This window comes from Marinomonas sargassi (assembly GCF_025716875.1).
Lineage (GTDB): Bacteria > Pseudomonadota > Gammaproteobacteria > Pseudomonadales > Marinomonadaceae > Marinomonas > Marinomonas sargassi.
Genome location: NZ_JAOVZB010000001.1, coordinates 631823 through 747165, shown reverse-complemented (window position 1 = coordinate 747165; position 115343 = coordinate 631823). Strand labels below are relative to the sequence as shown.

Genomic DNA, 115343 nt, shown 5'->3' with positions numbered 1-115343 from the left:
CTTATCTACTGCAACTAATAAGTAGAATTTATATCTTTTTATTTAACCCCCAATCATAACTTAAGAATTTAATGCTAGCGTCATCTTCTTTTAGCATTTGAATAACACTCTCAGTAAGTTCTAAGTCATCAGCATAATCTAACAAGAAAGCCTCTAAAGAATGATAGCCTTTTAGGCCCTTTTCAAAGTCTTCCTTGTACCATTTGAAAATAGAAGATAATTCTATCTTGTTGCCATTTAAACGATTACGACTTTTATCGGCTAAGAAAAGCTTGGTTTGGCTTTCTAGCAGACTTTCCAAGTTATCACCTTGAAACGCTGTATTAGCCAGTGCTGGGCAGCCAATGCTGGCACAGTTTACGGCAAAGTGAATACGCGGCTCTTGATAACGGCCTGAACCACGAATCAATTTGTGCTCTATATCGTCTAAAGATCGCGTTGCCCCTAATAAAGGCACGAATTCTTTACTCCAAGGAGAGCTGAAAAAGCTGCCAAGGTCTTTAATAGATTTTAAGTCTGGCCATTTGCTTAAGATAAACTCTACTGTCCATGCGTTATAGGCGTTGATCAAAAATGCCAGTTGATCGTCTTTCGGCCAAGCATCGAACTCACTTTGTGAAACCTTAGATAAGCTGTCTAGATAGCTTTTCAACTCCGTTTGATTATCTGCAAAGCCTTGGTAATCCACTTGGCTTGCTTGGCCTCCATTGATTAGGTAGACATGCTTTTGTAGCAGGCTATCCCATTGGTCATGGTTAAATGCGTTTTTTGCCTGAGCTAAGCCAATATTTAGACTAAGGAGGGCAGATAGTATAATTAGCCATACTTTCATTTTCTTACCCTCTACGCCATGTGTGGTATTTTTCGACCCAAGCGAGAATACGCTCTGGAGTGTGAGCTCGTTTCCATTCACCAGCCGCATATTTGTTGGACTCTGCCCATGTTGGGTAAGTATGAATAGTGCCTAAAATTTTGTTTAAACCTAGGCCATGCTTCATTGCCAAAACAAACTCAGCCAATAAATCTCCAGAGTGATCACCCACTATGGTGACACCAAGAATTTTGTCTTTTCCGGGTACGGTGAGTACTTTCACAAAGCCATCTGTAGCACTTTCTGCAATGGCACGGTCTAAGTCATCCAGTCCGTAGCGCACCATTTCATAGGCAATACCTTGCTCTTTGGCATCTTGCTCACTGAGACCAACACGTGCCACTTCAGGGTCTACGAACGTGGCCCAAGGAATAACACGGTAGTCCGCACGGAATTTTTTGAAAGTGCCGAATAAAGCATTAACTGCTGCGTACCAAGCTTGGTGGGCCGCAACGTGTGTGAACTGATAAGGGCCAGCGACATCACCTACGGCAAAGATGTTCGGGAAAAGCGTTTCTAGGTAATCGTTAGTCGTAATGGTGCGTTGTGTTTCGATACCTAGGTTTTCTAGTCCATAGCCTTCAAGGCGAGCCTGTCGACCAACCGCGCAGAGTAAAGCGTCAAATTCGATCACACTTTCTACGCCGTCTTTTTCAACGATAAGTCGTTTTACGTCACCTTCTTTCTCACAACGAATGGCATTGTGCGAAGTTAAAATGTTGACACCGTCGGAGCGCATGCTGTTTTGAACTAACTTAGAGACTTCTTCATCTTCACGCGCCATGATGCGTGAGCCGCGCTCTACTTGAGTGACATTAGAACCTAAGCGAGCAAAACTTTGCGCGAGTTCTGAGCCGATAGGGCCGCCACCAAGTACAACCAGACGTTTCGGGGGCGCATCAAATTTAGCAAACTCTTCCCATAGTGTGTCGCTGGTGTAATAGCCAGTTTCATCTAATCCAGGTAAATCTGGAACGAATGGTCGAGCCCCTGTTGCTAAGACAATACTGCGCGCAGTCATGCGTTTTGTACCACCTTCAGCGAGCTGAATTTCCACTGTCCAAGGGTCAATTAGCTTCGCGTAACCTTGTACAACATCCACCCCCAATTTGGTGTAACGCTCAACGCTATCATGGGGTTCTACCTTGCTGACAACATCATGGACACGGGCCATAACCTTTTTGAATGAAAAAGTTGGCTCACTGCTTTCTAAACCATATTTCTCTGCAGTACGAATTTGTTTAGCGATCTTAGCGCTCTTGATAATGGCTTTACTTGGAACGCAGCCGTAGTTAAGGCAATCACCACCCATTTTGTGGGCTTCGATCAAGGTCACTTTCGCTTTTACTGCCGCAGCAATGTAAGAACTTACCAACCCGCCAGCACCTGCACCAATGACAATTAGGTTTCGGTCGAATGATTTTGGTTTAGTGAATTTCGCGTAAACGCGACGAGCTTTAATGATATCTAGAATTTTCTTTGCAACTAATGGGAAGACACCCAGTAATACGAATGAAAGGAGCAGGGCTGGAGACAAAATACCTGACAGGCTTTCGATTTGACCCAGTTGTGTGCCCGCGTTAACGAAAACCACAGTACCGACCAACATGCCTAGTTGGCTGACCCAGAAGAAGGTGAAAGCACGAATCGTGGTTAGGCCCATGACTAGGTTAATTAAAAAGAACGGGAAAACAGGCACTAGGCGAAGAGTGAAAAGGTAGAAAGCCCCTTCTCTTTCAATACCTTCATTGAAGGTTTTTAGACGATCTCCAAAGCGTGCTTGAATAGAATCTCGAAGTAGATAACGGGATACTAGGAAGGCTAGAGTCGCACCTATAGTACTAGCGAAAGACACGATAACTGTCCCCATCACCACGCCAAATAATGCGCCTGCTGCCAAGGTCATAATAGCTGCCCCAGGAAGAGATAAGGCGGTGACGGCAATATAAAGTGCTAAAAAGCCACCTGTTACCAATACTGGGCTTTCAGTGCGCAGTTCTTCAAATTGACCCAGTCCGGATTTAAGTCCGTCCAAGGTCAACAGCTGGTGTAAGTTAAAGTGAAAAAAGCCAACCGCAAGGGCAGCTATCAATACCAACAATCCTATTTTTTTCATTCTCAGGCTCCGATTAAATCCATTCAAAGTTCAGCGCATTTTTAATTACTTGCTGAATAATATAGTGATTAGACGAGTGAATAGGAGGAATGTTACAAAAAAGGTAGTTTTTATTTTATGGACGAATCACAGCATCCCTCCATATAGGCGAGGAATGCCTTAATATTCATGTCTTGAGTAGCGAGTAAGCTGCGGAATTAAACCGTTTTATGGGTGGAGATACGGCTAGCGATAAAACTAAAGATTGAACCTAAAAGACAAATACATAACACCATACCAACTAAACCAAATAATCCATAAAGAGTAATTAATAATGCAAAGGCTGGTGGCCCTATGGTGGCTCCTAAATTACCAAATTGGGCAATAAGCCCGTAGCCTTGTGCCTGTTCTTCGGGGGTTCTGGCTAAAGCTGGAATCATCGCTAGAGCCGCCCCCGGTATCATACCAAGGAAGAGGATAAGTACGCCTGTCATTAAAGCGAACCACAAAGGTTGCGTAGCGACTAAGGTCAGAAGACAAGCACTCAAGGCAACGCCAGAGTAGGACATTAAGGCTACTTTTTGAGGCTTCATAATGTATTGAGCTAGGGCGCCAGCAATAAAAGTACCGCTGGTACTGAGTAAGGGTAAACACACCATCATTAAAGCTTGTACCTTGGTATCACTGACCAACCTAGGGATATAAGTAAGCAGAGAAACTAGGGTGCAGGTATAGCAAAGAAACACCAAGCTGGGGATGAGTGAACGAGGGTTTCGATATACCTGAAGCAATTGCTGTAAGAAACCATTTGGGTTTGGAACAGATGCACTCATGTCTAATACGGCATTTTTACGTAGAGTGAAGAACACAATGACGCCCATGGTGAAAATCAGTGTCCCATGGCCAAATAATAAGGTTTGTATACCATGTTGCTCTAAAATATTTTTGCCGAGCCAGCCTGTCACCGCGAAAGCGACACCGAAAAACGTCCCCCAAAGCCCCATGGTTAAAGATTTATGCCTAGGAGCGCTAAGTTTTGCAATCAATGTTGGAGCCGCAACAACCACACCAAGTTGTGAAAACCCTTCCAATAAGCGAGTTATGAGAAGCACTGAGAAGCTAGGAAGGCTAGCTTGAATAAAAGACAGTATACCCCCTAAAAATAACGCTCCCATTAAAACTCTTAAATAGCCAATACGACTGGCAATAAGACCAGCAAAAGCACCAAAGATAAGGCCGACTACTCCAACCAAAGACAGTGCCGCTCCCGTTAAGGTTTCGCCTGCTTGGTAGTATTGCAACAAAGCGTCATAGGAAACGGAAAACTTGGAAAATTGCATAGCGGCACTGATGCCAGCTATCCACAGAAAAACAATTTCCAAAAATTGCGTTTTGCTTTCCGTTGCTGAGTTATGTGTCATTGATCGTCCTTGTTGTAGGAGGATGAGAAAGAAAGACGAGTAGATGAATAACTATTATTAATGTCGATCTTTTAGCTCCATTGAGAGGGCTGTATGTTAAATCAAAAGGTGCAAACCGCCTAAGTATTTGTGATATGAACAGAGCGTATATTCTTTTATTTAGGGGGGATTTGAACGTGGTAAGACCCTTAGCTATAGGAAGCTGCGCTAGTCCTGTAGGCAGAAGGTGGAGCTGTGTATTGTCTTGCCCAAATACGACGGAACTGCCTTGGGTCATTAAAGCCACATTGTTCAGCTATGTCTTCTATTGGCAAAGAAGAGCTTTGTAGAAGCTGCATAGCCAAGGAGAGTCTGAGTTTATAAAGGTATTCTCGGGTTGTGATGCCAGTGTTTTCTTTGAATAGCCTCACCAAATGACGGGGGCTGCAGTTAGCTTTATTTGCAAGGTCTTCAATTGTCCATTGTCTGCTCGGGTCCAGTTGAATGGCATCTTGAATGCGATGCACGCCTTGGTGGAAATGATTGCGGTTTTCGAGCCAAGGAGATTGGCTAGGATCATTGGGTCCACGACGAGAAAATAACACCATGTGACGAGCCACCTGACAAGCGCAATTCTCACCTAATGTGTGTTGGATAATATACATGGCTAAATCAATTCCAGATGTTACACCGGCACAGCTATAAAAAGGCTCGTCGGCCACTAACAATCGGTTGGCCAATACATTGGCGTTTGGTGCTGCCAGTTGCAGTTCCTCGATATGCATATGGTGTGTGGTGCAGTCTCGCCCATTGAGTAAACCTGCTTTAGCGTAGAGCAGTGCGCCAGAGCAGACACTAATGTAACGACCAATATATTGTGCTTGTTGAGCCAACCAATTCACGACCATCTGCGCATTTTGGGTATCTAGATCTATCTCTTGACCAGCCATGCCCGGGCTAATGATCCAACTGTTTGGCTCTATGTATTCAGGCAGTGGGGAGACTTGTAGGTTCAAGCCAAGGGAATTGTCGATTTCAGCTTGTGGACCAATAAAGTGAAGCTTAAATTGAGTGCCGTTATCAACAAATCGGTTCGCGTACTGGAAGGCTTCTGCTGGACCAATGGCGTCTAGCAGAACCGTGTTAGGGAGCAGAATAAAATAAACATGAATGATGTTGTTGGTCGTCATAAAGTTGTCTTTTATTAAAGAGTGAAATACTGAATCTAGGGAAGGTACGAACAAGTCCACTGGCTTCAGCGTGTGGATAAACCTTTATTATTCGCATCTTCCCTAGCGACTAAACAGCTTTTTACCAAAGGTATTGGTTAATAGACCTAAGAACACAACGCCAACGCCTATCCATTGTAACGTTAATAACTTTTCATCTAGCACTATGGTGGCGGCGATTAAGCCGACAACCGGCACACCTAAGGTTAAAGGAGCAACTTGATTGGCTGGATAGCGTCCCATTAAATGTCCCCATAAAGAGTAGCCAAGGATGGTTGCTATCAGGGCCAAGTAAATAATAACGGCGATAGAGCTCAAGCTGATATTGATGAGAGCAGCCTCTATTTTCTCTGGGCCCTCCAACCAATAAGATAAAAGGAAAAAGGGCACAGGCGGTATCCATGAACTCCAAATGACCAAGTTAATGTTCACCTGATAGCCATTCTTACTCATAGTTCGAGCACTTATATTCCCCAATGCCCAACTTGCAGCGGCTAATAGGGTCAATAAGAACCCCAGTAATGACATACCCCCAATCCCTGATTTAGCTGCAATCATGAATAAACCCATGGCGGCTAGTACAAGGGCAAAAATTTGGTAAAACTTAACGCTTTCTTTGAGAAAGGCAAAGGCAAACAGCATTGTAAATAAGGCCTGAGCTTGCAGTACCAGAGAGGCTAGGCCTGCAGGCATACCATTTGCCATAGCAATGAACATAAAAGCAAATTGCAGCAAACCCATTGGTAAAATGTAGATACACCACCACGATAACGGAATATTAGGGCGCTTAATAAATAAGGAGCCGAACGCCGCCACGGCTAAAAATCGTAACCCACCTAGTAAAAGGGGTGGTATTTCATCTAAACCGATAGCTAACACGACAAAGTTTAGCCCCCACGCAATGATGATAATCAGAGCAAACACACTGTCTTTTAAATTCATGCTATCAATGTCCGTATGATGTGATTTGAGCTTTAAAGGATTAGCTTATCTATCTTTTGGAGCTATGTTTTTGATGGCTTCGCTAAACGCCGTTATTTCTTCTAAGGAGTACTTAGTATGAACTTCCGTTGTCGATGCTGGATGATACGCTAAACTGACCCCCTGCCTTCTATCGTGCTTTGGTCTGATTGGTCTCGCAGAAAAGCCACCGCCACAGTTTGGACAAACATTACGTAATACACTCTTTACGCAGTCTGAACAAAAAGTGCATTCATAGCTGCAAATCATGGCATCTTGGGCATCAGCTGGTAAGGTTTTTTGGCAATATTCACAGTTTGGTTTTATGGCTAACATCACTTTTCCCTCTTAAACGGTATTTGATATCGCTAGAATATACCGACATGAGTAATAGAGGATAGGGTTATCAATAGGGTCAAAAAAGACAATGTTAAAAAGGACTAGTCGCCCAAATATGAGTGCTTAAATACATATTTGGGTGACTTTTTGGACATTAAGGCGTGGCTGTTGAAAGGCTTGAGTCTTCATCTTCTTTATGGCTCAAACCTAGGTTACCTACAATAAGCATGATGCCGCCAAGGATTTGATAAAAACTTAATCCCATATCTAAAAATATCCAATTTATGGAAGCGGCAAAAACAGGGAAAGATAGCTCAGCTAAGGTCGCCATTTGCGCAGGAACGCGTTTTAGTCCTTGGTAGTAGAACCACATGCCGACCAAGCCGCTCAATAATGCCATTACCACCATTAAACTGAGGTCGGTTGATTGAATGGCTTTAAAGCTGGATGTGCTAAAAAGCGCCAACGGAAGTAGCACCAGTAATCCTGCTACAAAACGACCGGAGAGGATGGCGTTTGATGGCATTCCTTGGTGGGATAAGTATTTTCCACATACCGTGGCTCCTCCCCATGCAATCACAGCAATTAAGGTGTAACCGTAGCCTTTAATAATGCTCATATTATCAGTGGAATAATGCCACTGCGCTTCGCTAAGGGTGCGTAAGTCTGGCCACATCATAATGAAGCTGCCTAGCAATATGACAGCAGCCCAGCGCAAAAATTGTCCTTCGATTTGCTCTTTTAAGAACCAATAAGCCAGCAGAATAGCAATAATAGGTTGCAGCTTTTGCAGTAAGATGACGACGGTTGGGTTTAGGTATTGGAAGGCCTCTGTAAAGGCTAGCGTGCCAATAGCAGAGCCGACACCGCCGATAAATAGCAAACAGAGTAGGCTGTTTTTGGGTAGCTGACGAAAGGTTTGACGGTATTTCCACAGTAATGGACTTACAAACACCAATAGGGTGATGTGCTCTATCAGTACAATTTGCAGTGTGGAATAACCAGCACCCAATAATGGGTAACGTATCAAGGTATCGAGTGCCCATGTAAAGCACGCAATCATTATAAAAAGTGTTCCTGCCATCTTGGTTTTCTCCAATCAATAAGATGTACAGGGGCGATGAGTGTGGATTGTACCAATATCTGTGCGCATAAAAACACAGCTTAGCCGCTCTGGATATATCCTGAGCAGCTAATACTTGGTCGATCTTCTATCATCCGGACTGTAACCGTCGGCTCTGGAGTCTCACCAGATCTGCTGACCTTACTTAATTCTGTTTAAGTAAGCGCTCGCGGGCTTTTTATATCTCAGTTTGCACTGTTGAAATAAATTACCGCCGGTGGGGAATTTCGCCCCGCCCCGAAGTTCGATTTCGTTGTTTCAGTTTTAGAAGCTTAACTGGTTAAGCTGATGGGACTTTAACCTTATCTAATGCGTTAGGCAATCTTATGGATTAGGTAATTATTTAAGGTGTCAGTACAGATAGAAAAGTGTATTGTTGGCAGCCTTCAAGAGAGCTTATTTTGTAAGGGCTGACTCTTGTAATGCATTGATATAGAACTTAAGGATAGCCAATATGCAGACCTCTTCTAACGGTGGTATTTTCTACGCATTAACCGCTTTTATACTTTGGGCAATTGCCCCTATTTACTTTAAAGAGACTTCCTTTATTGCTGCTACAGAAGTATTGGCCCATAGGGTTATTTGGTCTTGTCTTGTTGTCTTAGTTTTAATTGTGTTGCTGCGTTATACCTCAGCATTGAAAGAGGTTCTTAAGTCACCAAGAACTCTTGCTTTTATGTCCATTTCGACCGTGCTCATTGCGGCTAACTGGGGAACCTTTATTTGGGCGATTCAACACAACCAAATGCTGAGTGCTAGCTTGGGGTATTACATTAACCCTCTTATTACAATTTTATTAGGGGTGGTTTTCTTTAAAAACACTTTAGATAAAGTGCGTATCGCTGCTGTTTTCTTGTGCTTTGCTGCGGTTGTTTTTGAAGTGATTCAGTTTGGCTCCTTACCTTGGGTTGCTTTGTCATTGGCGCTGACTTTTGCTTTCTATGGGCTAGTGCGTAAAAAAGTATCGGTTGATAGCTTTACTGGAATGGCGATAGAAACTTGCATTTTGCTGCCTGTTGCCCTGATCTACTTATGGCAAGCAGACTCCGCTACTTCGAACTTGATGGAAAATAGTAGTGCGATCAACTTGCTGTTATTTGCGTCTGGCCCTGTCACCATGGTTCCTTTGATGTGCTTTGCAGCCGCAGCCAATAGAGTTAGTTTAGTGACTATTGGTTTTCTTCAATACATAGGCCCAACAGGAATGTTTTTGTTGGCGGTATTTTTATATAACGAGCCACTTAGTACCGAAAAACTGATTACTTTTGTGTTGATTTGGTCTGCTTTAGGTGTGCTGATTATTGATTCTATTCGACGAGTTCGTAAGGAAAAGAAGGAATCTGTTGTGTAAGAGAGCGCTTATTGAGCCAAGGCTTTTGCTCCTTAATGAATAAGCTGCTCAGTTATGGCTAGTGTTTTTCCATAATGCTAATAGCTTGTTGTAGAAAAGAGCTTCTTGATTCGGTTTTTCTTTCGCATTCCTGAATCGCGCTTAAATAATCACGGGCTATTTTTTTCTCGGAATAACGAGCGTTTAAATGCTTAGAAAAGTTCTTTTGTTGACGCTCAAAGATCTGCTTCATTAGGTTCACTTGACTTACATTGCCGCTGTAAAGCGTCATTAATTGAGGTGTAATGAGCTTATCGTCTAAATGGGTTAGATAACTGGATAGCCCTCGACGAATAACGGCTTTCTCTTTGTTTGAATAAGTTTTCGTGCCGAGGATTTTAGAATCAACAAAGGTCACTAATCCATGACATGAGTACATTTCATTCAGAGAAGATGTGGGTGCTGCGATCGTGATTGAAGAACACAATAAAGCAAACAGGAGAATGATTTTATTATTAGACACTACATCACCTTGTTTAGATTAACGAGACCTTATAAAGCTTGGGAAGTAGGTCGCTCGGTTACAAATTAAATACAATACTGTTACGATTTTACTGGATTTTATTTTTACTTGGCAAACTAACAGTTTACCTACTTGAATGATCATTACCAGTTAAAGTCGCTATTTTGTTTTTCGAGGTCTCTAGAAAGGGGTTGTTTATGGTTGCTAACTTCCAAGAAAAAATATCGTCCCATCGAGTGTTTAATAAAAAAGGCGCTAACCCTGCTCGTAATGAGTTAGCTATTTTTGAAAGTGACCGTGGGCGTATTATCAATTCAGCCGCTATTCGTCGTTTACAGCAAAAAACGCAAGTTTTTCCTCTAGAACGTAACGCAGCAGTCCGTAGTCGGCTAACGCACTCTATGGAAGTTCAGCAAGTCGGTCGTTATATCTGTCAAACCATTATTAGAAAACTCGATCAGCAGGGAAAGTTAGAAACTTATGGTCTAAAAGGTTTAGAACGACAGTTTGAGTCTATTGTCGAAATGTCTTGTCTGATGCACGATGTGGGTAACCCGTCCTTTGGGCATTTTGGGGAAGGGGCGATAAATCAGTGGTTTGATGACCAGATACAACTGTTGATAAGCAGAGATGACATACCAGATGATTTGTCGTTACTGGAGCCTCTAGTAAGAGATATTTGCTCCTTTGAAGGAAACGCACAAGCGCTGCGTATTGTACATGCCCTGCAAACCTTGAATCTAACTTATACCCAGCTTTCGGGCATTATCAAATACACCCGCCGAGCAGATCAATCCAAACCAGATGACCAAGACACCAAAAGCTATCTTAAGAAAAAAGCTGGCTATTACCTGAGCGAGCAGCCAATCGTGCAAGATATTAATGATGCTTTAGTGATAAATGAAGGGTGCCGTTCCCCCTTTTCTTATGTCATGGAAGCGGCTGATGATATTTCTTACTGTATTGCTGACATCGAAGATGCGGTTGAAAAGGGCATAGTCAAATTTGATGAGCTACTGGATAGGCTTAAAGAAGAATATGCCAAGCTGGTGGCTGGTGATGAGTTTTCTATAGCAGATCAAGACGCCAATCTAATGGAAGAACTCATTAGTTATAACCTGAGGCATTACAAACGAACCAAGATAGTTAGCGACTTCTTTGTTCCTTTCCGCGTGGCATTGAATACACGATCTGTTGAGCACGCTAGCGATCAGTTTATCGAAAATATTGAGGCTGTTTTTCAGGGTTGTTACAATCAAGCTTTGATGGAAGACGGAAGCAGCACGCACGCCTTGCTTGAGACGTTGAAATCCGTGGCCTTCAAGTATGTGTTTTGCGCAAAGGAAGTTCAGCGTCAGGAGCTACAAGGCTACCGTATCATTTCAGGCCTATTGGATATCTATAAACCCTTATTGGCCTTAGATAGAAATACCTTTATCAAGATACTAAATAAAGAAAAGAAGGTGCCACTTTACCAGTCCCGATTGTTTAATAAACTGTCGAGCAAACACCTTGCAGCTTATCAGCTAGCTATAAGCAATTTAGCGGATTTTAGAAAGCACTTTGAGAATACAGAGTTAGCTTCCTTGTCTGATAATGCATGGGAGTTCTATTTCCGTTGCCGTTTAATTCAAGATTATATCAGTGGTATGACAGATCAGTTTGCTTACGATGAATACCGTGATTTGCACGTCATCGAGAGTTAATTAAATCTCTTAAAGCACGTAAGCCTTCTTCAAAATAAGTGTCATCGGCAATTGCCATAAGAGATAGGCGGATAGCTTGTGTCGATGTCTTGTTTGCCGTAAAGAACTGACCATCACTGACTAACATACCGCGCTCTTTTGCTGTGGTAGTGAACTCATCAGTTTGCCATTTTTGGGGCAAGGTAAGCCATATATGGTAACTGCTTGTTGACTGAGAAATCACTCCCGGCAAAATCTCATTCGCTAGAGTCTGTCTTTGTTTGGCTATCTGCTTTTGTTGATTGGCTAATTCAAAAGCCAAGCCCGAACGTATCATTCTATCTGCGATTTCAAATGGCAAAGGAGAAGCCAGCCACAGCATGGTCCGAATGTAGGATGCGAGTGCCGATATTTGTGTCTGAGGTACCTTCATATAGCCGCACCTTAACCCCGGACTAATGGCTTTAGAAAGACTGCTGATATAAAAACTTTTCTCTGGAATGAGGTTAGTGATAGGTGCGATGGGTTCGTCGTTCAAGAAGTTATAAATATCGTCTTCTATTAGCCATACAGGGTGCTGTTGAATCACTTCGGCAATGGCCTTGCGTCGAGCTAAAGGCATAGTGACTGTGGTCGGGTTCTGGTGTGAAGGTAGAGCAATGACCAAGCTAGGCTTTTCCTCAATACACACTGCTTTCAAATGCTCAGGCTTCATGCCCTGCTCATCCATATCAACCCCAACAGCATGACGACCTAAGGTTTTGATAATAGATAAAATACCGGGATAAGTAAGCGCTTCCACAGCAATACGATCACCCGGTTTTGAGTAATTTTCGATAAGAGTGGAGAGTGCATGTTGAGCACCATTGGTCAGTAAGATGTGTTCTGGCGAGCGAACTTGTAAGCCAAATTTTTGCATCCAAAGCATGCCAGATTCTTTGTGTTTTATGCTACCTGTGTCCTCCGTGTAACCAAATAAAGAAGGTGAAGAGGGTTGATTGGAGCAACTTTCGATTTGCTGGTACAGCTCAGTGAGGTGGTTGGCATAGCAAGGCTGGAGAATAGAAAAGTTCCATTCACTGTCATCAAATTGGGATTGAATGACCGCTTTTAGGCTTGTTGCTTTTTTGACAAAACTGCCTCGCCCGACGAAAGATTCGATATGCCCTTGCTCCGCCAATAACTTATAAGCCTTCGCGATGGTAATAGCGGTGGTGTTGTAATCTTCTGCTAAGGTTCTATGGGTTGGAAGCTTACTGTCTACTTGATAATGACCTATGTCAATGAGGTGTAAAATGGCTTTCGCAATTTCTTGATATTTAGGTTGAGCCATATTTCCCTCATACAAGGCTAATAAATACAGGGATTTAGTTTAATGCATTGGTGATATCTATGCTAATTAAAATAATTGAACAATCAAATTGACATATGTCAATTATCAATATTAGTATATATCAAATGGTTTGTTTTCGTACTGGTCACTTGAACTTGTCACCAGCATTGACGTTATCGCTTTCAGAGGAGTATTGGATATGGAAAAAGTAAAAGTCGCTTTTATTGGTTTAGGCGTTATGGGTTACCCGATGGCCGGTCATTTGGCGAATGCAGGCTATTCTGTTTGTGTTTATAACCGAACCAAAGCAAAAGCCGATAAATGGGCAAAGGAGTTTTCAGGCACAGCGGCTAATACGCCAGCTGAAGCCGCGACAGGTGCTGATGTCGTCTTTGTTTGTGTTGGTAATGACAATGATGTTCGTAGTGTTATCTATGGCAGTGACGGTGCTTTGGCTGGCATGCATTCTGGCTCGGTTCTAGTGGACCATACCACGACTTCTGCAGTACTGGCGGAAGAACTCTACGCAGCAAGTAAACAGCAGCAAGTTCACTTTGTCGATGCTCCCGTCTCCGGTGGCCAAGCAGGTGCTGAAAATGGTGTATTAACCGTCATGTGTGGAGGCGATGAATTGGCTTTTCAGACGGCTTCAGAAGTGATGACCCATTACTCTAAACAGATTCAGTTGATGGGTGTTGCTGGGCAAGGCCAGCGCAGTAAGATGGTCAATCAAATTTGTATCGCAGGGGTTTTACAGGGGCTAAGCGAAGCGTTAATGCTGGCGGAAAAGGCCAACCTAGATATTAAGCAAGTTGTCGATACGTTACAGCATGGCGCTGCTGGCTCATGGCAAATGGCAAACCGATTAGAAACCATGGCTCAAGACAAGTTTGATTTTGGTTTTGCTATTGATTGGATGCGCAAAGATTTAGGTATCTGCCTTGATCAGGCAGAGCAATATCAGCTGGACCTACCTTTAACTAAACAAACAGACTCCTATTATGCAGACCTTCAAGCTGAAGGCTTGGGTCGTATGGATACGTCGGTATTAGTAAAAGCTGTCAAGAAAAGTGTCAGCGGCTAATTCCAGCACAGATATTCCAGCATAGATGTGAAGCCAATTTTTTGGCTTCACATTGTTTCATTATAATGATTTGATAGGGGCTCTTGAATGGTATCTGGGAGCGGCGTTAAAGCATGGAGCAAGATCAGAAATCTCGCTGTGTTTGGGCGGATAGCGCCCCTGACTTTCCCCATTATCACGATAAAGAATGGGGCCTTCCCGTTGATGATGACCAGCGTCTATTCGAAAAACTCTGCCTAGAAACCTTTCAATCAGGCCTTAGCTGGCGAACCATTTTGTCTAAACGAGACAGTTTTCGCCTAGCCTTCCAACACTTCGATTTTCATAAAGTGGCTGAATTTGACGATGTAAAAGTCGCCGAGTTACTGGCTAATAAAGACATTATACGTAACAAGCGCAAAATCCTCGCTGTGATCAATAATGCTCAACGAGCTCAAGAACTAGTGGCAGAAGAAGGCTCCCTAGCGGCTTTTTTATGGCGTTATGAACCGGCAAACCAAGATGTTCCTCCTGCTAGTCAAACTACCTGTGCAGAATCCATTGCGCTATCAAAAGCCCTCAAAAAGCGCGGTTGGACTTTTGTTGGACCGACGACCCTATATGCCTTTATGCAGTCGATGGGACTGATTAATGACCATGAGGAGCAATGCTTCATGCGTCAAAAAATACATCAAGCAAGAAAAGAGTTTAAAAGGCCCACATAAAGCCTGCTTCATTAGTCAGATAAAAGGAGAAGAAGGGATGATTCACAAGATTGGCGATACTATTATCCAACCTAAACACAAAGCCACTTGCCATTGTGGTGCAGTGGAATTGGAGCTGACTTTGCCCAATGGTGTCGAAAACCCAAGGCGTTGCGATTGCTCTATTTGTCGGCGCAAAGGTGCCATCGTTGGCTCGGTAGACTTAGCCAACCTGCGCATTGTAAAAGGCCATGACGTTCTCAAGTTGTATCAATTTAATACCAATGTAGCGAAACACTTTTTTTGCTCAGAGTGTGGCATTTATACCCATCATCAAAGACGATCTTTCCCGAATTTATATGGTTACAACATAGGTTGCCTTGAAGGAGTTAACCCCTTCGATATAGAAAATGTTGTGACCAACGATGGCGTCAATCACCCAGCGGATAGGCAGTGATTAATACTAAAACGCTCTATAAGTGTGCAAAAATAAAGCCTTGCATCGAAACATTTTCGGTCTTATCGTCGATTTAGCTGATCACAAAATACACAATATAGAGCTTTATAAATTAAAGTTTTCATATGGATTGAATAAAAATAAGAGTGGCAAAAGTGCAGCTGAAAAAACATGTCAATTAAAGAGATAGCTACCCAACTAGACTTGTCGGTCTCCACAGTGTCGCGAGCACTGAATGACTACCCAGACATTAGCCCACGCACTAAAAAGCGTGTGATGAAAGAGGCTATGCGTCAGGGGTATCAGTTAAAAGGAGCAGATTCAGCTCATTGGGTACAGGCCAAGCGGGTGATTACTGCGATTGTGCCGAGCCAAGAGGCTCAATATCTCGACGCCATTCTTTCGAAGGTATTAGCGGGTGTCCGTCAGGCACTGCAAGTAGAAGGCTACTTGCTCCAAGTGGTGATGATAGACACTGGTGAACAGGAATTAAGCGAGTTTGAGCGCCTTGTTAAAGCGGGCGATCAAGAGGGCTTTTTACTCCTTCGTACTCGGGTCAACGACCCTAAAATCCATAGATTACTGAAACTTAACGTACCTTTTGTGTGCTACGGCCGTAACGAACAAGCCGATGCCTTTGCTTGGCTGGATTTGGATAACTACCAAGTGGGTCGACTGAGTTTGAACCAACTGTATGAGCAAGGCCATCGCCATATAGGGGTGATCACGGTGAATGATCGCTACTATTTCGCTAAAGAAAGGCAGCGAGGCATACAGTCGGCAGCGCAGGAAAAGGCGTTAAGCATTAACATAGAGGATTATTTGGAAGTGGGTTTCAATGAGGAAGAAACCTATTTGGCCTGTGCAGAGTATCTGTTACAGCGTCCGCATATTACCGCGCTAATTTGCTTAACCTCGACCAGTGCACGTAGTGCCGCGTTGGCGGTGATGAGAATAAAAGGGATGGAACACGATATTTGCGTGGTTGGGTGCGATACCCCTTTTGATGAGTTGGCTGCCAATATGGGCATTGTTTGTATTCAGCAAGCAGCGCCTAATCAGATTGGTGAACAACTCGCGAAAATGATGACTTCTCGTATTAAAGGTGTACCCGTAGAAGCTTTGCAAAAAATATTAGCTCCCGGAGTTGTACAAACGGGATTCTAACAATTTTGTAGAGCAAAAATTGAATGACAAAAATTAAGTTTAGAAAGCCCTGAAAACAAAATATTAATAAAAATAAACCTGTGAGGAAGTGACAATGAACAAGCTTAACCCCCTAATAGTCACCAGTACTGTATTAGCAAATGGATTGCTATTTAGCTCTATGAGCCAAGCAGCTACTGTCGAGTTCTGGACTGCTCAAACTCAAACTGATCGACTGCAAACCATTGAATTGCTTGCCGATACTTTTGAGGCCCTCAATGACAACGTGACGGTGAAAGTGGTTGCCGTTGATGAAAACGAAATGGCGACCCAAATGGCAGCAGCGGTTGCTGCTGGTACCACGCCAGAGCTGATAGAAGTCAATTCTGAGCTGATTATGGCCTTTGGTGAAGAGGGCGTAGTGGATACCAGTTCTCACCAAGCTGTGGTTAAGGATATCGGCCAAACGCGTTTTCATACTGGCGCACTAAATAGCTTAAAGTCGCCTTCAGGTGAATATTACGGCTTACCCTACCACGGTTGGATTCAGGGTATTTGGTACCGTAAAGACTGGTTTGCAGAGAAGGGACTAGCAGCCCCTAATACGTGGGAAAACATTGCTAAGGCCGCCGAAGTGTTAACTGACAAGGCTAATAACCAATACGGCATCTTGGTAGGAACGAAACAAGATAGCTATACAGAACAAGTATTTACTCAATTAGCCTTGTCCAATAATGCCAGTGAGTTTGATGAGCAAGGGAACCTTGTATTTAACAGCCCTGCGACACTAGAAACCATCGAATATTATAATGAGCTTGCCCAGTACAATCCTCCCGGGCCACAAAACTGGCGTGCAAGGGATTACTACTTGCAAGGCAAAATGGCCATGTTCTTTTACTCCACCTACATCATGGATGATTTATCGCTAGCAGAGGTGGCAAAAAGCTCCTTAACTTCAGAGAACTTCAAAGAACTGAGCGGCGGCACTTTTGACCCAAACTTGGTGAAAAACACTGGATTTGAGCCCATTATCACCAATAAAAGCGCTGCATCTTATGGCACAGTATCTGGTTTAGTAGCATTAAAAAACCAAAATGCGGAAGACCAAAAAGCCACCCAAGACTTCATCAAGTTCATGTATGACCCAGCAAGTTACATCATCTTTTTGCACATGGCTCCGGGTGGCATGAACCCTATGCTGAAAGGCATTGCGGAAGACCCTTCCTACCGTACCGACCCTACAGGGGTATTTAACCTGTATGGTGCGGATCAAATGAAACAAATCGTTTCTGGTTTTGACACGATACGCTCCTTCTCTGTTGTCGATGGCAAAACCTACCCAGCTTCGGGTGAGATTTTTGCTAAGTCTGTCATTCCGAGAATGATCTATGACGTCACTATCGAAGGCAAAGACCCTCAAGAAGCGCTCGATGAAGCGGAAGCTGAGATGAAAGCCATTATTGCTAAATAAATTAGGTTGGTGAACTTGCACCTGCTGTGCAGGTTCACCTCTTAAGGCTTTAAAAACGGTTTTTTAAAAGAGTTTTAGGTTTCTTTGATTCGCCGAATTAGGTTGCTTTTTTGCGATCTGAAGGGAGAGACGATGTCATCTGTATTGATCAAAAACGAAGCGAGACTGGGGCTCAAGTTAGTGGCTCCGGCAGTAGGCATTATTGGCTTACTGGTTATCTACCCTATTTTATTTAATGTCTATTTAAGTTTTTTCGATGTGCAGCTTAATGGCACAAAAATCTTTGTTGGCTTTGATAATTACAGCGAGCTACTGGGTAATCCTCGTTATTATAATTCCATAGGAATTTCAGTGGTTTACCTATTAGGGACTGTGACCGGTACCACGGTATTAGGGCTCGCCGCCGCTATCTTAATGAACCAAGAATTCCACTTTCGTAACCTCGCCCGTGGCCTTATTTTACTGCCCTACTTTGCCCCTGTGATCAGTGTGGTGTTTGGTTGGCAGTTCATTTTCGACCCTGTAAATGGCATTTATAACCATGTGATGGTGGATGTGCTGCATTTATCAGATACCCGAGAGAATATGATTGGTGACCCAGATTCCGCTCTCTTCGTGGTGATCCTGTTTGATATTTGGAAGCATTTCCCAATTGCTTATCTGTTGCTACTCGCCAAATTGCAAAGTGTTCCAAAAGATTTATATGAAGCGGCAGCTATTGATGGGCAGAATGCTTGGGGGCGCTTTTGGCATGTGACACTGCCTGAGCTGAAGTTTGTTATTGCGACAGTGGTTCTGTTACGCATTATCTGGAACCTCAACCGTTTCGAGGATGTCTTCCTGCTCGCACCTAACGTAGAAACCTTGCCTATTTTTACTTATTACCAAGCATTTTCTGGTGTTGTTGATCAGGGTGGAGCTGCCGCCATATCTGTTATACAGCTCTTGGTTCTAGTTGGGTTAATTTGGCTTTACGTTCGTAAAGTCCTGAAATGGTAGAGGTGGAGAAGTTACTATGATGAATAAACGTACTCCCATTCAATCTGTTGTTTTATACACTCTGGTTATCGCCTTGGTGATCTTTTGTGTGTTTCCGTTTTTACAGATTTTATCGACATCGCTAAAGCACCCCATTGACTGGGGCAACCCTTCTTTATGGCCAAGAGTATTGCATCTAGAAGCCTATAAGGAGCTACTGGGTTTAATGCCCACCAAAGAAGTTGAAATTCCCGAGACAATACAGCGCTTGCTCAATAACCCCGCTTTATCGGAAGAGAAGAAACAAGCGCTACTGGCGAAGTTTAGCTCAGGTGGAGAAGTATTCTCTTTCGGGCGTTACATGCTAAACACCTTTACCATCTCTTTTGTGACGGGCGTGTTTTCGACTTTGCTGGCCTCTTTAGCTGCCTATGCAATTGCTCGCTTGCGCTTCCCAGCACAATCGCTCATGGCAAACGGTGTTTTGTTTGTTTATATGGTCGGCGGTGTTTTATTGATGGTGCCGCTCTATCAAATGAGCGTGACCGTTGGTTTAGCTTCCAGTGCCAGTGGAACGATATTGAGTTTGTTTTTGATTTATCTGATTCAAACACTGCCTGTAGCCATGTACATGTTAGGTAACTACTTTAGAACCATTCCATTCTCCCTTGAAGAAGCGGCCATGATGGATGGCTGTTCGAGAGTGGAAGCATTCTGGCGGATTATCATGCCGCTTTCTAAACCCATGTTATTTACCGTGTTTATTTATTGTTTTGTGATTGCGTGGAACGAATATCTGTTTGCTTCCGTGTTCCTAAAACAATATCAAGATTTCCATACTCTGCCCTTAGCATTGCAAACCCTATTCACTTCCAAAAATGCCATTTGGGATCGAATTATGGCGGCCTCAATGTTAACGCTGTTACCTGTGATCATTTGTTTCATGCTGGCAAACCGACATCTATCGGGTGGTTTAACGGACGGTGGCGTCAAAGGCTAATGACGTCTAGGCCACAATAAGGAATTAGGAGAAAGTAAATGAGTTCTGTGATTTTACGCAATGTTTGCAAGTCGTACGGCAATTTACCTATCGTCAAAAGTTTAAATTTAGAGGTAAAAGACGGCGAATTTGTTGTTCTGGTAGGCCCTAGTGGTTGTGGCAAAAGTACCACATTGCGCATGGTGGCGGGTCTAGAAGACATTACTCAGGGCGATGTGCATATTGGCGATCAAGTGGTGAATGATTTACCACCCCACAAGCGAAATATCGCCATGGTATTCCAAAATTATGCTCTTTACCCCCATATGTCGGTGCGGGAAAACATTGTCTTTGGTTTGAAAAAGTCGGGGGCAGATGCGACGACAATCGCCAGCAAATTGGCGGATGTGTCCGAAATGCTGAAGTTGAATGAATATCTAGATAGAAAACCCGCTGACTTATCTGGCGGTCAGCGGCAGCGGGTCGCAATGGGCAGAGCATTGGCACGGGATGCAGATGTGTATTTATTTGATGAGCCTTTGTCGAACCTTGACGCCAAGCTACGGCATCACATGCGTACCGAGATCGCTCGTATTCAGCATCAATATAATATGACGGCCATTTATGTCACCCACGATCAAGTTGAAGCCATGACCCTAGGTGATAGAGTCGTAGTGATGCGAGATGGCATTGTTGAGCAGGTAGGAACGCCGATGGAAATCTATTTGCAGCCATCAAGTACCTTTGTTGCCACCTTTATAGGCTCTCCAGCCATGAATTTGATCGAAGCTCAGGTAGAGGACGGAGAGTTAGTTTTTTCTGGTTATCGAATTCCAATAAGTAAAATCGCTAATACCAGTGAGGCAGACCTACAAGTGTATCGAAAAGTGCTTGTTGGCATCAGGCCAGACTTTTTTGAAGATAGCCAATTGACCTCGCCAAGCGATCACCTTTTTGAGTTTGGTTCCGTGAAAGTGGATCTGGTGGAAAACCTTGGTTTTGATAAGGAAATTACTTTCAAATTTGGTCAGGAAGAAGCCAAAGCACGATTGGATTTACGTTCTCATATTGTTCGTGAACAAGTTATTTCTCTATCGGTCGATTTGAATAGAGTGTTGCTTTTTGATACCAGCTCCCAAGGCATGTTGCTGAACGCTGGAAGCCTATAACGCCCCATTCGACAGCCTTCCCAGGGAGGCTGCTCGCTTTTTACTAGCTATTTTGATCCAAACTTCTTCTCATTCTCATTAACGTTCTGCAACAAATTCCAACAAAAGCAGACACCCCGAATAGCCTTGTCGTGTTTATTTATTAGCTTAATAAATCATCTGTATTGGTTTATTAAAAGAGGCGAATAAACACATGATATTTGTAAACAAGGGGAAGTTATGAACGCAACGTTCAAGGTTTTATTAGGGATGGTATTCGGCATCTCAGTCGGTCTTATCATAAATATATTTGGTTTTAACAATACTGGTTCATGGGCGAATGAATATTTAACCAATGGTTTGTTTCATATTGTCGGCTCCATGTTTGTTAACGCGTTAAAAATGTTGGTTGTACCACTGGTATTCTTTTCGTTAGTGTCTGGGGTATGTGGTATTGGCGATATTCGATTATTGGGGCGTATCGGCTCCAAATCCTTTGCTTTATATTTGCTAACGACGGCATTGGCAATTGCGACAGCGCTTGTTATCGCGACTTTCTTTAATATTGGCGATGGCTTAAATGCAACATCTGATGCAAGTTTCTCTGGTCGAGAAGCGCCACCACTGTCTTCTGTGCTGGTTAACATTATTCCTTCAAACCCAATTAGCGCTATGAGTAATGGTGAGATGCTACCTGTTATCTTCTTCTCTATTATCTTTGGTGTCAGTGTTTTGATGGTAGGGAAAAAAGCAGAAACCGTTAGTGATTTCATTGAAGCTTTGAACAACATCATGATGAAAATGGTCAGCATTGTAATGGCTGTAGCGCCTTATGCTGTGTTCTGTTTGATTGCTAAAGCCATCGCGAACTTAGGTTTGGATCTGCTTGCTCAATTGCTAGGTTATGTTTTGGTATTAATCGGTGCCTTGCTATTCCACCTATTTGTTACCATGCAAGTCATTCTAAAAGTGCTGTCAGGCTTGAACCCGCTGACCTTCTTGAAAAAAATGCGTAGTACTCAAGTATTTGCATTTAGTACAGCAAGTTCGAATGCGACGATTCCTGTGACACTTCGTACCGTAACTAAGAGACTAGGAGTCAATAACTCAGTAGCTTCTTTTACCGTGCCTTTTGGTGCCACCATCAATATGGATGGTACGGCGATCATGCAGGGTGTTGCGACGGTATTCATAGCAAATGTCTATAACGTTGACCTTGGCATGATGGGTTATCTGACAGTAATTCTTATGTCAGTACTAGCCTCTATCGGTACGGCAGGTGTGCCTGGCGTTGGTTTGATTATGCTTTCCATGGTATTTGTTCAAGTTGGCCTACCAGTGGAAGGTATTGGTCTTATCCTAGGTGTGGATCGTCTTCTCGACATGGTGCGTACTGCGGTTAACGTATCTGGTGATGCCGCTGTTTCTACCATAGTTTCGAAAAGCGAAGGTCAGCTAGACGAGTCAGTGTTTAATGACCCTCAAGCAGGTAATGAGTCAGACTTAGCGGAAGCAAAAGCCTAAGCGATTAGTTGTCAAAAAATAGAAAAAGTCAGTCTATTAAGTAGACTGGCTTTTTTTTCGCTCGTCTTTTAGTAGACGAAGGATAGTGATCGCATTGGTGGTGATAAGGGTTGCCTCAAGCAAGGTGCCGCCAATAGAACCGACTAAAAGGTTATTAGTAAGCCAGCAACAAGCCCCCACTAAGAAGGCAATACGCATTGGAATACCCTTTAGAACAAAGAGTGCATAAGTGCCAATACACATGCCCATCACTGCCCATAAATCCCATATCTCATCGGCCATATAAAAACCGCTGATAAGGCCAATGGCAATGAATAAAAAAGCCACCCACTTAGATGAAACATAAATAGAAAGTCCGGTACGGAAAGCGGAAAGTAAAGAGCTAATGGCAGAAACAACTGTGCCTAGCAATAGATAATGAATGGCGTGATTAAGGTTAAAAATGCACATGACGATTTTTAATTTTTTGTCGTCTTTTTGGTAAAACGCATACATGCCTATGGCAAAGCTAGCGAAGCCCATTAATTGTGCTATCCATTCTTGATTTATCATCTGGTCTCTATTTTCTTGGTTCTTTTTAAAGGAGGGGGAGAGAGTAAAGAAAAATGGGGTATTAGGCCAATACTGATAAAGAAATTGGCCTAAAGTCTTAGTTCTTATTTTGGGTTACGTATATGCTCAGTTCGAGCAGTTAAAGCAGTTAAAGCACAGCTCCTAAGAACTGCTTCAACTCGTCTGTTTGAGGGTTGGTTAACAGCACCTTGGGGTCGCCTTCTTCCCATACCTTGCCTTGATGCATGAATACCACTCGGTTACCTACTTCACGGGCGAAGTTCATCTCATGGGTCACCAATATCAAGGTGATACCTTCTTCCGCTAACGTTTCGAGAACCTTTAAAACTTCTCCTACTAGCTCAGGGTCTAGGGCGGAAGTAATCTCATCACATAAGAGTACTTTAGGGGACATGGCTAACGCGCGAGCAATGGCAACACGCTGTTGCTGACCACCAGATAGGGTGTCTGGATAGTTATCAAATTTTTCTGCTAACCCTACTTTTTCCAACATGTTGCGAGCAATTTTTTCGGCTTCTGCCTTGCTCTTTTTAAGCACGATAGTTGGGGCGAGCATGACGTTCTCACCCACTGTTTTATGGGGGAAAAGGTTGAAGTTTTGGAAAATCATACCAACGCTTAGGGCGAGGCGTCGCACTTGCACGTCTTCAGAGGTGACTTCATTGCCATCAACCACAATGCCACCTTTCTGATAGGCTTCTAAACCATTAATACAGCGTAATAATGTGCTTTTTCCTGAGCCACTTTTACCTATGATGGAAATCACTTCCCCTGCATTAATGGAGAGGTCTATACCTTTTAAGACATGAAAATCGCCATAGTATTTATGGACTTGGTGTAGATCAACGAGAGACATTGAATTTTTTCTCCAGAACTTTGCTGTACCAAGACAATGGGTAGCACAACAAGAAGTAGATGATGGCGACTAGACTAAAGACTTTAAAAGGTTCAAAAGTCGCATTGTTCAGCATGGTGCCTACTTTAGTGAGTTCTACAAAGCCGATGATTGAGGCTAAGGCTGTACCTTTTATCACTTGTACAGAAAAGCCAACAGTAGGTGCCGTGGCGACTCGAATAGCTTGCGGTAGAATGATATGACGTAAAGTTTGTAGAAAGCCTAAGCCTAAGCAGCGGCTCGCTTCCCATTGCCCTTTAGGCAAAGTATCGATACAGCCACGCCAAATCTCTACCAAGAAAGCACTAGTGAAAAAGGTTAACGAGAGAATCGCTGCGCTCCACGCTGAGATCTCATAACCTAAAATAGAGAGGCCAAAGAAGCAGATGAACATCTGCATTAACAAAGGCGTACCTTGAAAAATTTCCACATAAACACGCACCACCATATTCATGGCCGAATTACCTGTGAGACGCATGGCGGTTAATGCGAGGGCCACACTGGTTCCACCAATAAAGGCGGCTAACGACAATAAAATGGTCCACTGGGTGGCGAATAATAGGTTGCGTATAATGTCTAAGTTTGAGAACTCAATCATCTTGCCTCCCTAAAAGCGAAGAGGCGCTTTCCTAGCAAATTAAATGCGAACCTTAAAAGAACCGATAAGCCGAGGTAGAGAAAGGCAGTTACAAAATAGCTTTCGAAGGCACGGAAGTTTCTGGATTGCACGAGGTTGGCGGCATAGGTCAGATCTTCAACGGAGATCTGAGAAATTACGGCAGAACCTAGCATGACAATAACGCATTGGCTGGTGAGCGCAGGGTAAATTTTTTCGAAAGCAGGAATAAAGATGACATGCACCAGCATTTGGCGAAAGTTAAGCCCGAGTACTTTTGCTGCTTCTATTTGCCCCTTACCAATGTTGTTCAGGCCAGCGCGAATAATCTCCGTACTATATGCCCCTAAGTTAATGGTAAGCGCGATAACACTGGCTTCCCATGGGGATAATTTAAAACCGATGGAAGGTAGGCCAAAGAAGATAAAAAATAGCTGTACGATAAAAGGCGTGTTGCGAATTAACTCCACATAGGTGGTGACCAACCTTTTTGCTAAGTGATGTCCATATTGTTTTATGGTTGCGCAGCTCGTCCCTAATGCGATACCTAAAAAAGTGGTGAGTATAGTTAATTCAACAGTGGTCATAAGACCACTGAAGAATAGGTCGCTATACGGAAGTAAATCAGAGAAATACAGCATAGCTATCCTTAACTAGGCACCGAATCCATTTGGTAGAGGAGCTTTCAGCCATTTCATTGAGATTTCATCTAGTTTCCCAGAGGCTAATGCTTTCTTAATCAGCTCGTTTACTTTAGCTTGTAAAGCCACTTCGCCTTCCGCCATACCAATGTAGCAAGGAGAGTCTTTCAACATAAATTTGCTGATAGGCGCACGTTTTGGCTGGCGTTTAGCAATTTCCGCCGCCACAAGGTTACCTGTTGCGATAAGGTCAACTTGACCCGTTAAGTAAGCCGTTAATGTAGTGTTATTGTCTTCAAAACGACGAATATCAGAAGTAGATGGTGCGTGTTTTTCTAGCTCTAAATCTTCCACTGAACCACGGGTTACGCCGATAACTTGAGTCGCTAAGTCTTCGATTTTTGTCACATTTACATCACTAGAACCAAACACACCTAAGAAGAAAGGAGCGTAAGGAGTAGAAAAGTCGATGGCTTTTTCACGTTCAGGGTTTTTACCCAAACTTGAGATAACAAGATCTACTTTTTTGGTTTGTAGGTAAGGGATTCGATTGGCACTGGTAACAGGTACGATTTCAACTTTTACACCCATTTCATCAGCAATGTAGTTTGCCATATCGATATCAATACCTTGGGGCTTTAGGTTTGTGCCAATAGAGCCAAATGGAGGGAAATCTTGTGGTACAGCAATACGAATCAGTTTTCGTGATTCGATATCTTGCAGTACATCGGCAGTGGCCTGAAAAGCGGAAAAGCTTGCTGCAACAACAAGGGCTTTAGATAGCAGTTTGGTGATAGCTTTCATGGTTTGAGGGTCCTCATACTTCCATATTGATTTAAGTTACAAAATACATTTAGCAACTCTTGTGCCATTTGTGAAATTTACGTTTCTTTTTTTATATATGTGAAACAAATGTATCTAAAAATGGTCTTTTTCTATGATTACAGGGCAGGTGAAACAGGCTGAGCTGACTTGTATGGAAAATTGGAGAGGTAAATTTAGCGTACAATTAGTGCACAATTCATATTTGTCGATTTTTTGGTGCAGATGATGATTTTTCTAAGACGACAATCAAAGGTGACTTGTTCTCACCTCCCTTAATGGTTAACTTAGGGGCTATTCTATTTAGGTCGAGGTTTATTGAGTGACAACTAAGCAAGATGTGCTTTCTTTAATTGAAATTAACTACCCAAAGCTATCCCCATCGGCGCGTAGTATAGCGAACTACTTGCAACAGCATCCGCTTGCCATTGTGAGCCAAACATCCGCTGAAATTGCTGAAAGTACCAGCACATCGAAAGCAACAGTGAGTCGGTTCTTTCGACAAATTGGTTTTGAGTCTCAGCAAGATGCCAAACAAGCTCAGTTGTCTTTGCGTAAAAGTGGTATGCCGATTTTTACGCAAAACTCCTCGTTAGATCAGACCTCAGAAGAGCTAAAAAACCTATCTCTTACCTTTGACGGGTTGCGCCCCGAAGTACTGAACAACATCAGTGAACGTATTGCTAAGGCAAGTCGTGTGACCTTAATCGGCTTTCGTAATGCCTACCCCCTAGCTTTGCACTTTCGTCAGCAGCTGCAGCAAGTACGTCATTCTGTACGATTACTACCGCAACCGGGTCAAACGCTGGGGGAGGATCTGCACGATATTCTCGAAGGAGAAGTGATTGTATTACTCGGCTTCCGCCGTCGAACTCGCCAATTCAAGCAAATTGTTGAAATTTTGAAAGGCAGAGACACTGTGCTTATCACTGATCCAACCGGTCAGGTGTATAACCAACAAGTTTCCGATGTGCTGCTTTGTCATCTTGGTAATGAAAGCCCATTCGATAGTTATGCCGCCCCAATGAGTTTGATCTCAATGCTATGCAATAGGGTGTACGGTTATTTAGGGGAAGATGCTAGCCGACAAGCCCAAGATATCGCTGATCTATATGATGAGTTGGATGAACTAGAGCCTTAAAAAATAAAAGCAACTTCTTCAAGGGAAAGGTTATGCAGTCATCAGCACTCGTAACCTGCTTATGCGACTTGAGCTCTTGAATAAAACGCATAGGTCTGATTGCTTTTTAAGCATTAGTATACCTGCTTCAATTAACGAGTTTACATCCGCCTCTTACGTTGCTAGTATCCCGCGCTCAATGTGTATGGATAGGTGTGCATTATTCATAATATGAACAAGCCTAATGAAGATTCTACTATGACTGGTTGTGCTATTCGGTTAGATCAGGTGTGCCTAGAGATTGAAGGTAAGCTAGTGATCAATCAGTTATCTTTGGATACTAATGTCCGCCGATTGGGTGTGATTGGTCGTAATGGCTCTGGAAAATCTACCTTATCTCGCTTACTTTCAGGCTTGATTGACACTACCGCTGGTCAGCTTGAGATTGCAGGCTTCAACCCGTTCAAAGACCGTCGTGCTGCATTGCGCGAGGTTGGGCTCTTGTTCCAGAACCCAGAGCACCAGATTATTTTTCCGACTGTTTTAGAAGAAGTGACATTCGGGCTGCGTCAACTGGGGCAAGATAAAAACACTGCCAAAAATAACGCACTAGAAGTCTTGTCTAGGTTCGGCAAAGAGCACTGGCAGGATGCGCATTGTTCCTCTTTATCTCAGGGGCAAAAGCATCTAGTTTGTCTGATGTCGATTGTGGCTATGAAACCTAATCTCATAATTCTCGATGAACCCTTTGCTGGACTGGATATTCCTACCAAGCGACAGTTACAGCGTTATCTCGACACCTTTTCTGGCAGTCTTATTCACATCACTCATGACCCTGATGATTTGCATAACTACGATCAACTATTGTGGTTGGAAGCGGGTCAAGTGGAAGCCTTGGGCGATTCTAACGAGATCATGCCTCGCTATTTAGCTGCCATGCATAAACTGGGAGAAAGTGATGATATCTCTGACATCTCCAGTTGAAACACGTGCACATCATTGGTCTGCTGGATTAAAACTGGGCTTGTTGAGTCTGGTGACTTTTGGTTTGTTCTTTGTTGACAGTGTTGTCTTTCATGGCCTGTTTTTGCTTTTTGTGGTTGTGCTCTACGCATTGCCCGGAGCACTCTTCTTTAAGCATGGCTGGAAGCATCTGAAAATTTTATGGCCGTTTGTTTTGCTTGTGCTTGTTTGGCACCTGATCGCAGATGAGCTGCAGCTGGGTCTCACCATTGTGTTTCGTATGGTCTCCGCAGTGGGGCTAGCGACTCTAGTCACTATGACAACGCGTCTTTCCGACATGATAGATGTTGTGCATTGGCTAACTCGACCTCTACAACGGCTGGGCTTTAACCCCCGTGCACTAGAGTTGGCGATAGCATTGGTGATTCGAATGACCCCTGTGTTGGTTTCCAAAGGGCAAAGTCTGGCTTTGTCTTGGCGAGCTCGATCAAATCGTCGATCTGGTTGGCGAATCATTTTACCCTTTACGGTCCTCGCGCTTGACGATGCGGACCATGTTGCCGAAGCCTTAAAGGCTCGCGGCGGATTAATAAACCAAGAGAGAAAATAGATGGAAAAGAATATTGCCTACATAGCTTTGTTTGCGGCTTTAATTGCAGCACTTGGCTTGATACCTAAAATCACCCTCGGCTTTGGCGTACCAATTACTGCGCAAGGTCTTGGTATTATGCTTTGTGGCACGATACTTGGTGCCAAGCGCGGCGCTTTAGCTGTGCTATTACTGCTATTGCTCGTTGCATTGGGCTTGCCTTTATTGGCAGGAGGACGTGGTGGTTTAGGGCTATTTTTTGGCGTAACAGGAGGCTTCCTAATTGGCTGGCCTATCGCTGCTTATGTAACGGGTCTGATCGTTGAAAAATGGCGTACTGGCTCTATTGCGGTTGTCTCAGCCATTGCCTCAATTATTGGTGGCATCTTGGTCATGTATTTGTTTGGTATTGTCGGTATGGCGATTGTATTAGAAAAAACATTCTTCGAGTCTGCAGCATTGATGACGGCTTTCATTCCTGGCGACATCCTTAAAGCGATTATTGCTGGTTTGTTGACTGCAGCTATTGCGAAAGCTCGCCCGGCAAGCCTGTTGTCGCGACAGGCCAAAGCGGGCTAATAAAAGACTTTTTTAGCTCTTAGTCGATAGATATATCTGCGTTAGTTGTAATAGAGGACGTTAGGTGAACATTCAGATTTATACCGATAATGTCTCCGCAAACCACATCCTCTATTACGCTCTGGCACGGCTTTACGGTAAAAAGAACGTTTGTTTTGTTAATGCTAATGAAATTTTAAATGGCGCATTAACGGACAGTGTGGACGTATTGGTGATGCCCGGTGGTGCCAGCCGCTATAAAGCAGATAAACTCAATGGCGCCGCAAACCATATAATAAAGACCTATGTTGAACGGGGTGGCCGCTATTTTGGCATTTGTGCGGGTGCCTATATGGGCTGCAATATGACGAAATGGGCGCAAGGTTTGCCCCATGAAATCATCACCGAGAATGAATTGGCGTTCTTCTCGGGCGTCGCTATCGGCCCGATTGAAGCGTTTGGTCGGGGAGATAATTATAATCAGACGGACGCTCATCTAGTCACTCTGGAATACCAAGGAAAATTGGTCCCTTCATTGTATTTGGGTGGTTGTGTTTTTAGGCCTGATACGGTCAGTGACGATGAAGAAAGCGCTTATAAAGTACTGGCGTCTTTTGCAGACTTGCCGGAAAAGCCCGCTGCTATTGTCTCTGGACAATACGGTCAGGGGCGGTGGTTGCTTTGCTCAACACACCCTGAATACGATAACGAAGCTGTTAAGCTGGTTGACTTTAACGTAATCGGTAATCAGTACGAGCATTTTTCTCGGTTGCCAGACGACGCCGATTTAGGCTTGGAGCTTCTGGAAAGCCTATTGGCTAACCTGACTTCTTGTTAAAAGTTACCTATTTCAAAGATTACACTGTCTATTTGAATAGTTAAGTCACTCATCTTAGACAAAAACTATGCTGTAACCAGTACATTAGCCTGAATATCGTCATATTTCATACCTTTTAATTTTTCAAATACTATGCAACGGACTTTTGCCAGAATGGATTAGTTAGATATGTTTCAGTTGACATATTGGTGAGACGGTTGTTTCATGTATTTTATATGCAGGGGGATACATGAAGCACGCCATAGTCAAAAATCCATTTATTTATTCAGAAAACAACCACTTTCGTCACGAAATCGCACTAAATACCACAGTGCCTTTGAATGGCTTACGCTTGGCTGTGAAAGATTTATTTCATATGGCAGGGCTGCCAACGACTGCGGGTAATCCCCATTGGCTTTCTTCACACCCTATACCTACACAAACAGCGTCTAGCGTTACTGCTCTGTTAAATGATGGTGCTGAATTTTGCGGAAAAACCATTACAGACGAGCTGGCTTACAGCTTGAATGGCCAGAATATTCATTATGGCACTCCTGAAAACCCAATAACGCCAGAGAGGCTTCCCGGTGGCTCATCATCTGGTTCGGCGGTGGCGGTTTCGGCCGGTTTAGCGGACATCGGTTTGGGTACAGACACGGGAGGCTCTATTCGAGTCCCTTCAAGCTACAACGGTTTGTTTGGATTACGACCAACCCATGGCGTCATCAGTATGGATAACATGGTCGCCCTTGCGCCTTCTTTTGATACGGTTGGTTGGATGACGAAAGATATTGTCCAACTAGAAAAAGTAGCTAAGTCGCTACTGCCAAATGAAGTGTTTTTTTCAGAAAGCTTTCCAGCAGAAGGTGTTTATATCGCAGATCACCTGATGGCCTCTTGCGAACATAAAGAAGCGCTTCAAGAGCAATTAAACATGTGGCGCCGTAATGGTGTTTTAGCAAACGAAAACAGCATAGAAATTGATGTGGAAGTTTGGCAATTAAGTGAAACTTTTCGCACATTACAAGGGGCGGAAATTTGGCAACAGCATGGCCAATGGATAGACGATGTTGCTCCCGTATTTGCGGACGATATTGCCCTACGTTTTGAGTGGTGTCGGACTATTTCAGAGGGCGAAGTGAAGGCTGCACAAAAGCGTCGAGATGACTTTACGAATTGGATAGAAAGTACACTGAAAGATCGCATTTTAATTATCCCTACAACACCGGGATTATCGCCTCTTTTCGATACAAATGATCAAGATTTAGCGCTATATCGAAACCGCTTGATGAATTTGACGGCTATTTCTGGTCTTGCTGGTTTGCCACAACTGCATTTACCCGTTTGTGAATTATCAGGTGCGCCTTGTGGTCTTTCTTTAGTAGGGGCAAGAGGCACTGACTTGCAACTTATTCAATATGCGAAAACATTACTGGGAGCTTCAGAATGAGCGAAATAGCCTTTACTGCTCCACATTTTAAAGCGACCGAAGCCGGTCTAGAAATACTAAAAAAAGGCGGCACGGCGATCGAGGCTATGGTGGCGGCTGCAGCGACGATTGCGGTGGTTTACCCCCATATGAATGGCCTTGGAGGCGACGGTTTTTGGCTCATCAGCGAACCGGGTAAAAAGCCCATTGCGATTGATGCTTCTGGTACATCTGCTGCACAAGCAACATTGAATTTTTATCAAGGCTATGGGGCTATTCCTGCACGAGACGGAAAAGCGGCTATCACCATGGCTGGTGCTGTAGCAGGCTGGCAAGCGGCCTTAGAGCAAAGCGAGCAATGGCAAGCCAATATGCCTTTAACTGAGTTATTAGCCTCCGCTATAGAAGCGGCTAAGCTTGGTTCACCCGTTACCGAAAGCTATGTGGCGGCCAGTAAAAAAGTATTTGACGATTTAAAAGATGTTCAAGGCTTCCCTTGTTTCTTAAAAGAAGGCGAGATATATCAAGAAGGTGATAATTTAACCTTACCTGCTTTGGCTGAAACACTAAGTACATTGGCTGAAAAAGGGCTAGGGGATTTTTATCACGGTGGAATTGCAAAACAACTCGCGGCAGACTTAGAAGCCGCAGGTTCGCCGATTCGCCTGCAAGACTTCCATAACTATCAAGCAAAAGCGGCCTCACCGCTAGAAGTTACTACTAGCAAAGGAACACTTTATAACCTACCTGCTCCGACTCAAGGCATTGCCTCTCTGCTTATCTTGGCCTTATACGACCGTGTACAACACCTCGGCAGCAGTACGGCAGATATGGCTCACCTGTTAATTGAATGTACTAAACAAGCCTTTATTGCCCGTAATCAGCATGTGGCTGATGAATCTCGTTTGAGTTTAGATTTATCCACTTTATTGGAAGATGAGCAGCTATCGAAGATGTGCCAAGCGATTTCTTTGGAGCAAACCCAACCTTGGCCTCACGTTGCCAAGCTGGGTGACACCATTTGGATGGGGGCATGTGATAGCGAAGGCCGAATGGTGAGCTACATTCAGAGCTTGTATTGGGAGTTTGGGTGCGGCGTGGTGAGTTCTTCTACTGGCATTGTGTGGAATAACCGCGGCTCATCCTTTTCATTAGATGAAGCATCACTGCAAGCGCTAGCACCGAATATGAAGCCATTTCACACATTGAACCCTGCATTTGCTGAGCTAAAGGATGGCCGTCGTATGGTCTATGGCACCATGGGGGGCGAAGGGCAACCACAAACTCAAGGCGCCTTGTTTAGTCGTTATGTTTACCATGGTATGCCTTTAGATAAAGCCATTAGTGAAGGTCGTTGGTTGTTGGGCCGCACATGGGGCGATGAAAGCCACAACTTAAAAATAGAGGCTGATTTGGCCGAACAAATACAAAAAGATTTATTAGCGAAAGGGCACGACCTAGTTGTGGTTCCTGCTTGTAATGAATTAATGGGACATGCCGGTGCAGTGATTCGTCTGGAAAATGGCGCAACATTGGCGGCAACTGACCCACGAAGTGATGGTTTAGCACTGTCAAAAAAGATTAACTGAGACAAAAAGATAGATTGAATCTGGAGAATGAAATGTCGTTTATAATGGAAAACTATTCCATGTTATTGGCCATGATGGGTACCGGTGTTGTTGCTGGTGTTTTGGCTGGTTTGTTAGGTGTTGGTGGCGGTATTGTCATCGTGCCAGTGCTTTTCTTTATTTATCAAGGGCTTGGCGTTGCTGCAGATTCGGCAATGTTGGTGGCCACAGCGACGTCCTTGGCGACCATTATCCCAACTTCTATCAGCTCGATTCGTTCTCACCATGCTAAGGGCAATGTGGACTTTGCCCTATTGAAGCACTGGGGCGTATTTATCTTCGCTGGTGTGCTGGTGGGTAGTGTCACGGTAACCATGGTGGAAGGTTCATTACTTACTCTGTTGTTCGGCATTATCGCGACCTTATCTGCGCTTAACATGTTGCTAGGCCGCAAGGATGCCTTCTTTCAATCTTTACCGGGTAAAGCAGGACAAGGTGCTATTGCTACGGGTATTGGTTTTTTCAGCAGCATGATAGGCATTGGTGGCGGTACATTAACTGTCCCAACACTGACATTTTGTAATTATCCTGCTCACCGTGCAGTAGGCACCGCAGCCGCAGTGGGTTTAATTATCTCCTTACCGGGTGCATTGACCATGTTGGTAATGGGCGAACGACCAGTTGACGCTCCTTTTGGCACAGTGGGTTTAGTAAACCTAATCGGCTTTGCTTTTATCGTACCCTTGACCGTTTTGTTTGCTCCAGTGGGCGCAGGTTTAGCGAATCGTTTGGATGCCGCAAAATTGAAAAAAGTATTTGCTGTCGTGCTGATATTTACTGGTCTGCGTATGTTGTACCAAGTATTGGCTTAAGACCTTTATATGGCTACTGCGCTTGTAAATTCATTGTTAAAAATAGACTCAAAATGCTCATTTATAACTAAATAAACTCCGCGTTTTCGTCTATTTTTGCCTCGTCTTTACTGCGCTCGTAACGCCATATTGTTATTTAAATTAGATTTTTTAGTTTCTAAAGTATTCCGTTTATTAGAGGTTATCTATGCAACCACTTTCTTTACCTCCTAGATTGCTAATGGGGCCGGGACCAATTAATTGCTATCCACAAGTTTTGTCGGCTATGTCGACTCAATTGGTGGGTCAGTACGATCCGACCATGACAAGCTACATGAATGAAGTCATGGATTTGTATCGCCAAGTGTTTAAAACGCAAAACCAGCAGACTTTTTTGATTGATGGTACTTCCCGAGCAGGCATTGAAGCGGCTTTAGTATCCAGTGTTGAGCCGGGAGACAAAGTACTGGTGCCAATTTTTGGTCGCTTTGGGCACCTTCTTGCTGAAATTGCAGAGCGTGCGGGAGCTCAGGTTCACACTATTGAGGCGCCTTGGGGTGAAGTATTTGACCCTCAACAAATTGAAGATGCCATTAAAAAGGTACAGCCTAAATTACTGGCGATTGTGCAGGGCGATACATCAACCACTATGTTGCAGCCCCTTGAAGAGCTAGGTGAAATTTGTCGTGCCCATGACGTACTTTTTTACACGGATGCGACGGCATCCATTGGTGGAAACCCATTTGAAACGGACAAGTGGAAAGTGGATGCGGTTTCTGTTGGTTTACAGAAGTGTTTAGGCGGCCCTTCAGGTAGTGCGCCCATCTCCATGAGTGAACGCTTTGTTGAAGTCGTTCGAAAACGTCATCATGTGGAAGCGGGCATTCGTGACGCACACCATGAAGATGCTGGTGGCGAGCGTATTCGTTCTAATTACTTTGATCTTTCTATGATCATGGATTACTGGGGCGAAGAGCGTCTTAACCACCACACGGAAGCAGCCACCATGTTGTTCGGTTCCCGCCAGTGTGCGATTGAATTATTGCGTGAAGGTCAAGATCAGGTGATTGCTCGTCATAAGCAAGCAGGTGATGCCATGTTGTCTGGTATTCAAGCCATGGGCTTGCAGCCGTTTGGGAATTTGAAACATAAAATGAGCAATGTGGTTGGGGTAAATATTCCTGACAATGTGGATGGTGAAGCAATCCGTCACATCTTATTGAATACGTTTAACATCGAAATTGGCACCAGCTTTGGCCCGTTAAAAGGCAAGGTGTGGCGCATTGGTACTATGGGTTATAACGCCCGTCAGGATGCGGTACTGCACACACTACAATCCCTTGAAACAACATTGCGTCGTGCAGGTTTTGCTTTGCCAACTGGTGCGGCAGTCGATGCGGCGCTTGATGCCTATGGATCGAAATAATATGGATTATTCAGCACTTGCCAAACAAGTTATGTCCCGTTGTGATGAGCTGGGTCGAATCAGCCAATCTGACGAGAATTTAGATCGTCGCTACCTTACTGCCGAGCATAAGCAAGCCAACCAGCTGGTTGGCGGCTGGATGACGCAAGCAGGGATGAAAACATGGCAAGATGAAGCTGGAAACCTCTGGGGGCGCTTGGAAAGTAAAACACCCAATGCTCCGCGTTATTTACTAGGCAGCCACCTCGATACTGTACCGAACGGCGGCCAATATGACGGTATGTTGGGGGTATTGACACCAATTAGCTTAATTCAGTCACTAAATGAGCAAAAAGTTGAACTGCCATTTCATATCGAATTAGTAGGCTTTGGTGACGAAGAAGGAACACGTTTTCGTTCTACTTTGTTAGGAAGCCGAGCCTTAACTGGGCAGTGGCCAAAAGAATGGGCGGATGTTCAAGACGAAGATGAAATAAGTCTCAGAGATGCGCTAGAAAAATTTGGCTTGGACTTTGATAAAGTGCCTAATGCGAAGATTTCCACAGAAGATTTACTGGGTTATTTGGAGCTGCATATTGAGCAAGGGCCGGTTCTTGAAGAAGAGAACCTACCTGTCGGTGTTGTCAGTGCGATAGCAGGCGCAAAACGCTTTGATATTACCGTTCAGGGAATGGCTGGGCATGCTGGAACTGTCCCTATGCCATTGCGCCAAGATGCACTCTGTGCAGCCAGTGAAATGATCTTAGCAATAGAAACTGTTGCCCAACAGAATGACATAGTGGCAACCGTGGGACAGATTAATAACCGACCTAATGGCGTGAATGTGATTTCGGGTGAAACTCAATTTTCATTAGATATCCGTAGTGAATTTGATGAGCAACGAGACGAAGGTTTAGCACAAATTTTGGCAAAAATGGACGACATAGCAAAACGTCGAGGTGTGCAATTAAGCAATAAGCAAACCCATGCGGCACCTGCTGTACACTGTGATCCCCAGTTACAAAACATCTTATCTTCTGCCATTGAAAAAACAGGCTTTAAACCCCGTGTTCTACCTTCAGGGGCAGGGCATGATGCCATGGCCATTGCCGATATTTGCCCTGTTGCAATGTTGTTCGTACGCTGTGACAAAGGCATTAGCCACCACCCAGCCGAAGCAATCAAAGTGGAAGATGTTAGAGTCACGCTGGAAGTGCTCAATCATGCCATTCAAAGCTTGCCAACCGAACTGAATGCATAACCTACTTTGGAGTAAAGATGAAAATTACCCGAATTTTTAATGATGAATCCGGCAAAAGCTTTTTCGGTGAGTTGGAAATTGCTTTAAAAGACGGTGGCCCAATTGGATTGCTATCCGAACGCTTTCCAGCAGGCGACATTATTTTTCGTGAAACCCCAAGTGACTACGACTTCAAATGGCATCCAGCTCCACAACGCCAGCTGTTGTTTATTCTAAAAGGGCGATGTGAATTCAAAGTGTCCTCTGGTGAAACACGTCAATTTGCTGGCGGTGATGTCATTTTGCTTGAAGACACAGAAGGCGAGGGGCATTGCAGCAAAGCTTTATTCAACGAAGTTCGCCATTCCATTTTTGTGACAGTGCCAGAAGGTATGTCATTTTAACTGCAGTGAGACCTTAGTTCTTCTATTGGTTTTTAATAAGCACGTATTCACTACTGTCACATTCACTTTGTCTACAGGGTGAATGTGGCCGCTCCCTTCCTTAAGCCCTTAGCGTCATATATACAGCATGGTTTAGATCCTTCCTTTGCTAAAAATATTATCAATAAATAGCCCCGCCATTAGATAGGAAAATAGAGTGGCCTTGCACTAATCCTAAACTGGACCTATGAAGGCGCTTTTCGAGTTTCTACACTGTCAAAACTTACGACAAATAGATATGAGGAAAGCGCAAATAATGGATGTGGTGTATTTATCAAATGAAAGTATCCTTTTGTTGACGCTGGCCATCGCATTCTCCTCTGCTATTACGTCAATTACTGGTATGGCTGGTGGTGTGCTGATGTTTTCTGCCATGAGTGTCTTTATGCCAATAAAGCCTTTAATCGCTATTCATGGCGTGGTTCAAGTCTTTAATAATGCTGCGCGCAGTTGGTTTTTACGTAATCATGTGCGTTGGAGCATGTGTCTACCATTCTTAGTGGGGAGCACGCTTGGTGCGGCCTTAACGACCTTCTTTATCGTGCAATATGTAGGGCAATTCTTCCCCCTACTCATCTTAGTATTATTGATTTTTTATACCTTATTTAAACCGAAGCGCCTCCCCCAGATTAAAGTCCGAGATAAAAACTATTTTTGGGTGGGCATTGCCACTGGCTGCATGGGCATAATAGTTGGGGCAATTGATCCGTTATTAGCGGTCTTTTTTATGCGTGATGACATGACTAAAGAAGAGATCGTTTGTAATAAATCTATCATGCAGCTGTTCACTCATTTAACCAAAATTCCTGCTTTTCTATTTTTAGGATTCTCTTTTTTTGACAATGCGTTTTTGATCATTGTGCTTAGTCTTGCGGCGGTAATAGGCGCTAAATTGGGTGTGATGGCGTTACGTTATGTCAGTACTAGTGTCTTTTTTCTGCTTATGAAGCTGGCTTTGTTTATTGCCGCCGGCCGTATTGTTTATCAGTTAATTCAATTAGGAGTGTGATGTTATGAGTCAGAGTTATTCTTTAGTGAATCCTTATAATGGCAACCTTTTAGGTGAGTACGAATACTCAACTTGGTCTCAGGTTGAGTCTAAGCTAGCTCTATTAAAACAAGGTCAGAAAGTTCAGCGTAAAACAGCAGCGTTTGAACGTGCTAACGTGTTAACCAAGCTGGCATCTTTGTTAAAAGATAATGCAGAAAAAATGGCCAACCTGATTACCCTAGAAACAGGCAAAACCATTTCTGATTCACGTGTTGAAATGGTTCGTGCTGTCAATGCGACCATTGCTAGCGCAGAAGAAGCCCGTCAAATCAGTGGTGAATCCTTGGATTCTGATGCCTATGCCTCTGCAGGGGGGAAGATAGGGGTAGTTTGCTGGCGACCACTAGGGACGATTTTCTGTATCACGCCGTTTAATTTTCCGATCAATATTGCCATTCATAAAATTGGCCCAGCGTATGCTGCTGGTAACACTGTGTTGTTTAAACCTGGCCCGCAAAATACAGCGTCTTCCTTATTTCTGGTGGAATTGTGCTATGAAGCTGGTATTCCAGAAGAAGTGCTTCAGTTTTGCATGCCTCCTTTATCTGATTTGGATCGCTTGAATGCCCACCCTGATATTAATGCTATCAACTTTACTGGTGGTACAGCTGCGGCAAATGCTATTGCTGCTGCGGCAGGCTATAAAAAACTATTGCTAGAGTTGGGAGGAAATGACCCTCTTATCATCATGGATGATGCTGATCTAGAAGCCGCTGCGAAAGCCGCAATTAATCATCGTTTTGCAACAGCGGGTCAGCGTTGTACTGCGGCAAAACGTTTGTTTATAGAAGCCTCTGTATATGACAAGTTTAGAGACATTTTGGTTGAAAAAAGCGCGTCTTTGATTGTTGGTGATCCAATGAAAGACGACACCTTTGTGGGACCTGTTATCCATCAGGCGGCTGCTAATGAAATTCGCCAACGTGTTGAAGCCGCAATTGCTGATGGCGCTACCGTCGCATTGGGGCATAAATATGAAGGTGCTTTTGTTTACCCTACGATTTTAGAAAACGTACGCGCTGATAGTGAAGTCATGATCGAGGAAACCTTTGGCCCGGTAATGCCTTTGTATAAGTTTGATGATGTGGAAGACATTATCCCTATCATTAATAACACGGCATATGGCTTACAAGCGGGCATCTTTAGTAACAACCTTTCTGTCATTCGACACCTTTTTGAAGAACTCGACGTTGGTACATTAGCGACTAACGACGGCCCCGGCTTTCGCACAGAACACTTTCCGTTTGGCGGCGTAAAGGAGAGTGGTGTTGGTCGTGAAGGCATTAAATATGCCATTCGTGAAATGAGTTATACCAAGACATTGGTTATTTAATTGGGTGTTGCGCTTTTTGAGTCATCGACTGATCTGGACTACTGAGTTTTTTTATTTTGGTTCTAAATATCACCGAATAAAAGACGTACTGTAAATCTAAATAGAAATCAGTCGATGGCCAATTAGCCTCGAGATAAGAGCGCTATCGCTGATATCGTTTCCAAAAAGTACAGACGTTTTAAAGGTGGATATATGACATACAATGTAAATGATTTTGATTCTGTAGATGTCGTGAACAGTGATCGTGACCATGTTTGGCACCATCTTGCTCACCATAAGCCATTTGAAAAAACTGGCCCTATGGTGATAGTGAAAGGCGAAGGAATGCGAGTCTGGGACGCTAAAGGCAATGAATATCTAGATGCTGTTTCTGGTGCCGTTTGGACAGTAAATGTTGGTTATGGCCGAACTGAAATTGCCGATGCCGTACGAGATCAATTGGTAACGATGAACTACTTCGCACAAACCGCTGGCAATATACCTGCGGCACAGTTTTCTAAAAAATTGATCGAAAAAATGCCTGGAATGAATCGAGTCTATTTTTCCAACTCTGGTTCAGAGGCTAATGAAAAAGCCTTTAAAATTGTTCGCCAAATTGCCCATAAAAAATACAACGGTAAAAAAACCAAGATTCTATATCGTGAGCGTGATTACCACGGCACAACCATCGCAACCTTGAGTGCATCGGGTCAACACGAACGTCGTCATCAATACGGCCCATTTGTTCCAGACTTCGTTGAAGTACCCCATTGCTGCGAATACCGTGCACAAGAAGGTGCCGATATGAGTCAGTATGGTGTTTGGGCTGCAAATCAAATTGAGAAGGTGATTCTGCAAGAAGGCCCTGAAACGATAGGTGCTTTATGTCTTGAGCCTATCACTGCTGGTGGTGGTGTGATTGAAGCTTCTACAGGGTATTGGCCACGAGTTGCAGAGATTTGTAAGCAATACGACATCCTTCTACACATTGATGAGGTTGTCTGTGGGTTAGGCCGAACAGGAACTTGGTTCGGTTACCAGCATTACGGTGTGCAGCCAGATATTGTGACTATGGCTAAAGGTGTGGCGTCTGGCTATGCTGCTATTTCTTGCACGGTAACAACGGAAGCTGTCTTCGAAATGTTTAAAGAAGAAGACGATGCCAAAATGGGTTACTTCCGTGATATCTCAACATTTGGTGGTTGTACGGCAGGGCCTGCGGCAGCATTAGTGAATATGGAAATCATCGAAAATGAGAATTTGCTAGAGAATGCCGCAGTACAAGGAGAGTACCTACGTGAGTCTCTAAAAGGCTTGATGTCTAAGCATGAGATTATTGGTGATGTCCGAGGCAAGGGCTTGTTAGTCGGTATTGAGCTAGTGAAAGACCGTACTACAAAAGAGCCTGTTGCAGAAAGTGTCGTCATCGCAATTGCTGGTCATTGTATGGAGAATGGGGTCATCATAGGCCGTACAAATCGCTCCTTTAAGGAACTTAATAACACTATTTGTTTAGCGCCTGCTTTGATTTCCACTCAACAAGACATGGACCGTGTTGTTACTGCTATTGATAACGCTATCGCGGAGACCGTTAGCAAAATGTAATCCCGTGGTTCAATAGGGCAATACAAGTGATCGTTTGTGCTCAATGATTTGAGACTTCTCATAGAGGCTTAGCATGGTATGCTGAGCCTCTATCGTTTTGAAAGTGCCTATATTGGTTTTCTATTATTTCTGTCAACTGACTTTTAGTGGATGTTTCTATGTTGCAACTTTTTCACCTTCCACCCGGTAGAGAAGGCAGTCTGCAAAAAAAGCTTAGAGAGCAGATTGCCAATGCCATAATGAAGGGGAATGTCCCCTTGGATATGCCTCTTCCTTCTAGTCGTAAATTAGCAAATCACCTAAAAATAGCCCGTAATACGGTGGTACACGCCTATGAACATTTATTAGACGACGGCTATCTTATTGCGCGGGATAGAAAAGGGTATTTTGTTAACCCAGATATACTCGAAGGGCGAGTTTCTACATCATTAAAGCACAGTAACGAAGAGTATCAGCTTCCGGATTGGGAGAGCCGTTTTAAAATGGCGCCCAGTCAGCAGACCAATATTGTCAAGGCTGCCGATTGGCAGTCATACAAGTACCCTTTTATTTATGGGCAATTCGATGGGAATATTTTCCCTAGTGTAAATTGGCGGGAATGTTGTCGTGATGCAGCAAGTGATAAAGCCTTAAATGATTGGGCATCCGATAACCTTGATAATGATGATGTAAGACTCATTGAACAAGTTCGCACGCGCCTATTGCCCAGACGGGGAGTATGGGCTTCAGCCCAGCAAATTTTGATTACCGTCGGCGCTCAACAGTCGCTGTTTATGTTGGTGCAATTATTGTTGGATAAAGACTCGGTTCTTGGCGTGGAAGAGCCCGGATATGTCGATGTGCGCAACATTGCGAGCCTGCATTCAGCCCAAATTAAACCGTTGCACATAGATGACGAAGGTTTAATTGTTAACGATCAACTTTCTGGCTGCGACCTTATCTACACCACACCAAGTCATCAATGCCCTACCGCGGTGACCATGCCGATTAATCGACGATATGAACTATTAAATAAAGCTAACGAAGATGATTTTTTAATTATCGAAGACGATTATGAAAGTGAAACCAATTTTAATAGTGAGCCAAGCCCAGCACTGAAAAGTCTAGACTCGAATGATCGTGTTATTTACATAGGCAGTCTATCTAAAACCTTGGCACCGGGTCTTAGGTTGGGCTACCTAGTCGCCTCTGAGCGTTTGATCCAAGAGCTAAGAGCACTGCGACGACTGATGATACGCCACCCTGCCAGTAATAATCAGCGCGCCGTTGCCTTCTTTTTGGAGCGTGGCTATTACGATGCTTTGATGAGAAACATATCTCGTAATTATCAAGCTCGTTGGAATGCGATGAATGACGCCTTGGAAAAATATTTACCGGGCAGCTATAAAGCTCCGTCATTTGGCGGATCATGTTATTGGATTAGGGGACCAGAAGGTCTTGATGCAAGTCTTTTACAGGCGTTGGCAAAGCAAGAAAGCGTGCTAATTGAGCCCGGCAATATCCACTTTTTTGAAGAAGATAACAGCCCTAAGAACTATTTCCGTTTAGGGTTCTCTTCTATTCCTACGGATCATATTGAACCTGGCATCAAAACACTTGCCAACATCATCCATAAAGCCGTTGAAAACAAAGAAACATGATATTCGATGTCGCTTAAACACAGTTTGAGCTTCTTGAAAGATATATAGCTGATTAGAGCAATGCCTTGTCATTTTATGATGATAATGAATAACTCGTTGTTTTTCGCTTTTATCGTTAATAAATCTATTAACTTATACCTTCCCATAGAGTTTCTCTAAATAACTTTCGTTATCCATGACGCCGCAAATAAAAAATTGGCTTATAAGGCCTCTTATGACGATTTTTAATACACACAAGTGAAAAAAATGTTTATATTTTCATTTGTGTGTATTTTTATTTTTAATGTAGAGGTGTGATATGCAGCGCGAGCAGATGGAATTCGATGTTGTGATCGTTGGTGCAGGGCCTGCTGGTTTATCTACAGCTTGTCGGTTAATGCAACAAGCGAACGAGGCTGGTAAAGAATTATCGATTTGCGTGGTAGAGAAGGGAGCAGAAGTTGGCGCTCACATTCTTTCTGGCGCAATTATAGAGCCACGCGCGTTGAATGAGCTTTTCCCTAACTGGGAAGAGTTAGGAGCACCTTTATCTGTTCCAGTTACCGAAGACCAAATATATTTTTTGAGAGATTCTGAAAAATCGATCAAAGTTTCAAACATCATGACACCTAAGTCTATGCATAATCATGGCAACTATATAGCGAGTGTTGGCAATTTATGCCGTTGGTTAGCGGAGCAAGCGGAAAATTTAGGTGTCGAAATATTTCCCGGTTTTGCAGCGGATCGTATTGTTTATGGGGAAGATGGCCGAGTCGCTGGTATTAGTACTGGTGATATGGGGCTTGATTCAGAAGGAAAGCCGAAAGCCAATTATATGGCTGGAATGGATTTGTTGGCTAAATACACAATATTTTCTGAGGGCTGTCGTGGTCATTTAGGTAAGGAGTTAATTGCTAAGTTTGACCTTGATGACGGTGTGGATCCTCAGCATTATGGGCTTGGCATCAAAGAGTTGTGGGAAATTCCAAATGAACTGCATCAACCGGGGCTAGTACTGCATGGTACAGGTTGGCCGTTGAGTGATTCTGCTTCAACTGGGGGCTTCTTTTTGTATCACACGGACAACAACCAAATTGTGGTTGGTTTGATTACAGACTTGAATTACAGCAACCCACATGTCAGCCCTTATGATGAATTCCAGAGAATGAAGCACCATCCTTTGATCTCGAAATACTTATCTGGCGGTAAGCGCATCTCTTATGGGGCAAGAGCCATTGCAAAAGGTGGTTTAAACTCTTTGCCAAAAATGACGATGCCGGGGGCGCTTTTATTAGGCTGTGATGCAGGCACATTAAACTTTTCCAAAATAAAAGGTACGCATACGGCCATGAAGTCAGGCATTCTGGCGGCGGACGTTTTATTTCCTGAATTGATATCGCAAGGGAATGGCGGTCTTGATTTAGTGCAATACAAAGAGGTGTTTAAGCAGTCTTGGTTGCACGATGAGCTGTTTAAAAGTCGAAACTTTGGTGCGGCGCTTCATAAATACGGCACCCTTGTTGGGGGCGCACTGAATGTTATCGAGCAAAACATCGTCTCTTTTCCATTTACACTTCATGATACGGCTCCTGATTATGCTTGTTTAAAACCAGCAGATGAGTGTAAGAGCATAAATTACCCTAAGCCTGATGGCCTATTAAGTTTTGATAAACCTTCTTCTGTCTTTTTATCTAATACTTACCACGAAGAAGATCAACCTTGTCATTTAAAGCTTAAGGATGGGGATGTTCCATTATCTAATAATCTGCCAGTGTTTAACGAGCCTGCTCAACGATACTGCCCTGCAGGCGTTTATGAGGTATTGGATGATGGAAATGGTGCTAAACGTTTTCAAATTAATTCGCAAAACTGTGTGCATTGTAAAACCTGTGACATTAAGGATCCTGCACAAAATATAACTTGGACTGTACCTGAAGGTGCTGGTGGCCCTAGTTATCCCAATATGTAATGGGTCAAATTCGATACTTAAAATATCACTTAATAGAATAAGCCTGAGCATTGCTTGGGCTTATTTTCTATCTTCTGCATTCTCAATTTTCTTTTTATCCATTTTTTATACTTTTAAAGCTTAAAAAAGCATTGACTCAAAAAAAATAATAAACCATCATAAAAATGAAATTATTTTTGATATTTTCATTTTTATGATGGTTGGTGTCACCTTTATTGGAGAGTTTCATGAAAGTATTAGTTGCCGTTAAACGGGTTGTCGATGCCAGTGTTCAGGTCCGAGTGAAAGCGGATAAAACAGCGGTAGATTTAGCGAATGTAAAAATGTCGATGAACCCTTTTTGCGAAATTGCTGTTGAAGAAGCGATTCGTCTAAAAGAGTCCGGTATTGCTGAAGAGGTAATTGTTGTCAGTGCTGGTGAAGATGCTTGCCAAGAGCAGCTCAGGGCGGGGTTGGCGTTAGGTGCTGATCGTGCAATTCATATCCAGTCTGATGCTGAGCTACAGCCTTTGGCGGTTGCTAAGTTACTGCATAAGGTGGTTGATCAAGAAAATATTGGCTTGGTGATCTTAGGGAAACAATCCATAGATGGTGACAATAACCAAACAGGGCAAATGTTGGCGGCGTTGGCAGGTATGCCACAAGGCACTTTTGCGTCAAATGTAGTGATTGAAAATGGTGAAGCGGTTGTTACGCGAGAAGTGGATGGCGGCCTGCAGCAAATTGGTTTGAAGCTGCCGGCGGTAGTAACAACAGACCTTCGACTTAATGAACCAAGGTATGCGTCTTTACCTAACATCATGAAAGCTAAGCGAAAACCAGTTGCACAAATAACGGCAGAAGAACTTGGGGTCGATGTTGCGCCAAGGTTAAGCACGTTAGAAGTTAATGACCCGCCAGCACGAGCATCAGGCAAGCGTGTGGGCAGTGTGGTTGAGCTTATTGATGCCTTAAAAGTTGAGGGAGTACTGTAATGAGCATTTTAGTTATCGCAGAACATGATAATAATCAGCTAAAAAGTGCTACAGCGAATACGGTCGCCGCGGCACAAAAACTGTCGGCATTAATGGGCTCGAGTGTGGACTTAGCTGTGCTGGGTCAAGATTGCCAGAGCGTCGTAACGCAAGCATCTAGTGTGGAGGGTATTGATAACGTACTCGTTGCTGACAGTGCTGCCGTTGCGCATCAACTTCCTGAAAACCTTGCTCCTTTTCTAGCTGACCTAGTGCAGCAGAAAGCGATCACACACGTGCTCTTTTGCTCTACAGCGCAAGGCAAAAACGTGGCGCCTCGGGTGGCCGCTTTACTTGATGTCGCACAGATTTCAGAGGTAACCGACATTATCGATGAAGCAACTTTTATCCGCCCTACCTATGCTGGCAATGCCTTGGCTAAGGTAAAAACGAGTGATCCTATTAAAGTATTAACGATACGTAGCACCGCATTTGATGGTGTTGATATGACGAGTGGAGCAGCTAGTGTGGTAGCTCTTTCTGACGTCAAAGATCAAGAATTATCACGCTTTATCACTGAGAGTGTTGTTGAGTCGGATCGCCCTGAACTGACGTCGGCGAGAGTGGTTATTTCGGGTGGCCGAGGTATGCAGAATGGCGAAAACTTCAGCTTACTTGAAAGTGTGGCAGATAAAATTGGTGCCGCAGTAGGTGCGTCCAGAGCCGCAGTAGATGCCGGCTATGTTTCTAATGATATGCAGGTTGGACAAACAGGCAAAATTGTTGCGCCAGATTTGTATATTGCGGTTGGGATTTCAGGTGCGATTCAGCATCTAGCGGGTATGAAAGAGTCCAAGGTGATTGTTGCGATTAACAATGATGAAGAAGCACCAATTTTCAATGTGGCTGATCTTAGTTTGCATGCGGACCTCTTTGAGGCCTTACCGGAACTAGAAAAAACACTTTAATTTATTCTGATGGATTTTATTAGGTTTGGAGAACAGACAGATGTCTAATCACACTTTTCGTATTGTTTTAGATTGCCCGGATCAAGTAGGTATTGTTACTCGTGTTGGTGAAGTTATTACCAATAACGGTGGCTGGATTACAGAAGCAGCCCATCATTCAGATGAAGATAGTAACTGGTTCTTTTCTCGTATAGAGGTGAAAGCGGACTCACTTCCTTTTGGGGCGAAAGAACTAAAGAGCAAACTCGAAAGCTTGCGTGATGAATTAAGTCTGAACCTAGAAGTACTGGATACTGCCCAGCCAAAGCGTGTTGTACTCATGGCAAGTAAAGGAAGTCACTGTTTATCGGATTTATTGGACCGCTGGAAAAGTGGTGATCTCGAATGCGACATTCCTTGTGTCATCTCAAATCATGATGATATGCGCAGTTTGGTGGAATGGTACGGTATTCCTTTTTTCCATGTCCCAATTAAAGCAGATAACAAGCAAGCCGGCTTTGATGAAGTAGAGCGTTTAATCATGGAACACGAAGCTGACTGTGTTGTACTCGCCCGTTACATGCAAATTATCCCAGAAACCTTATGCCAAAAGTTGAAGCATAAAGTCATTAATATCCATCATAGTTTTTTACCTTCATTTATTGGAGCGAAGCCATACCATCAGGCAGCTCGCCGTGGTGTAAAACTGATTGGTGCCACTTGTCATTATGTGACAGAAGAACTTGATGAAGGTCCAATTATTGATCAAGACGTTACACATGTTAGCCATAGAGAAACAATCGAAGACTTGGTTCGTCGTGGTAAAGATGTAGAAAAAACCGTTCTTGCACGAGGACTTCGTGCGCACTTAGAAGATCGTGTTTTAGTGCATGGGAACAAGACGATTGTCTTCAACTAAACCAAATGAATAGGCGTCTTGTGGTAATAGATAAGATGTTTGGAGAAACGGAATGACGAAAAAATTACCGACTTCTGCACAGGTCGTTATTGTTGGCGGCGGTGTTATTGGCTGTAGTGTGGCTTACCACCTAACTAAACTGGGCTTTACCGATGTCGTCTTATTAGAAAGGCGACAGCTAACCTGTGGTACTACATGGCATGCAGCTGGTTTGGTGCCTACTCTACGAGCTACCTATAACATGTCAATGTTGGCCAATTATAGCGCGACATTATACGAGCAGCTGGAAGCAGAAACCGGCCAAGCGACGGGTTTTGTTCGTAATGGCTCACTGACAATCGCGACGAATAAAGAACGCTTCTCTGAACTGAAACGCGGCGCTTCAATGGCCAAAGTGGCGGGTTTTCCATGTGATGTCATTACACCGGATCAAGCTAAAGCGTTATGGCCGCTGATGAATGTAGATGATGTTATTGGCGCGGTACATTTGCCAATGGATGGGATGACGAGCCCGGTAGATGTTACACAAGCTTTAGCGAAAGGTGCTCGCATGGGTGGTGCGCAGATCTTCGAAGAAGTGAAAGTGCTCGACATGAAGATTAAAGACGGCAAAGCGGTTGGTGTAATTACAGAACAGGGTGATATCGATGCCGAGTTTGTTGTTAACTGTTCTGGCATGTGGGCCCGTGAGTTCGGTAGAAAAGCCGGAGTAAATGTCCCTTTGCATGCTGCTGAGCATTTTTATGTGGTGACAGAAAATATGCCTGACCTACAGCATGGTTTACCGACAATGCGAGATATGGACGGCTATTGTTACTACAAAGAAGATGCCGGTAAATTATTGGTTGGTATGTTTGAACCCAACGCCAAACCATGGGGCATGAAGGGGATTCCAGAGAACTTTTTCTTCGATCAATTACCAGAAGATTTTGACCACTTAGAGCCTTATTTAGAAGCCGCTATGCACCGTCTTCCTATTTTGGAAAGAACCGGTTTGCAGGTTTTCTTTAACGGACCAGAATCCTTCACGCCAGATGACCGTTACCACCTTGGTGAATCACCAGAGCTGAGAAACTACTTTGTTGCTGCTGGATTCAATTCTGTTGGCATTCAATCGGCAGGTGGTGCTGGAAAAATGCTGGCTGAATGGATTCATAAAGGTCATGCACCTCAGGATTTATGGGATGTGGATATTCGTAGGAATATGCCATTCCAAGGTACCCAGCGTTATTTAGAAGAGCGAACAACGGAATCTCTAGGTTTGCTTTATGAAACTCATTACCCCTTTAAACAGTACAAAACGGCCCGAGGCGTTAGAAAGTCTGTACTGCATGACCAACTGAAAGCCCAAGGCGCAGTATTTGGTAGTGAGAACGGCTGGGAGCGTGCCAATTGGTTTGCCAAAGAAGGACAAACACCAGAGTACGAATATTCTTTTGGTCGACAAAACTGGTTTGAGAACAATAAAGAAGAACACAATGCGGTGAGAAATTCCGTTGGTGTGATTGATCAAAGTTCATTTTGTAAATACAAAGTCGAAGGACCTGATGCTGAGGCATTTCTGAATCAACTTTGTTGTAACAATGTGTCTGTTGCGGTTGGCAAAATGGTTTATACGCAATGGCTAAATGAACGTGGCGGAATTGAAGCGGACGTGACAGTGACGCGCTTAGCAGAGGATCAATACCTTGTGGTGTCGGGTGTTGCATGCCAAACAAGGGATTTGGATTGGTTGAACCGTCATAAGTCGAAGGGCGCGGCTGTTGTTATTACCGATATGACGTCTGCTTACGCTGTTGTTACGGTAATGGGACCTAAGTCTCGCGATGTGTTATCGAAATTGACTAGAGAAGACCTTTCTCATGATGCGTTTCCGTTCGCGACTTCCCGTGAAATTGAATTGGGATACGCCATTGTTCGCGCGTCACGAATTACCTACGTGGGAGAACTAGGTTGGGAGTTATATATCCCGACTGAGTTTGCACCGAGTGTCTATGAGCTGTTGTTTGAAGCAGGGGAAGAGTTCGACATTCGCCCTTACGGTTATCACACGATGAACTCGTTACGTATGGAGAAATGTTATCGCCACTGGGGACATGACATTACGGATGAAGATACTGTGCTGGAAGCGGGATTAGGCTTCACTTGTGACTTTAACAAAGTAGGCGGTTTTATTGGTAAAGAGGCTGTGCTTGCGCAAAAAGCCAAAGGGCCTCTACAAAAACGCTTTGTCGCTTTCTTGTTTGAAGATGAAGAGCCGCTTTGTTACCACGAAGAACCCATCTATGCGAACGATACCATTGTAGGTCGAACAACGGCTGGTATGTTTGGCCATACTTTGGGAGCGACGGTTGCAATGGGTTATGTCAATTATGAAGAAGGTGTCACCAAAGAGTGGTTAGAATCGGCCACTTTTGAAATCGAAGTGGAGTGTAAACGTTACAAGGTTACTCCGTCTCTGAGATCTTTCTATGATCCTGAAATGGAAAGGATCAAATGCTAATTCGCTGGAAGAAAGCGCTAGCTTCAGTGCTTTCTTCACAAGGTAACCACATAGACGAAAATGGTATCTAAGAGGGTAAATGAAATGGCAGCATTAATTCTAGATGGCAAAGCCTTGGCAATGAGTCGTGAAGCTGAGCTTAGTATCGCAGTAGAAGAGCTGATTAGATCTGGTGCAAAGGTTCCTGTTCTTGCCACTATCTTAGTGGGTGGGGACCCAGCATCTGCGACTTATGTACAAATGAAGCAGAACGCTTGTCGTCGTGTTGGTATGGAGTCTGTGAAGGTAGCAATGCCTGAAAGTACAACGACAGAAGAGCTGTTGGCTCAAATTGATTTATTAAATAAAGATCCGCAAGTATGCGGTATTTTGTTGCAACACCCTGTACCTGAACAGATAGACGAAAGAACTTGTTTTGACGCCATTGCTATCGAAAAAGACGTTGACGGCGTAACAACGAAAGGCTTTGGATTAATGTCCATGCAAGAACAAGCGTTTGGCTCGGCAACACCTGCGGGCATTATGACGCTTCTTGCTCACTATAAAGTTGCTTTGTCTGGTAAGCACGCTGTGGTGGTGGGTCGTAGCCCAATTTTAGGTAAACCTATGGCCGCTATGCTGTTAAATGCAGATGCTACCGTCACCATTTGTCACTCTAGAACACAGAATCTGGCGGAACTCGTGGCTCAGGCTGACATTGTTATTGGTGCCGTTGGTAAGCCAGAACTTATCAAAGCTGAATGGATTAAAGATGGTGCGATCGTTGTTGATGCCGGATATCACCCAGGTGGTATAGGGGACATAGATAAAACTGGTTTAGATTCCCGTGTGGCTGCATTAACTCCTGTCCCCGGTGGTGTTGGGCCAATGACAATTAATGCTTTGATCAGCCAAACATTGGATTCTGCAAGAAAGGATATGAGTTAGAGGCTCGTATCCTAAAAACTTGCCTGAGAAGAACGCTTGATATTAAACCTTCCTTCTAATATCTCTTGTATTACTACAAGGCCTCATCTTCTCGGGCAATGCTTTTCCCTCTCATGGATTACCATGCGTGTTTTTTCACCCGTTATCTCTTCATGTGTAGCTTATAATTTCTACAATCATTAGAATAATCCATCCCCTTTAATTAATGCTGCTAGCAAAATTGATTATTTTTATACTCTTTCATTGGGTAATTAACTGACAGTGATTCGGTTAGTACTTGATAAAGAGATTAAATATTTTGAACGATAGGCTTATATGAGTAAAAAAATACCACCCTCGGCGGATTTGGAGAGTTTAAAGATAGGCCGCCAAATACGTGATTTACGAAAAGCGAAAGGCGTTACGCTTATCGATATGGCTGAACGTATCAATCGTTCTGTCGGTTATGTAAGCCAAGTGGAACGAGGTGTTTCCTCTTTACCTATTCCCATTTTGCAATCTATTTGCAAGGTGCTTGACGTGCAATTGAGTTGGTTTTTCCATACGGACTTAGAAATGCCAATAGATGAGATTAATCATATCGTGAGAAGTGAAGCTCGCCGTAGTTTAAACTTTGCGGGAACCGGTATTCGAGAAGAGCTTTTGTCTCCGCGTTTATCTGGTCAACTACAAATGATACTGACAACATTTGCACCTGGTTCAGGAACTAAATCACGTGAACGAAAAGGTGAGGAAGGCGGTTTACTTCAGTCGGGCACATTAGAGATAGGAATCGGTGATAAAAGCTTTGTACTGAAAGCGGGAGATAGCTTTGTTTTGAATGGTGATGACCCTCACTGGGTTCGAAACCCTTCAAAAACAGAAGATGCGGTAGTCGTTTGGACTATTGCTGATGGTGGCTATTAACTAAGGTTTACCTCTCTTTGTATTGACTGCACTTCTATTGAACGGCCTAAATATGACTCTCTTTATGTATAACTGAGTACCTATACTCGATTGCTCTACGCTTGCTCCTTCCTTACTCCCCCTCTTTTAAACTAGCAAAGTTTAATTTTTATATATCGGGCTAAAAACTGAAATATTTCAGTAAATAGCAACAAATCTGAAAAAAATATATAAAATTTCATTTTCTGGCTTTGTTTTTGCTTTATTTAATAAACATCAGATGAATGTGTCGGATTAGGTGCTTTTCATTTCTGTTTTAAGGCAAAGAAAAGGTTTAGATGATTCATTTGAGCGCGTTCTTATTTTCTTTGGTTAAAAACAGTGCAAAAGCTGGATTGACTCACACGGTAGGTTGGAATGACTTATATATTTAAACCGAAAGATGATATTGAAAGCCCTAATAAGCTTTATTACCCAGGTTTTCATTTTGCGAACGATAGCCAGTTTAAAGAATTACATTGTCGAGAGATGTGTGAGCTGGAATTATCAAAAGGTAGTCTAATCAAATTAACCAATTCGGATGGTGGGGCGCCTGTCCTTATATTCGCTGTGAGTAAGGACAATGAAGACGCAGCGTCTTTACTTTCTACCCATGAGCTCCCCCCGACGAAACCGAATTATCATGCTTTTAATACATCCCCTCTATTAGAATTTTTAGCCCCTAAAAAGGGTGCTATAGAAAATATTTCTTGCCGTTCCGTTTTTGATGAAACAACACTTGCTGGCGACTCTTATGTGATTCGTTGTCTAGATGAATTGACCTTGTTTCTTGCTTTACCCATCCAAGAAAACTCAATTGAAAAAGGCGGCGGCGGTACTGTCTTAATTGAACATCACTTCAAGGGTAGCTCGGAGTCTCATTTACCAAAGCCTTTAGGTAAGGTGCGTCAAGAAATTCATATCGACAGTGGTACTGGGCAGTCCTATGAGGTGAAAGCGGGCGAGTATATTCAAGTAATCGATATTGAAGGCCGCCAATGCTCTGATTTTATGGCGGTATCCCATAGCGCATTAAAAGCAGGAAAAGAGCGTTACATCGACTCTACCGTAACGCGAACTATGGTTCACCGCTCGTATCCTGCACCAGGTTTATGCGATAAGTTTTTTGATCAAGATATGCAGCCTTTATTGGCGGTAGTTCAAGATACCGTTGGCCGACACGATACCTTTGGTTTGGCTTGTACCGCTCGAGGTTATGAAGAGCGAGGCTTTCCGGGACATGTAAATTGTTCAGATAACATTACTAATGCCTATAGTGCTTACGGCATTCAGCCCCGTAAGGCTTGGCCTGCCATTAATTTCTTTTTTAACTCCACCATAGATATGCACAGTAATCATTTGTCTAGCGATGAGGCTTGGTCTCGCCCTGGTGATTATGTGGTAATGCGAGCATTGCAGGACCTAATTTGCGTGAGTACGGCTTGTCCCGATGATATCGATCCAATTAATGGCTGGAATCCTACCGATATCAAAGTGCGCATTTATAGCGAAGACAGCAATATTGCTAGAGCAATTGCCCATCGTCCTTTTACAGAGAGTGAATACAATATGACAGTTGAAAGTGCTTTCCATCCTCGTACAAGTGCTCTTACTCAATCTTTTTCTGTTGCACGAGACCTTTGGTTGCCGAACCACTTTGAAGCCACAGGCGCTATTGAAGAGTACTGGGCATGTAGCCAAGGCGTGACAATACAAGATATGTCGGCGTTGCGTAAATACGACATCATCGGACCTGATGCGGAAGCCTTATTACAACTGGCAATGACGCGTGATATTAGCAAGTTGTCGTTAAATCGAGGTTTTTACACACTAATTTGCAGTGAAACAGGCTCGGTCATTGATGATGGCACCTTATTCCATATCGGACCGCATTTGTATCGCTGGTGCTGTGGCTCTGAAGAAAGTGGTCGGCAATTAAAAAGTTTGGCTGAAGAGCACGGTTTAAAAGTATGGATTAAATCACTCTGGTCTGCGATGCCCAATTTGGCTATTCAAGGCCCTAAAAGCCGAGATTTATTAGCGAAGTTGTTGTTCGTACAACCTACTCAACCTTTACTCGAAAATGTGAAGTGGTTCGGCTGCACTATTGGCCGTTTATATGACCGTAATGGCCCATTATTCATGCTGACTCGATCTGGTTTTACAGGTGAGCTTGGCTATGAAATTTTTTGTGATAAAGAGTCAGCGCTACCCATTTGGGATGCCCTCATGAAAGAGGGAGAAGAATTCGGTATTACGCCTATTGGCAGTGAAGCACTTGAAATTAAACGAGTTGAAGCTGGGTTAATGATTGCTGCCAATGAATTCCCACCCACAGTCGATGCCTTTGAAGCGGGTCTTGGCTTTGCTGTCGATATGAAAAAAGAACATTTCATCGGGAGAGCAGCGCTAGAGCGCAATGCTACTGCCCCTAAAATTAAACTTGTTGGTTTGCGCCTTCAAGGTAATGAAATTCCACATCATGGTGCGCCTATTTTTATCGGTCGCAATCAAATTGGTACGGTCACTAGTGCCGTTCGTTCACCCGAATTGGAGCAAGTTATTGCTTTAGCTCGAGTTGCTATTGAGTACAGCCCAGAAGGCACAGTACTAGAGGTAGGTTCCTTGGACGGTTATATGAAGCGTCAAGTGGCCACTGTTTGTTCTTTCCCCTTTGTTGATCCAAAACGAGAAAGAGCAAGAGCTTAGTTTTACTTATTATTCATAAACTGGAGAAGAGAAATGAGAAAGTCACTATTAGCAAAAGTTATGCTGGCGGTTTCTATCAGTTCGGCATCCGTAAGTTATGTTCATGCTGCTGATAAAGTCATGATTGCTGAGTTATCTTGGCCTGGCGCAAAAATCATCGGTAATTTAATTAAAGTAGTTATTGAGGAAAAGCTAGGTGCTGAGGCCGATATGGTGCCAAGTACTAACTCTATTATCTTTGCAGCAATGGACGGCGGTCGAGGCGATATCGATGTGCACCCTGATGTTTGGCTGCCGAACCAGCAAGCTCTGGTGGATCAGTACGTAACAGGCAATAAAACGGTTGCTCTATCTAAGGGGTTTTATGAAGGAAGAACCGGATTCTGTGTGCCGAAATATATGTCGGAAAAACACGGCATAAAGACCGTTTATGATATGGCAACACCGGAAGCTCAAGCATTGTTTGATTCTGATGGCGATGGCATGGGTGAAGTTTGGGCCGGTGGTGCTGGCTGGGCTTCAACCAATATCAATAAGGTAAAAGCGCGTGATTACGGCATTGAACTCTTCAATACCATTAGCACAGAAGATGAAGCGATCTTCTATAACCGTTTAGAGACCCTGTATAAAAAAGAACAGGGTGTCGCTTTCTATTGCTACGTTCCTCATTACGTACATGCGCTCTATGAAACCGTTTTGTTAGAAGAGCCTGAGTACGACGCCGCTCAATATCAAATGTTACAACCTCAAGATGACCCAAACTGGTATGAGAAATCTAGCATCTTTACGGGTGACCCGATTAAAAACGTTCGTATTGCTTACTCCAAAACCCTTGAAACGAGATCGCCAGAAGTCGCGGACTTTCTATCTAATATCAACTTAAGTGCTGATGACGTTTCCAATTGGACTTATCAAGTCATTATTGAAGGCAAAGAAGCAGAAGATGTAGTGCGTACTTGGGTTAGCAATAATAGTACGACGGTAGACAAATGGCTTGGCATTGAATAACTCAAATTGAATGAGGCTCAATGTTATGGCGAACTCGTCTTGCCATAACATTGAGTGACGTAGGAGAAATATTTTGAACGAAATGAAAACAACTCCAGCGATCGCCGTGAAAAATGTTTGGAAAATATTTGGAGAAGAGAGCGATGCGGCTTTTAAAGCCGTTCAAAAACATGGACTTACTAAAGCAGAAGTGCTGTCAGAGTACGAATGTGTGGTAGGTGTGGCCGATGCCAGCTTTGAAGTCGAAGAAGGCGAAATCTTTTGTATTATGGGTCTCTCAGGCTCAGGAAAGTCCACATTAGTTCGACATATTAACCGCTTATTAGAACCGACAGCGGGCGAAATTATTGTCGGCGGTGAAGATGTTACACAACTAGGTGGCGAAGCCTTACGAGCCATGCGTAACCGTAGGATTGCTATGGTATTTCAAAACTTTGGTTTAATGCCCCATCGTACGGTTCGAGATAATGTGGCAATGCCTTTAGAAATTCGTGGTTCTTCTAAAAAAGACCGTTGGTCAAAGGCCGATGAAGCGCTTGCTTTAGTTGAGTTAACAGGTTGGGAGCATAAATACGGTCATGAATTGTCCGGTGGTATGCAACAACGTGTTGGCTTAGCGCGAGCGTTGGCTTCTGACCCTGACATATTGCTGATGGATGAGCCGTTTTCCGCACTGGACCCTTTAATCAGAAGGCAGCTACAAGAGCAGTTTATGACGCTGTCTGCCAAGTTGAAGAAGACTACGATTTTCATTACCCATGATTTAGATGAAGCCATACGTATTGGTAATCGAATTGCCATTATGAAAGATGGTCAGATCGTTCAAATTGGTACGCCAGAAGACATAGTTATGAACCCTATTGATGACTATGTCGCGAATTTTGTGTCGGGAATTTCCAAATTAAACTTGGTATACGCAGATTCCATTATGAAATCTATCAGCAAGCGTGAAGAAACGCTTGGGGCAATCCCTGAAAGCGCCAAGCGTGTTCCTTACAACATGGATTTGAATGGATTGATTGATGTCTCGGTTGAACACCAAGGGCCACTCGTCGTTGAACGTGACGGTAAAGATGTGGGCGTAATTGACAACATAGACCTGATGTTAGCCATTCAGGGTAACCGAAAAGAAGAGGTAGAATAATATGTCTGACACAATACCTGTTCCTAATGAAACTGAGCATCTTACTCGTACATTTGTTGAAAAAAATGGCGATTATTATGTAAAAGAATTCGATAAGTTAAGTGATGCGAAAGGCTTTAAAGCGTCATTCCAGCCATTTGCTGCTTTATTTGGACCAATTTGGTTTGCTGCCCGTGGTTTATGGTCTTGGTTTCTTTGTTTTCTGTTAATTGAAACCTATGGCTTTGTGCAGTTAATTAAAGGACTGTTTGGGGATTTAGGCAGTGCCCAAGTCGATCGCGCTGATGCTATTCAAGTGATGATCAACTCACGAATGGAACAGCTAGAAGCAGCTAAGGCCGCGGGGGCTTCTTCAGTCGCTTCTTTAGAACGTGCAGTGGGTTCTCTACAGAAAGCGTTAGATGACGCAATGTCAGCAGCAACCGCAGCGGCAGAAGCCAGTGCTAGTCTTATTGTTTTTGGTTTGGTGATTATTCTAGCCGCAAAAGCCACTGAAGCTGTGATCGCTAATTGGACATTAGAGACGCAATTTACTCGTTGGCGTTCAAATAATAGCGTGTTATCCGGACTGTCAAAGGAGCGCACTTTTATCGGTACGGCTTTGTTTCTGATTGTTACTAGTCTTTCCTCTATTCGTTTTGCACAGCCAGACATACTGCCGATTCTATTAACTTTCCCGGCCAATAATGAACTCAGTTCTACCTTAGCGAATGGTATAGGTGATTGGTTTGATTGGGCAAAAGTGTCTGGTGGAGATTTCTTTAATAGCATTACCTTGGGCGTTCGTTCGTTATTGGATGGCTTAGAAGTAATTTTCGTTGGCACACCTTGGCCAGTTGTCATGTTGGCTGTCGCTATCCTCAGCGCTTTAACAGGTGGCCCCAGAGTCGCTATTTTTACTGTATGTGCCTTGTCGTATCTTGGTATTTTAGGCTTTTGGGAAAAGGCCATGACGACCATCTCTTTACTAGGCGCGGCCGCAATGGTGGCGATTGTATTGGGTATCCCATTTGGAATCTTGTGTGCGCGTAAGCCTAAAGTCTTCATGGTTGCCCGTCCGGTATTAGACTTTATGCAATCCATGCCATCTTTTGTGTATTTGATTCCTGTAATTGCATTCTTTGGTGCGGGTAAACCCAGTGCCATTATTGCAACCTTAGTGTTTGGTTCGCCTCCGGTAATACGGTTGACCGTTTTAGGTTTGCAACAGGTTCCCCATGCGGCAAGAGAAGCGGCAATGGCCTTTGGTGCAACACCTGCGTACTTACTGTTTAAAGTCGATTTACCGCTGGCTTCTCGTACCATTATGACAGGCGTTAACCAGACCATATTAATGTCATTAGCTATGGTAGTGGTGGCGTCTTTGATCGGCGCAAAAGGCTTAGGTGAAGATGTACTTGCTGCCTTGCAATATGCCTCTGAAGGGGAAGGTATATTAGCTGGTATTGCGATTCTCTTCTGTGCTCTGATTTTAGATAAAATTGTAGCTGGTAAGCAGGAAAAATAGTGGTCGATAAGACCTCGTAAAATGTTTACAAAAGGTGGCTTACGAAAGTAAGCCACCTTTTTAGTATTTGGGGGTGATATTACCAAGTTGAAACAGCAGTATTTATTAAGAAGACAGCAATATCTGAACAGTTGAAAGCAATGATCTATCGTTAAATAATCACTTAATTCGTATATGTTGCCTTTAGGAAGGTCTCAATGACTAAGATCAATATTTGTGAAAAGTTCAGTTTGTTTTCTGAAGAATGGACTCCCAAAATTATTGCAGAATCTAATGGTCAATTAGTCAAAATTGCTAAAGGAAGTGGCGAGCTTGTATGGCATAAACACGACAATGAAGATGAGTTGTTTATTGTGTTTAAAGGGCAGCTGACATTAATGATGGAGTCTGGGGATATTACGTTAAATTCTGGTGAAATGTACGTTGTCCCAAGAGGTGTTATTCATTGCCCAAAAGCTCAAGAAGATACACATTTTATGATGATAGAGCCTTCTTCAACCGCGCACACTGGTGAAGAAAAAAGCAGTGTGACGGTTTCAGCAGTAGATCAGGTGTGGATTTAATATCAGATAACAGCTCAAAATATAGGCTTCTTCAAAATCGTATCCTCGGTCTGGTACTGGTTTTGTCTGGCTTGTTTATGCTGCTGTGACTTACCTCTTTGATCCAACGCTTAGGTATTTTATTATGATGACATTGATTGGTGACTCAGGCAGGAAACTTCATGGATTTCAGACACACTCTTACGAATGCTGGTGTTGATCTAGTTCGGTCTTCTCTTATTGCTCCCGGGGTCTCTGTCTCTGAATGGTCTGGACAAAATGCGCAAACCTATTATGAAGGTGCGGATGAAAATGTGATCAGTTTTTATCAGCATGGTGGGCAAAATTGCTCTCAAATAGACAGTAAAGGTCGCGCCATACGTACAGGTTTTGATGATGCTATTTGTGTTTTCCCGAAAGACGGTTTGGAGTCGAATTGGTTCATCAATGGTCACCTTCAGTTTTTCCATTTATATATCGGTAATGACTACTTCGCTAAAAATCTATACGAATTAAATGATGGCTACGGGGATCGTTTTGACTTCAATGAGTCTTTACAAGCCTCTGATCCTATCTTAAGTGCAGCAATGAAGAGTATTGCCTTATCGGATTGGGATGACAGCCACATTGCTCTAGGGCTTGAAAGCGCTGCTAACTGGGTACTTGTGAATTTAGCGACCTCTCATTTGTCAGAATCTAAGCGCCGCACAAGAAAAGTTGGCTGTTTTTCACTGGCCCATCAAGTAAAGATCAAAGATTATTTTCAGGATCGTTTAGGGGATTCTGTTCATTTAAGTGATATGGCCAATGAACTGTATTTGAGCGAGTTCCATTTCTTAAAAAAATTCAAAAATACCTTCAACGAAACGCCTTATGCTTGTTTAACCAGAATGAGAATGGAAAAAGCGCATACGCTGTTGATGAAGACGGATAAGAGTATTCTCGATATCGCATTAGAATGCGGTTACAACCACCATACTCAATTCTCTACAAAGTTTAAACGCTACTATGGTTTTTCCCCTAGAGACCTACGAAAGTAATTTATAAAAGTGGAAAAAGATACTCAGTTTTTGTGGCAGCGCCAGAAGGTATAGCATTATTGAAGAAGGTAAAGAAAGAGCGTTAGCTCTTTCTTTACTAGCCTAGGTGCTCAAACAAATAGGATTGAACAGCGTCTAAATGCTTATAAATGGCCTCGATATGAGATGAAATTCTGACTTCTATAGAGGCTATCTTTTCAAACTCTTGCTTATCTAAAGTTTCCATTTCAGTGGCCAAGTCTTCCATTTTTTCTAGCTCTTGGTGAATTTTGATAAAACTAGGGGTGTCTCGGAAGTTAAATTCGTTATCCGTTCCACTGTAATACCATTCTCCAAACTGGGTTGTCTTTATATCTATGGTAGTTGTTTGTGGCTCACCCTGTAAGACGGCAATGAGATAGTCTGATTTCCATTGATTAAGCTCAAGTAGAGAGGCGGCTGAGTGGGCAAAGGCCATGGAGTGGTAGCCAGCTTTAACGAGAGCCCCTGAATTTATCGCTGTTTTCTTGAAAGATTCGCTGAGCTTTCCACAGGCATCGCTCACGCTTAGTGTTGATACATGTAAATTTTCTATTTGCTCGCTTACTTTGGTTGTACTTTCATCTATGCGGTTTACCAGCGTAGAAATTTTCTCACTTGAGTCTCTGGATTTTGTGGCGAGAGCTCTGACCTCATCTGCGACAACGGCAAAGCCTCGTCCATGCTCACCGGCACGAGCGGCTTCAATTGCTGCATTTAGGGCTAATAAATTGGTTTGTTCTGAAATGCTCTGAATAATATCGGTAAAGCCTTTAATTTCGCCGGCAATATTTCTTAGGCCAATGACATCCTCTAAACTCAAGTTTGTTTGCGCTGAGATATGACCAAGCTCTGCTGATAGCTGCTTTATTTCTATCTGGTTGTTTTCAATATCCTCATTGTTGCCCTCCGATGCACTCATCGGTTCGAACAATAGCTCAGATATTTGGTTAACCGAATTAAGTGAGAGTTTGAGAATCTTGTGTTGAGGTTTGAAAAAACGAATGTCGATTGGCAGGGAAACCTTTTCGTCGACTTGCTCTTGTTGCGAACTGAGTTGCGAAGAGATGTCCGCCAGTTTCTTTTCAAGATGTTGTTTTTCGTTGATTGTCGCTTCTAACGCCAACTCTAATTCTTGAATACGCTTTCTTCCGAACATGACGTAATCCCTTTTATTAAAATAAAGTAAAAAGTGCTAATATCATTAGGATGATATCAGCACTTTTGATCATTGCCTTTTAGGACCTAGCTCATATCAGGCTCAAACAAGCCACGTTTCATGTAAAACTTCACCCATAGTGCAGCAGTAATACTGACTAGTAATAAAATCCCACCAGCAATGGTGTAAACCATTTGAGTCATTTCAGGAGCTGGAGAGTTGTTGGCAGCAACATATAGCATGGCTGCGATACCTAAAACTTGAGGGATAGGGAAGAACGGTGTGCGGTAAGGGCGATCATGGTTTGGCAGGCGTTTACGCAATACGATAACGTTAATGTGCGCTACGCAGTAAGCAAGTAACCAACTTGTTGTTGCTGCAATAATCAGCATGATTAAAGAATCGATACCAAATATAAAGAAGGGAATCGTAGTTAATACAGAGATCATTAAGATGCCAACCCAAGGCGCATCATGCTTGTTTTTTGCTTTTAACTGAGGGAAAACTTGACCTTGTTCTGCCATGCCTTGCAACATTCTTGGCACGGCTGCTAATACGGTATTCATCGTACTACAGGTTGCTGTGACCGCCATTACTGCCGCGATAATTAGACCACTTTTACCAAAAACGGCGCCAGCATAATCAATAAATGGTAGAGGGGATGCCATGATGGTTTCTACGTCAAGAAGTAAGCTAGCACCAAATGCAAATGCCACAAAGATAGTAAAAATCATGAATAAGGATAGGTGCATGGCACGAGGAACATTTTTGGCTGGGTCTTTGACACTGTTAATCAATGGACAAATAAACTCGACGCCGACCATGGTCCAAAGAGCTAAGCCAACGAGTCCGATCACACTGCCATTCAATACACCGCCAAAACTCCAATCAACAGGAGTGCCCGCTAATTCTTGAGGCGATTGTAGACCACTTGTAATAGCGGTAGCACCCGTAATGATTAATGCACTGACTAAGATGAAAGCCAAAAGATTTTGTACTTTTGAAAATACATCCGTACCGATTAAGTTGGTGATGGTAAACAGAACCAAGATTAATAGTGGAGCGGCTTTTTCAGGCAGTAATCCAGGGAATAACTCCCCTAAAATAGCGTCTACTAGAAACATCTCTACAGGCAGAGCGAGAACAGCAACAACGACGTAGCCAGCAAAAACAGCTACGATGGCTGGGAAATGCCCAATGGCCTTTTGAGTATACGTTGCCAATGTCCCTTCTTGCGGGAACATTAAAGAAAGTTCAGCGAAGCTCATAGCATTAAATTGCGCTAATATCAGAGCGATAATCATGGCAAAGATAAATGCCATTCCGCCGATACCTATGCCTTGTAGAGCTGAAATCATGACACCTTGTGCAATGACCAGACCCACACAAATAGCCATCATGGTAGGGAATCCCATTTTTTTATTTGCTGATGGGTCAGCAGACGCGATATAGCTGGTGCTCTCACTCATGTTTTGTTCCTCTCGTGAATCCAATATTTAAATTTTATAGGCGGCCAAACCGATAAGGGCTTGGGTCGATAATAGGAACCGTGCCTAAAACTAGGTCGGCAGCTAATTGTCCTGCGGCGGGTCCTGTGCCAAATCCATGTCCTGAAAATCCTGTTGCTACGGTTAAGCCTGGAATCTCTTCTATTTTGTCGATGACGGGGTTGGAATCAGGGGTGACATCGATAATGCCAGCCCATTCTTCATCGATTTCTGCGCTATTAAATACAGGCCAAGCATTTCTCAAGTTGGTCAGTGCTTCTAAATTGAGGCTAGGATTGGCGGCAGGGTCGTTAACGCGATTTTTTTCAAAGGGAGAAACCTGAGTAGGCTTCCAGCGTCGTGCGACGGCGAGATCTTTAAAGAACTCCTTCCCGAAAGACTGTCGTAAAACACCGCCTTGAGTTCGTAATTGACTTAAATAACGCCAACCTATGAGAAGGTGATCTAATGTCAGGGGCGCATCCAAAGCACCCCGCTGAGTGATGATAAAGCCACCGTCTTGATGTTTTCTAAAAGAAAAGTCAGGCCCACCTACTGCGATGTCAGTCGGCCCTTCCATTGGTTTTGTTCTCGCTACGGAACATACTAGGGGTAAGGTAGGGAGGGATATGCCATGGTTTCCTAAGAAGCGTCGTGACCAAGCACCACCAGCAAGCAAAACTTGCTCACAGCGGATTTCGCCTTTTTCTGTGACAACACCGCTGATTTTCCCGCCAGTAGTAGACAAGCTCCGTACTGCACAATGCTGGATAATTGTGGCGCCTTTTTCTATTGCAGCTTGTGCAATGGCACTCGCTGCAATGGAAGGCTCTGCATTTCCATCAGAAGGTGTATAAATACCGCCGGCCCAATTACCTTTGCCACCGGGCACCGATTCATCAATCTCTTTTGTACTCAGCATTTTGGAGTCTAGAGAAATAGACTCAACAGACTTTAGCCAAGCTTCATGGGTAGCGACCTGTGCTTCAGTTTTCGCTAAGAACATGATGCCCGATTGTTTGTAGCCAACATCTTTACCGATGCGCTCTGGTATCTCAGCCCAGAGCTTATCCGCAGCTAAAGCCAAAGGAACGTCTTCAAAATGGCGGCTGGTTTTGCGTATCCAACCTAAGTTCCTCGAAGATTGTTCACCAGCAATATGTCCCTTCTCCAGTAGCACAACAGGAATGTTTCGCTCCGCTAATGTCAGAGCTGCTGTTACGCCAACGATACCGCCGCCAATAATGACGACAGTTGTGGAATCGGGGAGCTGATTTGTCGTGCGAACTTTTTCAAGTGTCTTAGTCATCGGATCAATTCCTACGGGTATGCTTAAGCTAGGTTGATTTTCTGAACGTTGGCTGAAGCGGCGCCTCGGTAAGCGGTGACTTCGAGCTCAACTTTATAAGTATTGGAGCCAAGGGGAGGGCAAGTAACCGTCGTTGCTGGGTCAATACCATGGAACCTTGAGCCTACGTATTCCATAACCTTATGAGTGTCTGCAGGATCTTGAATGAAGACTCGAGACATCACGACGTCTTCTAAAGAGGCGTCTACCGCTTTTAAAGCAGATTCGATATTTCTGAAAACTTGTTCTGTTTGTTCTATGACATCCGTTGGGATTTCTTTGGTATCAGGGTTGCGTCCTGCTGTATTCGAAACAAAAATCCAGTTATCCACAGCCACGAGGCGAGAGTAGCTGCCAATTTCTTCGAATTTAGATCCAGTTTTTACTTTAGTGATAGTGGTCATAGTGTTTCCGATTGAATTAAGTCAAAAGAAGAGCGCGAATTAGGTTTAGGTTCGCGCGTTGTTAAAAATTAAATAATGAAGTTTTTGAGGCGCTATTTGAGCTCGGGGGTTTCCCATAGGTTAAGCTTTACGCCAATGTCGTTTTCTAGAGCATTTCGGTATATTTTCGTTGCCCAAGCGACATCCTCAACGGGCATACCACCGACGGATAAAATGATGATTTCTTCATCGTTTTTACGGCCAGGAGTTGCGCCACCTATGATGTCAGTAAGATCTTCTAGCTGATCTTTAGTCATGGCGCCTTCTTCGATCATGTCCATGAAACGCATGCCAACAAGGGGAATAACATTGTGTGCGGGTTTTGGCACTTCCTCGTACCAAGCTTCGTAAAGTCCTCTGTTATCAAGCACTTTACGAACACTGTCGCTACTCATGCCATCATCCAAACTACAGCTTGCTGGCATAGCTAAATAAGCACCAGATTTCACCCATTCACGTTTTACTATTGGGTATGTAGTTGGGTCACCCACTTCACCAGAGTTACAGTAGGTGACAATATCCGAGTCACGAACAACCGCTTCTATTGAGTCGACAATTTGAATATTGGTAATTTGTGGGAAGGTTTCCTTGATCCAGCTAACAAAACTATCAAGGCTTTTTTGACCACGACCTTTAATTTTGATGGTGTCTATCTCTGGACATACCGCGATAAAAGCGGATACCGAGGTTTTACCCATAACACCAGGGCCAAGTAAGCCAATCACTTTTGAATCTTTGCGGGCGAGGTGACGAGCTCCAACGCCCGGAATTGCACCTGTGCGATAAGCCGATAATAAGTTGGCCGACATGTATGCTAGTGGCGCACTGGTTTCTATGTCATTAAGGATGAACATTAAAATAGAGCGAGGTAAACCTCTCTCTCTATTAGCAATGTTTGATCCGTACCATTTCACGCCACAGGTTTGAAAATCACCACCTAGGTAGGCAGGCATTGCCATAAGACGACGATCGGCGGTCGGCTTTGGCATAGTTGGAAAGGGTGATTCATCTGGGAATGTCACCATGGCGCCATGGGAGTCACTGTTTGGTCCAGCCATCCGATAATCCCCCTTATGCAGTAGCACGAACATCTCTTCCATCGTGTTAACGCATTCGAGCATGTTGGTGACACCAGCCTTGATCATGTCGGGTTCAGAAAGGTAAATGAAGTCGATTTTAGTGTTCTCGGTCATAGCGTCACCTAAAGAATTGGAGGTTGGTTTTTAGGCGCTGAATACATCATTTTCACCAAGCTACTTTGCCTTTAGTTAGGTGGATTTTGTATTGGTGAAAGTTGATAGCAAAAGCGTATGTTTTTCATCCTAGGTATAAAAAAAAGCATCGTATTGAACTTTTGCGACATAACTCTAAACATTTTTTAAAAATGTATTTTTCCTTTATTTGGCACTCTGTTTGCAGAAGATCGAAGATATTCGATATTTTTAGGCAGGTTGGACTCATGTCAAATTCACCCTTAATCAGTTATTTAGCAGGAATTCGTTCTAAGCAACCGTGGTTGGTTTTGAGTGCGGAGGAGGCGTTTTCTCTGTCAGGTTCAGATCATCCTGCCATCTCACATTTTTATAGTTTTGAGTCAAAAAGCTCAGAGGAACAAACCTTTGTTATTCCGGATGGGTGTGTCGATATATTGTTTGACTGTGACGAAAACCGACCGAGCGCAGAAGTGTTTGGCACACCTACGGAAGCGGTAAATGTCGGCTTGAGTAAAGGTAATCGTTATTTTGGCGTACGCTTTGTATCTGGGGTTATGCCGGATTTTTTGAACGTCTCTGCAGGCGAATTAATCAATCATCATTACAACTTGCTAGACCTTGTTCCTCAAGCGAATCAAGTATTTGAAGAGATTGTTGGCAGCCCAAAATTCTCTGAGCAAACGGCTTTGTTTGGCTCTTTTTTTGAAAGTCAGGACATTCGTCAACCATCTGCTTTAACCTCGCAAGCTTTGAGCAGTATCTGTGAAAGCCATGGCACAATACGTATTGGTGAACTGGAAAGAATGACGGGTTACACTTCTCGTACTTTACAGCGCCAGTTCCTCGCTGATATGGGAATGTCGCCAAAAGCCTTTAGTCGTATTATTCGCTGTCAATCGGCGGTTTATGATATTAACCAGAGTGATGAAGTCGCGTTTTCAGATTTAGCTTGTGAGCTAGGATTTAGCGATCAAGCCCATTTCCAAAGAGAGTTTAAACAACTCGTAAACGCCACCCCTTTAGATTATTTGAATCGCGTCAAACATCAAACCTACCTAGATAAGATTCGATGTTTGTGAACCAAAAACGCTCTTCTTAGAAATTTATGCGTCTATTTTGTGCGTAAAATGGCTGTTTCTAATGACTGCTTCTATTATTGTGGCGGGTGATTTTCAATCCAATGGTCCGCAATATCGCCCCGTCGTGTAATCCATACATCATCGTGGGACTGAACGTAATCTAAGAAACGTTTAAGCGCCATGAAACGGCTTGGCTTTCCTAATGTACGACAGTGCATGCCAATAGACATCATTTTAGGAGCCGTTGCTCCTTCCTCATACAAGCAATCAAAGTTGTCTTTTAAGTATTGAAAAAACTCATCTCCGTGACTGAAACCATAGGGAGAAGAGAACTTCATGTCGTTACAATCTAATGTATAAGGAACAATTAGGTGGGGCTTGGTTTTGCTTTCACTGCTGTTAAGAGCATTATGGTCTGGAACTTTTACCCAATAAGGTAAGTCATCCCCATAATTGTCCGAGTCATATTTTAATTGAGGCTGCTCAGAGACCAGCAAACGTGTGTTTGGGGAGTCACGGCCTGTGTACCAACCTGAGGCTTTTACCCCTGTTACTTCTTCGATCAAGTCGAGGGCCTGTTGCATATGCTGGCGCTCTTCTTCGATAGACATGTCTTGGTAATGAATCCACTTTAAACCGTGACAAACGATTTCATGGCCGGCTTCAACTATGGCTTTTGCCACATCTGGATTACGTTGCAATGCGGTTGCAACCGCAAAAATGCTGAGTGGTAAGTTACGACGCTCAAACTCATTTAATATACGCCAGACACCCGCACGGGAACCGTATTCGTATAAAGACTCCATGCTCATGTGTCGGTCTTTATATGGCTGAGCACCAAAAATTTCGGAAAGGAAGGTTTCCGCATGGTCATCCCCATGCAAAACACAGTTTTCGCCACCTTCTTCAAAGTTTAAAACAAACTGTACAGCCACTCTGGCATTGTTTGGCCAGTTTACTTTTGGTTGTTGGCGGCCATAGCCTGCGTAATCTCGTTCAAGGTAGTGCTTCATGGTGTTACTTCCATTGGTTATTTTGTTCTGAAAAGTCTTTATATGTCACCTATTGTGGCACCTAAGCATCAGAAAGTGTTGTGTTATTTGTGAAATGTAACGATGCAAATATCGTGCTTATAAGCGCCAGAAATAGGCAATAAAAAAAGCTCTGCTCTTCCTTATATTGGATAAAGAAGAACAGAGCTTTGTTTTCACGAAATGCGATTTTAAGTGTTTTACTTATGGTTTTCGAAGGCTTCTTTTTCATGTTTCATAATGAAACGGATTAAGCCTGCGACAATGCCAACTACGCCAAGGGTAAATAGCATTAGCATCATAGGGTTATCTGCAAAGGTGAAATACGCCGATACATTTTCCCATGTGGTGATAGATGTGCCCATAATTATGCTCCTTTCGCTTCTAGGTCAATGTTGGTTGCTACAGGTGTTATAGAAGGTGCTGTTTCTGGGTATGGGTGAGCAAGAATTTCCACTTCATCCAAACCTAGGTCTTCTACATTCGTTGGTACGCGTAGCATGTCTGCTTTCTTAAGTAGGTAAGACACGATGTAACCAGGAACAAAGCCAAGTACCATCATCACAATCGCACAGACAGTTTGGCCGTATAGAGAGATTGGTGGGTTGCCATCCATGTTCGGTGTGCCGCCAGCGAAAACACCCACAAGAATCACTGCAACAACACCGGTAACACCATGTACTGCCACAGCACCTACCGCGTCATCTACACCCATTTTCTCGAGTTTCTTCGCTGCGCCCACAGCAATGAAACTAACGCAAGTAGCAATGATAAAGGCTAAGCCCGGTGCATAGATATCAAGCCCTGCTGCTACAGAGATAATACCAACAAGACCGCCAGACATGGTCCAGAAAGGATCACGTGTTGCTATGTAACAACCGATTACACCACCTGCAAAGCCCATTAGTGTATTGAAGGCAAAAGCAGACAGGTTAGTTGGCGTGTTGTAGATAGTTGTCCAACCTACATCGCCACCATTAAAGATGATACAACCGCCTAGGAAACCGAAGAAACCGAAGATGATCATCATCAAACCAATGAGTGTCATTGGTAAGTTGTGGGCTTTGATTTGCTGAGGCACGCCATTGATAAATTTACCAACACGAGGTCCTAAGTTGATCAACACGCCGAGAGTAAAGAAGCCTGCAATAGCGTGTACTACACCAGAAGCGCCTACATCGTGGTAGCCCATTTCTGTCAGCATCCAACCATCTGGGTGCCAGCCCCACGCACCAGCTAGAATCCAAACGCCACTACCTAAAACTACGGTAAGAATAAGGAAAGCACTGACTCGAATTCGTTCGATTACGGCACCTGAAAGGATAGAGCCAGTGGTCGCGCCAAATAAAGCGAAGGCCGCCCAGAAAATACCTGTGCCCATGTCTTGTACATCGGGACCCATGCTTGCTGCCCATGGTAATGCGCCTGATGCTTCAATTGGGATTAGACCTGTAGGGAAGGCGTTGTAAATCCACCAACCGAATAGGTAAAAAGTGGGAATGATTACAGCAAGGGCAAGAATATTCTTAACACCTGCGGCCAGTGCATTCTTACTTCTTGATGCGCCCATTTCATAAGCTAGGAAGCCTGCGTGAATCATCACCATGATGGCTGTACACCACCAGTAGAAGACCTCTACATTCATTGCCTGATGCATGTTGAATACCGCCTGCTGAGCGTCGAGCGCCGCTTGGAGGGATTCTAACGTTGGAGTTTCTGTCGCCATAGTCTTATTCCTTCTCTGTTAATGAGTTAAATAGTTAATGAGTTAAATAGTTAATGAGTTAAATGGTTAATAGGTTGATGAGTAAATGGCTTAATGGAGTCATTGTGCGTTAAACCATACTCATGTTTGTTTCTTAAACGGGCTGTGTAAGCTCTAGTTATTTTTGAATGACTTCTTCATCGCTAAGCGATAAGAAAGTTGTTTTTTGTTGTCCTGTCTTGATTGATTAAGTCGTCATCTGATCTGTCTTTTAAATTGACGCCAGAAAGCTTTAACTGGTGTGCTTCGTTGAGTAGGTAAAAGGCTTTTCTGGCGGCTTCTTGGTACGACAAACCAGCGGGTCTTATATTGGAAATGCAGTTTCGGTAGGCGTCGGTTAAGCCAACTTTTCCACCCCAAGTGAGGTATAAACCTAAGCTGTCCGGAGAACTAAGACCGGGTCTTTCCCCAACCAAAACAAGAACACAGCTAGCATGTAAGCGCTCACATACGTCATCTCCAATAGCAACTCGACCTTGTTCCAAAATACAGAGTGGCGCCAGTTTCCATGTGTTATCTGGGTGTACAGAGTTAGGTACCAAATAGGTTTGTAAGGCCTGTAGAAAAGGTAATGTGTTTTGCTCAACAGCGAGGGACGACAAACCATCAACCACCACAATGGCGAGATCATATTGTGGGGTATTTTGTACTCTATGTTCGTCCAGCTTTTTGGCCGATTCAGGATTCAATAAGCGGCCATAATCTGGACGTTGTAAATAGGTTGCGCGGTCCTTCGCGCGACTGTGCAAAATTAGGGGGGCGCAGTCAGGGGCACATGCTTGTGCCCAGTCCAATTTGTTCAAATCTGTGGTGAGCTTTTCAATATTTAGTGTTGAGTGCACGGCATCAATGGCTTGAGCGTGGGCAAGTTGAAAAGCCAATAAATGCTTGGTGGGAACGCTCACACCAGCACGCCCTAAGCCAATTCTTGCATCAGTAAAATCGTTAAGCTTGTGCCATGGGTTTTCTGTAACAGGTGTTACTTGATGCTGCTGTAAACTCTTTTTCTTCTCACTCATGAAAGGCCTCCTTGAAGGCGATTCAATGAAGATTGAAACGCCTCTGGAAGTTGATCATTAAGCGTAAATTCAGAACGGTTTTGAGATATTTGAATTTTTTCTAACCATGCTGAAAACTCGGGAGCAGGTTGTAAACCGAGCACACGGCGGGCATATAGGGCATCATGAAAAGATGTGGTCTGATAGTTCAACATGATGTCATCCGAGCCGGGAATACCCATAACGAAAGTACAACCAGCTACCCCTAAGAGGGTTAATAGGTTATCCATGTCATTCTGGTCCGCTTGAGCGTGGTTGGTGTAGCAGACATCACAGCCCATAGGCAGGCCGAGCAGCTTACCGCAGAAATGATCCTCTAAACCCGCACGGGTAATCTCTTTGCCATCATATAAATATTCAGGGCCAATAAAGCCAACAACTGTGTTCACTAGGAGAGGATTGTATTTTCGCGCAACGGCATAGGCTCGGGCTTCACAGGTTTGTTGGTCAACACCATGGTGCGCATTGGCTGAAAGTGCGCTGCCTTGCCCTGTTTCAAAATACATTACGTTGTTGCCAACCGTCCCTCTGTTTAAGGATCGGGCGGCATCTTGTGCTTCAGCAAGGTGAGCAAGGGTAAAGCCAAAGCTGTCGTTGGTTGCTTGGGTTCCGCCGATGGACTGAAAGACCAAATCAACAGGAGCCCCTTGCTCAATACACTCTATGGTATTGGTGACGTGAGTCAGTACACAGGATTGGGTAGGGATTTCGTAATGTTGAATCACTTCATCCATCATGGTGATTAAGCGAGAGGCTTGCTGCACATTATCTGTGGCTGGGTTGATACCTATCACTGCATCACCACTGGCATATAACAAGCCGTCTAACATACTGGCGGCGATGCCGGTTAAGTCGTCCGTTGGGTGGTTGGGTTGTAAACGGGTCGATAATCGCCCTTCTAAACCTATGGTGTTACGAAAAGCCGTTGTCACACGACATTTCTTGGCCACCATAATGAGGTCCTGATTACGCATGATTTTACTCACCGCAGCGGCCATTTCGGGTGTAATACCTGATCTTATTTTTACCAGTACTTCAGGAGTTGCTAGGTCGCTTAAGAGCCAATCTCGAAACCCACCTACGGTCAGGTGGGCAATAGCTGAAAAAGCGGCTTTGTCGTGGTCGTCCAGTATTAGGCGAGTAACATCATCCTCTTCGTAAGGAATCACAGTTTGCTGCAAAAACTCACTGAGAGGTAAGTCTGCCAAGGTCATTTGGGCTACTACTCGCTCTTCAGCATTTTCTGCTGCTACGCCAGCCAAACGATCCCCAGAGCGGGCAGGCGTTGCTTTAGCCATTAGATCGGCAAGGTCGACAAAGCCAAATGTTCTTTGGCCGACGCTGTGGCGAAATTGGAAGTTTGTGCGTAATGGCATGCCGTTTTCTCTAGGTTGTTTTAGTTAGATCAATTAAGAAGGCATAAGTTTTGCAGCCTGAGGAGAACCTTTTATTTACTTTACGGAACCTCATGGATGGCAGGTATCGAATAATGGCAAAAATTAATTTTCTATATAAATCAAAAGACTAGGATTTCTTTTGATTGGTTTTTATATCGGAAATAATAACTTTGGATGATGGTTATGCTGAATTCAGATATCAATGCACCAAATCAGAGCTCTATTAGGCAAACATCTGAAGCGTACGATGCCGATCTGCATGCGAGTAACCTAACCAATTGGCAACAGGCATACGATCAGATGAGCCGAGGGGCTTTTTATGGTCGTATTGTTGAATCTTCCTTCGATGGATTACAGGTGTTTTGTGAGCATACCAGTCAAGCATTACAGCAAAAATGTGTCGTATGGCCTGATTCTATTTGGCTCGGTATCCCGCTTGCCGAGCAAACCAGTAGTCGCATTAATGGTTTGAGTGTTCGACAGAATGACATCATGTGTCGCCCGGGGGATTGTGAATTTCAGCTTTCTACACCAGAAGACTATGATCTTTATGGGCTGGTGGTTGAAACGGCCAAACTTATGAAAGTGGCTAAAATCCACGGTCTTGATTTGAATTGGCAAGAGCTCAACGAAAATGGCCGCTTAAAAATACCAGATAAGACATTGTCAGAAGTGCGCTTTTTATTAGGGCGATTGCTGTCAACAAACTACCATGGCACTTCACCTCGTCTACAGCAGGATATTGTTATTATGGCTTTGCTGGAGTTACTTCGCGTGGAGCAGCCCCAGCCAGCAAAAACACAAAGTTATGCACATCGTAAAAAAGTGGTTGATTGCGCTCAACAGTTTCTTGCCAATCACCTAGAGGAAGCGGTAACCGTTACACAATTGTGCGAAGTGACCAATGTGAGCCGAAGAACATTGCAATACAGCTTTGAGAGTATTCTTGGTATTAGTCCGATTCAGTATTTACGGCTGAGTCGTTTAAATGGTGTACGGCGTACTTTAGTTTATGCCCAGAGAAATCAGTCAGTAGGCGATATTGCAGCTCAATGGGGCTTTTGGCATATGAGCCAATTCGCGAAAGACTATAAACATTTGTTTGGTGAGCAGCCGTCTCAAACGCTTGAATGGCGAAAAGGAATGCATGAATGACTTTCAGTATACGAAGTGCCACAGCCAGTGATTTACCACAATTAACTCACTTATATAATTTTTATATTGAGAGGGTGCCAACTACCTTTGATATCGACCCTTATACACCGGAAACAAGACTGCCTTGGTTTCAGCAATTTTCTGAAACTGGCCGTTATCAGCTGCTGGTGGCAGAAAATGATGGAGAGGTAGTAGGCTATGCCTGTAGTGGCCAATTTAAGGCAAAGAAAGCCTACGAAACATCAGTAGAAGTGAGTATTTACATAAGTGAAAACCACCAAGGGCAGGGGGTTGGTCGAGCATTATATAACGCTTTGTTTGATCGCCTGACGACAGAGGATGTGCATCGCGCTTATGCGAGTATTACTTTACCGAATGAAGCGTCATGCCTTTTGCATTCAAAATTTGGCTTTGAACCAGTTGGAGTATTTCAAGAAGTGGGCAGAAAATTTGGCCGCTACTGGGATGTCGGTTTGTTTGAAAAGAAACTAAATTAAGCCCCAACTTACTAGGAATAATACAGAGATAAGTCCGTATTATTCCTAGTAAGTGGGTTCTCGTTTTGTCGTAGAGTTGCTTAGTCTTTCGTCATGATCTCTTCTAACGCTTGTTTAAATACTTCAGCAGGTTGCCCACCCGAAATAGCGTACTTGTTGTTGATGATGACGGTGGGTACAGAGCTAATACCACTTTGCTGCCACACTGCTTGCTGCTGACGTACTTCTTCGGAAAACTCTTGATTCGTTAAAACCTGTAAAGCGTCATTTTCATCTAGGCCAACTTGTTCGGCAACCTTAGTTAATACTTCATGGTTACTGACATCTAGGTTGTTAGTGAAATGCGCCACAAACAATGCCATTTTTAGTTCGGCTTGTTTGCCTTTCAACTGCGCCCAGTGCAGCAACCTGTGAGCATCGAATGAATTACGCATGCGGCTTTCATCTTTGAAATTGAAGTCAAAATCGAGTTCTTTGCCACGAGCTTGGATCATGGCTCTATTTTCTTGGGATTGCTGCTCAGAAATACCGTATTTTTCTAAAATGTGTTCAGTGAAACCCTGTCCCTCGGGCGGCATATTTGGGTTCAATTCAAAAGGCTCAAAGGCAATATCCGTGCTGACAGTGTCGCCAAGTTCCGCAAGGGCTTTGTTTAGGTTACCTAGCCCGACAACGCACCAAGGGCACATAATGTCGGATACAAATTTAATATCTAATGTGTTGCTCATAATAAAACCACTCAAAATAGTATGTGGTCATTGTTAGGGGCATCACACAGGATTGAAAGGTCTAGGTGAAGAAAGGTTTGTTGTAACTCTGCATTTCCATGGTTCTTGCATACTTATCACTCTACTTTGAACGAGGAAAAAAACACCGTATAGTAGAGCAATGCATAGGATGGCACGAATAAGAAAAAATAATCCATGTAAGAGACCATTATGTACCGTTATAAAAAACTTCCCTTTTTTGCTTTATCTACTTTGTTTTTAGTTGGCTGCGCTGCTGATGGCCGTTCCGGAGACAAACCAATACCCGCCGATAATTTTGACCTGAGCCATTGGAAGATTACTTTACCGATGGACAGAAATAATGACGGTAAAATTGATGAGAAAAGCGCTAGGCAGCTAAGAAGTTATTCACACTCTGACTTTTTCTATCTAAATAATAGTGGTGAAATGGTGTTTGCTGCGCCGAATAAAGCCGCTACAACATCAGGCTCATCTAATACTCGTAGCGAATTACGCCAGATGATTCGCGGTGATATTCGTAGTATTGATACCAAGTCCCCTAGAAATAACTTCGCCTTACCGACTAACCCTAAAGGGGCCGTATTTGGTGGTAAGTTGAATGCCACATTGAAAGTGAACCATGTGGCTAAGAGAGCAGGTCATCCAAATAAACCGCCGGCTTATTCTGTAGTCGTTGGGCAAATTCACGCAGATAAAAACCTACTGCAAATTAGCAATGGAAAGGGCTTTGGCTGGGGGAATGAGCCACTTAAAATTTACTATAAAAAATGGCCGCACCATGAAAAAGGCTCAGTATTCTGGAACTACGAACGTAATCTTCCAAAGAATGACCCAAATAGAACCGATATTGCCTACCCTGTTTGGGGCAATACATGGGAAAACCCAAATGAGCCAGGGGAGCAAGGTATCGCCTTAGGGGAAAGTTTTAGTTATGAAGTGAATGTCCATGGCAACATGATGTACCTGACTTTCTCTTCACCGAAAAAAGCCACAGTGAAGTATCAAATTAACTTAGCAAACAATGTCGATGCTTATGGGAAAGTGGATGAAAAAGATCACCCTAATGGCTATGCAGAAGACTTTATGTATTTCAAAGCTGGCGCCTATAACCAATGCAGCACGAAAGACCAAGAAGGTATCTGGTATGCTGCTTGTGATGGCTCGGGTAAATGGAAAGTAGACAAAGAAAATGGCGATTATGTCAGCGTGTCTTTTTCTGAACTGACGTTGAGTGAATCAAGCTTGCCAGAATAATGCTGAAACAACAGATTGTGCGATAATAGCAAGGCGGCTTTTGATAGCCTTGCTATTAATATTGTTTGATTTCGGTTGAATCGTTAAGCCGCATGGCTACTTTCTACATCATCCTGATCAAAGATTACTGTGCTTTCTTCCTCTTGATAAATAGCTTCTTCATCGGGTTCTATAACAAGATCTTCTAGAGGCTTTTGGGGCGCTGTGTCGGTTAAGCGAAGTTGGGAAGACGATTCATTTGAGCTCGTACTTGGCTTACTTCTTTTAGTACTGGCTTTTTTGTTTCCTAGGGAAACCAGCAGCTCATCTTTATTTTCAGCAAGATACATAGCTAGGGCTTCGCGTTCTATTGGGTTTTCCATTAAGTCGCTTTGTGCTAGAAACTCATCTAGCCTTTCAGCTGTATCGAGTAGCTTATCGTAGGCATCCGCTTCCGATTTGGATGTAAAAGTCATTTTTGTTTTTCCACCACGTTCAACAACATATTGAATGATTACAGGCATATCTCACCTCCAAAATTTTATACTGTATAAATATACAGTATAAAATTTTACCTTGTCCAGTGCTTTTGTTTGTCGATAAAGGTAATGGTTGGTAAAGTTGCATGCTGGAAAAAGAGGGAATACTAATGAGTTTTGATCTATCTCAGGTCGATTTAAATACCATTAAAGAAAACCGTAATGTCATTCTGACGCTGGTGGCGTTGTTGGTTTTTTATATTTTTAGGCGTTACACCCCTAGCCTTATTCGCGCCAATCCCAAAATTGATAATGATATAAAGCGCCAGCGGATTAATGCGATTGATAATGCATTTAACTTTCTACTTGTTGTAGGGCTGGTGATTATATGGGCCTCAGAATTACAGAATTTTGCTATTTCTGTTGCGGCCTTCATGGTGGCCTTGGTGCTTGCAACTAAGGAGTTTATTGCTTGCCTTATTGGTGCCCTTTATCGAGCGAGCACTAGTCCTTACAGGGTTGGGGACTGGGTACGTATTGCCAATTTTGAAGGTGAAGTGACAGATAGTGATTGGTTGTCAACTACCTTGTTTGAAGTGGATTTGAAGGGTGGAAGCTACGATTATACCGGGCGCACAACGGTTGTTCCGAATAGCGCGTTGCTAACCAATACCGTACAAAACTTAAATTACATGCGCCGCTATGTAACTCATACCTTTTCAATCTCTAGACAGACTGATGAAGTGAACTTGTTTACTATAAAAGATAAAGTGCTAGATAAAGTATTGGCATACAGTGAACACTTTAGGGAAGTCGCTATTCGTTATAACAGTTTAATAGAGAAGCGTTTGGATATTGATATTTCTGGCCCTGAGCCAAAAGTTCGTATTACCACCACGCCAGAAGGTTTTAACATCTTTACCGTATCTTTATTCTGTCCAACGGAAGAGGCAGTGCAGATAGAGCAAAAGGTGACAGAGGACTTTATGCGCTTTTGGTATGAAGAACGGAATGCTAGCTTTTCAGGAGAAAAGGCAGATGCTTAGGCGTGCTATTTATATATTTTTCACAATAACATCAGCTTTATTGATGACTGGCTGTAACAGCTTCTTAGTGAGTGAGACTGAGATAAATCAAGAAGTGGAGAAGCTACTCGCTGAGCCCCAAAGCAACCAAATATCCTTATTGGTCGAAGGTAATGCTTTGGATATTGATTTGGTGGTTAAGAAAGCCGATGTTGATTTAACAGCACGAGATGGTGGTTTGGTTTTAGTCGATTTAGATACCAACTTAGAAGGCGTGTTAACCGCTTTTGGTCAGAAAATATCGATTTCTGCGAGTGTGGAACCATCGTTTGAATCGGGCGTGAGAATAGAAGAAGATAGACTGTACTTAACCTCTCCACGTATCACTGAGGTAAAAGTACAAGGCACCAGCTTTACCGACAAAATGCTTAGCTCTGCGTTAGGTTCTGTTCATGGAGAGTTAGAAAAGGCTTTGGTTAAGTATTTTGACACTCACCCCGTATACATTCTCAATCACTCGCCGTTTGAAAAAACAGCTGCTTCTTTAGTGAAAGACATCATCATTAAAGAAGATACGATTGAACTATCCATTTTTTAGTACTAAATATCCCACCTTAAGCCCCTGTTAATGGAAAGTTAACAGGGGCTTTTTTGTTAGGCGACTAATAAATAGCAGCCTTCGTTCCTCCCTTTTTTGCAAATGATAAGAATGTGATTCAAGTCAGCGTTATGAAAATTAAATAATAATAGTTATCAATCGTGTTGACACGAGTTCAGTATTGTCTAATATTGATAATAGTTATCATTTATATTTTGATGGGAGGGAAGATCATGACTCGCTATTTGGTTCCATTTTCTGCACTAGAGCAAGCCATTCAGTCGGGACAATGTTGCGACTCGCCAGAATTGCTATATCAATACTTGGAATTGATGGAGCAGTACGCAGAAAAGCTCAGTATTCCTGATGCTGCTGCACTGCATGAAAGAGTATTCTATGTTCTGTTAAATACCATGTGTGACTCAAGTGTTCCATCCCATTGGCGTCAGACTTGTTTAGACAGGGTCTATTCCCCTTTATCCAAATTTAAGTGCCTCATCGTAACTTACCAAGATGCGCGCCATTATTTCAAAATGGAGCATAGCTTGCGTACTCTGAATCGTTACTTCCTCTCTCCTAGTGAACAACAATAAGGACACGAATTAAGAATGAAAATGCGTATTGAAAAAGACAGTATGGGTGAATTGAGCGTTCCAGAAAATGCTCTGTATAGCGCACAAACACAAAGAGCCATCAATAACTTCCCTGTTAGTGGTGACCCTCTCCCAGAAGCTTTCATTCGATCATTAATACTTATCAAATCCGCCGCGGCTCGTGCAAATGAAGCTTTAGAATGCTTAACGCCCGAACTCTCTCAAGCCATTCAAAATGCTTGTAATGAGTTATTAGAAGGCGAAGATATCATGCAGCACTTCCCTGTCGATGTGTTTCAGACAGGCTCGGGCACCAGTTCTAACATGAATGCCAATGAGGTAATTGCTACCCTAGCAACGGCGTATTATGGCTCTGCTGTAAACCCAAATGACCACGTGAACTTTGGCCAAAGTAGTAATGATGTGATTCCTAGCGCTATTCACGTCAGTGCTACACTAGAATTGACGGGGCACCTATTGCCATCATTGATTCATTTACGCGATACGATTCTGAAAAAAGGTGAGTCCTTATCGGGTTTCACAAAAACAGGTCGTACGCATTTAATGGATGCCATGCCGGTTCGCCTTGACCAAACCTTTGAAGCTTGGGCGGCTCAGCTTCAAGACAACATAGATAATTTGAACTACATAGCAGGCAAAACGAACCAACTTGCTCAAGGTGGTACTGCGGTAGGAACAGGTATTAATGCGCACCCAGAGTTCGCTGCCATTTTTGCAAAAGAGCTTTCTGATCTCAGTAAAGTAACTTTTGAGCCGGGTAAAAACTTCTTTGCCTTAATTGGCTCTCAAGATACAGCGGTTGCACTATCTGGTCAGTTGAAGGCCGTGGCTGTGACTTACATGAAAATTGCCAATGATTTACGCTGGATGAACTCTGGCCCATTGGCTGGCTTAGGTGAAATTACCTTGCAAGCATTGCAGCCGGGTTCTTCCATCATGCCGGGTAAAGTAAACCCAGTGATTCCTGAAGCGACAGCTATGGTTGCAGCACAGGTTGTTGGTAATGATGCGGCGATTACAATTGGCGGTCAATCAGGTAACTTCGAGTTGAATGTAATGTTGCCAATGGTTGCGAAGAATCTATTAGATAGCATTAAACTGTTGGCTAATAGCGGTCAGCTACTTGCGGATAATGCGATTGCGACATTAACTGTGAACGAAGAAAAGTTGAATGAAGCTCTACACCGTAATCCAATACTTGTAACAGCTTTAAACCCAATTATCGGTTATGGGAAAGCAGCTGAGATTGCGAAAAAAGCTTATAAAGAAAAACGCCCTGTAGTAGACGTTGCAGAAGAAGAAACCGAGCTAAGCCGTGATGAGCTATTAGCTTTGCTTGACCCTGCTAAGTTGACCCATGGTGGTTTATAAGAAGTAATAGGTAGTAACCCAAGAGTCAGCATTGTTGCTGGCTTTTTTATGGGCGCAATACCGTATATTCTTAATCTTTATTAGTCGACGAAGTTAGATATAAATGAAAGATATTTATTTGCGCCCAGCAAGCCTAGAGGATGCGAACGTATTACTAGCATGGCGAAATGATACAGAAACAAGATTGGCTTCTCATAATCAAGATATCATTAGCCTAGAACAGCACATCACGTGGCTGGAACATTCACTCGCAATACCCGATAAGCGCCAATTATGGATCGCAGAAATTGATGGTGTTGCGGTAGGTACCTGTCGAGCGGATGTCGTTACGGACACAACAGAAAATGTATGGGAACTATCGTGGACTGTGGCGCCAGAAATGCGCGGAAAAGGAATAGCTTATAGGATGCTGCGTGCCTTTATCACTAGTTTTGAAAGCTCTTTGATGGCGCAGATCAAATGCGAAAACATAGCGTCTATTAAAGTGGCAGATAAGTTAGGTTTTATTCTGAAAGAAGAAAAAGAAGGCGTGCTGTTTTACTCCCTTCCTCCATTTTCAAAAAGCTAGTGATAGGTGAAAGGGCTAATCGTCAAATCGAATACGTACTTTAGGTTCGTCACTTTTCTTCTCAACAGGCAGCCGTAACGGCTCAACCAGCTTTTCTAAACCGTTTATCTTAATCTCCAAAGCAAGCTGTAACCACTGGCCTAAATTGCCTGTTGGCCAACCTTTATGGGCAAACCATAATAAATAAGCCTCTGGTAGATCGATTAAAATTCGACCTTGGTACTTGCCAAAAGGCATAGTCTGACGTGCTACTTGTATTAAATCTTCTTGGGAGAACATAGATTACCCAGTGTCTTAAGGGTTTATAAAATGAGCAATATGGCTGTTTATACTTCATTTAACCAAGCTGCCCTGCGTACGCCGCTACTGTCACCGAATTTTGCTTGAACAATTTTCGTGTCTACGCTATCGGAAAAAATATAGGGTAGCATGGCATTGGGTAGATCTTTGTATAGCGAGTTGATATTAGATAACCCTCCGCCTATTACAATTGTATCTGGGTCTAAGGTATTGATTATGCTTGCGAAGCTTCTCGCCATTTGATCTATAAGGCGCGTATAGCACTTCTTCGCATTTGTATTGTGAGGTAAGCTTTGCATTAGTGCTTTTGCCGAGAGTACTTTCCCTGTTACCTGTTTATAACTAAGTTCTAAGCCACGACCTGAAATAAATTGCTCAATACAATTTTTTCGACCGCAATAGCATAACCTTTCAGGGCCATCATACTCTGGAAAATATCCCGGTAAAGGGTTGTGCCCCCATTCACCGCTAATAGCATTTACTCCTACTAATAGCTTTTTGTCTATGACTAGCCCGCCTCCGCAACCTGTACCTAATATGGCTCCAAAGACAACTTTTCCTGTGTTGGCTGCTCCATCGGTAGCTTCAGATAATGTAAAGCAATTGGCATCATTAGCAATATGAACTTGGCCGTCTAGAAGAGCCTCAAGATCGCTTTTTAGGTCTTGGCCATTAAGATAGAGTAGGTTGGAGTTCTTAATAAGTTGGTTTTTTTTGCTAAGGCTTCCTGGTAACCCAATGCCGATAGATTGTGTTGGTTTTTTTGTTTTTTCTTTTGCTAATTTTGTTAATTTATCAATTAAAGTCAGTAGTTCAGAGTAAGAAGAGGGAGTATATGTACGATGTTGAAATAACAAAATTCCTTTGCGGGAAATGGCACAGATTTCCGTTTTAGAGCCGCCAATATCAAAGCCTATTTTCATTAAATACCTACAATATACATGGTCTCGTTATTGATTAATAAAATGGTAAGTGTGAACTATAACATGAGAAAATTTTCATCGCTTATATTAGGGGTAGAGGCGAATTTATATTTTTTCTTAGCCCTTTATTGCTTTATAAAGGGCCACCATAAAGTGGAATTCCTTTCTAAACTGCTTGTTATCTAAAGATGTCCCGTCCTGAAATAGGTTGACATTTAGGAGGCCTAATATAGGGACATCAATTAATATAAAACGTAAGCGTACACAACATTACTATAACTTGTGCTTTAAAATGCAGGTAGAGGTGGCTGTCGAAAAAGGCTACATGACTTATCAGCAAGCCCAACCCATCTACGGTTTATCAACAGCGCTGACTTGGCTTCGAAAACACGACAAAATGGATTGGTCTATTATGCTTTTAATAGAAAGATCAGGGGGCATCAACTCAGTCATGATATTATTCTTCACTATATCAGCAGGAATTGCAGAAGAATAATATCAAGCCGCCCACGACCTATGGTTATGATTGCTATCAAAATTTGTTAGCAGAAAAGTGGATGGGATATTCCAACAAGAATTCTTATTTAAATGGTGTAGAACCTTTAAATAATTAGAAAAGCATAATAGGTATCGACCTCACTTAAGCCTTAGAGTGAAAACGCCAGAAGAAGTACATAAAAAAGCCAGTATGGACTCCATACTGGCTTAACAAAAATCGTCAATGTGCTTTAAAACGAGGGCAATAAATACAAAGAGCCCTTATTCTGCCGCTTTAATTCCGTGTAGCTCAACCACGAATTTTAATGCAGAGTGTGGAGGAATTGGGCCTGTGCCACCTGGTCCGTAGGCTAGGTCAGATGGAATGTATAACTCGTATTTAGAACCAGTCGTCATCAACTGTAGTCCTTCGGTCCAACCAGGAATAACTTGGTTAAGAGGGAAGGAGATTGGCTCACCACGTTGGTATGAGCTATCAAATACTGTGCCGTCGATTAGGCTGCCTTCATAATCTACTTCTACTGTACTTAGCTCTGTCGGCTTCTCGCCAGTGCCTTCTGTGATGACTTTGTACAGCAGACCAGATTCAGTTTTCATTACGCCGTCTTCAGCTTCTTTTTCCGCTAACCAAGTAACAGAAGCTGCTTTGGCTTCCTCTGCTAGTTTTTCTTGCTCCTGTTGAGCGGCAAGCGCTTGTTCTTGCTGATAAGCTTGGATGGTTGCTGTTACTTCATCTAGCGTCATTTTTCCTTCTTTTCCAGAAAAAGCATCTTGGAAGCCCGCAATAAAGGTTGCAGTATCTAGTTCAGCAAAGTCTTGTGTCATACGAGTGCCGAACATGGTGCCGATACTGTAGCCTAGGCGCTGCTCTTTGGTCTCAAGTTGGATAGCGTCGTCTGCAAAAGCTAACGACACAGAAGACAAAGCCAGTGCCGCGATAAGAGTTTTTTTCATAAAAAGGGTTCCATGATTATTGTTAGTTTGATCACTGAGTGATGTCAGTATTCTGTTCTGGATAAAAAATATATGGGGCACATTAATGAAAAAGCAAGGATATATGCCTTGTGCCTTGCGAAACCAGATCTGTCGGTATCTTTTCTAACATAAGCTTGGTGTCCATTACCAATATTATGTGAGAGTAATAACCAAAGCGACCCCTTCACCTGCACACTTTGTTTGATTTCCAAAAGATAAATAGGTTCCACAAAGCACAACGCATGGAGGAAGATTACTGCGTTGTGTTATGGCTCGACAACGGCTTTTACAAAAGCATTACGCTATTTACAAAGGTCTTTTCGAGTTTACATATTGCTGACGCTAATGAGAAAAACCTAGGAACAAAGGGATGAGAATAGGGACTAAGAGACTCATTATTAAGCCACTTGAAATGCAGATAGGGACAATATCCGCGCCGTGAAACTTACCTAACATAGGTAAAGTAAAATCCATTGCGGTCGCACCAGAAAAGCCGACAGATATGTGGCTACTGATTCTAGAAAGAAAGGGAATCAGCATTAAAATGAGGATTTCACGGCCTAGGTCAAGTAGGAAAGCGGTAGTGCCTAATATTGGGTCACCTAAACCAGTGATAAGAATACCCGATAAACTATACCAGCCGAATCCAGAAACGACGGCTAACCCATGATTCCACTCAAGTTCTAGAATGGAGCAGCCTATAAGCCCTGCAGTTAATGTGGTCGTTATTGCAACTAGGGCAATAATGACTCCCTGAGGGTTTAAGAACAGCTTACGTAATCGATAATTTCCCTGTCTTAGCTGGCATCCAATTAAGAAAAGTAAAAAGTAGAGTAAATAAGTGACTGTGGCGTCTACTTCAGTGAATGTATCTCCGAAGAAAATCCCTATTACAACACCAGCAATAACCCAAGATAATGTCTTGGCTGCCTCAATAAAAACCTGTGCCAGATTATGACTAGATTCTTGCTTGGGGCTATTTGATGTATGTGTCGCTTTGAAACGTAGGCCACTTAGATAAAGGCCTGATAGGTTAAAAAAACTAATTAAGGCGAGAAGTACAATCGCTTGATAACCTGCCACTATCAGTTTTTCTGAGAGATTCTCTAGTGCCCCAAGGCTAAAGCCGATTAAACCTAGAATAAGGTACACAAGGCTCTCTAACCCTTTGGCAACACGTGAGGGCGTAAATATTTTGATGTTAATCCAAAAGCCGAAAAGTAGTGCTGCTAACAAAGGGCCGAGAGTAATCAGAACTGTCATTTTAATCTGTCATCCTAGACATGAAAATAAGCCGCTATTTTCGTTACTTTCCTAAATAAATACAATGAATTAAGAGCTGTTTTCTTTTTAGCCACTGCAATATGAGGAGTGAGGTGTTAAATTACCCACGTCTCTCATCTGAAGACCCAGCTGCTAATACCAGATAGCTGCTGTTCACAATTTAGTGATGTGTAAATTCCCCAACATGAGGTGTGTCCTTGTCTAAGCGTTTCCCTGTTTTAAAAGAGGTATTGCACCTGCTTTTCCCAATGGTTTTGACCATGACACTGGAGCTGTCTATTAGTGTTGTAGACACCATTATGCTTGGACATTACAGCCCATTACATTTAGCCGCCGTTGGTTTAGCCTCTAGCCTTTGGCTGCCTATCGGTTGTTTTTTAATTGGTGTCACTTTTGGGATTACCCCTTTGGTAACGCGCCATTTACATGGCCGACAGTCAAAACTGGTGAACTTATATATGTCCCAAGCGGTTGGGGCATCGCTTATGCTTGGAATACTGGCAAGCTTGCTTGTTTTCTTCTTGCTACCTCATTTCGCTAGCATGATGGCAACAGAAGAAGAGACTAGACGAGTAACGGTAAGCTACTTATCTATCTTTGCCCCTGCCTTGCCTATGCTGGCTTTAATGACGTCTTACAAAAACTTATTCGAAGCTGCAGGTAGACCCGGCTTCCCATTATTTGTTGCCAGTACTGGCCTGACGCTGAATGTAATTTTTAACTATGTTCTTATCTTTGGGCATTTTGGATTCTCTCCTATGGGTGCCGATGGCGCTGCAATAGCTTCTTTGTTGTCACTGTATTTGGCAGTTTTGATGTTTGTCGTGTATGACAGGTTTCTTAATAAGAAACCTTTGTTCACTCGCTTTATATGGCGCTATGGGAAAAAGTTCGGCATTTTGCTAAATGTGGGGGCTCCAGCAGGTTTTGCGTTTGCTTTTGAAGTAGGTTTATTTTCCTCCATGACTTGGCTTATTTCCGCCTTTGGAGATTTAGCATTAGGTGGTGGTCAGATCGTAATGTCTTATACGGCCTTTTTGTTTACGCCTTTGATGGCCATGAGTGCGGTTGCTGCCATTGTTGTCGCCAAAGCCATGTCAAAAGAAGGGGTGGCAGGAGTGAAAAAAAGAGTTCGAGTAATTGTATTGCTGGGGCTTTTTTACGTGACATTATGTTTTGTACTGACGCAAAGCTTTTATCAACAAATCCCATATCTATTTAGTAATAACGCCGACGTTGTCGCCATTGCTGCGAGCATATTACTCATATCTTCTTGGTATCAGTACCCTGATATGCTGCAAACCGTTTTTACGGGTACATTAAGAGGCTTTAGAGACACTAGAACCTCTATGATGGCATTTGCTATATCTCTGTTTGGTCTAAGCATGCCATTAGGCTTCTGGCTGTCTCATTATAGCCCATGGGCTGAAGCATTGACTCTACGAGGTTTCTATATCGGTCTAGGTGCTGGGTTATGCTTGCTCTCTACCATACTGATCTTGCGTTTCCGCTTTCTACTGCGTCGCTATGAAGGCAAGCAAGTTGATCTCACATCAGGTGTGGTTTGATTTTTAGGATGCATTGAAGGTTTTGCATCGAGAAATGAGCTGATTTATATCCATTGCTTGTTCTGTGCTGTCGGCAAGGCGATCTATTTCACTTTCTCGGTATTTATCATAATCAAATGGGCTGGCGTCTTCTGCGCCAGCCCAGTTTAACAACATCTGTAGAGCTTCTGGGTGATCGAATATGCCGTGTAAGTAGGTGCCTATTATCTGCTTGTCTTCGGAGATATAACCTTCTTTTTCACCGCTCTCTAATGTTGCGAAAGCTGTGTGTTGTTCCGAAAAGAGGGATGCGCCAGAGTGAATTTCGTAGCCAGTGAGCTTAGCCTGATCGCCAAAGTTTAATGTCCCACAACGTTGCTTTAGTTGCTTTTGATCCTTTAGCTCGGTTTCCATAGGAATTAAACCAAAGCCAGCCGAGTTGGTGTTGGCTTGTTTGTTTTCTAGTCCTAATGGGTCCAAAAGAGTTTGTCCCAGCATTTGGAAGCCGCCACAAATTCCCATGACTTTGCCACCATACCTTAGATGTTTGTTAAGGTAGCTTTCCCAGCCCTGCCCCCGTAAAAAAGAGAGGTCACTTTGTACGCTTTTACTGCCGGGTAAAATAACTAAATCGGCTGGTGGAATCGGTTCGTTTGCGCCAACTAATAAAACTTGCACATCGGGGTGTAATCTCAGCGCATCCCAGTCCGTGTGGTTACTGGTGCGAGGCATAATAGGAATGACGATTTGCAGTTTAGAGTTTGTGCTCTCTTTGATGGGGCTTTTAGTCACAGCGTCTTCTGACTCGAGATGAAAACCTGTCAGGTAAGGAAGTACACCAAGCACAGGTTTTCCTGTACGTTGCTCTAGCCAATCCAGTCCAGATTGCAGCAAGCTTATGTCACCTCGGAAACGATTAATGACAAAACCAATGACTCTGTCTTGCTCACTTTGACTGAGCAGCTCTAGCGTACCTACAAGGTGTGCGAAGACGCCGCCTTTATCGATATCCGCAATGATAATGACAGGGCAGTCGATGCTTTCAGCAAAGCCCATATTAGCAATGTCTTTTGCACGAAGGTTTATTTCCGCTGGGCTGCCAGCCCCTTCAATGACAATCGCTTCATATTGTTCGGCAAGCTGAGTATAAGAGTCGAGTGCTGCTGTTTTAGCAATACTTTTGTACTCGTGATAGCCCACTGCATTCATATTGCCAACCGCTTGGCCTTGAATGATCACTTGTGCCCCTGTGTCTGTGTTGGGTTTTAAGAGGATAGGGTTCATGTGAACGTTTGGTTCTAACCCTGCAGCATAGGCTTGCACGGCTTGTGCTCGACCAATTTCATCGCCTTCTTTTGTGACTGCGCTATTGAGTGCCATGTTTTGAGGCTTGAAAGGTGCAACGGCTATGCCCCGTCGTGCGAATAGTCGACACAAAGCGGTGGCAAGTGTGCTCTTTCCCGCATCGGATGTGGTGCCTTGTATCATTAAACTAAAAGCTGGCATTCAGGTTCATCACGTTCTTTATCAATAAGGTGATAGAATTCTACCTTACCTCATTGTCTTGTTAAGTGAAAAAATGACGGATAACTATGATCACTGCTATTTTTGAGAGCTTATTTTCTTATTTTTCCAGCACCGCCCTTATTTTATTAGTCGCTTTATTGCTTGATCGAATTTTAGGGGAGCCAAAAAACTGGCATCCACTGATTTGGTTCGGCAGCTGGGTAGATTGGTGTCGACAACGTATGCAGCTTCCTTTGGAATACGATGCCCGTCAACAGAAAACGGCAGGTGTGATCGCTTGGCTTATGGCCGTAGTGCCTTGGGTGTTCCTATTACTAATTCTTTTTTGGCTGTTACCTAGTTGGTTGGGGCATGCGCTTTCGGTTCTTGTCTTGTATTTCACCATAGGCTGGCAAAGCCTTCGAGAGCATGGTCTAGCTATCTTTACGCCGTTATCCAACGCGCCTGTTTCTAATGAGCAATTAGAAGAAGTACGAACGGCTGTAAGTCATATCGTGAGCCGAGATACACATGAGCTAGATGAATCGAATATCGCTAAAGCAGGTATTGAATCGATATTAGAGAATGGCAGTGACGCCATTTTTGCACCGATTTTTTGGTTTGTGTTACTGGGAGTACCCGGTGCACTGTTATATCGACTGGCAAATACATTAGATGCCATGTGGGGCTATAAAACAGACGAGTTTTTACATTTTGGCTGGTTTTCAGCTCGTTTCGATGACGTATTGAATTATTTACCTGCTCGTTTGGTTATTTATAGCTATGCTGCTTGTGGTCATTGGCACAGTGCTGTTCGTAGCGCCAAACAACCATCCGCTCGCTGGAAGAGTCCAAACGCAGGGCCTGTTATGGCGGCAGGGGCAGGAGCTCTTGGGATTGAACTGGGTGGCGAGGCGCCTTACTTCGGTCAAATGGAAACTCGCCCTATATTAGGGGAAGGTGAAAAGCCCTTACCTAAGCACCTGAATGAAGCCATAGTGCTGGTGGATAAAAGTGTATACTTATGGGGGCTTGCCATATGTCTGCTCGTATAGTTTCACCGCTTTTAGAATTAACACCACCTAAACATGGCGGTGACCTTGCCCATTGGCAAAGGGAAGTAGGCGACTCTGCTTTAAATTGGTTAGACCTTTCTTCTGCTTGTAACCGAGAACCTTGGCCGGTTCCACCTATATCTTCTGAATACTGGATGGAGCTGCCTGATCAAGAAGCCCTTTTTTTATCAGCTCAAACTTACTACGGAGAGCGACCGACAGCTATTGGTGCTGGAACCCAACAAATTATTGAGGCCTTGCCATTATGTTTAGCAAACTCGATTTTGTCATCTGGGCGAGTTTTTGTGCCTCGTATTGGTTATCAAGAACACGCTTATGTCTGGCAGAAGTGGGGTTATGAGTTAGCTTATTATGATGTGCTGGAAGACTTACTAGATGCAGACTGGGCGGTTGCTGTGCTTATCCAACCGAATAACCCTACAGGGCGTTGGGCGTCAGACAAGACTTTGCAGAAGCTTCTTAAGCTAGTTCAGGAGCACAAGCGCTTTCTCGTCGTCGATGAGGCCTTTATTGATTCCTGTGCTGAGAGAAGTCTCATACCTACGCTTAGTGAAGAGTCAAAGGTTGTAGGAAAGTGGCCTGAGCAGGTTTTCGTACTACGATCTGTGGGCAAGTTTTTTGGCCTAGCGGGCGCTCGGGTTGGCTTTGTTTTTTGCGCCGATAAATGGCAGAGCAGCCTACAAAACTTAATGGGACCTTGGCCGGTATCTACACCAAGCTTGCATATGGTTTCTCTCGCCTTAGAAGATAAAGGATGGCAAGAGTCAGCGTTAGTGTCTTTACAAAAGAGAAGGGTTTTCTTTGAAGAGCGTGTTATGCCCAAGCTCAATACCATTTTTGATTCCCAAGAGAACGTTATCAATGACCTCTTTATCACTTGGCAGCTAGAAAGTGCTGATTATGCAGCACAAGTGTTTGATATGTTGCATTTGGTGGGAGTGCATGTGCGTTTAGGCACAGACTGGATTCGAGTCGCTTTGCCAGCCATGCATGAAATGGAGTCATTGGATAAAGCTCTGATAAGGCTGTTAAAAGGTGCAGGAGGGCGAGATTTAGCATGAAACATTTGGTTTTAGGTGGCGTGCGTAGCGGAAAAAGCGCTTTTGCTCAGCAAGAGGTAGCTGCGTCAGGAAAAAACGTGAGCTATATTGCCACCTCGCAAATTTTTGATGAAGAAATGGCCAATCGTGTAAAGCTGCATCAAGAGAGTCGCCCAGCAGATTGGAATGTGATTGAAGAACCTCTTGAGCTGGCTAGGGTGTTGAATTCACTCAATGACCCACAACAAGCCGTAATAGTGGAGTGTCTTACCTTATGGCTGACAAACCTACTTTGCTTAGAAGATGAAGCTCGTTTAGAAATAGAGAAAACAGCTTTGCTTGAAGTTGTTTCTCATTTTAAAGGAGATTTAGTTCTAGTCTCCAGTGAAGTTGGCTTAGGAATCATGCCGATGAATTCATTGGCGCGACGTTTTGCTGATGAAGCAGGTTTATTGAACCAAAAGTTAGCAAATTTGACCAATCGGGTAACTTTAGTTGCAGCTGGCCTACCTATGTCGTTAAAATCCACTCTTTAAGAATTAATTCACTTTATATTTTTACTACGGAGCTTAGGAGCATTCATGGTCCCTTATTCAAAAGACTTTCCAGTATCTTGGGAAGAGTTGCATAGAAATGCTCGCGCTTTATCTTGGCGTTTATTAGAACAAGGCCCTTGGAAGGGTATTATTGCCATTACCCGAGGAGGGTTAGTGCCAGCTGCGATACTTTGCCGAGAAATGGACATACGTCTTATCGATACCATTTGTGTCGTCAGCTATAAAGAAGGCGAAGCAGGTCAAGGGGCTATGGCACAAGGCGACTTGAATGTATTAAAAGGCGTGGAAGGTGATGGGGAAGGCTTTATTTTAGTGGATGACCTTGTAGATACGGGTCGAACTGCCGCTAAAGTTAGGGAAATGTTGCCCAAAGCTCATTTTGCTACGATTTACGCTAAACCAGCAGGTAAGCCTCTAGTCGACACCTTTATTACTGAAGTGAGCCAAGACACTTGGATCCGCTTCCCATGGGACATGGAATATACTTTCTCCACCCCTTTGGCAGATCGCCACGAGAAATAAATTTTATCCTACTTTGCGGGTGTTACTTTTTAGAAAATGAGAGATTTTCGTGAATTTTACGAATCTCTCATTTTTTTTATGGACATATTAGACTAACGTTATTAGTTCAATATAATGAGCGCGCTGTATTAACTCGCTAATAATTAATCTCATTTATTGATTAGACATAGACATAAGCAAATATTGATTGGATACAAGCGTAGCTCAGACTTTAAAACCCAAAGACTCAAAAGGATCATCAGTATGTGGCAAGCATTAATCCGAGTTCTCTTTATCGGTTTTTTAACCTTGACGGCAATAACACCTGCGTGGGCGCAAGGCACAGTGGCACGTGCTCAATTTGCAACGGATGTTATAGATCGAGAGCCATTAGAAGAGATTGGCCCGATTGTGAATGTAAAATACGGTGAAATTCAAAGGGTGTATTTTTTTACTGACCTTCGTGATTTTGCTGGTTCTCAGGTTGTCCATCGTTGGAAACTGGATGGTAATATACAGGCCGAAATTGCATTTGATATAGGTGGTAATCGCTGGCGAGTATGGTCTAGTAAGCGCTTACTACCGGGCTTCGATGGTAAGTGGACGGTAGACATTGTTGCCGACGGTTCTGTGGTCGAAAGTCACTCTTTTGATTATGTGGATAATTATTAATCCTTAGGCAGTAAATGCTGTGAGTGGCTACGAGAGTCATAGAGTTATTTCTAAGGTGTATTGAGTTATTAAGAGGGCGAATTTAGATATTTGCCCTTTTTTGTTCTTATACGCTTAGTTCAATGATTAAGAATAAGAAAAGGTACAGATATGAAAAGTGGAGTATACCAACACTATAAAGGTGCAGAGTATTGGGTTGAGCGTGTTGTACAACACAGCGAGACAGAAGAAAGCCTAGTGATATACCAAGCTTTATATGGTGAATTTGGCTGGTGGGCTCGCCCTTTAAACATGTTTAAAGAGTCGGTTGAAATTAATGGTGAAACCATCCCTCGCTTTGAATGGAAGCGAGAAACTCGAGAAAAGACTTAGTTCTATCAATTTCCTATGTGCTCTTTCTTTTTAAAGAGCACACTCCCTACCCTTACCGCTTTTCGCCCCCAACTCTACTTGGGGGAGTGCATCCAAGGGGACTCTCTCATGAAAGCGATAATTTTCTCTCTTAGCCAGCGGTGGGCAAGGTCGTTATTAAAGCGTTCATGCCAGAATATATGGATGGGATGTCGGCCATTGTAATCATCTAGATCTAACACTTCTTTAGGAATGGGCAGCAGCTTTACGGGTGAAATGCTCTCCTCACATTTTACTTTTAAAAAAAGCTCACCAATCGAGCGAGATGCAACTAAAGCCATACCGTTGTTAACGGCTTGCATGGCAACCATTAAGCTGTCCGTTTCTAAGTCAGCTCTAATGTGAAAGCCTTGCTGTTTTAATTTCTGCTCTGTTTTAGCGAAGGTGCTATGTTGACGGTTGGCTTCCATATGATGAGTGACAAGCTTATGAGCAAGTAAATCTTTCAGCATAATTTCATCTTGATGATGCAGCGGGTGAGCTTCTCCTAATACAATACAAGCTTCGGTGTAGCCAATCAGTTTACTGCGGATATTATTTGGTGTGTCATTGACTCTTTTAATGCCTAAATCGACTTTTCCTGCCAGCATTTCTTCAAACTGTGAATCACCCCATGCGGTTAAGGATAGTTGAATATTCGGAGCGTCATTGCTCAGAGTAGCTAGTAAAGGGTAAGTTTTCTAAATCACCCTCATCTACTCGCAACTTAAAACGGCGGCTTAAATTGGCGAGGTCCAAGGAGTCTGGGCTCATCAAATCCGATAGTGAGTGTAGTATTGGTTTTATTTGATCGTGTAACTCAGAGGCTCTTGCGGTGGGGGTTAAACCGTAGGCTTGCCGGGTGAATAGAGAGTCTTTAAATAAATCTCTCAGTCTTTGTAAGCTCTTGCTCAGTGCGGGTTGAGTCACATTTAATTTATCGGCGGCACGAGAAACACTGCCCTCCTCCATAATAGTGGAAAAAGCCACAAGCAATTTGATGTCTAACTTTAGAATGTCGTCTAAATGCAATCTAGATACCTCAAGTAGATAAGAGCCATAACCGTATGAGGCTATGGCTACTCCTATCATTATTCATTAAATGTTTTATGGGAACGATATTTTACGCGGAAGACCAAGGCATAAAATACAGGAACGGCAATAAGGGTTAGTATCGTCGCGAACCCTAATCCGAACGAAATCACCACGGCCATGCCCTCAAAGAAGGCGTCAAACAATAACGGAATCATACCAAGGATGGTGGTAATAGCCGCCATGCAAACAGGCCGTACTCGACTGACGGCAGATTTGAAAATAGCCTCGTATTTTTCGGTGCCTTGTTCAAGCTCGTAGTTGATCTGGTCGGCCAAAACAATCCCATTTTTTACCGTCATACCCGATAAGCTCAAGAAGCCAAGCAGTGCCATGAAGCTGAAAGCTGAGTTCATCACTAATAGGCCAGTGGACACACCGATCAGCGCAAGTGGTACACAGAACCAGATAGTTAATGGCACTCGAACCGAATTGAACAGCAAGATGGTGATGATGAACATAAATAGATAGCCCATTGGCAAGGCACTAAATATATTAGCTTGAGCATCTGTACTACTTTCATATTCTCCCCCCCACTCTAAACTATAGCCGGGAGGTAATTCTATAGCTTCAATAGGACCTCGAACACGAGAGAATACAGCCATAGCCGTTTCGTCCCCAAGAATTTTAGGGTCCGCCATCACTGTAATAGTACGCTTACGATCGCGGCGTTCAATAATAGGGTCTTCCCAGACGGTTTCAAAGCCAGTAACCAAGGTCGATAAAGTGACATATGAGCCAGAAGAAGGGCTGTATACCTGCAAATCACGAATTTGATCTATAGACACTCGCTCGTTTTCCGGAGCCTTTTGAACGATTGGTAAAAGGTCCGTACCTTCGCGATATAAGCCGATCTGTGAGCCTGTGAAGTTAGTGAGCAGTACATCGTCAAGCTCAGCTTTACTGATACCTAAGCGGCGAGCTTGGGCATCGTTAAAGATAGGGCGTAATGTTTTAACTGGCTGACGCCAGTTGTCCTTGATGCTTTCTAAACCGCCATCAGCATGATAAATCTCTTGAATCTGAGCGCTAAACTGACGTAGCTGTTTAGGGTCTGGACCACTAATCCTAGCTTCAATTTTTGAGCCAGTCGCTGGCCCAAGCTGTAAGCGTTGTAGCTTCAGTTCAAGCTCTGGGTATTGTTCCTGCATTTTGTAATACAGGTCTTCCATGAGGCTGGGTATCGACTCCTTGTCTTTGGTGCGAATAATGAATTGGGCATAGCTTGAATTGGCTTGTACCGCATTATAAGTCAGCATAAAGCGCAAAGTGCCTTGCCCAGTGGAAGAGGTGACAAACTCTATGCGTTCATCATTTAATAAGTTTTCTTCTATAGAGGTTACTTTTTTATAGGTTTCATCAATGTGAGTACCTTCCGGCATTTGAACATCCATGTAAAACATAGGTGTTGTCGATGGCGGGAAGAAAGCTTGTTTCACAAACTGGAAAGCCCAGCCTGATGTCACCAGTGCAGCTAGTAACAAGATGACTGTCATCCATCTATAGTGCATCGCTTTATCTAATAACCATTTGTAACCGCTAAATATGAAGCCTTTATAAGGGTCATTAAGGTCTTCATTTTTTTCTGTGGTTACTGTCTCTTTGAAGAACAAATCACAGAAAAAAGGCGTTAAGGTGATAGCAGTTAACCAACTAAGCAGTAAGGAAATTAAGAGCACTTGGAAAAGTGAGCCAACAAACTCGCCAACTGAGTCTGGAGACAAGCCTATTGGTGCAAAAGCCGTAATCGCAATAACGGTAGCGCCTAATAAAGGCCACTTTGTTTGTTTCACTACCGCACTGGCTGCCTGTAGTTTGCTCATACCTCTTTGCATGCCAATCAGCACACCTTCGGTAACGACGATCGCATTATCCACCAACATTCCTAAGGCTATAATTAACCCTCCTAAAGAAATGCGTTGCAGATTGATTTTGAAGTAATCCATGACGATGAAAGTACCCAGAATCGTCAATAACAAAATAAGGCCGATCAAAATACCTGAGCGAACGCCCATGAATACCAAGAGTACAAGAATTACTATGGCCACAGCTGCGGCTAAGTTGAGGATAAAGTCCGATACAGATCGATCTACTTCTTTAGATTGGAAGTAGATAGGCTCCATATTCATACCAATGGGCTGCTGGTATTGAAGTTCTTCGATGCGCTGCTCTAAAACTTTTCCTACTTTGACAACATTGACGCCCTTCGAGAAAGAAATCCCTAAAAGTAGCGACTGAGCACCGTTGAAATTGACTAGATGAGAGTTCGGCTCAGCATACTCACGTTTGATCGTCGCAACGTCTTTTAAGCGAATTAAATTGCCTTCAATCGGTGTACCAACAATTAAGTTCTCTAACTCGGATATGTCTTGGAACTCACCTGTAGGACTAATACGAATGTATTCGCTACCCACCTTTACGCGCCCTGCATTCGAGACCGAGTTTTGATTTGATAATAGAGAAGATAGCTGGTTAGGGCTAATTCCCATATTAGCGAGCCGCGCACGGGAAATTTCAATGGTGATTTGCTCACTTTGTTCCGCTGCCACGGTGACTTTTGCAATACCATCAACTAGGACTAATTCACGCTTCACCAAGTCCACATAGGTTTCCAAGTCTTTATAAGGGTAACCCTCGCCGTTGATGGCAAGCATAACCCCATACACATCACCGAAGTCATCTAAAACATAGGGGGAGCCAACGCCAGATGGGAATGATCCAGAAAGATCACGAATCTTCTTACGCACTTCGTCCCAAATTTGTTTCAGCTCTTGAGCACGGTAAGTGTCTTTGATGGTTAGCTGAATTTTGGAGTAACCAGCTTTAGAGGTGGAGGTGATTTTATCCACATAAGGAAGATTTTGTAGTTCCAGCTCAATAGGGTAGGTGACTTCCTCTTCTACTTGCTCAGGTGATGCTCCTGGGTAGTAAGTAATTACTAATGAGTCTTTTATTGTAAATTCAGGGTCTTCGAGTTGACCTAGATTAGTAAAAGCTATGACACCGCCAATCAATAAGATAAGCGTTACCATCCAGCTGGTTACTTTGCGTTTTATGAAATAAGCTGCGATATCCATTATAAGCCTCGCTCACGTGTCCAAGGGCGCACTTTCATTGACTCTGTGAGGCTGTGCACGCCAGCAGCAACCACTTTATCGCCAACACTAAGGCCAGTAAGGATTTCAATGTGGTTACCCTCTAATCCACCTAAGCTAACTTCTCGAGTTGCAACGGAACCAGATGTTTCGTCATAGACCCACACCACACTTTTTGATTCTCCCGTAGACGTATCTTCATAGCGCATTACAGCACTGGTTGGGACAACAAAATGTTGCTCAGTACGAGTCAGTTGGTTCAAGTCTATGTCCACATTGGCAGTCATGCCGGGTAACAGGGTATGGCTCGAATTGTTTTCACGTACCAAACTTAGCATAACCTTGTAGGCTTGGGTGTTTGGGTCTGCTGTGGTGTGGTGCTCTTTGTAGGTGCCGTAGAGCAAGTCTTCTGGTGCTACATCAATAGAAACAGGCGCTCTGTAATCGGATGCACTTGAGCGAATATTCACGATCAAATTTTCTGGTATTTGAAACTCTACTTCTAGTTGATCGATATTTTGTATGTGCATAAGTGGTTGAGTAGCACCAACATATTGAAAATTTTCTGTCGCGACTGATGAAATTACACCACTAAAAGGAGCATAGACTTTGCTGTACTTGAGTTGGTTTTGCGCTTGTTCCAAAGCATTGTTCGACTGATCTAAGTTGGCTTTGGCGGTATCGTATTGAGACAAGGTTGCTGCTTTTTGTTTATGCATAGTCTGAATACGCTCAAACTGAGCCGAGTTAAGTTTTTGGCTAGCTTTTGCTAGCTCGACACTCAGTTGGAAGTCCGTAGGGTCTAACTCTGCTAATAGCTCGCCTTTTTTTACACGCTGACCTGGTGTGACATAAATTTTTGCTAATTGACCACCAACACGAAATGCTAAGTCGGCTTCTTCGCTGGCCTTTAATTCTGCAGGGAAACGGCGAATATTTATCACATCACTGGCTTCAATCGTAATAAGTTTTACTGGGCGGATGATTTCTTTTTCAACAACTATTTCATCATCGCTCGGCGAACAACCAGAGATAATAGTCGCGATCGTAATGCCGGCTAACATTGGTAGGTGCATTAGGCGGTTCATTTTGTTCTCCATGAAAATTTGATTAGATGAAATAATTTTATATCTCTTGCGGTCGGATATGAATTTTTAAATATATATTAAAGATATTCTTTTTCTGTAATATCTTCTGAAAAAAATTGACGATTTATAAAAAATACTTACTCAGGAAGATGTTTTTTAGTTCATTCTTCACTTATTGAAAGTAAATTTCGAGTATTGGTTCAATGGATAGGCATTGGTGTTTTTTTGTCCTAATATGATGCTTTATAAACCGTTTTAATCAGTTCGGAGACGCTATGGGCTTCGTGAAATGGAATCACTCATTATCTAACTGGCTTTTGTTATGTGCTGCCGCTGTGTTGCTGTCAGCATGTGCAACTTCAGCGCCTCAAGAAGAGGTAAGTAATGAGCTTATCTTTGAAGTTAATGAAAACACAGCTTATCTTTCAGGTGTATTAGGCGATGGCTTGGTTGAGCAGTTAAGTGCTTTGGTGCGAGAGAACCCAAATATCACCGAATTAGTATTGGTAAATGTGCCCGGAGCGACTAACCAACAAGCGGTGATCGATGGAGCGCGTTTGATTCGCCGTCTGGGGTTGAATACCCGTATTGCTACTACAGGGTATGTGTTATCGGGTGGTGTGGACTTGTTTTTAGGTGGTGTAGAAAGACGTATTGGCGCAGGTGCAGGGGTTGGGATTCACGCTTGGACGGACGGCACGCAAATTAAAATTGATAACATAGCGGATACAGACCCAGTGCACGGTGCCTATGTGAACTTTTACTTAGAAATGGGGGTATCGGATCGCTTTTATTGGTTCTCCCTAGCGGCGGCACCTGCCGAAAGGGTGTACTTTTTATCACCAGAAGAAGTTTATGACTTCAAGCTAGCCACGCATTAAAAATAGGGGGGAAGATGGAGCAAATAGAGCTATTCACCATAGAAAGCCCCTGCCGAGGAATCTGCGAGAATAGTGCGAAAGGCTTTTGCAAAGGTTGTTTGCGCAGCCGAGATGAGCGCTTTCACTGGTTTTCACTTTCCAATGAGTCCCGTCACCATATCTTAGACCTCTGTAAGCAGCGCCGTGCTCGGTTATTAAAAGCACGGCAAGAGCGTTTAGAGGCAGATTCAAAGAAAGCATTACCTTATGGTATGGAAGATGAGCCCATGATTGATTTGTTCGGGCTCATGCATCATCTCAACGAAGACTCACATTAGTGCTCGAAAATTGCTTCTAATGCCTCAGATAAGCGATCAACCCCAATTACGGTCATGCCTTTAATTGGCTTTTTAGGGCAGTTGGCTTTTGGCACAACAGCACGTACAAAACCATGTTTAGCCGCTTCACTGATCCGTTCTTGGCCCGATGGTACAGGGCGAATTTCACCAGATAGACCTACTTCCCCTAGTACCACAAGATCATGGGGAAGTACTTGGTCTCGAAAACTCGATACGACAGCTGCAATAGCCGCAAGGTCAGCACTAGTTTCGAGTACTTTTACTCCACCAACCACATTCAAATACACATCTTGATCGGCGGTGTGAAGGCCTCCATGTTTATGAAGTACCGCGAGAAGCATGGCCAACCTATTATGATCAAAACCGACGGTAACACGCCTTGGGTTGCTAAGGGCGGAGTCATCAACAAGCGCTTGAAGTTCGACGAGAAGCGGGCGAGTGCCTTCCCAGACAACCATTACTAAGCTACCTGCAGCAGGTTGATTACTTCTATTTAGGAAAATAGAGCTAGGGTTAGTGACTTCTTTAAGACCGTTCTCGAGCATGGCAAACACGCCTAGCTCATTAACGGCGCCAAAGCGGTTTTTCATGCCCCGTAATGTACGGAAGCGAGAATCCTCTGAGCCTTCTAGAAGTACAGAACAATCAACCATGTGTTCGAGCACTTTTGGTCCTGCGAGAGAACCGTCTTTAGTAACATGGCCGACTAGCAAAAAAGCGGTTTGAGTTTGCTTAGCGAAACGGGTCAGAACGGCGGCACTTTCACGGACTTGTGACACACTACCGGGAGCAGACTCGATGCCGTCTAAATGCATGACTTGAATAGAGTCGATAACAATAACTTTTGGTTTAAGCTGCTGCGCTGTGTTTAATATTGCTTCAACATTGGTTTCCGACAGCATTTTCAAATTCTGCGTTGGTAGACCTAAACGCTGAGCACGCATAGCCACTTGCTGTAAGGACTCTTCCCCAGTGACATAGAGCGCGCTTTGTTGCTGGGCTAACCAGCACATAGTTTGTAGCAACAAGGTACTTTTACCTGCACCCGGGTGCCCACCAATCAACACCACACCACCGGGCACTAAGCCGCCACCGAGTACACGGTCAAACTCTTTTGCCCCTGAACTAAAACGAGGGACATCGTTCAGGTCAATCTCTGATAAGTTCTGAATGCCTGTGGTGGCACCAGCATAGCCCTGTAATCTTGGGTCTTGGCTGGCAGCTACTCGCGCGGATGTTTTACCTGATGTTAAGCGTATCTCAGATAGTGAATTCCACTCTTTACAGGCTTGGCATTGCCCCTGCCATTTGGCGTACTCCGCGCCACATTCATTACATACAAAAGCGGTTTTTGCTTTAGCCATGAAAACACTCTTAATTCTGCGGGTTAAAAAGGATAGTCCTTTTGCTTATTAACGTTACTTCGTCCAGTTCACTGAATATAGGTCAAGACGTCGATCTTTTAAGTTATTCACAGAGCCTTCACTGCGTGTGAAGGTAAGTTTATCAAGGTCGAGATCGGAGAACATAATCATCTCTGTGTTTGGTGTGGTCTCGGCCATGACAGCATCGTGTGGATAAGAGAAATCAGACGGCGAGAATACCGAGCTTTGAGAATACTGGATATCGAGATTTTCCACCTGAGGTAGATTACCGCAACTTCCGCAAATCACGACATAACACTCGTTCTCTATCGCTCTGGCCTGAGCACAGTTACGAACTCGCAAGTAGCCATTTTTGGTGTCTGTCCAGAAGGGTACAAATAGAATATCCATATCTTGTTCTGCTAGTAGTCGGCCCAACTCAGGGAACTCAACGTCATAGCAGATCAGTATGCCAATACGGCCAGCATCTGTATTGAATACTCTAAGGTCGTTACCACCTTCAATGATCCAGTCTCGACGCTCGTGTGGTGTGATATGGATCTTCTTCTGCTCTTCTACTGTGCCATCACGGCGACATAGGTAACTAATGTTGTAGACAGTATCATCTTCGATGATTGGCATAGAGCCTGTGATGACATTGATGTTATAGCTGACAGCAAGCTGAGAAATTTCGTTTTTAAAGCGCTCTGTAAAGCTGGCTAGAAAGCGAATTGCTTCAGTTTGGTTGCTTTGGTCAGGGCTTAAACCGATAAGTGGCGCATTGAAAAATTCAGGGAAAACAGCGAAGTCACTTTTGTAGTTGGATACGGCATCAATAAAGTACTCCACCTGTTTTAGCAATTCATCTGCACTTTCAACTTCACGCATTTGCCACTGCACAGCACCAATACGAACTTGTGTCTTACGGGATTGGATAACAGTTGTTTCAGGCTCAAAAAAGATATTTTTCCACTCAAGTAGTGTGGCGTAGCCTCGCGACTTTTCATCTTCTGGAAGGTAACTTTTTAGCAGCCGAGTTACCTGAAAATCATTGGAAAGTTGGAAGGATAAAATTGGGTCGTAAATCTTCTTTTCTCGGACAGACTCTAAATATTCTGCAGGTGATAGTTCTTTCGCGTGTTCGTGGTAATTGGGGATACGCCCGCCAGCCAAAATGGCGCGGAAGTTATGTTGTCTACATAGCTCTTTGCGGGCTTCATAGAGGCGTCGACCTAAGCGGTAACCACGATATTCCGGTGCAATAAGAACATCGAGACCATACATGGCATCACCTTTATGATCATTTAAGATGTTTTCTTTTTGATCTAGTAAGTCTTCATAGGTATGAGGGTTACTGAACCTTTGGTAATTGACCTGTACAGAGAGTGCAATACCAACGATATTGCCGTGATCCTCAAGGCAAATTTGCCCTTCAGGGAAATCTTTAATGAGTTTGTCTAATGTGTGTTGAGGCCAAGCGCCGCCAATATCATGATAGACCTTGTCCATTAAAATTCTGACCTGCTCGTAGTCGCTCTTCTTAATATTACGAATCTTTAAATGTAAGTCTTCTAACATGATGTCCTCTAAAGCATTATTCCTAGATGGCGTGTTCCATAGCTAACATGATACCGCTATTGAAAGGTTTGAAGAAAATGTTTCTGCCAGAAAAAGAAAACCCCCGCCGAAGCGAGGGTCTCTTTAGTGATAGTAATATTAAGTTACTATCGAATTTAAAAAGGTCTTACTTTTTGAATTCTGGGTACGCTTCCATACCACATTCAGAAAGGTCAACACCTTCAAACTCTTCTTCTTCAGTAACACGTACGCCCATGATAGCTTTGATAGCTAACCAAACAACAAGGCTTGATACGAATACCCAAACGAAGATAGTAAGTGCACCAGCGATTTGACCGCCGAAAGTAGCACCATCGTTTGTTAGAGGAACAGCTAATAGACCCCAAAGACCAACAACACCGTGAACAGAGATCGCGCCCACTGGATCGTCAAGCTTAAGCTTGTCTAGAGTCAAGATAGAAACAACAACAATCAGACCACCTACAACACCGATTAGTGTCGCACCTAGTGCAGAAGGAGTTGAAGGCTCAGCAGTGATAGCAACCAAACCAGCTAGAGCGCCGTTTAGAAGCATAGTCAAATCAGCTTTACCGAATAGGATACGAGCAAGAACTAGTGCACCAATTGCGCCACCAGCTGCCGCAGCGTTAGTGTTTAGGAACACCATAGCAACTGCGTTTGCATTTGAGATATCACCAAGTTTAAGTACAGAACCGCCGTTAAAGCCGAACCAACCTAACCAAAGGATGAATGTACCCAAAGTAGCAAGAGGTAGGTTTGCGCCAGGAATCGCGCGAACTTCACCGTTAGGACCGTATTTGCCTTTACGAGCGCCCAATACGATTACACCAGCCAATGCTGCTGCAGCACCTGCCATGTGAACGATACCAGAACCTGCGAAGTCAGAGAAACCTAGGTCACCAAGGCTGAACATACCGAATACAGAACCGCCACCCCAAGTCCAGTTACCTTCCATTGGGTAAATGAAACCAGTCATAACAACTGCGAATGCTAGGAAAGCCCAAAGCTTCATACGCTCAGCAACCGCACCAGATACGATAGACATTGCAGTTGCAACGAATACTACTTGGAAGAAGAAGTCAGAAGCGCCAGAGTAGATAGAACCACCTTCGAATCCGCCTTCACGACCAGCGAAGTCAGACAAAGTAGCGTCTACATCAACGTCTTGAATACCAGAAAGGAACCACTCACCACCGTACATGATAGAGTAACCGCAAACTAGGTACATGATACAAGAGATAGCAAACAAGGCTACGTTCTTAGTAAGAATTTCAGTTGTGTTTTTAGCGCGTACTAGACCCGCTTCTAACATGGCAAATCCTGCTGCCATCCACATAACTAGAGCGCCACACACCAAAAAGTAAAAGGTGTCCATAGCGTATTGTAAGTGAAAAATTTGATCTTGCATGTTTCGCCCCCCTAAAGGCTTTTAATATTCGAGCAGGATTAAACTGCTTCTACACCAGTTTCACCGGTACGAATACGAACCGCTTGCTCAAGGTTAACGATAAAGATTTTACCGTCGCCGATTTTGCCTGTGTTAGCAGCACCAGAAATTGCTTCAACGACTTGATCAACAACATCGTCAGCAATAGCTAGTTCGATTTTTACTTTAGGTAAAAAATCAACTACGTATTCTGCGCCACGGTATAGTTCTGTGTGGCCTTTTTGACGTCCGAAGCCTTTTACTTCTGTAACGGTGATACCTTGAACGCCGATTTCAGAAAGTGCTTCTCGAACATCATCTAGTTTAAATGGCTTGATGATGGCTGTAATAAGCTTCATACCCACTGTCTCCTTCAAAAGTCAGTTTAAATGTGTATTGTGCATTCCGAAGGTACTTATTCAATATTTATGCCAGCTTTGTGCATATATAGTGCAAGCCCGTTTTAGCCGAAATATATGGATTTGTCTTACAAATGGAATAAAGGTGATGTGTGAGATGTGTTCTTTGATGGTGCGTTCGCATCAAAATAGAGCATTTATTGTGCGGTTTGTGTGCGCGTGACGTATATCTAAAAGTTGATCAGGGCATAAGAAGCTTTATCTTTTTGTTTCCGCTTTAAAAAATTACGCTGCATATCTCATCTGAGAAATATAGCTAAGTAGGGCTCTTCATCTTGAAAATGCTTGTACAAAAAATGCGCACAAAAAAGAGGCGTGATTAGATCATGGGCGACAGCTGTTCGTATGTTGAAAGAAAAACTATTGCCAAAAAGAATGGAAGGCGCCTTGTACGACCCTTTTGCAGGTAACTATACTATGCAAATCATGGCAGACCGTATGCCACCCTTTTATTCGGAAATTTAATTATGATTGAGCAATTTATAAAACAACTAGGAACAGGCTTAGAGCAAGCTGCAGAATCACTTGGCAAATTACCCAAGGAAGAGATTCATGCTCAGCTGCATGAAGTTGCCCGTAACACGCTAACAAAAATGGATCTCGTAACACGTGAAGAGTTTGAGGTTCAAGAAGCCATGTTATCTAAATATCGAGCTAAACTTGAAGTGCTGGAAGCGCGCCTTGTTGAGTTAGAAAAGCTGAGTTAGAAAAGTTGAACTAGAAAAAAGCGAATAATAGATAACTAAGTACTAAGGAAAGTCTCTACTTAATAATCAAGGAGTGATTATGAGTTTATCGACCGTCTATAGCCGCGCCAGAGTGGGCGTGGCTTCTCCCCTTGTCACCGTGGAAACTCATATTTCCAATGGTTTGCCTTCTTTGAATATTGTGGGTTTGCCCGAAGCGGCTGTAAGGGAATCAAAAGATCGTGTACGCAGCGCTATTATCAATAGTCACTTCGAATTCCCCACAAGAAGAATCACCATCAATCTAGCCCCTGCTGACTTACCTAAAGAGGGAGGACGCTATGATTTAGCGATCGCTATTAGTGTGCTTGCGGCGTCTGGGCAACTAGATAATGTGAACCTTGCAGATAAAGAGTTTGTTGGTGAGTTGGCATTATCGGGCGATATTCGTGGTGTTTCAGGCTTATTACCTTCTGCGATTGCTTGTCAGCAAGCGGGTCGGCAATTGATCTTACCGACTGTGAATCAAGATGAAGCGGCTTTAGTAGAAGGTGATAGCGTTTGTGCTCAGCATTTGACACAAGTAACGGCGCACTTACTTAAACAAGCTTCATTACCCCATTGTTTGCCTTTCACGCGTGATGAAGTGTTATCAAATTTTAAAGATATGCGAGATGTGAAAGGGCAATATCAAGCAAGAAGAGCTTTAGAAGTCGCTGCTGCTGGGGGTCATAACTTATTGTTTGTGGGTCCAGCTGGAACCGGTAAAACCATGCTGGCATCGCGTTTACCCAGTATCATGCCTGCCATGACAGAGGAAGAGTCTTTATCTGTTGCTTCTATTCAATCCGTGTCAGGGCGAAAAATGGGCGTGGAATGGCACTGGTCAGAACGGCCTTTTCGATCTCCACACCACTCTTGCTCGGCTGTTGCTTTGGTTGGGGGTGGCTCCGTACCTAAACCTGGTGAGGCCTCTTTAGCCCATTGTGGCGTATTGTTTTTAGATGAATTACCTGAATTTGACCGTAAAGTATTGGAAGTTTTACGTGAGCCTTTAGAGAATGGTGAGGTGCATATTTCTAGAGCGCGTGGTCAAGTCACCTATCCAGCACGTTTTCAATTAGTGGCAGCGATGAATGCCAGTAATGAAGCCTATAGCGGAGGAGCAGACTATTACCAATCCAGTGCAAGTCAGAAATACCTTAAAAAACTTTCTGCTCCCTTCTTGGATCGAATAGACCTTCATGTGGAAGTTCCCCCTCTACCCTCTGATGTTTTAGTGAATACTGCGGAAGAGGGTGAGGATAGCGCTAGTATTCGACAGCGAGTTGAATTGGCTGTTGCGAGACAAAGACAACGACAGGGTTGCCAAAATGCTCAGCTTGATGGTCGTCAGTTAGAGCGCATCTGTGCACTTAATGAAGCCGATAGCCTGTTTATGCAGCAAGCGTTAGAGAAGTTAAAGCTTTCTGCACGGGCATACCATAGGGTATTAAAAGTGGCTCTTACCCTTGCAGATTTGAGTGGCGGACCTGTGACAAGATCACATTTAATGGAATCGCTAAGTTATCGAAAAATGGAAAGAATGCTAGGAAAAGCAGCTGCCTCCTAGAGCTGATACAAAGGATATTAGAAGTTATTGTATTAAGAGTGCTTAATTCGGAATGCCTGAATATCTAAAGGCTTCTTTTGTATAAGCATCTAACTCTGAGTCTGTCATATCTTTATGAGCGATTAAAATACGACCCAAATAGAATTTTGGTAGCTCAGATTCTCTCCCTTGGAAATGAAACTTTATGCTTTCGGCAGTGGCTACTCCAAGATCGTCACTCATTCGCATAGGAGTGGCATCCAGTTCGCCTGACTTTATTATTTCAATTTCTTTTGCGGTGCCGCCCCAGCCAGTTGTAAAAATATCTTGTGTTTTATTTGCTGCATTTAGAGCATCAACAGCACCCATTGTCATTGCCGTATTGGCATTGTGTATCATTTGTAAGTTGGGGAAATTGTTAATGAATAGTTTGGCCCCATCTGCACCACCGAGCTTTTGGTATTGGCCAAAGTGTTCATAAACATTAATCCAATCCGCTTTTTCCTCAACACAATCGATAAAACCCTGAGAGCGCTGTGTATCCGTTATACCAGGTATACCGCGGTTGGCAGCAAATTCAATCTCATTTCCTAAGTGTTGAATAGCATAATGGCAGAGTGCTTCAGCTCCCATTGCGCTTGAAAAATCAAACCATCCATCGGGTTGGTGAGACCAGCTTGAGTCTGGTGTATGGAAGGCCCAAATAAAAGTTTTAAATTCCTGTGACGCAGCTAGTTGCTGGATGTTTTTTGCTTGGCGGGCAAGCTCTGAAGGTCCAAATATGACGAAATCATAAGGTGATTTTGCATTCAATACTGTTTGCGTGTGTTGTGTTTGTAGGGCGTGTTCAATTTGCTTGGAGGAGTATTCATCTATGTGAAAGGGAATTTTTAATTCGGTTAACCGTTCAGTGAGAGCTGTATAGTTACGGACCCAAAAGTCGGAGATGTCTGCGCTTGGGTAGATAATGGCGATTCTGATGGCTTGGTCTACTTTTACATCGAGAGGCATCGCTTGTAAGTTAACTGTGTCTTGGAACTGCTGTAACTTTTGCAGATTAAGCTGTGAAGTAGCTCGATCTTTATCTAAACTACTTGCTACAGTAAAAGAAGAAATACATAAACATAAGAAGGTAGAAATGGTGATAATGGACCTGGAAATAGCAGTTTTCATAGGTTTTACCTTCATAGGCAGGTTTATTGTTTTTTCTCATCCTATACTAATGAAAACTATAAATGAAGTGTGTGATATTACAATGAAAATACCGAAACTCTTCGTGCTACTGGCCATTTTTTTAACTAGTTTTTCCTCCTACACAATGGCCAACGACTACGAAACTGACTTCTTAGAGTTGGCAAAGAAGAAAGTGGAGGCGGCTATTCAAAGTAATCAAACTTGGGATGGTCCTAAGTCTGGCCCTCAAATTCTTCAAAATAAAAGTGTCTTTTTTGTCGCATCTGACCTTCGAAATGGAGGGGTTTATGGTGTGGCAAAAGGCATTTCGGAAGCCGCTACGCACCTTGATTGGCAGTTAAAATTCTTTGATGGAAGAGGTTCAGCAGTTCGTCAGGGCGCACTGATTCGAGAGGCAATAAGCCTTAAACCTGATGGCATAGTACTAGGCGGTATTGATGCACTTAGGCATAAAGATATCTTAAAGCTTGCAGAACAGCTTAATGTCGTTGTTGTGGGTTGGCATGCTTCAGAATTAGCGGGTGAGAATAAAGAGCTAGGCTTGTATACCAATATCACAACAGACCCCTTAGAAGTTGCGGAAGTGGCTGCCTTATTAGCAATAGTAAACACGGAAGGGCAGGCAAAAACGGTTATTTTTACAGATCCAAACTATAAAATAGCATCAATAAAAGCTCAAAAGCTGGCAGATACGATAAGGCTTTGTCGTACCTGTAGTGTGTTGGATATCCAGCCGTTGGCATTAGATAAGATTGCTCAAAGTATGCCGAAGACGCTTAATGATTTATGGAGCAAATACGGCAATGAGATTACTCATATTCTGACGATAAATGACTTATATATTGACTATGCAACGCCCTTTTTGGAATCGAGATTAGAGCAGCGTAAGAAAATCCCTGCGAATATCTCGGCTGGCGACGGTAGTGAAGCCGCTTACCAACGAATATACCAGCAAGATTTTCAACTCGCTACTGTGCCAGAGCCGCTCTACTTGCATGGTTGGCAAATTATGGATGAGCTGAATCGAGCTTTTAATGCTTATCCTCCTAGTGGCTATTCCACTCCTGTCCACTTAGTTACTCCAAATAATGTAGATGAGCTTATAAGCAGTAAAAATACTGGGGTGTATGACCCTAAAAATGGATATCGCGAAACCTATTTAAATATTTGGAGTGGTAAATGAAGCTACATAATTTGACCATCACTCAACGCCTGATATTTTCCAATTTACTTTCTTTAATGATTTTAAGTTTCGCGATCATTATGGTGATTCGTTCCTCGTACTTAGTAGAGTCTACATTTAAAACTCAATCCCAAGGCCATGTTGAGATATTAACCAAGAATTCAGATATCAGTAGGCAAGTATCGAGTTTGACGTCACGCGTAAAGTTATTGGAACAAACTTTTCTATTTAGCGAGACAACCCTATCAAAAGAGGCAACCAAAATTGATTTGGAGCTTCAGCAATTGAATGAGTTGTCAGCTAACCCAGAACTTGCAGATAAAGTTGATGATTTTGTCGATAATTTTCACCGGTTTTTAGGGAGTTCGCTTTCTTTGAATAGGATTTTGAAGAAAATTCAAGAAATAGACGATCAGCTTGAAGAGCAAATTGATGAGCTTGCGTTCCATATTAACCAAGGGGAATTGGAAATTACCATCCTTGGTGGAGACTTGCATGACGAGCATAATCATACCTTGATACCCATGCTTCGGGAGGCTTTTCTAACGACCGGAAAAATCGTAGAAAGCGTCCATAGTCGTATTACACCCGAAACAGAAAAAGTACTGATTATTGAAGCAGAAAAAGAGCTGGCTATACTGGCGTTGCATTTAGAAAGTGTCGATATCAGTGTTGATATTGATAGCCCTGAGTTGGCCTCTCATATAAGGAAGATGCAGATTACTTTGAGAAAGTATCACGCTGCATTGAGCCGTATAAAGGCTAATCTAGCACAACGTTGGGGTGTTATGTCTTCTTTAGTCGACTCTCAAAACCAACTCATTGCTCTGGTAGAAAAAACCGAGAAAGAAGTGCAAATTGAAGCCTTTGAGTTAGCTAAAAAGCTCGAAGCAGAAATTAGTGAATCAAGGCTTAATGCTATATTAACGAGCGTGTTTGCTTTTCTGATATCCATTTTGTTAGTGAGTCTCGTTGTAAAAAAACACATCAGAAAACCTCTAAACGACTTAAGTGCAGGTTTTGCCAGAATCGAATCCGATGGTACTAGTAGGCCGATTAATCTGCATCGTACTGATGAGTGGAACCACATAGAGAATACCTTTAATCAAATGGCGGAGCGGCTCTCTGCCACTTATGCAGAGTTAAATGCAGAGAAGAAAAACTTCGATTTCCTTGCACACCATGATCCACTGACAGGCTTAGCAAATAGGCTGCTAGGGACTCAGAAGTTGAACGAGGCTATTGTTAAAGCAAAAGAGAAGGACTCTTCTTTCTTCTTGATCTATTTGGATGTGGATGAGTTCAAAACCATCAATGACTCATTAGGGCACACGGCAGGTGATAATCTATTGATTGATGTTGCTCATATTTTAGAAGAGCTTGTTGAGGGTGTGGGCTTCGTCGCAAGAATGGGGGGCGATGAATTCATGCTTGTTGCGGAAGATAGGCGTGCTAATAGCGAAGAAATGTTCTTATTGGAGCAGATTAACCAATCGCTTAGAAAGTCCTACCTTATTGATAATAAAAATGTTTTTGTCTCCGCTAGTATTGGTGTGTGTCAGTTCCCTTACCATGGTAGTGATGATGAAACATTAATTCGGAATGCGGATACAGCTATGTATCATGCAAAACGTAATGGCAAAGACCAATACCGTATATATGACGACAGAATGACGTTGGAAGTCACCGATATCATTGAAACTAACGCTGGTTTACGTCAGGCAATCGCCAATAATGAATTAGTGGTTTATTTTCAACCTAATCTCAACCTTACTTCTAAAAAGGTCATGGGGGCTGAAGCCTTAGTTCGGTGGCAACATCCTACGCTTGGCCTTTTACAGCCTGCGGAGTTCCTAGAAATTGCTGAAAAATCAGATCTTATTATTGATATAGATAAGTGGGTATTTGGCGAAGTTGCAAGGCTCATATCTGAGTGGCAAAAAAATGGTGAAGATGTAGCTGATATTGCGGTTTCCGTGAACTTCTCCTCTCGTATGTTTTATATGCCCGACTTGTCTGATCAATTGAAGACGATTTTAGAAGAATCAGGCTGTCAGCCTCATCAGCTTATTCTAGAAATTACAGAACGGGACATGATGAGAGACTATGACACTTGTATTGAAACGATAGTCGAACTTAGAAAACAAGGTTATCGAATTGCGATTGATGACTTCGGCACAGGTTACTCTTCATTGTCTGTTGTGAAAAATTTATCAGCCGACTTCCTAAAACTTGATCGTAGCTTTATTCAAGATTTAGATACCTCAACTTTGGATTATGAAATCACCCGGGCTGTTTTAACGCTGGCTCAGATTTTAGATTTGCGTGTGATAGCAGAAGGTGTAGAAAACCAGAGACAACTCGATCACCTATGTGAATTAGGCTGTAATAAAGCTCAAGGGTTCTTTTTCTCTAAGCCCCTTCCTGTTGAAGGCTGGTTAGAATTTCTATCAGAGCATCGATAAGCGTCATCAGGGCTTCTACTGCACACCTTACTAATAGAAGCCTTTAACAGTAATAGCTGTCTTTTTAGCTTCAACTATTTCAATAACGTCCACTTTACCCACTTAGTGGGACTGATATCTGGTTCTTGCAAAATTTAGAGGGTTTTATTATCTAGGCATTGTCTGTCTGTAGATAGTTACATATCTACCTTTATGGTTACAGAAAAGCAGCAGTTCTTGGTAATTGATGAGTCTATCTTGAATGAGGCTTTAATTTACACAAGTGCTTTTATGGATGGAATTCGATACTAGAGAAGGCAGGTCACTAGAAGGCATTAGTTACAGAATAGCTCAATACCAGCATTATCAATTCACAATGGGGCCATAGTTCTTATATCTACAGGATTGATAAGCTTTCACTTAACTAAAGAATATATAGGAGGGAGGAAGTGAAGTTTACGGATCTTACATTAACCAAACGCTTAATTTTCTCGAATTTACTTTCTATTTTTATTATTAGTTTTGCGATATTGATAGTGATTCGTTCCCTTTACTACGTCGAATCAACTTTAAACACTCAGGCCCATGAGCGTATTAGGGTATTGGCAGAAAACTCTGATATTAGTCGTAGAATGCTAAAGCTGGTGTCACGAATAGAATTACTAGAGCAAAATTTTTTATTGAATGACAAAACTTTTGCCGAAGAGGCAGCTTATATTAATCAAGAATTGAGGGACCTACGGGAATTATCAATTCACCATGATCTTGATGAAAAAATGGGCCTGTTTATTAATAATTTTCAACGCTTTTTTGGTGGTTCACTCGCACTGAATCGCGTGTTGAAACAAGTTCAAGAAATAGACCTATTAATCATAAAGCAGATAGATGAATTAGAGCTACTTACTGAAGATAAAACAGTACCAAGTATAGAGAATAGTTGGGCGTTATATAATCAGCGATCTGCAATACCTAAGCTCAGAGAGTCGTTCTTTTCAGCCGGCAAATTGATAGGAAATCTTCATAGCCGAATAACGCCTGAGGTGGAAAATTCCTTGCTTGCCGAAATAGAAAAAGAGCTTGCTTTCTTTCAATTACAGCTTGAGGAAATGAGATTTTCAACTCCCGCCTTGAAAAGAAAACACCAAGAAATTACGCACAATTTATATCAGCTAACCACTACTTTATGGCGCATGAAAGCTAATTTAGATCGGCGGCGGGTAGTCACCAAGGAGTTATTGTTAGCTCAGAGTGATCTGCTGTCTTCAGTTGAGCTGATAGAAAAAGAGGTACAGGCAGACGCTTTAGAGTTAACACAGCAGTTGGAAGAAGAGATTAGTCAATCTCGGTTTAATGCGGTTTTTATTAGCGTTTTCGCCTGCTTGTTATCAATATTGCTGGTTAATTTAGTTGTTAAGAGGCACATACGAAAACCTTTAGATGACCTCAGAGCAGGGTTTAAAAGAGTTCAGTCTGATATGACTAATAAACCGATAAACTTAAATAGAGTGGACGAATGGGCTGATATTGAAAATGCTTTTAATGAGATGGCTCTTCGGTTATTCGATACCTACACCGAATTAAAAGAAGAAAAGAAAAGCTTCGATTATCTAGCACATCATGACCCTTTAACTGGATTAGCTAATCGGTTGTTGGGAACAGATCGCTTACATCAAGAAATTAAAAAGGCGAGCCTACAGGACACGTCTTTTTTACTGCTTTATTTAGATATAGACGAATTTAAAACGATCAATGATTCTTTAGGCCATAAATCAGGCGACAATTTATTAATACACGTTTCAACCACTTTAAAAGAGTTGGTACATGGCATTGGTCATGTCTCTCGCATGGGAGGGGATGAGTTCATGATATTAATAGATGATGCGACAACGGTTCGTGAAGAAGGTCGTGTCCTAAAGCAAATCAATGGTGCTTTACGTCAAGCTTATTATATTGATGGCAAGAGTGTGTTTGTTTCTTCAAGTATAGGGGTTTGCCGTTATCCCGATCATGGTCACGATGAAGCAACTCTGATCAGAAATGCTGATACAGCTATGTACCATGCTAAGCGCAATGGTAAGGATCAATATCGTATTTACACTGACAACATGACTCTCGAAGTAACAGACTTAGTGGAAACGAGTACAGCTTTACGTCAAGCCATTCAGAATGATGAACTTGTTGTGCATCTTCAACCTAAAATGGATATTCGGACACTTGAGGTTACTGGGGCTGAAGCCCTTGTTAGATGGAATCACCCTTCGTTGGGGTTGTTACAACCCTTTGATTTTTTAGAGGTGGCGGAGAAAACGGATCTTATTAATGAAATAGACAAGTGGGTATTTAAAAAAGTAGCCGTTTTAATTTCACAGTGGCAAAAACAAGGTGTGAACATAGACGGGATGTTGTTCGCAGTTAACTTTTCCGCACGTATGTTTTATATGCCAGACTTAGCGGAACAGCTTCAGGAAATCTTAAATGGGACGGACTGTAAGCCCCAGCAGATAATTTTAGAAATCACTGAACGAGATATGATGCGAGACTCTGCGACATGTGAGCAAATGATTAACCAACTTCGCTCCCAAGGTTATCAAATTGCAATTGATGATTTTGGAATGGGTTATTCTTCACTCTCTGTAGTGAAAAACTTATCTGCTGACTATGTGAAAATAGACCGAAGCTTTGTTCAAGATTTAGCGACCTCAAGATTAGACTATGAAATAGTGAGTGCCGTTTTGAAGTTTGCCGATGTTTTAGGCTTGTCAGTGATTGCCGAAGGTGTTGAAAGCCAAACTCATTTAGACAAGCTATTGGAGTTAGGTTGTACTAAAGCCCAAGGATACTTTTTCGCGAAGCCTCTCCCTGTTGAAGATTGGTTGGCATTTTTATTAAAGAATAAAAACTAGATAGACAAAATCTAGCAGTCTATCAACGGTTAGAGCATAAACACCTCAACACTATGTGTCGATTGTGTTTATGCTCTTAGGGATATCTAAAGCTTGTCTACTTTTTCATGAAAGCTAAAATATCATCTGCTATCTTTTCATGTAACTCATAACGAGTTCGTTGGTTTCCGTCTTGACAGATAATACCATCTCCCGGATTCTCTTCTTCTATCATCTCAATAGCCCCCTCTTTGCATAACTGCATAAAACTAAAATGCGTGGCATCTGCATACACAATATATTCATGCATGGCGTCTGGGATATACTCAGCTAAGAAGCCAGATTCTTGTGCCTGAGGCAAGTCTCCAATATCAATACCAGCAGCCAAAATTAAGCTGGGTGTGGAAAGTTGCTGTAGACTTTCACGAGAAAATCCACGCGCCAAGCCTAAATCCAGAGAGATGACCCTTTTTATACGGAGGTCTTGCAAACTGTGCTGGGGCTCACCGTCTTGTATAGTATCCATACCTAACTCATTAAGCAGGCCGCAGACTCTTGGGTTATGGTCTAGTCGACACTCTTCCAGAAGTTGTGCCCTGTCAAACTTCGCACCCGCTAATGCCATTACCGTCCACCCTCCAAGGGAGTGACCTATGGCTGTGATGTTGTGGGTATCTATAAAAGGTGCCACATAAGATTGTTCCAGTAGCCAATCTAGTAAGCGAGATAGATCTGTTGGTCGTTGCCACCATTGTGCCGCTAGAGCAGGGTCTTGATTAAACGTTGTTGTCCCCGGGTGATCTATAGCGGCCACAATAAAACCTTGCTGAGTTAATCGTGTTGCTAACCAATTCAGGTTTCTCCAACTACCGCGATATCCATGGGAGAGAATCACCAATGGATAAGAGCTGGCCTTAGCTGTACCAATACGAATAATATCTGTCCCTACAAATGCAGGGTTCTCGGCAACTCTTTCTCGTGGAAAGGTATTTTGTGATGGATACCAGATACTGGCTTTTAACGGCCGATCACTTTGGCTATAGATAATAGCTTGATCAAAACCGACCGCTTCTTTTGCGTTCACTTGAATAACCGAAAGCGCAAAAAGTAATACTGGAAGAATAAAGAAATGCATTGAATCTCTCCTTTTCAAAGATGTATGTTGTGTTCACACTATGAAAAAGAGCTGTTATTAATTCGTCCTAAAACAGGATTTAGGACAGAAAACAGTGTTATTTAGTCGAATGTTTGGACACATTCCTACCATTCAGTACTATGGGAATTGGGGTTTTACATTAAAAGGAGTTTTTATGTTTTTGGCTTTGCATATTACCGCAGCATTTTTTGCACTTATTTCAGGGGCGTTTCAATTAGCCATGCCAAAAGGGACGAAGCAGCATAAATTTATTGGCCGCTTTTGGATGTTAGCCATGACGGTAACAGCACTATCCTCCTTTGCGCTAAAGGGTTTTGATCCTGTTATTGGTTCGCTTAGCGTGATTCATTTTCTATCTATTTGGGTGCTTATCTGTGTTGCGGCTTCTATTTATTTTGCGAAGGTAGGCAATATAAAGCGCCATAAGAACTTTGCTGTTGGAGCCTTTTACGGATTAGTCGGTGCAGGCTTTGGTACCTTGGCTCCAGGCAGGCTTATACATGAATGGTTGTTTAATCTCTTTTAACGTCGCGTTAGTTCACTAGCTATAGAAGTAGGCGGCGCTTGATCGGTGATGATTTCACAATAGCAGTATTGGTATCTGCAAGTTCAGCCACTTGATTTAAAATAGGGTCAAGGTCACTTATATCTTTTAAGTATAGCTTTGCGATATAACAGTCTTCGCCGGTCACCTTGTCGCACTCGACAAACTCCGGAATTGCTTGAATTAACGCCTCTAACTCTTTCCACTTTCCGGGTAGTTGTCTCATACGCACAATGGCCATCAAGCTATAGCCTAAAACAGCGGGCTCAATATCGACGCGATAGCCAGTTATTGCCCCGTTTTCCTCGAGTCTTTTGAGTCGTTCATTAATACTTGGCGCCGTCATTCCAATTTCGCGAGCAAGCTCTGTGACTGGTGTTCTGGCATTGTCATAAAGGAGTTTAATTAGCTGCTTATCAATGGCATCAAGTTGTACTTTATTTATTGTTGGCTTATTACGCATTTTTGCCTCATATAAATAGGGTGATTTTATTTATTTGTCTTTTTTAATGTCTGCAAAGTCGACGATTAAGGTTTTATTCTATTCATCTTATCGCAATCTTGTTGCGAGTGTGTAACTTATTAGGAGAGTTAGGATGAAATACTCGGCGGTTAATATAGGAAGTATTGAGTTGGTGATAGCCATGGTGCTCTCGGGGACGATTGGTTATTTTGTGATTAGTTCTGAGCAGAGCATTTGGAATGTGGTGTTTTTCCGTTGTGTTATAGGGGCCATCACCCTCGCTATTTATGCCTATTTTTCTGGGATATTCAAGCGAGCATACTTTGAAAGGAGAGCAATGCTTTTCGTCGTATTGGGTGGCATTACCCTAGTAGCAAATTGGATATTATTGTTTGCTTCGTTTAACTATATTCCTTTTTCGATCGCCACAGTGGCTTATCATATGCAGCCTTTGTTTCTAGTGTTGGCGGGCGCATTACTGACAAAGAGCTCATTATCAGCTTCTTTACTTGTTTGGCTTATGACAGCCTTCTTTGGACTATTTTTAATTGTCGAGTTAGACCTTGCTGAAATTAGCGCGCTTTTGAACAGTGAAGAGGGCGGTTCGACTGCACTCATTGGTTTGTTACTAGCGCTAGGGGCTGCTTTGCTCTATACCGTAACAACACTGATCACCAAAAAGGTTAGCCAAGTACCACCTCAGCTGGTGGCTCTTGTTCAAGTGACGATTGGTATATTTATGCTTTTGCCTTTCGTTAATTTTTCTTCTATGCC

The 115343-nt window shown here is 43.1% G+C and carries 108 protein-coding genes and 1 riboswitch (1 of these 109 cut by a window edge); of the genes, 66 read left to right on the top strand and 42 right to left on the bottom strand.

The window, feature by feature from the left end:
* Window positions 1-28: 28 nt before the first annotated feature.
* The 7 genes from OFY17_RS03615 to OFY17_RS03585 all read right to left on the bottom strand — a co-directional run bounded on the left by OFY17_RS03615 (window position 29) and on the right by OFY17_RS03585 (window position 7978).
* The gene (locus tag OFY17_RS03615; RefSeq protein WP_263529336.1) at window positions 29-832 is read right to left on the bottom strand and encodes a DUF547 domain-containing protein; all 804 of its coding nucleotides are present in this window, start codon (window positions 830-832) and stop codon (window positions 29-31) included.
* 4 nt (window positions 833-836) lie between these two features.
* On the bottom strand, window positions 837-2987 hold the full coding sequence (locus OFY17_RS03610; RefSeq protein ID WP_263529335.1) for an FAD-dependent oxidoreductase: 2151 nt from the start codon (window positions 2985-2987) through the stop codon (window positions 837-839).
* A 197-nt stretch (window positions 2988-3184) separates the two neighbouring features.
* Complete coding sequence (locus tag OFY17_RS03605; protein WP_263529334.1) at window positions 3185-4387, bottom strand: MFS transporter; 1203 nt, start codon at window positions 4385-4387, stop codon at window positions 3185-3187.
* A gap of 188 nt (window positions 4388-4575) precedes the next feature.
* A complete protein-coding gene (locus OFY17_RS03600; RefSeq protein ID WP_263529333.1) occupies window positions 4576-5556 on the bottom strand; it encodes a GlxA family transcriptional regulator in 981 nt (326 codons plus the stop codon).
* Window positions 5557-5658: 102 nt separating this feature from the next.
* Window positions 5659-6537, bottom strand: coding sequence for an EamA family transporter (locus OFY17_RS03595; RefSeq protein ID WP_263529332.1), 879 nt, complete (start codon window positions 6535-6537; stop codon window positions 5659-5661).
* A 45-nt stretch (window positions 6538-6582) separates the two neighbouring features.
* On the bottom strand, window positions 6583-6891 hold the full coding sequence (locus OFY17_RS03590) for a DUF1272 domain-containing protein (protein ID WP_263529331.1): 309 nt from the start codon (window positions 6889-6891) through the stop codon (window positions 6583-6585).
* A gap of 157 nt (window positions 6892-7048) precedes the next feature.
* Window positions 7049-7978 carry a DMT family transporter gene (locus OFY17_RS03585; protein WP_263529330.1) on the bottom strand — a complete coding sequence of 310 codons (930 nt, stop codon included), beginning with the start codon at window positions 7976-7978 and terminating at the stop codon, window positions 7049-7051.
* A gap of 118 nt (window positions 7979-8096) precedes the next feature.
* Window positions 8097-8266, bottom strand: a riboswitch (FMN riboswitch).
* 205 nt (window positions 8267-8471) lie between these two features.
* Here OFY17_RS03585 and rarD point away from each other — a divergent pair.
* Complete coding sequence (gene rarD, locus OFY17_RS03580; RefSeq protein WP_263529329.1) at window positions 8472-9368, top strand: EamA family transporter RarD; 897 nt, start codon at window positions 8472-8474, stop codon at window positions 9366-9368.
* Between the two features lie 58 nt (window positions 9369-9426).
* Here rarD and OFY17_RS03575 read toward each other — a convergent pair whose 3' ends face one another.
* The gene (locus tag OFY17_RS03575; protein WP_263529328.1) at window positions 9427-9870 is read right to left on the bottom strand and encodes a hypothetical protein; all 444 of its coding nucleotides are present in this window, start codon (window positions 9868-9870) and stop codon (window positions 9427-9429) included.
* Between the two features lie 197 nt (window positions 9871-10067).
* Here OFY17_RS03575 and dgt point away from each other — a divergent pair, with 197 nt between their 5' ends.
* The gene (gene dgt / locus OFY17_RS03570) at window positions 10068-11576 is read left to right on the top strand and encodes a dGTPase (protein WP_263529327.1); all 1509 of its coding nucleotides are present in this window, start codon (window positions 10068-10070) and stop codon (window positions 11574-11576) included.
* Here dgt and OFY17_RS03565 read toward each other — a convergent pair.
* Entirely contained in the window at window positions 11563-12888 is a 1326-nt protein-coding gene (locus OFY17_RS03565) for an aminotransferase-like domain-containing protein (protein WP_263529326.1), read from the bottom strand. The genes dgt and OFY17_RS03565 overlap by 14 nt on opposite strands.
* 199 nt (window positions 12889-13087) lie before the next feature.
* Between OFY17_RS03565 and OFY17_RS03560 the strand changes: the two genes are divergently transcribed.
* The 9 genes from OFY17_RS03560 (at window position 13088) to OFY17_RS03520 (ending at window position 22358) form a co-directional block, all read left to right on the top strand.
* On the top strand, window positions 13088-13972 hold the full coding sequence (locus OFY17_RS03560; RefSeq protein ID WP_263529325.1) for an NAD(P)-dependent oxidoreductase: 885 nt from the start codon (window positions 13088-13090) through the stop codon (window positions 13970-13972).
* A 113-nt stretch (window positions 13973-14085) separates the two neighbouring features.
* Window positions 14086-14676 (top strand): DNA-3-methyladenine glycosylase I, encoded by a 591-nt coding sequence (locus OFY17_RS03555; protein WP_263529324.1) that lies wholly within the window; start codon window positions 14086-14088, stop codon window positions 14674-14676.
* A gap of 37 nt (window positions 14677-14713) precedes the next feature.
* Window positions 14714-15112, top strand: a complete 399-nt coding sequence (locus OFY17_RS03550; RefSeq protein ID WP_263529323.1) for a GFA family protein — start codon at window positions 14714-14716, stop codon at window positions 15110-15112.
* A gap of 171 nt (window positions 15113-15283) precedes the next feature.
* Window positions 15284-16279 carry a LacI family DNA-binding transcriptional regulator gene (locus OFY17_RS03545; RefSeq protein ID WP_263529322.1) on the top strand — a complete coding sequence of 332 codons (996 nt, stop codon included), beginning with the start codon at window positions 15284-15286 and terminating at the stop codon, window positions 16277-16279.
* Between the two features lie 94 nt (window positions 16280-16373).
* Window positions 16374-17729 (top strand): ABC transporter substrate-binding protein, encoded by a 1356-nt coding sequence (locus tag OFY17_RS03540; protein WP_263529321.1) that lies wholly within the window; start codon window positions 16374-16376, stop codon window positions 17727-17729.
* A gap of 132 nt (window positions 17730-17861) precedes the next feature.
* Window positions 17862-18728 (top strand): carbohydrate ABC transporter permease, encoded by an 867-nt coding sequence (locus OFY17_RS03535; RefSeq protein ID WP_263529320.1) that lies wholly within the window; start codon window positions 17862-17864, stop codon window positions 18726-18728.
* Between the two features lie 16 nt (window positions 18729-18744).
* Window positions 18745-19707, top strand: a complete 963-nt coding sequence (locus tag OFY17_RS03530; protein ID WP_263529319.1) for a carbohydrate ABC transporter permease — start codon at window positions 18745-18747, stop codon at window positions 19705-19707.
* Window positions 19708-19745: 38 nt separating this feature from the next.
* On the top strand, window positions 19746-20855 hold the full coding sequence (locus OFY17_RS03525) for an ABC transporter ATP-binding protein (protein ID WP_263529318.1): 1110 nt from the start codon (window positions 19746-19748) through the stop codon (window positions 20853-20855).
* A gap of 219 nt (window positions 20856-21074) precedes the next feature.
* The gene (locus tag OFY17_RS03520; RefSeq protein WP_263529317.1) at window positions 21075-22358 is read left to right on the top strand and encodes a dicarboxylate/amino acid:cation symporter; all 1284 of its coding nucleotides are present in this window, start codon (window positions 21075-21077) and stop codon (window positions 22356-22358) included.
* Between the two features lie 36 nt (window positions 22359-22394).
* Here the strand turns inward: OFY17_RS03520 and OFY17_RS03515 are convergent, their stop codons facing one another.
* The 5 genes from OFY17_RS03515 to OFY17_RS03495 all read right to left on the bottom strand — a co-directional run bounded on the left by OFY17_RS03515 (window position 22395) and on the right by OFY17_RS03495 (window position 25887).
* Window positions 22395-22910 (bottom strand): YgjV family protein, encoded by a 516-nt coding sequence (locus OFY17_RS03515; RefSeq protein WP_263529316.1) that lies wholly within the window; start codon window positions 22908-22910, stop codon window positions 22395-22397.
* 148 nt (window positions 22911-23058) lie between these two features.
* Complete coding sequence (locus tag OFY17_RS03510; RefSeq protein WP_263529315.1) at window positions 23059-23787, bottom strand: amino acid ABC transporter ATP-binding protein; 729 nt, start codon at window positions 23785-23787, stop codon at window positions 23059-23061.
* Complete coding sequence (locus tag OFY17_RS03505) at window positions 23774-24424, bottom strand: amino acid ABC transporter permease (protein ID WP_263529314.1); 651 nt, start codon at window positions 24422-24424, stop codon at window positions 23774-23776. The genes OFY17_RS03510 and OFY17_RS03505 overlap by 14 nt, the downstream gene beginning before the upstream one ends.
* Window positions 24421-25083, bottom strand: a complete 663-nt coding sequence (locus OFY17_RS03500) for an amino acid ABC transporter permease (RefSeq protein ID WP_263529313.1) — start codon at window positions 25081-25083, stop codon at window positions 24421-24423. The genes OFY17_RS03505 and OFY17_RS03500 overlap by 4 nt, the downstream gene beginning before the upstream one ends.
* 12 nt (window positions 25084-25095) lie before the next feature.
* Entirely contained in the window at window positions 25096-25887 is a 792-nt protein-coding gene (locus OFY17_RS03495) for a transporter substrate-binding domain-containing protein (protein ID WP_263529312.1), read from the bottom strand.
* Window positions 25888-26227: 340 nt separating this feature from the next.
* On the opposite strand from OFY17_RS03495, the gene OFY17_RS03490 reads away from it, so the two are divergent.
* From OFY17_RS03490 to OFY17_RS03355, 28 genes are all read left to right on the top strand, one after another.
* Window positions 26228-27046: a MurR/RpiR family transcriptional regulator gene (locus OFY17_RS03490; RefSeq protein ID WP_263529311.1), complete on the top strand. Its 819-nt coding sequence runs from the start codon at window positions 26228-26230 to the stop codon at window positions 27044-27046.
* 237 nt (window positions 27047-27283) lie between these two features.
* A complete protein-coding gene (locus OFY17_RS03485) occupies window positions 27284-28009 on the top strand; it encodes an energy-coupling factor ABC transporter ATP-binding protein (protein WP_263529310.1) in 726 nt (241 codons plus the stop codon).
* Window positions 27984-28598, top strand: a complete 615-nt coding sequence (locus OFY17_RS03480) for an energy-coupling factor transporter transmembrane component T family protein (protein WP_263529309.1) — start codon at window positions 27984-27986, stop codon at window positions 28596-28598. The genes OFY17_RS03485 and OFY17_RS03480 overlap by 26 nt, the downstream gene beginning before the upstream one ends.
* Window positions 28599-29156 carry a biotin transporter BioY gene (locus tag OFY17_RS03475; RefSeq protein ID WP_263529308.1) on the top strand — a complete coding sequence of 186 codons (558 nt, stop codon included), beginning with the start codon at window positions 28599-28601 and terminating at the stop codon, window positions 29154-29156.
* A 64-nt stretch (window positions 29157-29220) separates the two neighbouring features.
* On the top strand, window positions 29221-29973 hold the full coding sequence (locus tag OFY17_RS03470) for a BPL-N domain-containing protein (RefSeq protein ID WP_263529307.1): 753 nt from the start codon (window positions 29221-29223) through the stop codon (window positions 29971-29973).
* 229 nt (window positions 29974-30202) lie between these two features.
* The gene (locus OFY17_RS03465) at window positions 30203-31402 is read left to right on the top strand and encodes an amidase (protein WP_263529306.1); all 1200 of its coding nucleotides are present in this window, start codon (window positions 30203-30205) and stop codon (window positions 31400-31402) included.
* Window positions 31399-32970, top strand: a complete 1572-nt coding sequence (locus OFY17_RS03460; protein ID WP_263529305.1) for a gamma-glutamyltransferase family protein — start codon at window positions 31399-31401, stop codon at window positions 32968-32970. The genes OFY17_RS03465 and OFY17_RS03460 overlap by 4 nt, the downstream gene beginning before the upstream one ends.
* A gap of 32 nt (window positions 32971-33002) precedes the next feature.
* On the top strand, window positions 33003-33821 hold the full coding sequence (locus OFY17_RS03455) for a sulfite exporter TauE/SafE family protein (RefSeq protein ID WP_263529304.1): 819 nt from the start codon (window positions 33003-33005) through the stop codon (window positions 33819-33821).
* 187 nt (window positions 33822-34008) lie between these two features.
* Entirely contained in the window at window positions 34009-35226 is a 1218-nt protein-coding gene (locus OFY17_RS03450) for a pyridoxal-phosphate-dependent aminotransferase family protein (RefSeq protein ID WP_263529303.1), read from the top strand.
* Complete coding sequence (locus tag OFY17_RS03445; protein WP_263529302.1) at window positions 35213-36466, top strand: allantoate amidohydrolase; 1254 nt, start codon at window positions 35213-35215, stop codon at window positions 36464-36466. The genes OFY17_RS03450 and OFY17_RS03445 overlap by 14 nt, the downstream gene beginning before the upstream one ends.
* Before the next feature lie 17 nt (window positions 36467-36483).
* The gene (locus tag OFY17_RS03440; protein WP_263529301.1) at window positions 36484-36849 is read left to right on the top strand and encodes a cupin domain-containing protein; all 366 of its coding nucleotides are present in this window, start codon (window positions 36484-36486) and stop codon (window positions 36847-36849) included.
* A 295-nt stretch (window positions 36850-37144) separates the two neighbouring features.
* Complete coding sequence (locus OFY17_RS03435; protein WP_263529300.1) at window positions 37145-37897, top strand: sulfite exporter TauE/SafE family protein; 753 nt, start codon at window positions 37145-37147, stop codon at window positions 37895-37897.
* A 4-nt stretch (window positions 37898-37901) separates the two neighbouring features.
* The gene (safD, locus tag OFY17_RS03430) at window positions 37902-39272 is read left to right on the top strand and encodes a sulfoacetaldehyde dehydrogenase SafD (RefSeq protein WP_263529299.1); all 1371 of its coding nucleotides are present in this window, start codon (window positions 37902-37904) and stop codon (window positions 39270-39272) included.
* 192 nt (window positions 39273-39464) lie between these two features.
* Entirely contained in the window at window positions 39465-40856 is a 1392-nt protein-coding gene (locus tag OFY17_RS03425) for an aminotransferase family protein (RefSeq protein ID WP_263529298.1), read from the top strand.
* Between the two features lie 158 nt (window positions 40857-41014).
* Window positions 41015-42496, top strand: coding sequence for a MocR-like pyridoxine biosynthesis transcription factor PdxR (gene pdxR, locus OFY17_RS03420; RefSeq protein WP_263529297.1), 1482 nt, complete (start codon window positions 41015-41017; stop codon window positions 42494-42496).
* A gap of 298 nt (window positions 42497-42794) precedes the next feature.
* Window positions 42795-44444, top strand: a complete 1650-nt coding sequence (locus OFY17_RS03415; protein ID WP_263529296.1) for an electron transfer flavoprotein-ubiquinone oxidoreductase — start codon at window positions 42795-42797, stop codon at window positions 44442-44444.
* 227 nt (window positions 44445-44671) lie between these two features.
* Window positions 44672-45418 carry an electron transfer flavoprotein subunit beta/FixA family protein gene (locus tag OFY17_RS03410; protein WP_263529295.1) on the top strand — a complete coding sequence of 249 codons (747 nt, stop codon included), beginning with the start codon at window positions 44672-44674 and terminating at the stop codon, window positions 45416-45418.
* Window positions 45418-46365 carry an electron transfer flavoprotein subunit alpha/FixB family protein gene (locus OFY17_RS03405; protein ID WP_263529294.1) on the top strand — a complete coding sequence of 316 codons (948 nt, stop codon included), beginning with the start codon at window positions 45418-45420 and terminating at the stop codon, window positions 46363-46365. The genes OFY17_RS03410 and OFY17_RS03405 overlap by 1 nt, the downstream gene beginning before the upstream one ends.
* Before the next feature lie 40 nt (window positions 46366-46405).
* Window positions 46406-47263, top strand: a complete 858-nt coding sequence (gene purU / locus OFY17_RS03400) for a formyltetrahydrofolate deformylase (RefSeq protein WP_263529293.1) — start codon at window positions 46406-46408, stop codon at window positions 47261-47263.
* A 52-nt stretch (window positions 47264-47315) separates the two neighbouring features.
* Window positions 47316-49766, top strand: coding sequence for a GcvT family protein (locus OFY17_RS03395; protein WP_263529292.1), 2451 nt, complete (start codon window positions 47316-47318; stop codon window positions 49764-49766).
* 84 nt (window positions 49767-49850) lie between these two features.
* Window positions 49851-50693 (top strand): bifunctional methylenetetrahydrofolate dehydrogenase/methenyltetrahydrofolate cyclohydrolase FolD, encoded by an 843-nt coding sequence (gene folD / locus OFY17_RS03390; protein WP_263529291.1) that lies wholly within the window; start codon window positions 49851-49853, stop codon window positions 50691-50693.
* 315 nt (window positions 50694-51008) lie between these two features.
* Window positions 51009-51599, top strand: a complete 591-nt coding sequence (locus tag OFY17_RS03385; RefSeq protein WP_263529290.1) for a helix-turn-helix domain-containing protein — start codon at window positions 51009-51011, stop codon at window positions 51597-51599.
* A 396-nt stretch (window positions 51600-51995) separates the two neighbouring features.
* On the top strand, window positions 51996-54326 hold the full coding sequence (locus tag OFY17_RS03380) for a DUF1989 domain-containing protein (RefSeq protein ID WP_263529289.1): 2331 nt from the start codon (window positions 51996-51998) through the stop codon (window positions 54324-54326).
* A 33-nt stretch (window positions 54327-54359) separates the two neighbouring features.
* Entirely contained in the window at window positions 54360-55334 is a 975-nt protein-coding gene (locus tag OFY17_RS03375; protein WP_263529288.1) for an ABC transporter substrate-binding protein, read from the top strand.
* An 82-nt stretch (window positions 55335-55416) separates the two neighbouring features.
* Window positions 55417-56478 carry a quaternary amine ABC transporter ATP-binding protein gene (locus OFY17_RS03370; RefSeq protein WP_263529519.1) on the top strand — a complete coding sequence of 354 codons (1062 nt, stop codon included), beginning with the start codon at window positions 55417-55419 and terminating at the stop codon, window positions 56476-56478.
* Between the two features lies 1 nt (window position 56479).
* Complete coding sequence (locus OFY17_RS03365) at window positions 56480-57985, top strand: ABC transporter permease (RefSeq protein WP_263529287.1); 1506 nt, start codon at window positions 56480-56482, stop codon at window positions 57983-57985.
* Window positions 57986-58182: 197 nt separating this feature from the next.
* Window positions 58183-58548 (top strand): cupin domain-containing protein, encoded by a 366-nt coding sequence (locus OFY17_RS03360; RefSeq protein ID WP_263529286.1) that lies wholly within the window; start codon window positions 58183-58185, stop codon window positions 58546-58548.
* A gap of 161 nt (window positions 58549-58709) precedes the next feature.
* The gene (locus OFY17_RS03355; protein ID WP_263529285.1) at window positions 58710-59567 is read left to right on the top strand and encodes a helix-turn-helix transcriptional regulator; all 858 of its coding nucleotides are present in this window, start codon (window positions 58710-58712) and stop codon (window positions 59565-59567) included.
* Between the two features lie 97 nt (window positions 59568-59664).
* On the opposite strand, the gene OFY17_RS03350 is transcribed toward OFY17_RS03355, so the two are convergent.
* The 5 genes from OFY17_RS03350 to OFY17_RS03330 form a co-directional block, all read right to left on the bottom strand.
* Window positions 59665-60507 carry a methyl-accepting chemotaxis protein gene (locus OFY17_RS03350; protein WP_263529518.1) on the bottom strand — a complete coding sequence of 281 codons (843 nt, stop codon included), beginning with the start codon at window positions 60505-60507 and terminating at the stop codon, window positions 59665-59667.
* A gap of 323 nt (window positions 60508-60830) precedes the next feature.
* Window positions 60831-62213 (bottom strand): APC family permease, encoded by a 1383-nt coding sequence (locus OFY17_RS03345; protein WP_263529284.1) that lies wholly within the window; start codon window positions 62211-62213, stop codon window positions 60831-60833.
* A 34-nt stretch (window positions 62214-62247) separates the two neighbouring features.
* Entirely contained in the window at window positions 62248-63540 is a 1293-nt protein-coding gene (locus tag OFY17_RS03340) for an NAD(P)/FAD-dependent oxidoreductase (RefSeq protein ID WP_263529283.1), read from the bottom strand.
* 23 nt (window positions 63541-63563) lie between these two features.
* Window positions 63564-63983, bottom strand: a complete 420-nt coding sequence (locus OFY17_RS03335; RefSeq protein WP_263529282.1) for a RidA family protein — start codon at window positions 63981-63983, stop codon at window positions 63564-63566.
* Between the two features lie 92 nt (window positions 63984-64075).
* Window positions 64076-65215 (bottom strand): tyramine oxidase subunit B, encoded by a 1140-nt coding sequence (locus OFY17_RS03330; RefSeq protein ID WP_263529281.1) that lies wholly within the window; start codon window positions 65213-65215, stop codon window positions 64076-64078.
* Between the two features lie 266 nt (window positions 65216-65481).
* Between OFY17_RS03330 and OFY17_RS03325 the strand changes: the two genes are divergently transcribed.
* Window positions 65482-66315: a helix-turn-helix domain-containing protein gene (locus OFY17_RS03325; RefSeq protein ID WP_263529280.1), complete on the top strand. Its 834-nt coding sequence runs from the start codon at window positions 65482-65484 to the stop codon at window positions 66313-66315.
* Window positions 66316-66389: 74 nt separating this feature from the next.
* On the opposite strand, the gene puuE is transcribed toward OFY17_RS03325, so the two are convergent.
* The 5 genes from puuE to OFY17_RS03300 all read right to left on the bottom strand — a co-directional run bounded on the left by puuE (window position 66390) and on the right by OFY17_RS03300 (window position 71545).
* Window positions 66390-67328 (bottom strand): allantoinase PuuE, encoded by a 939-nt coding sequence (puuE, locus tag OFY17_RS03320; RefSeq protein ID WP_263529279.1) that lies wholly within the window; start codon window positions 67326-67328, stop codon window positions 66390-66392.
* A 218-nt stretch (window positions 67329-67546) separates the two neighbouring features.
* Window positions 67547-67711 (bottom strand): hypothetical protein, encoded by a 165-nt coding sequence (locus OFY17_RS03315; RefSeq protein ID WP_263529278.1) that lies wholly within the window; start codon window positions 67709-67711, stop codon window positions 67547-67549.
* 2 nt (window positions 67712-67713) lie between these two features.
* Window positions 67714-69072 (bottom strand): ammonium transporter, encoded by a 1359-nt coding sequence (locus OFY17_RS03310; protein WP_263529277.1) that lies wholly within the window; start codon window positions 69070-69072, stop codon window positions 67714-67716.
* Window positions 69073-69254: 182 nt separating this feature from the next.
* Entirely contained in the window at window positions 69255-70130 is an 876-nt protein-coding gene (gene eutC / locus OFY17_RS03305; RefSeq protein ID WP_263529276.1) for an ethanolamine ammonia-lyase subunit EutC, read from the bottom strand.
* Entirely contained in the window at window positions 70127-71545 is a 1419-nt protein-coding gene (locus OFY17_RS03300) for an ethanolamine ammonia-lyase subunit EutB (RefSeq protein WP_263529275.1), read from the bottom strand. Before OFY17_RS03300 ends, eutC begins: the two co-directional genes overlap by 4 nt.
* Window positions 71546-71749: 204 nt before the next feature.
* Here OFY17_RS03300 and OFY17_RS03295 point away from each other — a divergent pair, with 204 nt between their 5' ends.
* Together OFY17_RS03295 and OFY17_RS03290 are read left to right on the top strand one after the other, a co-directional pair.
* The gene (locus OFY17_RS03295; RefSeq protein ID WP_263529274.1) at window positions 71750-72721 is read left to right on the top strand and encodes a helix-turn-helix domain-containing protein; all 972 of its coding nucleotides are present in this window, start codon (window positions 71750-71752) and stop codon (window positions 72719-72721) included.
* The gene (locus tag OFY17_RS03290; RefSeq protein WP_263529273.1) at window positions 72718-73218 is read left to right on the top strand and encodes a GNAT family N-acetyltransferase; all 501 of its coding nucleotides are present in this window, start codon (window positions 72718-72720) and stop codon (window positions 73216-73218) included. Before OFY17_RS03295 ends, OFY17_RS03290 begins: the two co-directional genes overlap by 4 nt.
* A gap of 80 nt (window positions 73219-73298) precedes the next feature.
* Here the strand turns inward: OFY17_RS03290 and OFY17_RS03285 are convergent, their stop codons facing one another.
* A complete protein-coding gene (locus tag OFY17_RS03285) occupies window positions 73299-73946 on the bottom strand; it encodes a DsbA family oxidoreductase (protein ID WP_263529272.1) in 648 nt (215 codons plus the stop codon).
* 210 nt (window positions 73947-74156) lie between these two features.
* On the opposite strand from OFY17_RS03285, the gene OFY17_RS03280 reads away from it, so the two are divergent.
* Window positions 74157-75221 carry a polysaccharide lyase family 7 protein gene (locus OFY17_RS03280; protein ID WP_263529271.1) on the top strand — a complete coding sequence of 355 codons (1065 nt, stop codon included), beginning with the start codon at window positions 74157-74159 and terminating at the stop codon, window positions 75219-75221.
* 83 nt (window positions 75222-75304) lie between these two features.
* On the opposite strand, the gene OFY17_RS03275 is transcribed toward OFY17_RS03280, so the two are convergent.
* Window positions 75305-75724, bottom strand: coding sequence for a YebG family protein (locus tag OFY17_RS03275; RefSeq protein ID WP_263529270.1), 420 nt, complete (start codon window positions 75722-75724; stop codon window positions 75305-75307).
* A 125-nt stretch (window positions 75725-75849) separates the two neighbouring features.
* On the opposite strand from OFY17_RS03275, the gene OFY17_RS03270 reads away from it, so the two are divergent.
* The 5 genes from OFY17_RS03270 (at window position 75850) to OFY17_RS03250 (ending at window position 79855) form a co-directional block, all read left to right on the top strand.
* Window positions 75850-76725, top strand: a complete 876-nt coding sequence (locus OFY17_RS03270) for a mechanosensitive ion channel family protein (RefSeq protein ID WP_263529269.1) — start codon at window positions 75850-75852, stop codon at window positions 76723-76725.
* The gene (locus tag OFY17_RS03265) at window positions 76718-77302 is read left to right on the top strand and encodes a DUF1439 domain-containing protein (RefSeq protein ID WP_263529268.1); all 585 of its coding nucleotides are present in this window, start codon (window positions 76718-76720) and stop codon (window positions 77300-77302) included. The genes OFY17_RS03270 and OFY17_RS03265 overlap by 8 nt, the downstream gene beginning before the upstream one ends.
* A gap of 233 nt (window positions 77303-77535) precedes the next feature.
* Complete coding sequence (locus OFY17_RS03260) at window positions 77536-77895, top strand: hypothetical protein (protein ID WP_263529267.1); 360 nt, start codon at window positions 77536-77538, stop codon at window positions 77893-77895.
* Window positions 77896-77910: 15 nt separating this feature from the next.
* Window positions 77911-79287 (top strand): class II fumarate hydratase, encoded by a 1377-nt coding sequence (locus OFY17_RS03255; RefSeq protein WP_263529266.1) that lies wholly within the window; start codon window positions 77911-77913, stop codon window positions 79285-79287.
* A gap of 103 nt (window positions 79288-79390) precedes the next feature.
* The gene (locus tag OFY17_RS03250; RefSeq protein ID WP_263529265.1) at window positions 79391-79855 is read left to right on the top strand and encodes a GNAT family N-acetyltransferase; all 465 of its coding nucleotides are present in this window, start codon (window positions 79391-79393) and stop codon (window positions 79853-79855) included.
* 15 nt (window positions 79856-79870) lie between these two features.
* On the opposite strand, the gene OFY17_RS03245 is transcribed toward OFY17_RS03250, so the two are convergent.
* Window positions 79871-80134, bottom strand: coding sequence for a DUF3820 family protein (locus OFY17_RS03245; RefSeq protein WP_263529264.1), 264 nt, complete (start codon window positions 80132-80134; stop codon window positions 79871-79873).
* Window positions 80135-80181: 47 nt separating this feature from the next.
* The gene (locus OFY17_RS03240) at window positions 80182-81078 is read right to left on the bottom strand and encodes an ROK family protein (RefSeq protein WP_263529263.1); all 897 of its coding nucleotides are present in this window, start codon (window positions 81076-81078) and stop codon (window positions 80182-80184) included.
* Between the two features lie 292 nt (window positions 81079-81370).
* Here OFY17_RS03240 and OFY17_RS03235 point away from each other — a divergent pair, with 292 nt between their 5' ends.
* Window positions 81371-81574, top strand: a complete 204-nt coding sequence (locus OFY17_RS03235) for a hypothetical protein (protein ID WP_263529524.1) — start codon at window positions 81371-81373, stop codon at window positions 81572-81574.
* A 263-nt stretch (window positions 81575-81837) separates the two neighbouring features.
* Here OFY17_RS03235 and OFY17_RS03230 read toward each other — a convergent pair whose 3' ends face one another.
* Both OFY17_RS03230 and OFY17_RS03225 read right to left on the bottom strand, forming a co-directional pair.
* Complete coding sequence (locus OFY17_RS03230; protein ID WP_263529262.1) at window positions 81838-82530, bottom strand: FKBP-type peptidyl-prolyl cis-trans isomerase; 693 nt, start codon at window positions 82528-82530, stop codon at window positions 81838-81840.
* A 363-nt stretch (window positions 82531-82893) separates the two neighbouring features.
* On the bottom strand, window positions 82894-83814 hold the full coding sequence (locus OFY17_RS03225; protein WP_263529261.1) for a lysine exporter LysO family protein: 921 nt from the start codon (window positions 83812-83814) through the stop codon (window positions 82894-82896).
* 218 nt (window positions 83815-84032) lie between these two features.
* On the opposite strand from OFY17_RS03225, the gene OFY17_RS03220 reads away from it, so the two are divergent.
* On the top strand, window positions 84033-85403 hold the full coding sequence (locus tag OFY17_RS03220) for an MATE family efflux transporter (protein WP_407659345.1): 1371 nt from the start codon (window positions 84033-84035) through the stop codon (window positions 85401-85403).
* A gap of 3 nt (window positions 85404-85406) precedes the next feature.
* Here OFY17_RS03220 and OFY17_RS03215 read toward each other — a convergent pair whose 3' ends face one another.
* The gene (locus tag OFY17_RS03215) at window positions 85407-86888 is read right to left on the bottom strand and encodes a cobyric acid synthase (protein WP_263529259.1); all 1482 of its coding nucleotides are present in this window, start codon (window positions 86886-86888) and stop codon (window positions 85407-85409) included.
* A gap of 86 nt (window positions 86889-86974) precedes the next feature.
* On the opposite strand from OFY17_RS03215, the gene cbiB reads away from it, so the two are divergent.
* The 6 genes from cbiB to OFY17_RS03185 all read left to right on the top strand — a co-directional run bounded on the left by cbiB (window position 86975) and on the right by OFY17_RS03185 (window position 91106).
* Window positions 86975-87943, top strand: coding sequence for an adenosylcobinamide-phosphate synthase CbiB (gene cbiB / locus OFY17_RS03210; RefSeq protein ID WP_263529258.1), 969 nt, complete (start codon window positions 86975-86977; stop codon window positions 87941-87943).
* Window positions 87928-89025: an aminotransferase class I/II-fold pyridoxal phosphate-dependent enzyme gene (locus OFY17_RS03205; protein WP_263529257.1), complete on the top strand. Its 1098-nt coding sequence runs from the start codon at window positions 87928-87930 to the stop codon at window positions 89023-89025. The genes cbiB and OFY17_RS03205 overlap by 16 nt, the downstream gene beginning before the upstream one ends.
* On the top strand, window positions 89022-89540 hold the full coding sequence (cobU, locus tag OFY17_RS03200; protein WP_263529256.1) for a bifunctional adenosylcobinamide kinase/adenosylcobinamide-phosphate guanylyltransferase: 519 nt from the start codon (window positions 89022-89024) through the stop codon (window positions 89538-89540). Before OFY17_RS03205 ends, cobU begins: the two co-directional genes overlap by 4 nt.
* Window positions 89541-89585: 45 nt before the next feature.
* On the top strand, window positions 89586-90083 hold the full coding sequence (gpt, locus tag OFY17_RS03195; protein ID WP_263529255.1) for a xanthine phosphoribosyltransferase: 498 nt from the start codon (window positions 89586-89588) through the stop codon (window positions 90081-90083).
* Window positions 90084-90326: 243 nt separating this feature from the next.
* A complete protein-coding gene (locus tag OFY17_RS03190) occupies window positions 90327-90734 on the top strand; it encodes a DUF2914 domain-containing protein (RefSeq protein ID WP_263529254.1) in 408 nt (135 codons plus the stop codon).
* A gap of 150 nt (window positions 90735-90884) precedes the next feature.
* A complete protein-coding gene (locus tag OFY17_RS03185) occupies window positions 90885-91106 on the top strand; it encodes a DUF1653 domain-containing protein (protein ID WP_263529253.1) in 222 nt (73 codons plus the stop codon).
* Window positions 91107-91180: 74 nt separating this feature from the next.
* On the opposite strand, the gene OFY17_RS03180 is transcribed toward OFY17_RS03185, so the two are convergent.
* The 4 genes from OFY17_RS03180 to OFY17_RS03165 are packed head-to-tail and all read right to left on the bottom strand — an operon-like array spanning window position 91181 to window position 96399.
* Window positions 91181-91780 carry a LysR substrate-binding domain-containing protein gene (locus OFY17_RS03180; RefSeq protein WP_263529517.1) on the bottom strand — a complete coding sequence of 200 codons (600 nt, stop codon included), beginning with the start codon at window positions 91778-91780 and terminating at the stop codon, window positions 91181-91183.
* Between the two features lie 10 nt (window positions 91781-91790).
* Entirely contained in the window at window positions 91791-92156 is a 366-nt protein-coding gene (locus OFY17_RS03175) for a LysR family transcriptional regulator (RefSeq protein ID WP_263529252.1), read from the bottom strand.
* 59 nt (window positions 92157-92215) lie between these two features.
* Window positions 92216-95293, bottom strand: a complete 3078-nt coding sequence (locus tag OFY17_RS03170; RefSeq protein WP_263529251.1) for an efflux RND transporter permease subunit — start codon at window positions 95291-95293, stop codon at window positions 92216-92218.
* Window positions 95293-96399, bottom strand: coding sequence for an efflux RND transporter periplasmic adaptor subunit (locus tag OFY17_RS03165; protein WP_263529250.1), 1107 nt, complete (start codon window positions 96397-96399; stop codon window positions 95293-95295). Before OFY17_RS03165 ends, OFY17_RS03170 begins: the two co-directional genes overlap by 1 nt.
* Window positions 96400-96674: 275 nt before the next feature.
* On the opposite strand from OFY17_RS03165, the gene OFY17_RS03160 reads away from it, so the two are divergent.
* On the top strand, window positions 96675-97280 hold the full coding sequence (locus OFY17_RS03160) for a COG3904 family protein (RefSeq protein WP_263529249.1): 606 nt from the start codon (window positions 96675-96677) through the stop codon (window positions 97278-97280).
* A 14-nt stretch (window positions 97281-97294) separates the two neighbouring features.
* On the top strand, window positions 97295-97597 hold the full coding sequence (locus OFY17_RS03155; protein ID WP_263529248.1) for a DUF1289 domain-containing protein: 303 nt from the start codon (window positions 97295-97297) through the stop codon (window positions 97595-97597).
* Here the strand turns inward: OFY17_RS03155 and radA are convergent.
* The 4 genes from radA to glnK all read right to left on the bottom strand — a co-directional run bounded on the left by radA (window position 97594) and on the right by glnK (window position 102366).
* The gene (radA, locus tag OFY17_RS03150) at window positions 97594-98982 is read right to left on the bottom strand and encodes a DNA repair protein RadA (protein WP_263529247.1); all 1389 of its coding nucleotides are present in this window, start codon (window positions 98980-98982) and stop codon (window positions 97594-97596) included. The two genes, OFY17_RS03155 and radA, sit on opposite strands and share 4 nt — an antisense overlap.
* A 54-nt stretch (window positions 98983-99036) precedes the next feature.
* Window positions 99037-100560, bottom strand: a complete 1524-nt coding sequence (locus OFY17_RS03145; RefSeq protein WP_407659343.1) for a GNAT family N-acetyltransferase — start codon at window positions 100558-100560, stop codon at window positions 99037-99039.
* A gap of 166 nt (window positions 100561-100726) precedes the next feature.
* The gene (locus tag OFY17_RS03140; protein ID WP_263529246.1) at window positions 100727-101989 is read right to left on the bottom strand and encodes an ammonium transporter; all 1263 of its coding nucleotides are present in this window, start codon (window positions 101987-101989) and stop codon (window positions 100727-100729) included.
* A 38-nt stretch (window positions 101990-102027) separates the two neighbouring features.
* Complete coding sequence (gene glnK / locus OFY17_RS03135) at window positions 102028-102366, bottom strand: P-II family nitrogen regulator (RefSeq protein ID WP_263529245.1); 339 nt, start codon at window positions 102364-102366, stop codon at window positions 102028-102030.
* A gap of 375 nt (window positions 102367-102741) precedes the next feature.
* On the opposite strand from glnK, the gene OFY17_RS03130 reads away from it, so the two are divergent.
* The 3 genes from OFY17_RS03130 (at window position 102742) to OFY17_RS03120 (ending at window position 104724) form a co-directional block, all read left to right on the top strand.
* Window positions 102742-102891 (top strand): hypothetical protein, encoded by a 150-nt coding sequence (locus OFY17_RS03130; RefSeq protein ID WP_263529244.1) that lies wholly within the window; start codon window positions 102742-102744, stop codon window positions 102889-102891.
* A gap of 2 nt (window positions 102892-102893) precedes the next feature.
* Window positions 102894-103133 (top strand): accessory factor UbiK family protein, encoded by a 240-nt coding sequence (locus OFY17_RS03125; RefSeq protein ID WP_263529243.1) that lies wholly within the window; start codon window positions 102894-102896, stop codon window positions 103131-103133.
* Window positions 103134-103212: 79 nt separating this feature from the next.
* Window positions 103213-104724 carry a YifB family Mg chelatase-like AAA ATPase gene (locus OFY17_RS03120; RefSeq protein WP_263529242.1) on the top strand — a complete coding sequence of 504 codons (1512 nt, stop codon included), beginning with the start codon at window positions 103213-103215 and terminating at the stop codon, window positions 104722-104724.
* 42 nt (window positions 104725-104766) lie between these two features.
* On the opposite strand, the gene OFY17_RS03115 is transcribed toward OFY17_RS03120, so the two are convergent.
* The gene (locus OFY17_RS03115) at window positions 104767-105876 is read right to left on the bottom strand and encodes a substrate-binding domain-containing protein (protein ID WP_263529241.1); all 1110 of its coding nucleotides are present in this window, start codon (window positions 105874-105876) and stop codon (window positions 104767-104769) included.
* A gap of 82 nt (window positions 105877-105958) precedes the next feature.
* Here OFY17_RS03115 and OFY17_RS03110 point away from each other — a divergent pair, with 82 nt between their 5' ends.
* From OFY17_RS03110 to OFY17_RS03100, 3 genes are all read left to right on the top strand, one after another.
* The gene (locus OFY17_RS03110; protein WP_263529240.1) at window positions 105959-107080 is read left to right on the top strand and encodes a substrate-binding domain-containing protein; all 1122 of its coding nucleotides are present in this window, start codon (window positions 105959-105961) and stop codon (window positions 107078-107080) included.
* Window positions 107077-109545 (top strand): putative bifunctional diguanylate cyclase/phosphodiesterase, encoded by a 2469-nt coding sequence (locus OFY17_RS03105; RefSeq protein WP_263529239.1) that lies wholly within the window; start codon window positions 107077-107079, stop codon window positions 109543-109545. The genes OFY17_RS03110 and OFY17_RS03105 overlap by 4 nt, the downstream gene beginning before the upstream one ends.
* A 428-nt stretch (window positions 109546-109973) precedes the next feature.
* Window positions 109974-112427: a putative bifunctional diguanylate cyclase/phosphodiesterase gene (locus tag OFY17_RS03100; protein WP_263529238.1), complete on the top strand. Its 2454-nt coding sequence runs from the start codon at window positions 109974-109976 to the stop codon at window positions 112425-112427.
* A 97-nt stretch (window positions 112428-112524) separates the two neighbouring features.
* Here OFY17_RS03100 and OFY17_RS03095 read toward each other — a convergent pair whose 3' ends face one another.
* A complete protein-coding gene (locus OFY17_RS03095; protein WP_263529237.1) occupies window positions 112525-113541 on the bottom strand; it encodes an alpha/beta hydrolase family protein in 1017 nt (338 codons plus the stop codon).
* Window positions 113542-113716: 175 nt separating this feature from the next.
* On the opposite strand from OFY17_RS03095, the gene OFY17_RS03090 reads away from it, so the two are divergent.
* On the top strand, window positions 113717-114088 hold the full coding sequence (locus tag OFY17_RS03090; RefSeq protein WP_263529236.1) for a DUF2306 domain-containing protein: 372 nt from the start codon (window positions 113717-113719) through the stop codon (window positions 114086-114088).
* 19 nt (window positions 114089-114107) lie between these two features.
* Here OFY17_RS03090 and OFY17_RS03085 read toward each other — a convergent pair whose 3' ends face one another.
* Entirely contained in the window at window positions 114108-114569 is a 462-nt protein-coding gene (locus tag OFY17_RS03085) for an Lrp/AsnC family transcriptional regulator (protein ID WP_263529235.1), read from the bottom strand.
* Window positions 114570-114702: 133 nt separating this feature from the next.
* Here OFY17_RS03085 and OFY17_RS03080 point away from each other — a divergent pair, with 133 nt between their 5' ends.
* Window positions 114703-115343, top strand: the 5' portion of a protein-coding gene (locus tag OFY17_RS03080) for a DMT family transporter (RefSeq protein WP_263529234.1). Its footprint extends 283 nt past the window's final position; the window shows 641 of its 924 coding nt (coding positions 1-641); the start codon lies at window positions 114703-114705; its stop codon lies beyond the right edge, outside the window.

What these genes read in the sequence shown, in the direction of transcription:
- OFY17_RS03615 (WP_263529336.1), bottom strand. Translation starts at nt 832, where the DNA reads ATGAAAGTATGGCTAATTATACTATCTGCCCTCCTTAGTCTAAATATT.
- OFY17_RS03610 (WP_263529335.1), bottom strand. Translation starts at nt 2,987, where the DNA reads ATGAAAAAAATAGGATTGTTGGTATTGATAGCTGCCCTTGCGGTTGGC.
- OFY17_RS03605 (WP_263529334.1), bottom strand. Translation starts at nt 4,387, where the DNA reads ATGACACATAACTCAGCAACGGAAAGCAAAACGCAATTTTTGGAAATT.
- OFY17_RS03600 (WP_263529333.1), bottom strand. Translation starts at nt 5,556, where the DNA reads ATGACGACCAACAACATCATTCATGTTTATTTTATTCTGCTCCCTAAC.
- OFY17_RS03595 (WP_263529332.1), bottom strand. Translation starts at nt 6,537, where the DNA reads ATGAATTTAAAAGACAGTGTGTTTGCTCTGATTATCATCATTGCGTGG.
- OFY17_RS03590 (WP_263529331.1), bottom strand. Translation starts at nt 6,891, where the DNA reads ATGTTAGCCATAAAACCAAACTGTGAATATTGCCAAAAAACCTTACCA.
- OFY17_RS03585 (WP_263529330.1), bottom strand. Translation starts at nt 7,978, where the DNA reads ATGGCAGGAACACTTTTTATAATGATTGCGTGCTTTACATGGGCACTC.
- rarD (WP_263529329.1), top strand. Translation starts at nt 8,472, where the DNA reads ATGCAGACCTCTTCTAACGGTGGTATTTTCTACGCATTAACCGCTTTT.
- dgt (WP_263529327.1), top strand. Translation starts at nt 10,068, where the DNA reads ATGGTTGCTAACTTCCAAGAAAAAATATCGTCCCATCGAGTGTTTAAT.
- OFY17_RS03565 (WP_263529326.1), bottom strand. Translation starts at nt 12,888, where the DNA reads ATGGCTCAACCTAAATATCAAGAAATTGCGAAAGCCATTTTACACCTC.
- OFY17_RS03560 (WP_263529325.1), top strand. Translation starts at nt 13,088, where the DNA reads ATGGAAAAAGTAAAAGTCGCTTTTATTGGTTTAGGCGTTATGGGTTAC.
- OFY17_RS03555 (WP_263529324.1), top strand. Translation starts at nt 14,086, where the DNA reads ATGGAGCAAGATCAGAAATCTCGCTGTGTTTGGGCGGATAGCGCCCCT.
- OFY17_RS03550 (WP_263529323.1), top strand. Translation starts at nt 14,714, where the DNA reads ATGATTCACAAGATTGGCGATACTATTATCCAACCTAAACACAAAGCC.
- OFY17_RS03545 (WP_263529322.1), top strand. Translation starts at nt 15,284, where the DNA reads ATGTCAATTAAAGAGATAGCTACCCAACTAGACTTGTCGGTCTCCACA.
- OFY17_RS03540 (WP_263529321.1), top strand. Translation starts at nt 16,374, where the DNA reads ATGAACAAGCTTAACCCCCTAATAGTCACCAGTACTGTATTAGCAAAT.
- OFY17_RS03535 (WP_263529320.1), top strand. Translation starts at nt 17,862, where the DNA reads ATGTCATCTGTATTGATCAAAAACGAAGCGAGACTGGGGCTCAAGTTA.
- OFY17_RS03530 (WP_263529319.1), top strand. Translation starts at nt 18,745, where the DNA reads ATGATGAATAAACGTACTCCCATTCAATCTGTTGTTTTATACACTCTG.
- OFY17_RS03525 (WP_263529318.1), top strand. Translation starts at nt 19,746, where the DNA reads ATGAGTTCTGTGATTTTACGCAATGTTTGCAAGTCGTACGGCAATTTA.
- OFY17_RS03520 (WP_263529317.1), top strand. Translation starts at nt 21,075, where the DNA reads ATGAACGCAACGTTCAAGGTTTTATTAGGGATGGTATTCGGCATCTCA.
- OFY17_RS03515 (WP_263529316.1), bottom strand. Translation starts at nt 22,910, where the DNA reads ATGATAAATCAAGAATGGATAGCACAATTAATGGGCTTCGCTAGCTTT.
- OFY17_RS03510 (WP_263529315.1), bottom strand. Translation starts at nt 23,787, where the DNA reads ATGTCTCTCGTTGATCTACACCAAGTCCATAAATACTATGGCGATTTT.
- OFY17_RS03505 (WP_263529314.1), bottom strand. Translation starts at nt 24,424, where the DNA reads ATGATTGAGTTCTCAAACTTAGACATTATACGCAACCTATTATTCGCC.
- OFY17_RS03500 (WP_263529313.1), bottom strand. Translation starts at nt 25,083, where the DNA reads ATGCTGTATTTCTCTGATTTACTTCCGTATAGCGACCTATTCTTCAGT.
- OFY17_RS03495 (WP_263529312.1), bottom strand. Translation starts at nt 25,887, where the DNA reads ATGAAAGCTATCACCAAACTGCTATCTAAAGCCCTTGTTGTTGCAGCA.
- OFY17_RS03485 (WP_263529310.1), top strand. Translation starts at nt 27,284, where the DNA reads ATGACTGGTTGTGCTATTCGGTTAGATCAGGTGTGCCTAGAGATTGAA.
- OFY17_RS03480 (WP_263529309.1), top strand. Translation starts at nt 27,984, where the DNA reads ATGATATCTCTGACATCTCCAGTTGAAACACGTGCACATCATTGGTCT.
- OFY17_RS03475 (WP_263529308.1), top strand. Translation starts at nt 28,599, where the DNA reads ATGGAAAAGAATATTGCCTACATAGCTTTGTTTGCGGCTTTAATTGCA.
- OFY17_RS03465 (WP_263529306.1), top strand. Translation starts at nt 30,203, where the DNA reads ATGAAGCACGCCATAGTCAAAAATCCATTTATTTATTCAGAAAACAAC.
- OFY17_RS03460 (WP_263529305.1), top strand. Translation starts at nt 31,399, where the DNA reads ATGAGCGAAATAGCCTTTACTGCTCCACATTTTAAAGCGACCGAAGCC.
- OFY17_RS03455 (WP_263529304.1), top strand. Translation starts at nt 33,003, where the DNA reads ATGTCGTTTATAATGGAAAACTATTCCATGTTATTGGCCATGATGGGT.
- OFY17_RS03450 (WP_263529303.1), top strand. Translation starts at nt 34,009, where the DNA reads ATGCAACCACTTTCTTTACCTCCTAGATTGCTAATGGGGCCGGGACCA.
- OFY17_RS03445 (WP_263529302.1), top strand. Translation starts at nt 35,213, where the DNA reads ATGGATCGAAATAATATGGATTATTCAGCACTTGCCAAACAAGTTATG.
- OFY17_RS03440 (WP_263529301.1), top strand. Translation starts at nt 36,484, where the DNA reads ATGAAAATTACCCGAATTTTTAATGATGAATCCGGCAAAAGCTTTTTC.
- OFY17_RS03435 (WP_263529300.1), top strand. Translation starts at nt 37,145, where the DNA reads ATGGATGTGGTGTATTTATCAAATGAAAGTATCCTTTTGTTGACGCTG.
- safD (WP_263529299.1), top strand. Translation starts at nt 37,902, where the DNA reads ATGAGTCAGAGTTATTCTTTAGTGAATCCTTATAATGGCAACCTTTTA.
- OFY17_RS03425 (WP_263529298.1), top strand. Translation starts at nt 39,465, where the DNA reads ATGACATACAATGTAAATGATTTTGATTCTGTAGATGTCGTGAACAGT.
- pdxR (WP_263529297.1), top strand. Translation starts at nt 41,015, where the DNA reads ATGTTGCAACTTTTTCACCTTCCACCCGGTAGAGAAGGCAGTCTGCAA.
- OFY17_RS03415 (WP_263529296.1), top strand. Translation starts at nt 42,795, where the DNA reads ATGCAGCGCGAGCAGATGGAATTCGATGTTGTGATCGTTGGTGCAGGG.
- OFY17_RS03410 (WP_263529295.1), top strand. Translation starts at nt 44,672, where the DNA reads ATGAAAGTATTAGTTGCCGTTAAACGGGTTGTCGATGCCAGTGTTCAG.
- OFY17_RS03405 (WP_263529294.1), top strand. Translation starts at nt 45,418, where the DNA reads ATGAGCATTTTAGTTATCGCAGAACATGATAATAATCAGCTAAAAAGT.
- purU (WP_263529293.1), top strand. Translation starts at nt 46,406, where the DNA reads ATGTCTAATCACACTTTTCGTATTGTTTTAGATTGCCCGGATCAAGTA.
- OFY17_RS03395 (WP_263529292.1), top strand. Translation starts at nt 47,316, where the DNA reads ATGACGAAAAAATTACCGACTTCTGCACAGGTCGTTATTGTTGGCGGC.
- folD (WP_263529291.1), top strand. Translation starts at nt 49,851, where the DNA reads ATGGCAGCATTAATTCTAGATGGCAAAGCCTTGGCAATGAGTCGTGAA.
- OFY17_RS03385 (WP_263529290.1), top strand. Translation starts at nt 51,009, where the DNA reads ATGAGTAAAAAAATACCACCCTCGGCGGATTTGGAGAGTTTAAAGATA.
- OFY17_RS03380 (WP_263529289.1), top strand. Translation starts at nt 51,996, where the DNA reads ATGACTTATATATTTAAACCGAAAGATGATATTGAAAGCCCTAATAAG.
- OFY17_RS03375 (WP_263529288.1), top strand. Translation starts at nt 54,360, where the DNA reads ATGAGAAAGTCACTATTAGCAAAAGTTATGCTGGCGGTTTCTATCAGT.
- OFY17_RS03370 (WP_263529519.1), top strand. Translation starts at nt 55,417, where the DNA reads ATGAAAACAACTCCAGCGATCGCCGTGAAAAATGTTTGGAAAATATTT.
- OFY17_RS03365 (WP_263529287.1), top strand. Translation starts at nt 56,480, where the DNA reads ATGTCTGACACAATACCTGTTCCTAATGAAACTGAGCATCTTACTCGT.
- OFY17_RS03360 (WP_263529286.1), top strand. Translation starts at nt 58,183, where the DNA reads ATGACTAAGATCAATATTTGTGAAAAGTTCAGTTTGTTTTCTGAAGAA.
- OFY17_RS03355 (WP_263529285.1), top strand. Translation starts at nt 58,710, where the DNA reads ATGGATTTCAGACACACTCTTACGAATGCTGGTGTTGATCTAGTTCGG.
- OFY17_RS03350 (WP_263529518.1), bottom strand. Translation starts at nt 60,507, where the DNA reads ATGAGTGCATCGGAGGGCAACAATGAGGATATTGAAAACAACCAGATA.
- OFY17_RS03345 (WP_263529284.1), bottom strand. Translation starts at nt 62,213, where the DNA reads ATGAGTGAGAGCACCAGCTATATCGCGTCTGCTGACCCATCAGCAAAT.
- OFY17_RS03340 (WP_263529283.1), bottom strand. Translation starts at nt 63,540, where the DNA reads ATGACTAAGACACTTGAAAAAGTTCGCACGACAAATCAGCTCCCCGAT.
- OFY17_RS03335 (WP_263529282.1), bottom strand. Translation starts at nt 63,983, where the DNA reads ATGACCACTATCACTAAAGTAAAAACTGGATCTAAATTCGAAGAAATT.
- OFY17_RS03330 (WP_263529281.1), bottom strand. Translation starts at nt 65,215, where the DNA reads ATGACCGAGAACACTAAAATCGACTTCATTTACCTTTCTGAACCCGAC.
- OFY17_RS03325 (WP_263529280.1), top strand. Translation starts at nt 65,482, where the DNA reads ATGTCAAATTCACCCTTAATCAGTTATTTAGCAGGAATTCGTTCTAAG.
- puuE (WP_263529279.1), bottom strand. Translation starts at nt 67,328, where the DNA reads ATGAAGCACTACCTTGAACGAGATTACGCAGGCTATGGCCGCCAACAA.
- OFY17_RS03315 (WP_263529278.1), bottom strand. Translation starts at nt 67,711, where the DNA reads ATGGGCACATCTATCACCACATGGGAAAATGTATCGGCGTATTTCACC.
- OFY17_RS03310 (WP_263529277.1), bottom strand. Translation starts at nt 69,072, where the DNA reads ATGGCGACAGAAACTCCAACGTTAGAATCCCTCCAAGCGGCGCTCGAC.
- eutC (WP_263529276.1), bottom strand. Translation starts at nt 70,130, where the DNA reads ATGAGTGAGAAGAAAAAGAGTTTACAGCAGCATCAAGTAACACCTGTT.
- OFY17_RS03300 (WP_263529275.1), bottom strand. Translation starts at nt 71,545, where the DNA reads ATGCCATTACGCACAAACTTCCAATTTCGCCACAGCGTCGGCCAAAGA.
- OFY17_RS03295 (WP_263529274.1), top strand. Translation starts at nt 71,750, where the DNA reads ATGCTGAATTCAGATATCAATGCACCAAATCAGAGCTCTATTAGGCAA.
- OFY17_RS03290 (WP_263529273.1), top strand. Translation starts at nt 72,718, where the DNA reads ATGACTTTCAGTATACGAAGTGCCACAGCCAGTGATTTACCACAATTA.
- OFY17_RS03285 (WP_263529272.1), bottom strand. Translation starts at nt 73,946, where the DNA reads ATGAGCAACACATTAGATATTAAATTTGTATCCGACATTATGTGCCCT.
- OFY17_RS03280 (WP_263529271.1), top strand. Translation starts at nt 74,157, where the DNA reads ATGTACCGTTATAAAAAACTTCCCTTTTTTGCTTTATCTACTTTGTTT.
- OFY17_RS03275 (WP_263529270.1), bottom strand. Translation starts at nt 75,724, where the DNA reads ATGCCTGTAATCATTCAATATGTTGTTGAACGTGGTGGAAAAACAAAA.
- OFY17_RS03270 (WP_263529269.1), top strand. Translation starts at nt 75,850, where the DNA reads ATGAGTTTTGATCTATCTCAGGTCGATTTAAATACCATTAAAGAAAAC.
- OFY17_RS03265 (WP_263529268.1), top strand. Translation starts at nt 76,718, where the DNA reads ATGCTTAGGCGTGCTATTTATATATTTTTCACAATAACATCAGCTTTA.
- OFY17_RS03260 (WP_263529267.1), top strand. Translation starts at nt 77,536, where the DNA reads ATGACTCGCTATTTGGTTCCATTTTCTGCACTAGAGCAAGCCATTCAG.
- OFY17_RS03255 (WP_263529266.1), top strand. Translation starts at nt 77,911, where the DNA reads ATGAAAATGCGTATTGAAAAAGACAGTATGGGTGAATTGAGCGTTCCA.
- OFY17_RS03250 (WP_263529265.1), top strand. Translation starts at nt 79,391, where the DNA reads ATGAAAGATATTTATTTGCGCCCAGCAAGCCTAGAGGATGCGAACGTA.
- OFY17_RS03245 (WP_263529264.1), bottom strand. Translation starts at nt 80,134, where the DNA reads ATGTTCTCCCAAGAAGATTTAATACAAGTAGCACGTCAGACTATGCCT.
- OFY17_RS03240 (WP_263529263.1), bottom strand. Translation starts at nt 81,078, where the DNA reads ATGAAAATAGGCTTTGATATTGGCGGCTCTAAAACGGAAATCTGTGCC.
- OFY17_RS03235 (WP_263529524.1), top strand. Translation starts at nt 81,371, where the DNA reads ATGCAGGTAGAGGTGGCTGTCGAAAAAGGCTACATGACTTATCAGCAA.
- OFY17_RS03230 (WP_263529262.1), bottom strand. Translation starts at nt 82,530, where the DNA reads ATGAAAAAAACTCTTATCGCGGCACTGGCTTTGTCTTCTGTGTCGTTA.
- OFY17_RS03225 (WP_263529261.1), bottom strand. Translation starts at nt 83,814, where the DNA reads ATGACAGTTCTGATTACTCTCGGCCCTTTGTTAGCAGCACTACTTTTC.
- OFY17_RS03215 (WP_263529259.1), bottom strand. Translation starts at nt 86,888, where the DNA reads ATGCCAGCTTTTAGTTTAATGATACAAGGCACCACATCCGATGCGGGA.
- cbiB (WP_263529258.1), top strand. Translation starts at nt 86,975, where the DNA reads ATGATCACTGCTATTTTTGAGAGCTTATTTTCTTATTTTTCCAGCACC.
- OFY17_RS03205 (WP_263529257.1), top strand. Translation starts at nt 87,928, where the DNA reads ATGTCTGCTCGTATAGTTTCACCGCTTTTAGAATTAACACCACCTAAA.
- cobU (WP_263529256.1), top strand. Translation starts at nt 89,022, where the DNA reads ATGAAACATTTGGTTTTAGGTGGCGTGCGTAGCGGAAAAAGCGCTTTT.
- gpt (WP_263529255.1), top strand. Translation starts at nt 89,586, where the DNA reads ATGGTCCCTTATTCAAAAGACTTTCCAGTATCTTGGGAAGAGTTGCAT.
- OFY17_RS03190 (WP_263529254.1), top strand. Translation starts at nt 90,327, where the DNA reads ATGTGGCAAGCATTAATCCGAGTTCTCTTTATCGGTTTTTTAACCTTG.
- OFY17_RS03185 (WP_263529253.1), top strand. Translation starts at nt 90,885, where the DNA reads ATGAAAAGTGGAGTATACCAACACTATAAAGGTGCAGAGTATTGGGTT.
- OFY17_RS03170 (WP_263529251.1), bottom strand. Translation starts at nt 95,293, where the DNA reads ATGGATATCGCAGCTTATTTCATAAAACGCAAAGTAACCAGCTGGATG.
- OFY17_RS03165 (WP_263529250.1), bottom strand. Translation starts at nt 96,399, where the DNA reads ATGAACCGCCTAATGCACCTACCAATGTTAGCCGGCATTACGATCGCG.
- OFY17_RS03160 (WP_263529249.1), top strand. Translation starts at nt 96,675, where the DNA reads ATGGGCTTCGTGAAATGGAATCACTCATTATCTAACTGGCTTTTGTTA.
- OFY17_RS03155 (WP_263529248.1), top strand. Translation starts at nt 97,295, where the DNA reads ATGGAGCAAATAGAGCTATTCACCATAGAAAGCCCCTGCCGAGGAATC.
- radA (WP_263529247.1), bottom strand. Translation starts at nt 98,982, where the DNA reads ATGGCTAAAGCAAAAACCGCTTTTGTATGTAATGAATGTGGCGCGGAG.
- OFY17_RS03145 (WP_407659343.1), bottom strand. Translation starts at nt 100,560, where the DNA reads ATGTTAGAAGACTTACATTTAAAGATTCGTAATATTAAGAAGAGCGAC.
- OFY17_RS03140 (WP_263529246.1), bottom strand. Translation starts at nt 101,989, where the DNA reads ATGCAAGATCAAATTTTTCACTTACAATACGCTATGGACACCTTTTAC.
- glnK (WP_263529245.1), bottom strand. Translation starts at nt 102,366, where the DNA reads ATGAAGCTTATTACAGCCATCATCAAGCCATTTAAACTAGATGATGTT.
- OFY17_RS03125 (WP_263529243.1), top strand. Translation starts at nt 102,894, where the DNA reads ATGATTGAGCAATTTATAAAACAACTAGGAACAGGCTTAGAGCAAGCT.
- OFY17_RS03120 (WP_263529242.1), top strand. Translation starts at nt 103,213, where the DNA reads ATGAGTTTATCGACCGTCTATAGCCGCGCCAGAGTGGGCGTGGCTTCT.
- OFY17_RS03115 (WP_263529241.1), bottom strand. Translation starts at nt 105,876, where the DNA reads ATGAAAACTGCTATTTCCAGGTCCATTATCACCATTTCTACCTTCTTA.
- OFY17_RS03110 (WP_263529240.1), top strand. Translation starts at nt 105,959, where the DNA reads ATGAAAATACCGAAACTCTTCGTGCTACTGGCCATTTTTTTAACTAGT.
- OFY17_RS03105 (WP_263529239.1), top strand. Translation starts at nt 107,077, where the DNA reads ATGAAGCTACATAATTTGACCATCACTCAACGCCTGATATTTTCCAAT.
- OFY17_RS03095 (WP_263529237.1), bottom strand. Translation starts at nt 113,541, where the DNA reads ATGCATTTCTTTATTCTTCCAGTATTACTTTTTGCGCTTTCGGTTATT.
- OFY17_RS03090 (WP_263529236.1), top strand. Translation starts at nt 113,717, where the DNA reads ATGTTTTTGGCTTTGCATATTACCGCAGCATTTTTTGCACTTATTTCA.
- OFY17_RS03085 (WP_263529235.1), bottom strand. Translation starts at nt 114,569, where the DNA reads ATGCGTAATAAGCCAACAATAAATAAAGTACAACTTGATGCCATTGAT.